Source organism: Streptomyces sp. AgN23 (assembly GCF_001598115.1).
Lineage (GTDB): Bacteria > Actinomycetota > Actinomycetes > Streptomycetales > Streptomycetaceae > Streptomyces > Streptomyces antimycoticus.
In genome coordinates, this window is sequence record NZ_CP007153.1 from 55,903 (window position 1) to 170,615 (window position 114,713).

At 69.2% G+C, this 114,713-nt stretch carries 99 protein-coding genes, 14 pseudogenes and 1 riboswitch (2 of these 114 only partly in view); of the genes and pseudogenes, 60 read left to right on the forward strand and 53 right to left on the reverse strand.

The genetic code is table 11. The annotated features are described in order from the left end of the window. The 5 genes and pseudogenes from AS97_RS00295 to AS97_RS46590 all read right to left on the reverse strand — a co-directional run. Positions 1-817: the 5' portion of a branched-chain amino acid aminotransferase gene (locus tag AS97_RS00295; protein WP_210564097.1), read on the reverse strand. It extends 284 nt beyond the left edge of the window; 817 of the gene's 1,101 nt are visible here — the first part of the coding sequence; its start codon is at positions 815-817; its stop codon lies beyond the left edge, outside the window. Between the two features lie 129 nt (positions 818-946). Continuing rightward, positions 947-1,708, reverse strand: a complete 762-nt coding sequence (locus AS97_RS00300; protein ID WP_210564098.1) for an SDR family NAD(P)-dependent oxidoreductase — start codon at positions 1,706-1,708, stop codon at positions 947-949. 20 nt (positions 1,709-1,728) lie between these two features. After that, positions 1,729-2,858: pseudogene (locus AS97_RS00305) on the reverse strand (acyl-CoA dehydrogenase family protein). Between the two features lie 44 nt (positions 2,859-2,902). Beyond that, positions 2,903-5,881, reverse strand: a complete 2,979-nt coding sequence (locus tag AS97_RS00310) for an indolepyruvate ferredoxin oxidoreductase family protein (protein WP_247204165.1) — start codon at positions 5,879-5,881, stop codon at positions 2,903-2,905. A 9-nt stretch (positions 5,882-5,890) separates the two neighbouring features. Further along, positions 5,891-6,388, reverse strand: a complete 498-nt coding sequence (locus AS97_RS46590) for a hypothetical protein (RefSeq protein ID WP_247204166.1) — start codon at positions 6,386-6,388, stop codon at positions 5,891-5,893. A 163-nt stretch (positions 6,389-6,551) separates the two neighbouring features. Here AS97_RS46590 and AS97_RS00315 point away from each other — a divergent pair, with 163 nt between their 5' ends. After that, the gene (locus tag AS97_RS00315; protein WP_210564099.1) at positions 6,552-6,992 is read left to right on the forward strand and encodes an Lrp/AsnC family transcriptional regulator; all 441 of its coding nucleotides are present in this window, start codon (positions 6,552-6,554) and stop codon (positions 6,990-6,992) included. A gap of 150 nt (positions 6,993-7,142) precedes the next feature. On the opposite strand, the gene AS97_RS00320 is transcribed toward AS97_RS00315, so the two are convergent. After that, a complete protein-coding gene (locus tag AS97_RS00320) occupies positions 7,143-9,125 on the reverse strand; it encodes an ATP-binding SpoIIE family protein phosphatase (protein WP_210564100.1) in 1,983 nt (660 codons plus the stop codon). Positions 9,126-9,497: 372 nt separating this feature from the next. Then, positions 9,498-10,466 (reverse strand): transposase, encoded by a 969-nt coding sequence (locus AS97_RS00325; RefSeq protein ID WP_210564101.1) that lies wholly within the window; start codon positions 10,464-10,466, stop codon positions 9,498-9,500. 168 nt (positions 10,467-10,634) lie between these two features. On the opposite strand from AS97_RS00325, the gene AS97_RS00330 reads away from it, so the two are divergent. The 13 genes from AS97_RS00330 (at position 10,635) to AS97_RS00385 (ending at position 25,101) form a co-directional block, all read left to right on the forward strand. Then, positions 10,635-12,230 (forward strand): ABC transporter substrate-binding protein, encoded by a 1,596-nt coding sequence (locus AS97_RS00330; RefSeq protein WP_247204167.1) that lies wholly within the window; start codon positions 10,635-10,637, stop codon positions 12,228-12,230. 75 nt (positions 12,231-12,305) lie between these two features. Beyond that, positions 12,306-13,775, forward strand: coding sequence for a M14 family zinc carboxypeptidase (locus tag AS97_RS00335; RefSeq protein WP_210564102.1), 1,470 nt, complete (start codon positions 12,306-12,308; stop codon positions 13,773-13,775). Next, positions 13,772-14,695 (forward strand): ABC transporter permease, encoded by a 924-nt coding sequence (locus tag AS97_RS00340; RefSeq protein ID WP_210564103.1) that lies wholly within the window; start codon positions 13,772-13,774, stop codon positions 14,693-14,695. The genes AS97_RS00335 and AS97_RS00340 overlap by 4 nt, the downstream gene beginning before the upstream one ends. After that, positions 14,688-15,602 carry an ABC transporter permease gene (locus AS97_RS00345; RefSeq protein ID WP_210564104.1) on the forward strand — a complete coding sequence of 305 codons (915 nt, stop codon included), beginning with the start codon at positions 14,688-14,690 and terminating at the stop codon, positions 15,600-15,602. Before AS97_RS00340 ends, AS97_RS00345 begins: the two co-directional genes overlap by 8 nt. Before the next feature lie 3 nt (positions 15,603-15,605). Beyond that, on the forward strand, positions 15,606-16,646 hold the full coding sequence (locus AS97_RS00350; protein WP_210564105.1) for an ABC transporter ATP-binding protein: 1,041 nt from the start codon (positions 15,606-15,608) through the stop codon (positions 16,644-16,646). Next, on the forward strand, positions 16,636-17,643 hold the full coding sequence (locus AS97_RS00355) for an oligopeptide/dipeptide ABC transporter ATP-binding protein (protein ID WP_210564106.1): 1,008 nt from the start codon (positions 16,636-16,638) through the stop codon (positions 17,641-17,643). The genes AS97_RS00350 and AS97_RS00355 overlap by 11 nt, the downstream gene beginning before the upstream one ends. A gap of 18 nt (positions 17,644-17,661) precedes the next feature. Then, positions 17,662-18,297, forward strand: coding sequence for an FMN-binding negative transcriptional regulator (locus tag AS97_RS46595; RefSeq protein WP_247204168.1), 636 nt, complete (start codon positions 17,662-17,664; stop codon positions 18,295-18,297). Continuing rightward, entirely contained in the window at positions 18,294-19,823 is a 1,530-nt protein-coding gene (locus AS97_RS00360; RefSeq protein WP_247204169.1) for an amidohydrolase, read from the forward strand. The genes AS97_RS46595 and AS97_RS00360 overlap by 4 nt, the downstream gene beginning before the upstream one ends. Before the next feature lie 602 nt (positions 19,824-20,425). Then, positions 20,426-21,667, forward strand: coding sequence for an ABC transporter substrate-binding protein (locus tag AS97_RS00365; RefSeq protein ID WP_210564108.1), 1,242 nt, complete (start codon positions 20,426-20,428; stop codon positions 21,665-21,667). Positions 21,668-21,669: 2 nt separating this feature from the next. Further along, positions 21,670-22,404: an ABC transporter ATP-binding protein gene (locus AS97_RS00370; RefSeq protein WP_210564109.1), complete on the forward strand. Its 735-nt coding sequence runs from the start codon at positions 21,670-21,672 to the stop codon at positions 22,402-22,404. Continuing rightward, positions 22,404-23,105 carry an ABC transporter ATP-binding protein gene (locus AS97_RS00375; protein WP_210564110.1) on the forward strand — a complete coding sequence of 234 codons (702 nt, stop codon included), beginning with the start codon at positions 22,404-22,406 and terminating at the stop codon, positions 23,103-23,105. Before AS97_RS00370 ends, AS97_RS00375 begins: the two co-directional genes overlap by 1 nt. Before the next feature lie 11 nt (positions 23,106-23,116). Continuing rightward, positions 23,117-24,001 (forward strand): branched-chain amino acid ABC transporter permease, encoded by an 885-nt coding sequence (locus tag AS97_RS00380; RefSeq protein ID WP_210564111.1) that lies wholly within the window; start codon positions 23,117-23,119, stop codon positions 23,999-24,001. Continuing rightward, positions 23,998-25,101, forward strand: a complete 1,104-nt coding sequence (locus AS97_RS00385; RefSeq protein ID WP_210564112.1) for a branched-chain amino acid ABC transporter permease — start codon at positions 23,998-24,000, stop codon at positions 25,099-25,101. Before AS97_RS00380 ends, AS97_RS00385 begins: the two co-directional genes overlap by 4 nt. A 145-nt stretch (positions 25,102-25,246) precedes the next feature. Here AS97_RS00385 and AS97_RS00390 read toward each other — a convergent pair whose 3' ends face one another. Further along, the gene (locus AS97_RS00390) at positions 25,247-26,041 is read right to left on the reverse strand and encodes an SDR family oxidoreductase (protein WP_210564113.1); all 795 of its coding nucleotides are present in this window, start codon (positions 26,039-26,041) and stop codon (positions 25,247-25,249) included. A gap of 39 nt (positions 26,042-26,080) precedes the next feature. Further along, the gene (locus tag AS97_RS00395; protein WP_210564114.1) at positions 26,081-26,794 is read right to left on the reverse strand and encodes a VOC family protein; all 714 of its coding nucleotides are present in this window, start codon (positions 26,792-26,794) and stop codon (positions 26,081-26,083) included. A gap of 195 nt (positions 26,795-26,989) precedes the next feature. Between AS97_RS00395 and AS97_RS00400 the strand changes: the two genes are divergently transcribed. After that, a complete protein-coding gene (locus AS97_RS00400; RefSeq protein ID WP_210564115.1) occupies positions 26,990-27,517 on the forward strand; it encodes a gluconate 2-dehydrogenase subunit 3 family protein in 528 nt (175 codons plus the stop codon). Then, entirely contained in the window at positions 27,514-29,214 is a 1,701-nt protein-coding gene (locus AS97_RS00405; protein WP_210564116.1) for a GMC family oxidoreductase, read from the forward strand. The genes AS97_RS00400 and AS97_RS00405 overlap by 4 nt, the downstream gene beginning before the upstream one ends. Positions 29,215-29,302: 88 nt before the next feature. On the opposite strand, the gene AS97_RS00410 is transcribed toward AS97_RS00405, so the two are convergent. From AS97_RS00410 to AS97_RS00475, 14 genes are all read right to left on the reverse strand, one after another. Then, positions 29,303-30,919, reverse strand: coding sequence for a PucR family transcriptional regulator (locus AS97_RS00410; protein ID WP_210564117.1), 1,617 nt, complete (start codon positions 30,917-30,919; stop codon positions 29,303-29,305). After that, the gene (locus AS97_RS00415; RefSeq protein ID WP_210564118.1) at positions 30,916-32,010 is read right to left on the reverse strand and encodes a hypothetical protein; all 1,095 of its coding nucleotides are present in this window, start codon (positions 32,008-32,010) and stop codon (positions 30,916-30,918) included. The genes AS97_RS00410 and AS97_RS00415 overlap by 4 nt, the downstream gene beginning before the upstream one ends. Beyond that, positions 32,007-32,879: a branched-chain amino acid ABC transporter permease gene (locus tag AS97_RS00420; RefSeq protein ID WP_210564119.1), complete on the reverse strand. Its 873-nt coding sequence runs from the start codon at positions 32,877-32,879 to the stop codon at positions 32,007-32,009. The genes AS97_RS00415 and AS97_RS00420 overlap by 4 nt, the downstream gene beginning before the upstream one ends. After that, positions 32,879-33,631, reverse strand: a complete 753-nt coding sequence (locus AS97_RS00425) for an ABC transporter ATP-binding protein (RefSeq protein WP_210564120.1) — start codon at positions 33,629-33,631, stop codon at positions 32,879-32,881. The genes AS97_RS00420 and AS97_RS00425 overlap by 1 nt, the downstream gene beginning before the upstream one ends. Then, positions 33,624-34,391: an ATP-binding cassette domain-containing protein gene (locus AS97_RS00430; protein WP_210564121.1), complete on the reverse strand. Its 768-nt coding sequence runs from the start codon at positions 34,389-34,391 to the stop codon at positions 33,624-33,626. Before AS97_RS00430 ends, AS97_RS00425 begins: the two co-directional genes overlap by 8 nt. Positions 34,392-34,450: 59 nt before the next feature. After that, on the reverse strand, positions 34,451-35,647 hold the full coding sequence (locus tag AS97_RS00435) for an ABC transporter substrate-binding protein (protein ID WP_210564122.1): 1,197 nt from the start codon (positions 35,645-35,647) through the stop codon (positions 34,451-34,453). A 310-nt stretch (positions 35,648-35,957) separates the two neighbouring features. Next, complete coding sequence (locus AS97_RS00440; RefSeq protein ID WP_210564123.1) at positions 35,958-37,490, reverse strand: M20/M25/M40 family metallo-hydrolase; 1,533 nt, start codon at positions 37,488-37,490, stop codon at positions 35,958-35,960. Positions 37,491-37,623: 133 nt separating this feature from the next. After that, the gene (locus AS97_RS00445; RefSeq protein ID WP_210564124.1) at positions 37,624-38,631 is read right to left on the reverse strand and encodes an MBL fold metallo-hydrolase; all 1,008 of its coding nucleotides are present in this window, start codon (positions 38,629-38,631) and stop codon (positions 37,624-37,626) included. Positions 38,632-39,068: 437 nt separating this feature from the next. Next, positions 39,069-40,394, reverse strand: coding sequence for a dihydrolipoamide acetyltransferase family protein (locus AS97_RS00450; RefSeq protein ID WP_210564125.1), 1,326 nt, complete (start codon positions 40,392-40,394; stop codon positions 39,069-39,071). Positions 40,395-40,415: 21 nt separating this feature from the next. Further along, positions 40,416-41,399 (reverse strand): alpha-ketoacid dehydrogenase subunit beta, encoded by a 984-nt coding sequence (locus AS97_RS00455; protein WP_247204170.1) that lies wholly within the window; start codon positions 41,397-41,399, stop codon positions 40,416-40,418. Further along, complete coding sequence (locus tag AS97_RS00460) at positions 41,396-42,547, reverse strand: thiamine pyrophosphate-dependent enzyme (RefSeq protein WP_210564126.1); 1,152 nt, start codon at positions 42,545-42,547, stop codon at positions 41,396-41,398. Before AS97_RS00460 ends, AS97_RS00455 begins: the two co-directional genes overlap by 4 nt. Positions 42,548-42,580: 33 nt before the next feature. Beyond that, a complete protein-coding gene (locus AS97_RS00465; protein WP_210564127.1) occupies positions 42,581-43,345 on the reverse strand; it encodes an SDR family NAD(P)-dependent oxidoreductase in 765 nt (254 codons plus the stop codon). 116 nt (positions 43,346-43,461) lie between these two features. Beyond that, entirely contained in the window at positions 43,462-44,616 is a 1,155-nt protein-coding gene (locus tag AS97_RS00470) for an acyl-CoA dehydrogenase family protein (RefSeq protein WP_210564128.1), read from the reverse strand. Between the two features lie 218 nt (positions 44,617-44,834). Then, positions 44,835-45,911 carry a Glu/Leu/Phe/Val dehydrogenase dimerization domain-containing protein gene (locus AS97_RS00475; protein ID WP_210564129.1) on the reverse strand — a complete coding sequence of 359 codons (1,077 nt, stop codon included), beginning with the start codon at positions 45,909-45,911 and terminating at the stop codon, positions 44,835-44,837. Between the two features lie 261 nt (positions 45,912-46,172). Here AS97_RS00475 and AS97_RS00480 point away from each other — a divergent pair, with 261 nt between their 5' ends. Continuing rightward, positions 46,173-46,616, forward strand: coding sequence for an Lrp/AsnC family transcriptional regulator (locus AS97_RS00480; RefSeq protein ID WP_210564130.1), 444 nt, complete (start codon positions 46,173-46,175; stop codon positions 46,614-46,616). A gap of 354 nt (positions 46,617-46,970) precedes the next feature. Here AS97_RS00480 and AS97_RS00485 read toward each other — a convergent pair whose 3' ends face one another. The 8 genes and pseudogenes from AS97_RS00485 to AS97_RS46600 all read right to left on the reverse strand — a co-directional run bounded on the left by AS97_RS00485 (position 46,971) and on the right by AS97_RS46600 (position 54,187). Further along, positions 46,971-48,239 carry an extracellular solute-binding protein gene (locus tag AS97_RS00485; RefSeq protein ID WP_210564131.1) on the reverse strand — a complete coding sequence of 423 codons (1,269 nt, stop codon included), beginning with the start codon at positions 48,237-48,239 and terminating at the stop codon, positions 46,971-46,973. Positions 48,240-48,329: 90 nt separating this feature from the next. Continuing rightward, entirely contained in the window at positions 48,330-48,812 is a 483-nt protein-coding gene (locus AS97_RS00490; RefSeq protein WP_247204171.1) for a hypothetical protein, read from the reverse strand. 189 nt (positions 48,813-49,001) lie between these two features. Then, a pseudogene (locus AS97_RS00495) lies at positions 49,002-50,008 on the reverse strand (2-hydroxyacid dehydrogenase). 232 nt (positions 50,009-50,240) lie between these two features. Further along, positions 50,241-51,254, reverse strand: a complete 1,014-nt coding sequence (gene gap / locus AS97_RS00500; RefSeq protein WP_210564132.1) for a type I glyceraldehyde-3-phosphate dehydrogenase — start codon at positions 51,252-51,254, stop codon at positions 50,241-50,243. Between the two features lie 333 nt (positions 51,255-51,587). Continuing rightward, entirely contained in the window at positions 51,588-52,493 is a 906-nt protein-coding gene (locus AS97_RS00505; RefSeq protein WP_210564133.1) for a universal stress protein, read from the reverse strand. A gap of 115 nt (positions 52,494-52,608) precedes the next feature. Beyond that, the gene (locus AS97_RS00510; protein WP_210564134.1) at positions 52,609-53,229 is read right to left on the reverse strand and encodes a DoxX family membrane protein; all 621 of its coding nucleotides are present in this window, start codon (positions 53,227-53,229) and stop codon (positions 52,609-52,611) included. Between the two features lie 158 nt (positions 53,230-53,387). After that, positions 53,388-53,687 (reverse strand): annotated as a pseudogene (locus AS97_RS00515) (carbamate kinase); the annotation flags it as partial. Between the two features lie 41 nt (positions 53,688-53,728). Beyond that, a complete protein-coding gene (locus tag AS97_RS46600; protein WP_247204887.1) occupies positions 53,729-54,187 on the reverse strand; it encodes a hypothetical protein in 459 nt (152 codons plus the stop codon). On the opposite strand from AS97_RS46600, the gene AS97_RS00525 reads away from it, so the two are divergent. The 5 genes and pseudogenes from AS97_RS00525 (at position 54,164) to AS97_RS46605 (ending at position 56,759) form a co-directional block, all read left to right on the forward strand. Continuing rightward, complete coding sequence (locus AS97_RS00525) at positions 54,164-54,472, forward strand: hypothetical protein (RefSeq protein ID WP_125760794.1); 309 nt, start codon at positions 54,164-54,166, stop codon at positions 54,470-54,472. The two genes, AS97_RS46600 and AS97_RS00525, sit on opposite strands and share 24 nt — an antisense overlap. After that, positions 54,469-55,278 carry an IS21-like element helper ATPase IstB gene (gene istB / locus AS97_RS00530; protein ID WP_210564135.1) on the forward strand — a complete coding sequence of 270 codons (810 nt, stop codon included), beginning with the start codon at positions 54,469-54,471 and terminating at the stop codon, positions 55,276-55,278. Before AS97_RS00525 ends, istB begins: the two co-directional genes overlap by 4 nt. A gap of 145 nt (positions 55,279-55,423) precedes the next feature. Then, on the forward strand, positions 55,424-55,894 hold the full coding sequence (locus tag AS97_RS00535; RefSeq protein WP_210567107.1) for a hypothetical protein: 471 nt from the start codon (positions 55,424-55,426) through the stop codon (positions 55,892-55,894). 144 nt (positions 55,895-56,038) lie between these two features. After that, positions 56,039-56,164, forward strand: a pseudogene (locus tag AS97_RS00540) (IS481 family transposase); the annotation flags it as partial. Positions 56,165-56,585: 421 nt separating this feature from the next. After that, positions 56,586-56,759: a hypothetical protein gene (locus AS97_RS46605; RefSeq protein WP_247204172.1), complete on the forward strand. Its 174-nt coding sequence runs from the start codon at positions 56,586-56,588 to the stop codon at positions 56,757-56,759. Positions 56,760-56,763: 4 nt separating this feature from the next. Here AS97_RS46605 and AS97_RS00550 read toward each other — a convergent pair whose 3' ends face one another. After that, entirely contained in the window at positions 56,764-58,254 is a 1,491-nt protein-coding gene (locus AS97_RS00550) for a long-chain fatty acid--CoA ligase (protein WP_059147147.1), read from the reverse strand. 159 nt (positions 58,255-58,413) lie between these two features. On the opposite strand from AS97_RS00550, the gene AS97_RS00555 reads away from it, so the two are divergent. The 7 genes from AS97_RS00555 to AS97_RS00585 all read left to right on the forward strand — a co-directional run bounded on the left by AS97_RS00555 (position 58,414) and on the right by AS97_RS00585 (position 66,888). Continuing rightward, on the forward strand, positions 58,414-59,436 hold the full coding sequence (locus tag AS97_RS00555) for an AraC family transcriptional regulator (RefSeq protein ID WP_059147146.1): 1,023 nt from the start codon (positions 58,414-58,416) through the stop codon (positions 59,434-59,436). A gap of 337 nt (positions 59,437-59,773) precedes the next feature. Then, a complete protein-coding gene (locus AS97_RS00560; protein WP_059147145.1) occupies positions 59,774-60,832 on the forward strand; it encodes a 3-keto-5-aminohexanoate cleavage protein in 1,059 nt (352 codons plus the stop codon). 105 nt (positions 60,833-60,937) lie between these two features. Beyond that, the gene (locus tag AS97_RS00565; RefSeq protein ID WP_059147144.1) at positions 60,938-61,909 is read left to right on the forward strand and encodes a quinone oxidoreductase; all 972 of its coding nucleotides are present in this window, start codon (positions 60,938-60,940) and stop codon (positions 61,907-61,909) included. 40 nt (positions 61,910-61,949) lie between these two features. Then, a complete protein-coding gene (locus tag AS97_RS00570) occupies positions 61,950-62,870 on the forward strand; it encodes a TauD/TfdA family dioxygenase (protein WP_210564136.1) in 921 nt (306 codons plus the stop codon). A 30-nt stretch (positions 62,871-62,900) separates the two neighbouring features. Next, a complete protein-coding gene (locus AS97_RS00575) occupies positions 62,901-64,232 on the forward strand; it encodes an MFS transporter (RefSeq protein ID WP_086707184.1) in 1,332 nt (443 codons plus the stop codon). Continuing rightward, positions 64,229-64,900 carry an alpha/beta hydrolase gene (locus AS97_RS00580; protein ID WP_210564137.1) on the forward strand — a complete coding sequence of 224 codons (672 nt, stop codon included), beginning with the start codon at positions 64,229-64,231 and terminating at the stop codon, positions 64,898-64,900. The genes AS97_RS00575 and AS97_RS00580 overlap by 4 nt, the downstream gene beginning before the upstream one ends. Beyond that, complete coding sequence (locus AS97_RS00585) at positions 64,897-66,888, forward strand: acetoacetate--CoA ligase (protein ID WP_086707190.1); 1,992 nt, start codon at positions 64,897-64,899, stop codon at positions 66,886-66,888. Before AS97_RS00580 ends, AS97_RS00585 begins: the two co-directional genes overlap by 4 nt. Before the next feature lie 84 nt (positions 66,889-66,972). Here AS97_RS00585 and AS97_RS00590 read toward each other — a convergent pair whose 3' ends face one another. Continuing rightward, the gene (locus tag AS97_RS00590) at positions 66,973-68,046 is read right to left on the reverse strand and encodes a YeiH family protein (RefSeq protein ID WP_107119326.1); all 1,074 of its coding nucleotides are present in this window, start codon (positions 68,044-68,046) and stop codon (positions 66,973-66,975) included. Positions 68,047-68,154: 108 nt separating this feature from the next. Here AS97_RS00590 and AS97_RS00595 point away from each other — a divergent pair, with 108 nt between their 5' ends. Continuing rightward, positions 68,155-69,063 (forward strand): LysR family transcriptional regulator, encoded by a 909-nt coding sequence (locus tag AS97_RS00595; RefSeq protein WP_059147141.1) that lies wholly within the window; start codon positions 68,155-68,157, stop codon positions 69,061-69,063. A gap of 140 nt (positions 69,064-69,203) precedes the next feature. Here the strand turns inward: AS97_RS00595 and AS97_RS48840 are convergent. Beyond that, positions 69,204-70,658 (reverse strand): annotated as a pseudogene (locus tag AS97_RS48840) (NF041680 family putative transposase). Between the two features lie 122 nt (positions 70,659-70,780). On the opposite strand from AS97_RS48840, the gene AS97_RS00605 reads away from it, so the two are divergent. Further along, the gene (locus AS97_RS00605; RefSeq protein ID WP_059147140.1) at positions 70,781-71,488 is read left to right on the forward strand and encodes a GNAT family N-acetyltransferase; all 708 of its coding nucleotides are present in this window, start codon (positions 70,781-70,783) and stop codon (positions 71,486-71,488) included. Positions 71,489-71,504: 16 nt separating this feature from the next. Here the strand turns inward: AS97_RS00605 and AS97_RS00610 are convergent, their stop codons facing one another. The 3 genes from AS97_RS00610 to AS97_RS00620 form a co-directional block, all read right to left on the reverse strand. Further along, the gene (locus AS97_RS00610) at positions 71,505-71,735 is read right to left on the reverse strand and encodes a hypothetical protein (protein ID WP_210564138.1); all 231 of its coding nucleotides are present in this window, start codon (positions 71,733-71,735) and stop codon (positions 71,505-71,507) included. 48 nt (positions 71,736-71,783) lie between these two features. Continuing rightward, entirely contained in the window at positions 71,784-73,115 is a 1,332-nt protein-coding gene (locus AS97_RS00615) for a competence protein CoiA family protein (protein WP_210564139.1), read from the reverse strand. Positions 73,116-73,504: 389 nt separating this feature from the next. Next, positions 73,505-74,062 (reverse strand): CGNR zinc finger domain-containing protein, encoded by a 558-nt coding sequence (locus AS97_RS00620; protein ID WP_210564140.1) that lies wholly within the window; start codon positions 74,060-74,062, stop codon positions 73,505-73,507. Positions 74,063-74,161: 99 nt separating this feature from the next. Between AS97_RS00620 and AS97_RS00625 the strand changes: the two genes are divergently transcribed. Next, on the forward strand, positions 74,162-75,079 hold the full coding sequence (locus tag AS97_RS00625; RefSeq protein WP_210564141.1) for an EamA family transporter: 918 nt from the start codon (positions 74,162-74,164) through the stop codon (positions 75,077-75,079). A gap of 372 nt (positions 75,080-75,451) precedes the next feature. Here AS97_RS00625 and AS97_RS00630 read toward each other — a convergent pair whose 3' ends face one another. From AS97_RS00630 to AS97_RS00645, 5 genes and pseudogenes are all read right to left on the reverse strand, one after another. Further along, positions 75,452-75,898, reverse strand: coding sequence for a hypothetical protein (locus tag AS97_RS00630; protein ID WP_247204175.1), 447 nt, complete (start codon positions 75,896-75,898; stop codon positions 75,452-75,454). Between the two features lie 16 nt (positions 75,899-75,914). Then, a pseudogene (locus AS97_RS46620) lies at positions 75,915-76,001 on the reverse strand (DNA-binding response regulator); the annotation flags it as partial. Further along, entirely contained in the window at positions 75,989-76,759 is a 771-nt protein-coding gene (locus AS97_RS46625; protein ID WP_247204176.1) for a hypothetical protein, read from the reverse strand. The pseudogene AS97_RS46620 and the gene AS97_RS46625, both read right to left, overlap by 13 nt. A 189-nt stretch (positions 76,760-76,948) precedes the next feature. After that, a pseudogene (locus tag AS97_RS00640) lies at positions 76,949-79,184 on the reverse strand (MMPL family transporter). Positions 79,185-79,357: 173 nt separating this feature from the next. Then, a complete protein-coding gene (locus tag AS97_RS00645; RefSeq protein ID WP_247204177.1) occupies positions 79,358-80,224 on the reverse strand; it encodes an SDR family NAD(P)-dependent oxidoreductase in 867 nt (288 codons plus the stop codon). A 57-nt stretch (positions 80,225-80,281) separates the two neighbouring features. Between AS97_RS00645 and AS97_RS00650 the strand changes: the two genes are divergently transcribed. The 3 genes from AS97_RS00650 (at position 80,282) to AS97_RS00660 (ending at position 81,639) form a co-directional block, all read left to right on the forward strand. Continuing rightward, on the forward strand, positions 80,282-80,746 hold the full coding sequence (locus AS97_RS00650; RefSeq protein WP_247204178.1) for a MarR family winged helix-turn-helix transcriptional regulator: 465 nt from the start codon (positions 80,282-80,284) through the stop codon (positions 80,744-80,746). A gap of 73 nt (positions 80,747-80,819) precedes the next feature. Continuing rightward, positions 80,820-81,146, forward strand: a complete 327-nt coding sequence (locus AS97_RS00655) for a hypothetical protein (protein WP_247204179.1) — start codon at positions 80,820-80,822, stop codon at positions 81,144-81,146. A 49-nt stretch (positions 81,147-81,195) separates the two neighbouring features. Continuing rightward, positions 81,196-81,639, forward strand: a complete 444-nt coding sequence (locus tag AS97_RS00660) for an integrase (protein WP_247204180.1) — start codon at positions 81,196-81,198, stop codon at positions 81,637-81,639. A gap of 66 nt (positions 81,640-81,705) precedes the next feature. On the opposite strand, the gene AS97_RS00665 is transcribed toward AS97_RS00660, so the two are convergent. Beyond that, positions 81,706-82,602, reverse strand: a complete 897-nt coding sequence (locus AS97_RS00665) for an aminoglycoside phosphotransferase family protein (protein WP_210564142.1) — start codon at positions 82,600-82,602, stop codon at positions 81,706-81,708. 129 nt (positions 82,603-82,731) lie between these two features. Here AS97_RS00665 and AS97_RS46630 point away from each other — a divergent pair. From AS97_RS46630 to AS97_RS00715, 12 genes and pseudogenes are all read left to right on the forward strand, one after another. After that, positions 82,732-82,830: pseudogene (locus AS97_RS46630) on the forward strand (DUF6192 family protein); the annotation flags it as partial. A gap of 2 nt (positions 82,831-82,832) precedes the next feature. Then, positions 82,833-83,237, forward strand: a complete 405-nt coding sequence (locus tag AS97_RS00670; protein ID WP_210564143.1) for a RacP protein — start codon at positions 82,833-82,835, stop codon at positions 83,235-83,237. Between the two features lie 55 nt (positions 83,238-83,292). Continuing rightward, positions 83,293-83,510, forward strand: a pseudogene (locus tag AS97_RS00675) (transposase); the annotation flags it as partial. A gap of 535 nt (positions 83,511-84,045) precedes the next feature. Beyond that, a pseudogene (locus AS97_RS00680) lies at positions 84,046-85,818 on the forward strand (reverse transcriptase domain-containing protein); the annotation flags it as partial. 593 nt (positions 85,819-86,411) lie between these two features. Beyond that, the gene (locus tag AS97_RS00685; protein WP_125762086.1) at positions 86,412-88,211 is read left to right on the forward strand and encodes a reverse transcriptase/maturase family protein; all 1,800 of its coding nucleotides are present in this window, start codon (positions 86,412-86,414) and stop codon (positions 88,209-88,211) included. A 192-nt stretch (positions 88,212-88,403) separates the two neighbouring features. Then, a pseudogene (locus AS97_RS48845) lies at positions 88,404-88,608 on the forward strand (hypothetical protein); the annotation flags it as partial. Positions 88,609-88,707: 99 nt separating this feature from the next. Further along, the gene (locus AS97_RS00690) at positions 88,708-89,568 is read left to right on the forward strand and encodes an SMP-30/gluconolactonase/LRE family protein (protein ID WP_210564145.1); all 861 of its coding nucleotides are present in this window, start codon (positions 88,708-88,710) and stop codon (positions 89,566-89,568) included. Between the two features lie 215 nt (positions 89,569-89,783). After that, positions 89,784-91,274, forward strand: a complete 1,491-nt coding sequence (locus tag AS97_RS00695; RefSeq protein WP_125761714.1) for a bifunctional 3-(3-hydroxy-phenyl)propionate/3-hydroxycinnamic acid hydroxylase — start codon at positions 89,784-89,786, stop codon at positions 91,272-91,274. Next, positions 91,271-91,675: a hypothetical protein gene (locus AS97_RS00700; RefSeq protein ID WP_125761712.1), complete on the forward strand. Its 405-nt coding sequence runs from the start codon at positions 91,271-91,273 to the stop codon at positions 91,673-91,675. Before AS97_RS00695 ends, AS97_RS00700 begins: the two co-directional genes overlap by 4 nt. 33 nt (positions 91,676-91,708) lie before the next feature. Further along, positions 91,709-91,849, forward strand: a complete 141-nt coding sequence (locus AS97_RS00705; RefSeq protein ID WP_185930359.1) for a hypothetical protein — start codon at positions 91,709-91,711, stop codon at positions 91,847-91,849. 96 nt (positions 91,850-91,945) lie between these two features. After that, positions 91,946-92,350, forward strand: a complete 405-nt coding sequence (locus AS97_RS00710; protein WP_125761710.1) for a hypothetical protein — start codon at positions 91,946-91,948, stop codon at positions 92,348-92,350. 221 nt (positions 92,351-92,571) lie between these two features. Next, the gene (locus tag AS97_RS00715) at positions 92,572-93,420 is read left to right on the forward strand and encodes a fumarylacetoacetate hydrolase family protein (protein WP_185930357.1); all 849 of its coding nucleotides are present in this window, start codon (positions 92,572-92,574) and stop codon (positions 93,418-93,420) included. A 169-nt stretch (positions 93,421-93,589) separates the two neighbouring features. Here the strand turns inward: AS97_RS00715 and AS97_RS00720 are convergent, their stop codons facing one another. After that, on the reverse strand, positions 93,590-94,348 hold the full coding sequence (locus AS97_RS00720; protein ID WP_247204181.1) for an IS6 family transposase: 759 nt from the start codon (positions 94,346-94,348) through the stop codon (positions 93,590-93,592). A 146-nt stretch (positions 94,349-94,494) separates the two neighbouring features. Between AS97_RS00720 and AS97_RS00725 the strand changes: the two genes are divergently transcribed. Both AS97_RS00725 and AS97_RS00730 read left to right on the forward strand, forming a co-directional pair. Further along, the gene (locus AS97_RS00725) at positions 94,495-94,767 is read left to right on the forward strand and encodes a hypothetical protein (protein WP_247204182.1); all 273 of its coding nucleotides are present in this window, start codon (positions 94,495-94,497) and stop codon (positions 94,765-94,767) included. Between the two features lie 259 nt (positions 94,768-95,026). Further along, a complete protein-coding gene (locus AS97_RS00730; RefSeq protein ID WP_125762060.1) occupies positions 95,027-95,212 on the forward strand; it encodes a hypothetical protein in 186 nt (61 codons plus the stop codon). Between the two features lie 156 nt (positions 95,213-95,368). Here AS97_RS00730 and AS97_RS00735 read toward each other — a convergent pair whose 3' ends face one another. Next, complete coding sequence (locus tag AS97_RS00735; RefSeq protein WP_210564147.1) at positions 95,369-96,766, reverse strand: IS4 family transposase; 1,398 nt, start codon at positions 96,764-96,766, stop codon at positions 95,369-95,371. Between the two features lie 113 nt (positions 96,767-96,879). Between AS97_RS00735 and AS97_RS00740 the strand changes: the two are divergent. After that, positions 96,880-97,529 (forward strand): annotated as a pseudogene (locus tag AS97_RS00740) (IS6 family transposase). A 147-nt stretch (positions 97,530-97,676) separates the two neighbouring features. Here the strand turns inward: AS97_RS00740 and AS97_RS00745 are convergent. Further along, positions 97,677-98,363: an FCD domain-containing protein gene (locus AS97_RS00745; protein WP_125761888.1), complete on the reverse strand. Its 687-nt coding sequence runs from the start codon at positions 98,361-98,363 to the stop codon at positions 97,677-97,679. A gap of 276 nt (positions 98,364-98,639) precedes the next feature. On the opposite strand from AS97_RS00745, the gene AS97_RS00750 reads away from it, so the two are divergent. From AS97_RS00750 to AS97_RS00765, 4 genes are all read left to right on the forward strand, one after another. After that, positions 98,640-99,674: a fumarylacetoacetate hydrolase family protein gene (locus AS97_RS00750; protein ID WP_125761886.1), complete on the forward strand. Its 1,035-nt coding sequence runs from the start codon at positions 98,640-98,642 to the stop codon at positions 99,672-99,674. 12 nt (positions 99,675-99,686) lie between these two features. Beyond that, positions 99,687-101,255, forward strand: a complete 1,569-nt coding sequence (locus AS97_RS00755) for an AMP-binding protein (RefSeq protein ID WP_125761884.1) — start codon at positions 99,687-99,689, stop codon at positions 101,253-101,255. Between the two features lie 83 nt (positions 101,256-101,338). Next, positions 101,339-101,548, forward strand: a complete 210-nt coding sequence (locus tag AS97_RS00760; protein WP_125761882.1) for a transposase — start codon at positions 101,339-101,341, stop codon at positions 101,546-101,548. A gap of 10 nt (positions 101,549-101,558) precedes the next feature. Then, positions 101,559-102,317 (forward strand): IS6 family transposase, encoded by a 759-nt coding sequence (locus tag AS97_RS00765; RefSeq protein ID WP_247204181.1) that lies wholly within the window; start codon positions 101,559-101,561, stop codon positions 102,315-102,317. A gap of 113 nt (positions 102,318-102,430) precedes the next feature. Here AS97_RS00765 and AS97_RS00770 read toward each other — a convergent pair whose 3' ends face one another. Further along, positions 102,431-103,360, reverse strand: coding sequence for a VOC family protein (locus AS97_RS00770; RefSeq protein WP_125762172.1), 930 nt, complete (start codon positions 103,358-103,360; stop codon positions 102,431-102,433). Positions 103,361-103,964: 604 nt separating this feature from the next. Then, positions 103,965-104,570 (reverse strand): annotated as a pseudogene (locus tag AS97_RS00775) (IS6 family transposase); the annotation flags it as partial. 50 nt (positions 104,571-104,620) lie between these two features. Between AS97_RS00775 and AS97_RS00780 the strand changes: the two are divergent. Then, positions 104,621-104,934 (forward strand): annotated as a pseudogene (locus tag AS97_RS00780) (cobalt-precorrin-5B (C(1))-methyltransferase); the annotation flags it as partial. A gap of 6 nt (positions 104,935-104,940) precedes the next feature. Here the strand turns inward: AS97_RS00780 and AS97_RS00785 are convergent. The 4 genes from AS97_RS00785 to AS97_RS00800 all read right to left on the reverse strand — a co-directional run bounded on the left by AS97_RS00785 (position 104,941) and on the right by AS97_RS00800 (position 108,387). Continuing rightward, a complete protein-coding gene (locus AS97_RS00785) occupies positions 104,941-105,939 on the reverse strand; it encodes an ABC transporter substrate-binding protein (protein ID WP_210564148.1) in 999 nt (332 codons plus the stop codon). Positions 105,940-105,947: 8 nt separating this feature from the next. Continuing rightward, the gene (locus tag AS97_RS00790; protein ID WP_125759860.1) at positions 105,948-106,715 is read right to left on the reverse strand and encodes an ABC transporter ATP-binding protein; all 768 of its coding nucleotides are present in this window, start codon (positions 106,713-106,715) and stop codon (positions 105,948-105,950) included. A gap of 3 nt (positions 106,716-106,718) precedes the next feature. Then, positions 106,719-107,774, reverse strand: coding sequence for an iron ABC transporter permease (locus AS97_RS00795; RefSeq protein ID WP_125759859.1), 1,056 nt, complete (start codon positions 107,772-107,774; stop codon positions 106,719-106,721). 111 nt (positions 107,775-107,885) lie between these two features. After that, positions 107,886-108,022, reverse strand: a riboswitch (cobalamin riboswitch). Between the two features lie 182 nt (positions 108,023-108,204). After that, the gene (locus AS97_RS00800; protein WP_125759858.1) at positions 108,205-108,387 is read right to left on the reverse strand and encodes a hypothetical protein; all 183 of its coding nucleotides are present in this window, start codon (positions 108,385-108,387) and stop codon (positions 108,205-108,207) included. A gap of 87 nt (positions 108,388-108,474) precedes the next feature. Here AS97_RS00800 and tsaD point away from each other — a divergent pair, with 87 nt between their 5' ends. The 3 genes from tsaD to AS97_RS00815 all read left to right on the forward strand — a co-directional run bounded on the left by tsaD (position 108,475) and on the right by AS97_RS00815 (position 111,351). Beyond that, positions 108,475-109,527: a tRNA (adenosine(37)-N6)-threonylcarbamoyltransferase complex transferase subunit TsaD gene (gene tsaD, locus AS97_RS00805; RefSeq protein WP_210564149.1), complete on the forward strand. Its 1,053-nt coding sequence runs from the start codon at positions 108,475-108,477 to the stop codon at positions 109,525-109,527. Continuing rightward, on the forward strand, positions 109,527-110,099 hold the full coding sequence (locus AS97_RS00810) for a GNAT family N-acetyltransferase (RefSeq protein WP_125759856.1): 573 nt from the start codon (positions 109,527-109,529) through the stop codon (positions 110,097-110,099). Before tsaD ends, AS97_RS00810 begins: the two co-directional genes overlap by 1 nt. A gap of 160 nt (positions 110,100-110,259) precedes the next feature. After that, positions 110,260-111,351 (forward strand): integrase core domain-containing protein, encoded by a 1,092-nt coding sequence (locus AS97_RS00815; RefSeq protein WP_125759863.1) that lies wholly within the window; start codon positions 110,260-110,262, stop codon positions 111,349-111,351. Between the two features lie 25 nt (positions 111,352-111,376). Here AS97_RS00815 and AS97_RS00820 read toward each other — a convergent pair whose 3' ends face one another. Further along, a complete protein-coding gene (locus tag AS97_RS00820) occupies positions 111,377-111,967 on the reverse strand; it encodes a hypothetical protein (protein WP_125759855.1) in 591 nt (196 codons plus the stop codon). A gap of 40 nt (positions 111,968-112,007) precedes the next feature. Between AS97_RS00820 and AS97_RS00825 the strand changes: the two genes are divergently transcribed. Together AS97_RS00825 and AS97_RS48850 are read left to right on the forward strand one after the other, a co-directional pair. After that, positions 112,008-112,340 (forward strand): hypothetical protein, encoded by a 333-nt coding sequence (locus AS97_RS00825; protein ID WP_125759854.1) that lies wholly within the window; start codon positions 112,008-112,010, stop codon positions 112,338-112,340. A 220-nt stretch (positions 112,341-112,560) separates the two neighbouring features. Next, a protein-coding gene (locus tag AS97_RS48850) for an NACHT domain-containing protein (RefSeq protein WP_210564150.1) crosses the window boundary here: on the forward strand, positions 112,561-114,713 show its 5' portion. The gene runs 1,045 nt beyond the window's last position; the window shows 2,153 of its 3,198 coding nt (coding positions 1-2,153); it begins with the start codon at positions 112,561-112,563; its stop codon lies off the right edge, out of view.

The following is a 114,713-nucleotide window of genomic DNA, read 5'->3' on the forward strand; positions in this document are numbered from 1 at the left end:
AGTCGCGGGTGACGCCGGCCAGGAGGGTGTCGGCGAGCTGCGGTGTGACGATGGTGGCGTCGTCTCCGCTGCCGTAGACGAAGCACAGATTCATCACTCCGACTTCCTCGATCCAGCGGCGCTCCCGCGCATCGAGCCATACGACCTGGTCGCAGCCGTGGTCGGCCGCCTCGGCCTGGGCAATCAGGGAAGCGGCGTAGTTCCCGGCGCACTTGGCGGCGCCGGTTCCGCCCGGGGCAGCGCGTACGTACTGCTCGGATACCCACACGGACACCGGCTTGGCCCCGCCGGGGAAGTAGGCGCCCGCTGGGGTGGCGATGACCATGAAACGGTAGGCGGCGGCCGGTCTCACGCCCAGCGTGTTCTCGGCGGCGAACATGAAAGGGCGCAGGTACAGGGCTTGCTCGGCGCCCTGGGGCACCCATGCCTGGTCATGCCGCACCAACAGCTCACAGGCTTCGATGAAGGTATCGACCGGCAGTTCCGGCATGGCCAGTCGGCGGGCGCTGCGCTGGAAGCGCCGGGCGTTGGCCTCCGGGCGGAAGAGGGCGGCCGTGCTGTCCGGCTGGGCGTAGGCCTTGAGCCCCTCGAAGATCGCCTGCCCGTAGTGGAGCGTCATGTTGGCCGGGTCCATGGCGAACGGTGCATAGGGCTCGAGGCGGGCGTTGTGCCAGCCGTGCTCGGTGCTCCAGTCGATGGTGACCATGTGGTCGGTGAAGTGACGGCCGAATCCGGGGGCCGCCAGGACCGCGTCGCGGTCGGCCAAGGGCCGTGGTGAGGGGTGGGGATGCTGCTCGAAGGTGATGCGGGATGTCACGAGACCGTCCTTGGAGTCGCACGGCCGGCCATAAGCCGTAGCCGTTGTCGGGGCTGGATCCTGCCCGGCCGCCCGAGCCCCGGTGCGCGGGATGCGCGACGCCGGCCCGGCGCGGATGGGGCGCGGCGGTCAGCGAGGGGCCATGCGCAGGGCCCCGTCCATCCGGACGGTTTCGCCGTTGAGGTAATCGTGCTCGGCGAGAACGGCCACCAGGCGGGCGTACTCGGCGGGGTCCGCCAGGCGTTTCGGAAAGGGCACACCGTTGGCGAGGCTGGTTCGGACCTCGTCGGAGAAGCCGGCCATCATGGGGGTGTCGACGATGCCGGGGGCGATGGTCATCACCCGGATGCCGTGATCGGCCAGGTCGCGGGCGGCGACGAGGGTGAGGCCGACGACACCGGCCTTGGACGCGGTGTACGCGGCCTGCCCCACCTGCCCCTCGAAGGCGGCGATGGAGGCGGTACTGACGATCAGGCCGCGCTGGCCGTTCTCGTCCGGTTCGGCTTCGGCGATGGCTGCCGCCGCCAGCCGCAGGACGTTGAATGTGCCGACGAGATTGATGTTGACCACGGTCTGGAACAGCTTGAGGCTGTGCGGGCCGCGGCGTCCGAGGACGCGGGCGGAAGGGGCGGTGCCCGCGCAGTTGACGGCCAGGCGGAGCGGGACGCCGTCGGCGCGGATGCGGTCCAGGGCCGCTTGCACGGGCTCTTCACGGGTGACGTCGGTGGGCAGGAGCGTCACGTTGAACGGCGGCGTACCCATGTTCTGGAGGGCGGCTTCGAGGTCCAGCCCGTAGACATGAGCGCCCCGTTGGGCGAGGAGGGCTGCCGTGGCGGCGCCCAGGCCGGAGGCGGCACCGGTCACCAGGGCGGCGCTACCGTTGATCTGCATGAGGGTCTCCCGGGTGGCGGTCAGCGGGCGAGTTGGCGGCTGATGATGAGCCGCTGGATCTGGTTGGTTCCTTCGAAGATCTGCATGATCTTGGCTTCGCGCATATAGCGCTCGACGGGGTAGTCGCGGGTGTAGCCGTGACCTGGACGGCGTCCGTGGTGACCTTCATGGCGGCGTCGGTCGCGATCAGCTTGGCGACGCTGGCCTGGCGACTGTGCGGGCGCCCTTGGTCCCGGCGGTGGGCGGCGTCCAGGTAGGTGGCGCGTGCGGAGTCGACCGCCGCGGCCATGTCGGCCAGCAGGAAGCCGAGTCCCTGGTGATCGATGATTTTGCGGCCGAAGGCGGTGCGTTCGTGGGCATAGGCGACAGCGGCGTCCAGGGCGGCCTGGGCCAGCCCGGTGGCGCAGGCGGCTATGCCCAGTCTGCCCGAGTCCAGGGCACTGAAGGCGATCTTGAGTCCCTGGCCTTCGCGGCCGATGAGCCGGTCTGGGGCGAGGATGGCGTCGTCCCAGAAGGCCGCCGTGGTGGGGATGGCGTGCAGCCCCATCTTCTCCTCGGGGCGGCCGAAGGTGAGGCCGTCGGTCTGTCCGGGTGCGAAGAAGCAGGAGATCCCCTCGCTGCCCGGACCGGTGCGGGCGAAGAGGGCGTAGAAATCCGCCCTGCCGCCATGGGTGATCCACGCCTTGGCGCCGGTGATCCGGTAGCCGTCCGGGCCCTTGTCGGCGCGGCAGGTCAGGGCCGCGGCATCGGATCCGGCCTGTGGTTCGGAGAGGCTGTAGCCGCCGATGAGGGAGCCGCTGAGGATGTCCTCCGCCCAGCGCCGACACTGGGCGGAGGTGCCGGCGCTCAGGAGAGGGAAGGCGGCGAGGCTATGAACGCTGGCGGCTACGGCGACGGCGGCCCAGTGTGCCGCCAGCTCCTCGAGGACTTGGAGGTAGACCTCGTAAGGCTGGTTACCGCCGCCGAACTCCTCCGGGTAGGGCAGGCCGAGCAGCCCGGCCTGACCCAGAAGCCCGAACAGGCCATCGGGGTAGGTCTCGGCGCGCTCGTGTTCATCGACACGGGGTGCGAGTTCCTTGTCGGCGATATCGCGGACGAGGTCGAGTAGGTCCTCGGCCTCCTGCGTGGGCAGCAGACGGTCGACAGGCATGACGGAAAGCTCCTGGCTGTGGGCGGTGAAAGGGAGCGAAGGGCTCAGGCGGACACCGCGGTCGGTTCGTCCAGCCCGGCAAGGGCCTCGCGTGCCTTCTCGCGAAAGTCGGCGATGGCCGCCAGCTTGATGCCCTCGTAGCCGCGGATGGCGTCGGTGAGCCGCACCAGGTCCTCGACCTTGGTGGCGTTGTCCGATGTCAGGTGCGTGAGAGCGTCTCGGACCAGGCGCGAGTACTCCGCGATCAGCGTGCGCTCCAGGCGGCGGGCCTTCGCGTATCCGAAGAGGTCCATCCGGGTTCCGCGCAGTCCTCGCAGGGCGTAGAGCGTCCGGAAGGCGGCGGGCGCGGTGCGCCGGAGGCGGATCTTGCGCTTCATGCCCAGGGCGCGGAGCATCGGTGGGTGCAGCATGACGGAGACGGCGGCGTCGGCACCGAACTCGTCTTCGATCTTGGCCTGCTCCACGACGTCCAGGTGCAGCCGGGCCACCTCGTACTCGTCCTTGTACGCCATGAGTTTGTGGAGTCCCTGGGCGTAGGCGATCGCGATGCGCTCGCCGGCCTCGTCGCCGGCCCGCTGTCCGGCCACGGCGGCCACCTGCCGTACCTCGTCGGCATATTGCCGCGCGTATGCCTCGTTCTGGTAGGCGATCAAGTCCGCGCTGCGCAGCGCTATGACGTCTCGCAGGCTCCCGGATCGCGCGGCGGCGTCCGCGATGGTCCGCGCCTCGGGCGTGATGTCGGGAACCTCCCGGGCGGGCGCGGCGATGGCACGCCGCACAGCCTCGGAGTCGAGGACCGCTGCCCGCCCCCAGCGGAAGGCGGCGAGGTTCTTGTCCACGGCAGCGCCGTTGAGGCGGATCGCGGCTTCGATGGACTGGTCCGTCAGGGGAACGCAGCCGTGCTGATAGGCGGCGCCGATGAGCAGCATGTTGGTCGGCATGTGGTCGCCGAACAGCGATTCGGCCAGGCCCTGGGCATCGAGGTACAGGTTCTCCTTGGAGCGGGTGACCGATTCGATCCGCTCCAGTGCGTCGTCCGGGGAGCCGGGCATGACGACCCGGTTGGTGACCATCGCGGCGGTGGGCACGATGGCGGTGTTGATGACGGCGACGGTATGACCGGGGCGGGCCACCCGCATGGTGGAGTCGGCGGCCGCCCCGAGCAGGTCGAAGCCGATGACCACGTCCGCGGTCGCGTGGGAGGCCCGCAGGGCTCCGGTCACAGGGTCTGAGGAGATCCGCACGTCGCTGACGACGGGGCCGCCCTTCTGCGCGAGTCCGGTCTGCTCCAGTCCGGCGGCGTAGCGGCCGTCGAGATGGGCCGCCATCTGCAGGATCTGTGACACGGTCACGACGCCGGTGCCGCCGATGCCGGGCATGCGCAGCAGGGTGCTGTTCCCGGACAGGGCGGGGCCGGGCGCGGTCAGTTCCACGGGCAGTCCCGGAAGGGGGCGGGAGGGCCGCTTGTCCTTCGGCTCCACGAGGAGGAAGGAGGGACAGTCGCCCTTCAGACAGCTGAAGTCCGAGTTGCAGGAGGCCCGGTGGATCTGGGTCTTGCGGCCGAACTCGGTGGCGACGGGCTGCACCGACAGACATGTGGACACGTCGCCGCAGTCACCGCAGCCCTCACAGACCCGCTGGTTGATGACCACCTTCTCGGCGGGGGTGGGGAGTTTGCCGCGCTTGCGCAGCCTGCGTTCCTCCGCGGCGCACCGGTCGTCATGGATGAGCACGGTCACGCCCTCGACGGCGGCCAGTTCCTTTTCGGCTTCGGGCAGGTCGTCGCGGTGTCGCACGGTGGCGATCGGGTCAAGGCGTATACCACGGTAGTCGGCCGGCTCGGCGGTGGTCACGATGACCTTCCGTACGCCCTCGAGGGCGAGCCAGCGGGTCAGGGCCGGCACGTCCAGGCGCCCTTCGGGGCGCTGGCCCCCGGTCATGGCGACGGCGTCGTTGTAGAGCAGCTTGTAGGTCATCGTGACGCCCGCGGCTACCGCCGCGCGAATGGCGAGCGACCCGGAGTGGTGGAAGGTGCCGTCACCGAGGTTCTGCACGAAGTGCCGGTCCTCGGTGAAGGGAGCGAGGCCGATCCACTGGGCACCCTCCCCTCCCATCTGGGTCAGCCCGATCTGGTTGCCGCGCCCCGCGCCATCCAACGCGATCATGATGTGGCAGCCGATGCCCACCCCGACGAGGGTGTCGTCGTCGGCACGGGTGGAGGCGCTGTGCGGACATCCCGAGCAGAAGTACGGCGTGCGCGCTGAAACGGTCGGCACCGCGATACGGGCCGGGGCCGGCGGCTTCATGGCGGTCAGGTGAACGGAAGCGGTGTGCGGCAGGCGGTCGGGCCCGATCCGCGTGGCCAGCGCCTTAGCCACGTCTTCGGCGCCCAGTGTGCCGCGGGCGGTCAGCAGCGGGCGGCCGTTCTCACCGCGACGGCCCACCACGGTGGGCGCGCCGGTCGTGCCGTAGAGGGCTTCCTTGAGGTGGCCTTCGAGGAAGGGCACCTTGTCCTCGACGACGAGAACCTGGTCGAGGTCGGCGGTCATGGCCACCAGTTCCTCTGCCGACAGGGGGAACGGCATCGCCAGGCGGATCAGACGGATGCCCAGGTCCTCCAGGGCGGACTCGTTGATACCGAGGTCGGCGAGGGCACGTTGCACCACGGCGTAGGAGGTCCCGGAGGCCACCAGGCCCAAGGTTGCTTGCCGGGCGCTGAAGACGATGTGGTTCAGTTTCGTCTGACGGGCGTAGTCACGTGCCAGATCCAGGCGGCGGGTGAGCATGTCGTGCTCGGCGTCCAGCGAGGCGGGACCGACGAGGGTGGGGGGCGCCCCGCGAGGGCCATCGGGGGGCGCGGGGACGTCCAGCCGCAACGCGGCGAAGTCGACGACCGCGGTGGCGTCCGCGATGTCCGCGACGATCTTCAAGCCGGTCCACAGGCCGGTGGCGCGAGACAAGGCCACAGCGTGCAGCCCGAGCTCGATGATCTCCGCCACGTTGCCGGGTGCGAGCAGGGGCATGGCCAGGCTCTAGCACATCGGCTCGCACGAACTGGGCACCGTCGAGGACTTGGCTCCGGGGTCGTCGCCGATCCAGGCCACCGCTCCGCCCAGCGCCGCGGTGCCGGCCACAGTGGAATGCCGGATCGCATCGGCTGCCCGGTCCAGCCCGGGGTTTTTGCCGTACCAGAACCCGGTCACGCCGTCGTGAAGGCGTCCGGGGACCTGCCCGAGTACCTGTGTCCCGGCCACCGCCGTCGCGGCCAGCTCTTCGTTCAGACCTGCCCGGAACACCACGCCGCCGGGATCGAGGAAGCGGCGTGCCCTGCCCATCTCCATATCGACCCCGCCCAGCGGCGAGCCCTGGTAGCCGGTCACGAACGCACGGGTGTTCAGGCCGCGTGCCTCGTCGAGGCGGCGCTGTTCGAGGGTCAGTCGCACCAGGGCCTGGATGCCTGAAATCAGTACCCGGCCGCTGCGGGCCGTGTACTTGTCGTCAAGCGATACCGCGGCAGGATCGGTGCTCATGCGCGCCTCCTCGAGGTCATGGGTCCGGGTGCCAAGGACAGCAACACCCCTCTGCGGGGCACAAGTAACTTGCGAGGAATCGCCGCTTAGAAGCAAAGTAGTTGACTAAATGGTGCTGCTGAGTAAATTTTATTGTTAACCGCTGGACGTGATGGAGATACTGATGGCAGAGATCGACGACGTCGACCGCCAGCTGCTGCGCATGCTCCACGAAGACGGGCGGCGCACCTTCTCGGACATGGCTACCGACGTGGGACTGTCGGTGGCCGCGGTCAAACGTCGTGTGGACCGGCTTCGCGAGAGTGGCGTGATCACCGGCTTCACCGTGCAGGTCGACCACACCAAGCTCGGCTGGGGCATCGAGGCATTCGTGGAGCTGTCCTACACCGGAACCACGCCGGTTGGAGAGATCGTCCGCACCGCCTACAAGGTCCCCGAGGTCCAAGCCGTCTTCACCATCGCCGGGGATCCGGACGCCCTGGTACACGTCCGCGTCCGCGACATCGAGCATCTCCAGCAGGTCATCGACAGCCTGCGTCGTGCCGGTCAGGTAACCGGGACCAAAACACTCATGGCTCTCGGTTCCTGGACGCGGAGCGCCTGATCGGCCGGTGTCCGCCAGAGGACAGGTGCCGTACGCAGAGGTGTTGCGCTTCAGTCATCAGGTCAGCCGGTCGTGCGCCCGTATGGCCCGAGTCCGGCGACAGCGCGTCGTCGTGGCTGGGTGAGCGAGCGGCGACCGCCACCGGCGGTCTCACAGCGCCGGAGGAATCTTGAGTTCGAACCAAGTGGTCTTTCCGCGACCGGTCGGCGAGCTTCCCCAGGCGGAGGCCAGGGCGTCGACGATGAGTAGCCCGCGCCCGGACTCGGCCTCCTGGTTGCCCGGTTCGTCAGGGCCGACGAAGACGACGGGGATGGGCGGATGAGGGTCGCTGTCCCGCACCTCCACGCGCAGGCGGTCCGGGTACTCCCGGAACCTGACATCCACCTCACTGTGGGCGTGGATCAAGGCGTTGGTAACAACCTCAGAAGTGAGAAGCTCCAGGTCGTCGGCGACTGTGTCGAGATCCCAGGCACGTAGCAGGTTACGCAGGGTGTCGCGTATGTATCCCACCCGTTGCAGGTCGTGGCGCTGCGCGAAGGCGCGGGCCACGCGTCGGTGAGGGCGCTCCTGCGTTCCTTCGTAGCGCAGGAGCAGCAGCGCAGCATCATCTTCGCGCAGCGCCTGCGGACGGGAGACGCCGATGAGCTGGTCGGCCACCACCTCCAGGTTCTGCGAGCTGCCTTCGGCCAGGCGGTGGGAAAGTTGCTCGACCGCGGCGTCGGCGCCCACGTGCCGGGCGTCGAGCAGACCATCGGTGTACAGCGCGATCATTTCGCCTGGTGACAGTTCGATCTCCGTCTGAGGGTAGACCGCTTCAGGATCAACCCCTAGCGGCGGGCCGGCAAGCGGGTCGGGGACCGCTGCCAGGCCGCCCCGACCACCCATGACGGGAGGGTAGTGACCTGCGCTGGCCACCATGGCGCCGCCCGTGTCCAAGTCCAGCCACAGGCAGCAGCAGGTGGCGAACAGGTCGATGTCCAGATCGGCGATCAGACGGTTGCTGCGGCTCAGCACGATGGACGGATCGTGCCCCTCGGCCGCGTAGGAGCGCACCGCGGTACGGATCTGGCCCATGATTCCAGCCGCCCGAAGGCTGTGGCCCTCGACATCCCCGATAACGAATCCGACGCCCCGGCCTGGCAGCGGGAGGACGTCGTACCAGTCGCCTCCCACGTCGGGCCCCGCGGTCGTCGGCAGATAGCGTGCGGTGATGTCGACCTCGGCCAGATGCGGCAGGCTCCGCGGCAGCAGCCCCTGCTGGAGACTTTGCGCCAGGGCGTGCTCGAGCTCGAACGCCCGGGTCTTTTCCAGGGACTGGCCCATCTGCCCCAGCATGATCATGAGGAGTGCGCGTTCCTCGAATCGCAGCCTGCGGGGCTGGTCGAAAACCAGGACGCAGCATCCAACGGCCCGTCCATCCGCGATCAGCGGCAGAAAGGCCCAAGACTGCCCCTCCTCGATCCGATCGAGGCCAGGGTACGAGGCGCGAAGATCCTCAGCCGTTTCGAAGAACATCGGGGCGATCTTCACCACTGCATCGGCTTCCGGTGTGTGCCGGGACAGCGGAAGTCCGTTCACGTGGCGCACGGCCTCTTTGGGAAAGCCGGCCGACCCAACAACGTGCAGCCGCGCGCTTTCCACCAGGCACAGCATCACCGCCCGGCCGCCCAAGGGCTGCGCCACTTGGGTCCATGCGGTCGAAACGACATCACGCGGGCGCACCGCGGCGGTCAGCTCGGAGGCGAGTTCGAGCAACTGGTAGATGAACGTACTGGCTGTGGCCGAGGAGCCGACCGCCGCCTGCCAGTCGTTCCGTGCGTCCGCCGCGGGCGCTGTCACCTTCTGGGGAGGCGGTTCGTTCACGGAGACGAACAGCGGCACGAAGGGCACCTCCATCGTGACGCCCTGTTCGCTGAGCGTCTGCAGGTCGAGCGCCAGAGAGTCCGAGACCGTTGTCAGATACTGCAACGCTTCCGCGTCGATCAGGCGCGGAGGAACCCAGCGCAGGGTTATGGAGCCGAATCTGTGCTCCGGTGTACGGAGCGGGGCGGAGGCCACGAACATGGGGAATGGTACGTACAGGACCAGCGCCGGATCATCACTGATCATCTTCTGTATGTCCGCCTCGCGCATGAGTACCCGCTCGCCCGTGCGGTGTGCCCTCGCTGAGGACCGCCAACGGTCATCCACGGGCATTCTTGGTGACACGGTGAACCCCAAGGGGCTGTCGATTGTCACAGCGGCGGCCAATTCCCGACCGTCGCCCGTCAAGAGGTAGACCGTGCTCGTACTCGCTCGCAGGCGCGAGTGAAGCCGCCGCAGCGCCGCGGCCATGACCTCGTTACGGTGCGCCGTCATCGGTCCACCCCCGGAACTACTCGCCCCAGGTGCCTTCTGTCCCATACGTACCTTCTCGGAGTGATACGCGACTCATCTATCCTCCCATATCGCCTGCTAGTGTCTGAAATGATGGAAGCTTCACTCTCGCATCGAGCCGCTTACCGGTCAGCCTCCGCCGGCGGGCTGACGGCGTGCGGCCGTCTCGACAATGGCTGAGCACCACGCGAGGTCCGCAGCGTCGCCGGGCGCCTTGGTCACGGCGTCGAGCCAGCGCTGCCAGAGGTCCGCCTTGCTCCATGCCGTGAAGCGCCGGTGCGCGGTGGAGTGCGAGACCCCGAACTGTGCGGGGAGTTGCTGCCAGCCACAGCCGGAGGTAAGGACATACACGACGGCGGTGAAGGCCGCCCGTTCGTTCGCGGAACCGGAGGGCAGCAGCGGCTCGGCCACGGCCCACAGTGCGTCCGAGACGAGATGCCGTGCCAGCACCGGGCTCAGTGTGGCGGAGCGGCGGTTGCGCATCTCCTCGTCGTCCGGCGCCGCCGGCTCCCCGGCTGCCGGGCCGTCCCCTTCCGCAGGCTCTGCCGCGTGGTCCGTCGACCGGCCGACGTTCTGGGACCGGTACTTCCGCCACCGCGCCAGCAGGTCGTGGTGGTTGCTTCTGACCCAGCGCATGTAGTCGCGCATATTGCTCAAGCGGCGGCGGGGCGCTTCCTCCTCGGGGCCGAGCAGGGTGATGGCCTGCGCCGCGAGCTGTTCCTGGCGGTCCAGATAGCGGCGTTCACCGGCGAGGAAGCTGCCCCACACATCATCGTCGACGCGGAAGTAGTGGCTGCGCCGCCCCGGCACGGCATGCCGCCTGATGAAGCCCGATTCGACCAGGCGGCGGGTCGCCAGTGAGACGGAGCCGGCGCTGACCTGGAGGGCGCTGGCCAGTTCCGCCGAAGAGACGTACGGGACATCCGTGATCATCAGGTAGGCGATGATACGGCCGTCCATCCGGCTGCTTCCGGCCGCTTCCCATACCAGCCCGATCTCCTCCACGAACGACTCCCGGCTCCAACCGCTCCCACTCTCGCGAGATCCGGTGGTGCCGTGTGTGTCGTGCGGGGTGCTGGCCGGAGCGTCACCGGGCATTGATTCCTCCGTGTAAACATTCATCTCATGCTAAAAGTTTCGCATCTTTGCATTGACATGGCATCTCAACGGCGACCAGTATCCCGGTTACGCACCCGGTGAGCATCGGGCCGTCCAACGCCCTTCCCGGGCGGGCCGAGGCGCGCCCCCCTCTCTCATGGAGTCGTCTTGCCTAGATCACCCATGTCCACAGCCTCGGCGAGCCTATCGCTGGCTCTTGTTCTCTCCCTCGTCGGTTGCTCCGGCAGCACGCAAGGCAGCAGCGGGTCGGCGAAGAACGGCCGATTCTCGATCGCCGTCGGTGAGCCCGACCATCTCACTCCGGGCCGCAGCACCGTCGGCTGGGATGAACTCCGGGTGCTCTTCGCCCCCCTGGTCAAGGTCGATCAGCAGGGCAAGGTCAGCTATGTCCAGGCGCAGTCGGTGACCTCCACCGACGCCCGGCACTGGACCATCAAGCTCCGTTCGGGCTGGACGTTCCACAACGGGGAGCCGGTGACCGCCCAGAGCTACGCCGATGCCTGGAACGCGACCGCCTACGGCCCCAATGGCTGGGCCGCCAACGGCCAGCTGGCGGGGATCGAGGGCTACGCGGCGCTGAACCCGGCCAAGGGCAAACCGAAGACCACCACCCTGTCCGGTGTGAAGGTCGTCGACGCCACCACGCTGAAGGTCACCCTCTCCAGTCCGGACAGCCAGTTTCCGCTTCAGCTCACCCCCAACCAGACCGGCTTCTACCCGATGCCGAAGGCGGCTTTCAAGGACCCCAAGGCGTACGACAAGAAGCCGATCGGCGACGGCCCCTTCAAAATGACCTCCGCCTGGACGGCCGACAAGGGCACCACGGTCACCGGCTACGCGGCGTACAAGGGCACCAAGCCGAAGTCCTCCGCCATCACCTTCAAGAGCTATACCGACCTCAACACCGCCTACACCGACGCGCTGGCGGGCAACACCGACATCATCAGCGTGCCGGTCAGCAAGTACGGCCAGGCCAAAGCCGACTTCGGGGACCGGCTGTACACCTACGAGGCGCCATCGCTGGAGTTCATGGGACTGCCCCTGTACGACAAGCGGTTCGAGGACGTGCGGTTGCGCAAGGCGCTGTCCATGGCGATCAACCGGTCCGCCGTCAACAAGGCCATCTACGGTGGCCTGTTCACCCCGGCCACCTCGCTCACCCCGCCCTCGGAGGTCGGCGCGGAGACCGGCCTCTGCGATGCCTGCGCCTACGACCCGGCCGCGGCCAAGAAGCTGCTCGCCGAAGCGGGCGGCTGGTCCGGTGAGCTCACGATCACCTACCCGGGAGGACTCGGCCTCGACGAGCTCTACAAGGCGGTCGCCAACCAGATCAGGCAGAACCTGGACCTCAGCGACGTCAAGGCCGAGCCCACCGCCGACTGGGCCGAGTTCAGCGAGAAGGTGATCGGCAAGAAGATCAGCGGGATGACGCACGCTCACTGGGGCGCCCTGTACCCGAGCATGCAGAGCACCCTGCGCGGCATCTTCACCAAGGGGGGCGGCTGCGCGTGCAGCAACTACAGCGCCACCGGTGTCGACACGCTCCTCCGGCAGGGCGACCGCGCGACGGACGCCGCCTCGGCCCGACGGCTCTACAACGACGCGCAGAAGCGGATTCTCCAGGACTTCCCCGTGATCCCGCTCTTCTACGGCAGCTACGTCTACGCCGGCACCGACCGTGTGACCGGGGTGACCGTGGGCCCGGCCGATGTCGAGCTCAGCAAGGTCTCCGTCGTCGGCTGAGCGTCCAGCACCCGCACTGCGCCCCCGCATGGCCGCATCCTTCTTTCCCCCCATACTCCGGAGATCCACACCCGTATGACAGCCACGACGTCTGAGCAGTCCGCCGCCTCCGCCCACGCGGCCTCCGCACCAGCCGATCCCGCCAGCTGGGTACGGCACGCCAGGACCGTCCCTGAGACCCACACCTACCCGGCCGTGGACGAACTGCTGGCCTCCTTCAGGGAGTTGACCGATGCCCACCCCGCCCTGGTGACCGAACGCCGGATCGGCACCTCCGCCCTCGGCGAACCGCTGTACTGCTTCACCGTATGCGACCGCCCCGCCGCCGCGGACGGCGGGGATTACGTCGTCGTCGGCGGGGTGCACCCCAACGAGCCGGTCGGTGCGGTGACCACTCTGCACCTGGCCACCGCGCTGTGCGAGGATCCGGAGCTGCGGGCACACTTCGGCGGGGCCTGGCACATCGTGCCCTGTATCGATCCGGACGGGGCCCGGCTCAACGAGGGCTGGTTCGCCACCCCCACCGACAAACAGAACTACGGACGCCACTTCTATCGGCCCGCCGGCGACCAGCAGGTCGAGTGGACCTTCCCGTTCGCGTACAAGGAGGCATGGTTCGACCGTGTCCTGCCCGAGACGCTCGCGCTGATGCGGCTGCTGGACGCCACCCAGCCGCGCTTCCTGACCACACTGCACAACTGCGAGGCGGGCGGCGTCTATTACTACATGAACCGCCCGGCCCCCGAGTTGTACGGGGTCCTGGCCGACATCCCCGCCTCGCTCGGAGTCCCGCTGGCGACCGGCGAGCCCGAAGCGGCCCACGTCCCGCTCTACGCCCCGGCCGTCTACGGCTGCATCGATATGAAGGACGCCTACGACTATCTCGAAGAACTCGGGGCTGACGCCGCCGCCAAGATCGCGGGCTCGTCCAGCGCCGCGTATTCCGAGCGCTACGGCACGTTCTACTTCGTCACCGAGGTCCCGCACTGGAGCCACCCGCACGCGGACGACAACACGCCCACCAAGGAGCGCTACGCCGACGCGGTCCGGCGCCGGGCGCGGGCCCTGGCCGAGACCGGGAAGTTTCTGGGGAGCATCCTCGACTCCGCGAGCCCGCACCTGACCATCCCGTCCCCTTTCCTGCGGGCGGTCCGCGACTTCGTACCGTCGCTCACCGAACTGGCCAGGACCGAGACGGCCCGCGCCGACAAGCTGCCCGACCGGGCCGCCACGGTCTCCGAAAGCTACGGTTGCGATGCCGGTGTGCACAGCTCCCGCCTCCGCTTCGGCGGCATGCTGCTGCGTGCCCTGCACGCCGAAGTGGTCGCCGGTATCGCCAGTCCCGAAGTGCGAAGGTGCCACCGGGAGTTGCTGGAGACCTACGAGACGTGGGAGCGCGCGGCCGCCCCGGCCACCGGCGACCCCATCCCGATCTCCACCCTGGCCGGGATCCAGTATGCCGCGCTGCTGGCTGCCGCCGACCACGCCCGCGGCTCGGCCCCCGCGCAGGGCGCGGACCGGACACGCACCGGGGACTCGGGATGACGTACCTGATACGGCGGCTGCTGGAGGCGCTGGTCGTCTTCTTCGGCATCAGCCTGGTCATCTACGCGATGACGTATGTGCTGCCCGGCGATCCCATCGCCGCGCTCGCGGGCGACCGGCCGCTGGCGCCCAGTGTGGCGCGGGCGCTGCGCGAACAGCACCACCTTGACGAGCCGTTGCTGTCCCAGTACGGCCACTACCTCGCCGGGCTGTTCCACGGCGACCTCGGCACCGACTTGGGCGGGCGTTCCGTGGCCGGGCAGATGGCCGACCGCTGGGCGGTCACCCTGAAGCTGGCCCTCACCGCCTGGGGGATCGAGGCGGTCGTCGGTATCGGACTCGGAGTGCTCGCCGGGCTGCGCCGGGGCACCTGGACGGACCGCACGGTGCTCGCGTTCACCATCGGGGCCACCTCGGTACCCGTGTTCGTCCTCGCGTACACCGCCCAGGTGGTCCTCGGTGTGAAACTGGGGCTGTTCCCGGTCGCCGGGGACACTGACGGCTGGCCGACGAGCTATCTGCTGCCGGCGCTGTGCGTCGCGGCCTTCGGGCTGGCGTCGGTGTCCCGGCTGGTCAGGGCCGAGGTGATCGAGAATCTGCGGGCCGACTACACACGCACCGCCGTCGCCAAGGGACTCAGCCAACGCCGGGTGGTCGGGATCCACGTCCTGCGCAACTCCCTGGTCCCGGCCGTCACCTACCTCGCCATCGACCTCGGCTACCTGCTTGGCGGCACCGTGATCATCGAGGGCGTCTTCAACCTCCCCGGCATCGGTCAACTGCTTTTCCAGGCCATCCGCGCCCACGCCGGGCCGACCGTGGTGGGGGTGTCGACCACCCTGATCCTGATCTTCCTTGTCGCAAGCGTCCTGGTCGACCTCCTCAACAGCCTCCTGGACCCGAGGATCCGCCATGACTGACACCGTGATCGCGCCGCCGGATGGCACCGCGCCGGCCCCCGCCTCCGGACCGGCCTCCGGAGCCGCTTCCGGCGCGGGACGCGAGCTGTTCCGCAGGCCGGTCTTCCTCCTCACCGGCGGCTGCATTTTCCTGCTGCTCCTGGTCGCCGCGGCGCCGGGGCTCTTCGCGGGCTGGTTCGGCCACGGGGATCCGACCGTCTGCGACCTCGGCCACAGCGCCGGGGGGCCGACCGCGGGCCACCCCTTCGGATACGACGTCCAGGGGTGCGACCTGTACGCCAACGTCATCCACGGAGCCGGTGCCTCGCTCGGTGTCGGCCTGCTCGCCACCGGCTGCGGCCTGGCCGTCGCGCTGGTCCTTGGCTGCCTGGCCGGGATGGCCGGGCGAATCGTGGACAGCGTGATCGCCCGGGTCACCGATGTCTTCCTCGGCTTCCCGTTCCTGCTCGGTGCGATCGTCGTACTCAACAGCGTCACCACGCGCGACGTACCGACAGTGGCCGGGGTACTGGCGCTGTTCGGCTGGCCGACCATGACCCGGGTGGTCCGGGCGTCGGTCCGCTCGGTGCGCGAAGCCGACTACGTGATGATGGCCCGTAGCCTCGGCGCGAGCCAGTGGCACATCACCGTCAGGCATATCCTGCCCAACGCCCTCACGCCGGTCCTCGTCCTCGCCACCATCACCGTCGGCGGCGTGATCGTCGCCGAGTCCGCACTGACCTTCCTCGGGGTCGGACTGCAACCCCCCTCCATTTCCTGGGGACTACAGCTTGCCGGGGCCCAGAACTCCTTCCAGACCCACCCGCACCTGCTGATCTTCCCCGGGCTGTTCCTGTCCTTCACCGTCTTCGTACTCATCACCTTCGGCGACACCGTCCGCGACGCCCTGGATCCGAGAGGCCGGTGACCCGTGCCCACGAACACCCCCGACCCGGCACCCCAGCCGGACGGCGTACCGCTCCTGGAAGTCGAGGACCTGACCGTCGATCTGCTGTCCCCGGGCGGCACCGGGCCGGCCGTCCAACGAGTCGTCCACGGAGTCTCGTTCACCCTCCGCAAAGAGGAGACCGTCGCGCTCATCGGCGAGTCCGGGTCCGGCAAGAGTATCTCCGCGATGGCCCTCATGGGGCTGCTCCCGGCCGCCACCGCCCACGTCGGCGGCAGCGCCCGCCACCGGGGCACAGACCTGCTGGCGCTGCCCCCTGACCAGCTCCGCACCCGGCGCGGCAAGCACCTCGCGTTGGTCTTCCAGGACGCCCTGTCCGCGCTCAACCCCACACTCACCGTGGGCTACCAGATCGCCGAGACCATCCGGGCCCATGAGAGCGTCGGCCGCCGCGAGGCCCGTACCCGGGCCGTCGAGCTGATGGCCCGGGTACGCATCCCCGACCCGGCCCGCCGCTACCGCGACTATCCGCACCAGTTCTCCGGCGGTATGCGCCAGCGGATCATGATCGCGATGGCGGTGGCGCTCAGCCCCGACGTCCTCATAGCCGACGAACCCACGACCGCCCTGGACGTCACGGTGCAGGCACAGATCATGGAACTGCTCGCCGAACTCCGCGAGGAGACCGGCTCCGCGCTGCTGCTGATCACCCACGACCTGGGACTCGCCGCCGGCACCGCCGACCGGGTCGCCATCATGTACGCCGGGCGCATCCTGGAGCAGGCACCGGTCCAGGAGCTCTACGACCGGCCCGCCCACCCCTATACCCGAGGACTGCTCGCCGCCGTACCCCGCCTCGACGGGGACGCCGATAACCTCACCCCCATCCCGGGAAGCCCGCCCGGCCCCGGACTGCTGAGCTCCGGCTGCCCCTTCCATCCCCGCTGCCCCGACGTCCCTGAGCGCTGCGCGACGCAGCCGCCCATGCTGCTCCCGGTCGACACCGCCCCGGCCGCACGGCTCGTCGCCTGTCACTATCCGCTGGAGGTCTCCGATGTCCGATGACGTTCCGGCCGGCGTCCCCCTGATGGAGGCCCGCGGCCTGGTCAAGCATTTCAAGGCCAATGCCCTGCCGCTCGGCGCTCGGCGCCGCGCCACGGTCAAGGCCGTCGACGGCGCCGACCTGGCCCTGAGACGGGGCTCGACCCTCGGCCTCGTGGGTGAGTCCGGATGCGGAAAGTCGACCCTCACCCGCCTCCTGATGGCCCTGGAGCGCCCGACCTCCGGCACCGTGCTCGTCGAGGGCCGGAACCTGCTCGCGCTGCCGCAGGGCGAGCTGCGCCGCCGCAGGCGCGACATCCAGCTGGTCATGCAGGACCCGTACACCTCGCTCAACCCCCGGATGACCGCGCTGGAGATCGTCCGTGAACCGCTGGACATCCACCGCGATCTGGTGCCGGGACAGGACCGCGCATCCCGGGCCCGGGAGCTGCTGGAGATGGTCGGGCTGGACCCGGGGCACGCGCACCGCCACCCCCATCAGTTCTCCGGTGGGCAGCGCCAGCGCCTCGGCATCGCCCGAGCGCTCGCCCTCCGCCCGAAGATCCTGGTCTGCGACGAGCCGGTGTCGGCGCTCGACGTGTCGGTGCAGGCGCAGATCATCAACCTCCTCAAGGAGCTGCAAAGGGAGTTCGGGCTCAGTTACCTCTTCATCGCGCACGACCTGGCCATGGTCCGGCACGTCGCCGACGAGGTCGCCGTCATGTATCTGGGGCGGATCGTCGAGCACGGCGACCGCGACACCGTCTACTCCCGCCCCGCGCATCCGTACACCCGGGCGCTGCTCTCGGCCGTCCCCGATCCGGATCCGCGACGTCGGGGCGCCACCGGCCGCATCGTCCTGCAGGGCGACCCGCCCAGCCCGACTCGGCAGCCCTCCGGGTGCGCCTTCCACACGCGCTGCTGGAAGAGCCGGGAAATCTGCGCCACGCAACCTCCGGCGCCCACCACACCGATGACCGACGGACGACGGCAGGTCTCCTGCCACTTCCCCGAAAGCTGACCGGACGGGAAAGAGCACATGCTGCAGCAGGAGATCTTCCAGGTGGACGACCCCGGGTGGATCCGTGGTCTGGCACGGGCCCACCCCTGGGCAACCCTGATCAGTCACACCGCCGGCCGTGGGCTGGTCGTCTCCCACCTGCCGGTGCTGGTGGCCGACGAGGGTGAGGACACCGAGGACGCCGTCCTCACCCTCGTCGGCCACCTCGCCAGGACCGACGCCGGGAAGCACGAACTCGGCTCCCACGAAGTCGTCGTCGTGCTACAGGGGCCGCACGGCTACATCTCACCGGTCTGGTACAAGGAGACACCTCATGTTCCGACCTGGAACTTCACGGTCCTGCACGTCCACGGTCGCCCCGAAGTCCTCGGCCCGACGGACACCTACGACGTGCTGTCCGCCACCGTCGACCACCTCGAGGACCGCTTTCCCGAGCCATGGCGGCTGGCCCAGGTAGACGCCTACGCTCACCGGATCGCTGCCGCCGTCACCGGATTCCGGTTGACCGCCACAAGGGTGACGGCCAAGGCGAAGCTCAGTCAGGACGAGCGCGAGGAGGTCGTCCTCCGCCTTGTCAGGGCCCTCGAATCCGGCCAGCCGTACGCCAGTCCCGAACTCGCCCGCACCATGCGCGACATCCGGAGGAAGCCGTGACCACCACGTCCACGTCCACCGTGGCGTCCGGCACCCAGCCGGCCACCGCCGAGCCGCTCACCCTGCGCCGTGTCCACCTCGGCGCGGGCGGACCGCTGAGCGACGTCCGTATCGAGACCGGACGCATCAAGGCCGTCTTTCCGGCAGGCGCATCACCGGACGCCGACGGACAGAGCCTCGACCTCGACGGCCGTACCCTGCTGCCAGGGCTCTGGGACTCGCATGTACACATGGTCCAGTGGGCGGGCCTACGCCGGCGGCTCGATGTCTCCCACGCCGGTTCGGCGCGGGAGGCCGCGGACGCGGCTGGCAGGCGAGCCGCCGCCCTGTCTCCCGGTGAGACGGTGATCGGCCACGGCTTCCGCGACGGACTGTGGCCCGACGCGCCCCACAAGGACCTGCTGGACGCCCTGGTCCCCGACCGCCCCGTCCTGCTGGTCAGCATGGATCTCCACTCCGCCTGGCTCAACTCGGCCGGACTCGCCCTGGTGGACCGTGGCGGCCACCCCACCGGACTGCTGCGCGAAGATGAGTGCATGCGGGCCGTGCAGCAACTCAGCGCCGCTGGACCAGAGGTGACGGACCAGTGGGTGCAGGAAGCCTGCGTCGCCGCCGCCGCGCGGGGGATCACCGGCATCGTCGACTTCGAGTACGCGGACAACATCGCGGACTGGACCCGCCGAATGAACGGCGCCACAGTGCCGCTCCGAGTGGCGGCCTCCATCTGGCCGCCGCACCTGGAAGCGGCCATCAGCCGCGGGCTCCGCACCGGTCAATCACTGGACACCCCCGGCGGACTGCTGGAGGTCGGGCCGCTCAAGCTGTTCACCGACGGTTCGCTCAACACCCGGACCGCACTGTGCCACGAGGCGTACCCGGGCACGAACCCCGGCGAGCCCGGCTCTCACGGACTGGAGATGCTGTCCCCGCAGGAGCTGGTGTCCCTGCTGCGCCGCGCCTCCTCCCACGGGATCGAACCCGCCGTACACGCGATCGGGGACCGCGCCAACGAGATGGCCCTCAACGCCTTTGAGACGGTGCGCTGCCACGGCCGGATCGAGCACGGTCAGTTGCTCGCCCCCAAGGACATCCCGCGCTTCGCCGAACTGGGCGTCACAGTGGGCATCCAGCCCACGCATGCGGTGGACGACCGGGACATCGCCGACCGGCACTGGGCGGGCCGGACCCACCGGGCCTACGCCTTCGCCGACCTGCTCGCCGCCAGGGCCGTCCTGGAACTGGGGTCCGACGCACCCGTGGCACCGCTCGACCCCTGGCTGACCGTGGCATCCGCCGTGACCCGGACCGGCGACGAGCGCCCGCCATGGCACCCGGAGCAGCGGATACCGGCGGCGGACGCCCTCGCCGGTTCGTCCCGGGGGCGGCGGCTGATTCGGGTCGGCGACCGGGCGGACCTGGTGGTGACCGACGACGATCCGCTCACCGCGGACGCCCGGACACTGCGCCAGATGCCGGTGTTCGCCACCATGCTCGCCGGGGGCTGGACCCACGGCCCGTCGCTCTGACATACGGCGCGGTGTGGTGACCTACGGCCGCATCGCGCTGTTCCGGGCAACCAGCCAACCGTTTGATCGTCCAGCACCGCCGCAGTGACCGGTGGAGGGTGTCAAAATTCGCGATTAGGCGTGTCTGAGCTGGGTCTTCCCTGTCGATGGTGAGGCGGTCAGGGTCACACGCGGCGTGGTACTCGTCGAGCAGTCCAGCAAGCACCTGGCGGCGCCTGGCCGTGCCAGCAGGCATGGGCAATGTGCGGGTCGTCGTCCGGGGCACGTAGGTTCAGACTGCGGTGAACCCGCCCGGCGTTGTAGTGCTCGGTGTCAACGGTGAGGCCCCCCTGCACGTCCCCATCGTCTCGATCCGCTCAAGCCAGCCGGAACCCGCGCCGGAGACGAGCAGCCGTTCACCCCCGCCTGAGCCGTGAACGCGGGCATCGCCACGAAAATCCATGCGTTGCAGTTTTGTATCCAATCTTGACACTGTTGTATCCGAAACATACGTTCCCTGCATTCGGAGCGGAGGGGTCGTCCTCGGCGGCCCGCCGACGGGCGGCGTCTCCCGTCGGCCGGCTTCTCACACTGCCCCCATTCCTGAGCGAAGGGCCTCCCGTATGCCACTCAAGAGACTCACCACGTGCGCGGCCACCCTGGCCCTGGCCGCCATGGCCGCCAGCGGCTGTACCGTCTCCCAGTCCTCCGGCCCGGGAACGGCCGCCGGCAATGCGTCGAAGGCCCCCGAGAACGGCATCCCCAAGGGGCCGATCACCATCGGCATGCCGATCGCACTGACCGGGGCGATCAACCTCTACGACGGTGACACCCTGATCGGTGCCCGGACCGCGGTGAAGGAGATCAACGACGCCGGTGGTGTCGACGGCCACCCGCTGAAGCTGGTCACCGCCGACACCAAGTCGGACATCGCACAGGGCGGTGCCGCCGCGCTCAAGGTCATCGCGCGCGACGCGCAGTTCATCATCCCCACCCTGGACTACAACTACGGCGGCGGTGCCGCGCGGGTCGCGATGCAGCACGACATGATCGCGGTTTCCTCCGCCGGTGACCTGCGCTTCGGCCTGAGCATCGGCAAGTACATGTTCAACCTGTACGGCGGTGCGCCAAACGAGGGCTCGGTGCTGGCCCAATTCGCCAAGCAGAAGAACTACAAGTCGGTCTACGTGCTGACCGACACCTCCATCGGGCACGAGACCTCGGTGTGCGGCGCGTTCAAGGAGGTCGCCAGGAAGCTCGGCATCGACGTCAAGCAGGGCGACACCTTCCAGCAGAGCGACACCTCGATCGCCACCCAGGTGACGTCGGTGCGCTCGGCGCAGGCCAAGGTCGACGCGGTGATGATGTGCTCGTACCCGCCTGGCGGCTCAAGCGCGCTGCGGCAGCTGCGGTCCGGCGGCATCACCAAGCCGATCCTGCTGGACCAGCCGTTCGACGGGAACATGTGGGAGAAGGCCGTGCCCAAACCCGGTGAGACCTACGTCGTCAGCCTCGGCGTGATCACCCCGGGCCAGGACAAGAACCCGGTCACCTCCAAGGTGTACAAGGCCGCCGCCGCCTACACCGGCAAGCCGCTGACGTTCGCGCAGGGCATCCTGACCGGCTACGGCGCGGTGCAGGCCATCGCCGACGGGGTGAAGGCCACCAACAGCGTCAACGGCGACAAGATCGCGCACTACTTCGAGACGTGGGACAAGCACAAGATCGGCTACGGCCCGACCACGTGGACGCCACAGTGCCACGTGGCGGCGCCGCGCCCGATGCAGATCGCCTCGATCGCGCACAACGAACTGCGGTACGTCACCGCCATCACGCCCACCACGCTGCCCTCGAAGGTCTGCTGACCGTGACCGACGAAGCGGCGACGCCGCTCCTTCAGGCACGCGAGGTCAGCGTCCGCTTCGGCGGGGTGAACGCGCTGGCCGGTGTCACGGTCGCGGTGGACGCGGGTGAGGTGGTGGGCCTCATCGGGCCGAACGGCGCCGGCAAGACCACGCTGGTCAACGTCCTTTCGGGGTTCCAACGGCCCACCTCCGGGTCGGTGCGCTTCGACGGCCGGGACGTCACCCGGTGGGCCGGACACCAGCGGGCCCGCGCGGGTCTGGTGCGCACCTTCCAGGCGGTGCGGCTGTTCCCGGCCATGACCGTCACCGAGAACCTGCAGGCCGCCGGTATCGCAGGCGGACGACCGGTGGCGGCGGCCGAGGCGCACGCCCGTGAACTGGTCAGGTCCTTCGGCCTGTCCGCCTATTCCGACGCCCCGGCCGCCGGGCTCCCGCACGGCGTGGAACGCCGGGTGGGCATCCTTCGGGTGTTGGCCACCCGTCCCCGGGTGATCCTGCTGGACGAACCCGCCGCCGGGCTCAACGAACGCGAGAGCGACATGCTGGGCCAGTCACTGCACGACATCCGCGCCGAGTACGGCGTGGGCATCTGCGTCATCGAGCACGACATGCGGCTGATCATGAGCCGGTGCGACCGCGTCCACGTGCTGGCCTCGGGCAGCACGCTGGCGGCAGGCACCCCGCAGGAGATCCGCGCTCACGAGGCCGTCATCGACGCTTACCTGGGGGCCGGGTGATGCTGACCATCTCCGGACTGCGCGTCGAATACGGCAAGGTCCCCGCCGTCCACGACCTGGATCTGCGCGTGGCGGCCGGCGAGATCGTGGCGCTGGTCGGGCCGAACGGCGCGGGCAAGACCAGCACGCTCAACGCGGTCTTCGGCCTGGCGTCGGTCACGGCCGGGACGATCGAGTTCGAGGGGCGCTCCCTGCGGGGGCGCGCGCCGGAGCAGATCGTCCGGGCGGGGATCTCCCTGGTGCCGGAGGGCCGGCACATCTTCCAGCGGCTGACTGTCGCGGAAAACCTCCAGCTGGGCCTGTCGAACCGGCGGGGCCGGGAGGCGGCGCTGCTCGACGAGGTGCTGGACCGCTTCCCGGTGCTGCGGCGCTACTACAGTGCGGGAGCGGCCGGGCTGTCCGGCGGTGAGCAGCAGCAACTGGCGATCGCTCGGGCGCTGATCGCCCGGCCGCGGCTGCTGCTGCTGGACGAGCCCTCGCTGGGGCTCGCGCCACTGGTGGTGGCGGATGTCTTCAGCGTCCTGGACGACCTGCGGGCCCAGGGCATGACCGTCCTGCTGATCGAACAGAACGCGACCCGGGCCATCGCCCTGGCGGACCGCGGCTACGTGCTGAGCGGCGGTCGGATCGCCGTCGAGGGCACCCGGGAGGAACTGATGGCACGGAGCGACTTGCACGACCTGTACCTCGGCACGGCGTGAGGTGACCTGACATGACCACTCTCATCCAGCACCTGATCGACGCCGTGACGCTGGGCAGCATCTACGCGCTGCTCGGGCTCGGCATCACCCTGGTCTTCGGCATCATGCGCCTGGTCAACTTCGCCCACGGCGAACTCGTGATGGTCGGCGCCTACGCGGCCGTCGTCATCGGGCACGGTTCGCTGCCGGTGCTGATCGCCGCGGTGATCATCCTGCCGATGCTCTTCGCCCTGTTGATGGAACGGTTCGCCTTCCGTCCGGTGCGCCGGGCGGCGGAGACGACGCTGCTCGTGACGTCGTTCGCGGTGAGTTACCTGCTGCAGAACCTGGCGATGCTGATCTTCGGGGCGACGCCCCGGAGCATCAATCTGCTGACGGCGTTCAGCGAGTCGTTCACCGCCGGGGGCCTGAGCATCCCGAAACTGGACATCGCGACGGTCACGACGGCGGCGGTGCTGTGCGCCGGGCTGACACTGTTCCTCAAGCGCACCCGGCTGGGCGTGCAGGTGCGAGCCGCCTCGGAGGACTTCAGGATGGCCCGGGTCCTGGGCGTGCGCGCCAACCGCGTGATCGCCAGTGCGTTCTGCGTCAGCGGCCTGCTGGCCGGGGTGGCGTCGTTCCTGCTCGTCTCGCAGAGCGGCACGGTGTACCCGACGATGGGCCAGACCGCGGTGCTGGCGGCGTTCATCGCCACCGTTCTCGGCGGCATGGACAGCCTGCTCGGCTCGGTGGCCGGCGCGATGATCCTCGGCCTGCTGACCGTGCTGCTGGAGTCGTACCTGCCGACCGATCTGCAGCAGTACCAGCAGGCGTTCGCCTACGTCATCGTGATCGCCGTCCTCCTGGGCCGCCCCGACGGCCTGTTCGTCCCGAAGACCTCCAGGACCAGGATATGAACCGAATCACGCGGTTGCGGCACCCGCTCGCGACGCTCGTCCCGCTGCTGGTGCTGGTGGCGCTGGCGTCCGCCTTCAGCCAGGTCTCCTCGGCGCTCGAGCAGATCGTGGTCCAGGACCTGATCCTCCTGACCGCGGTCGTGGGGTATTACATATTCGTCGGCAATTCCGGTGTGCTGTCCTTCGGTCATGTCGGTTTCATGGCGATTGGCGGATACAGCGCGGGAATCCTCACCCTCAGTCCGGAAACCCGGCAGACCGTGTTGCCGGGATTCCCGGCGACGCTCGGCGGGCTGCAGTTCACCCCGTACAGCGCAGCGCTGATCGGCGGCCTGGTCGCCGCGGTGGCGGCGGCGCTGCTGGCGGGACCGCTGATGCGGCTCACGGGCATCGCGGCGGCGCTGACCTCGTTCGCGGTACTCCAGGTGATCTACGTGGTGATCAGCCACGCCCAGGGCCTCACCGGCGGCACCGGTGGCCTGAGCAACATCGCGGAGGGCGGCGGGGTGCTGCCCGCGCTGCTGACCGCACTGGCCGCGATCGCGCTGGCCTTCGGCTACCAGCGCACCCGGTGGGGCATCTGCCTGCGGGCCTCGCGCGAGGATCCGGTCGCCGCGAACGCGATCGGCGTCCACGTGCACCGACAGCGCGGCTTCGCGTTCGTGCTGTCCGCGTTCGTCATCGGCGTGGCCGGTGGTCTGTACGGCGAGTTCCTCGGCGGCCTGACTCCGGACACGCTCTACCTCACGACCACGTTCATGCTGGTGGTCATGCTGGTGACGGGCGGTGAGAAGAGCCTGTCCGGCGCGGTGGTCGGGGCGCTGTTCGTCTCGGTGGTCACCCAGGTGCTCGACCAGGTCCAGCAGGGCTTCACCGTGGGCGGCCTGACGGTCAAGGGGCCGCTGGGGATCGCGCAGATCGGTCTCTCGGTGATCCTGCTGCTGGTGCTGATCCTGCGGCCGTCCGGGCTGACCCGCGGCCGTGAGCTGAACCTGCTGTGGCGCGGGCGGACCCGGGCGGCGGACCCCGGTGACCCGATCGGCGGCGCCGACACCGAAGCGGGCGGCGCGGGGGCGGAGACGGTGTCCAGCCTGCCCTGACCCCCGGTGGCGAAACGTCACGCTGCTGCGGGAACGGGGTCATCGCCTCGGGCCGGTCCGGCGGTTCCGTCCGGAGGCTCACCGGTGATGTCCCGAGGCCCTGACCGCCTCGGCGGCCAGGGCCTCGTCGCTGTGGTCCGCGCGGTCAGCCGATCGCGCGGACCACGCCGCCGTCGACGCGCATGGCGGAGCCGGTGGTGGCGGAGGCCGCCCGGGAGCACAGGTAGGTCACCGCGGCGGCGACCTCCTCCGGTTCGATGAACCGGCCCAGCAGAGAGGTGGGGCGGTCCTCCTGGATGAAGCGCCGCCGGGCCTCCTCGGGGGTGGTGCCGCGCTGGGCGGCGAGGTCGGCGATGAAGGTCTCCTCGGCGCCGGTGCTGGTCGGGCCGGGCAGCACGGCGTTGACGGTCACGCCGCTCGCCGGGTAGGTCTCGGCGATGCCCCGGGACAGTGCCAGCAGGGCGGTCTTGGACGCGCCGTAGTGGATCATCTCGGCCGGGACGTGCAGGGCGGACTCGCTGCTGATGAACACCACCCGCCCCCAGCCACGGTCCACCATGCCGGGCACGAGCAGCCGGGCGAGCCGGGCCGGGGCGATGACGTTGACGGCGAACATGGTGGCCCAGTCGTCGTCCGTGAGGTCGGCGAAGGCCCTGGCCTGGTAGGTGGCGGCGTTGCTGACGAGGATGTCGGCCTCGCCGACCGCCTCCGTCAGCGCGCGGGCGCCGGCCGGGTCGGCCACGTCGGCCACGACCGGTTCCAGCCGGGCGTCCGGCTGGGCGGCGGCCAGGGTCCGCACGGCGGTGCGCACCCGGTCGGCGTCCCGACCGTTGACCAGGACGGTCGCGCCGCACCGGGCGAGGGAGGCGACGACGGCCAGGCCGATGCCGGCGCTGGAGCCGGTGACGAGGGCGCGGCGGCCGGTGAGATCGATGTGCATGAGCTTCCTGTCGGTCGGGTCTGCGGCGGGCGGCCGGGGCTACGTCAGGCAGAGGAGTTCGACGCCGGGCCCCTCGGGGTGCCGGACGAAGACCCACTGGAGGTCGCCGTGCACCCGGGGAGTGGAGACCGTGCCGAAGCCCGCCTCGTCGAGGGCGGCCACGGCGGCGGTCATGTCCGTGACCCGGCAGCACAGGTGGGTGCGGCCCGCGTCGTTCGGCCCAGGCGGTACGGGCGGCTCGGGCACCCGGCGCAGGGCGAGGTCGAGTCCGTGGCCGGTCAGCCCGGTGGTGTCGGCGGCACCCCCCCGACCTGCCCCCTCGAAGCCGAGGAGTCGCAGGAGGCGTGCGGTGCCGACCGGGTCGGCCGTGGTGAGGGTGACCTGGACCGCGCCGGGGCCCGCCGCGGTGACCGGGCGGCCGTCCGGGTCGGTGCCGGCGGAATCCGCGCTCCACAGCGGGACGGTGCCGAACGCCGGGTCGACGGCGGTGACCCGGCGCTCCCCCGGCGGGTCGAAGCGGACCAATTCGAGAATGAGGCCGGGGCTGCCCGTACCGGGGCCGCCCGCTGTGGGGCCGTCGGCGAAGACGATGTCGAGGGCGGCGCGCGGCAGCCCGTTGCCGAGCGCCGCGTCGGGGCCGTCGGCGCGCAGCCGGTCGGTGACGGTGTAGCCGCCGGCCTCGTAGAACGTGCGGGAGGCGTCGAGGTCGGCGACAGTGAGGCCGAGGTGGTGGACGCCGAGAACGTTGATCATGCCGTTTGTTTCCTCCGCGGCGGGACGGCGGGCCCTGAGCGCGGAGCCCAGGGGGACGGAAAATTTCCGAACCTAATTTATCCAATGAATCTAGAATAGGATCCAATATCTGGCTAGCCTGTGAACCCCGTCGGAATTCCCGGGGCGGTGACCGACCCCGGAGGCGGAAGTCATGAACGACACCGGAGAACGTCCATGAACGAGTCCACCGCGGAACCCACCGGAACATCCCTCGGCGACGAGGAGGTACGCACATTGCTCGCCCTCGTCGACCGGCTGATCCCCGCCGACGGTCTGGGGCCCGGCGCGATCGGCGCACGGGTGGACCGCTACATCCTGCGCGCCCTGGCGGGACCGCTGACCGCGCTGGCACCGGTCTACGAGACCGGTCTGCGGGCCGTGGCGGCGCACGCGCGGGACCGGTTCGGCGCCGGACCGGACACGCTGCCCCCAGCGGACCGGGACCGGCTGGTGGCCGACCTGGAGTCGGGCTCGGTCCCCGGCGCGGACGACTTCTTCGACGTGCTGCTGGGCCACACGCTGGAGGGGTTCCTCGGGGACCCCGCGCACGGCGGCAACCACGACTTCGCCGGCTGGCGGGCCGTGGGCTACCCCGGGCCCCGGCTGGTGGTGGGCGAGCCGGAGCAGCGCCCCGGCTTCCGGCCGCCGCCCGCCGGACACTCGACGTTCGACCTGGAACCCTTCCGCGGAGGCCGGCCGTGACCGTACGACTCGAACCCGTCGACGTGGTGGTGATCGGCCTCGGCGCGGCCGGTGGTCTCGCCGCGTCCCGGCTGGCCCTCGCGGGGCTGCGGGTGGTGGGGCTGGAGGCCGGACCGCGACACGCCACCAGCGACTTCGCGCACGACGAGATAGCCCACTTCAGCCGGAACGCGCTGGGCGCGGCCAAGGTCAACCAAGAGGTCCCGACGGTCCGTTCCACAGGCCACGAGACCGCCGCGCCGGCCACCGGCACCGCCGGGCTGATGATGATCAACGGCGTGGGCGGTTCCAAGACTTACGCGACGAACATCAGCTGGCGGATGTACCCATGGAACTTCCGCAACCGCAGCGCGACCGTGCAACGGTACGGCGCCACCGCCCTGCCGGAGGGCTCGACGGTGGCCGACTGGCCGCTGGACTACGCGGAACTGGCGCCCTTCTACGACAAGGTCGAGGCGCTGTACGGCTGTTCGGGCACGGCGGGGGTGATCGACGGGCGGCGGCAGCCGGAGGGCAACCCGTTCGAGGGTTCGCGTTCCGGGCCGTACCCGCTGCCGGCGCTGCGGCGTTCGGGGTACGACGACATGATGGCCAGAGCGGCCGCCTCGCTCGGCTGGAGCCCGTTCCCCACCCCGGCGTCGGTGCGGTCCCGGGAGTACCGGGGCATGTCGGGGTGCACCTACTGCGGCATGTGCACCTGGACCGGCTGCTGGACCGGCGCCAAGGGCACCCCGGCGGTCACCGGCATCCCCGAGGCGGAGGCGTCGGGGAACCTGGAGGTGCGCACCGGCGTGCGGGTGCTGCGGATCGACACCGCCGGCAGCCGGGCGACCGGGGTGACCTGCCGCGACGCGGACGGCCGGGAGTGCGTCCAGCCGGCGTCCGTGGTGCTGCTGGCCGGCTACACCTACGAGAACACCCGTCTGCTGCTGCTCTCGGCCCACCCGAACCACCCCGCGGGCCTCGGCAACTCCCGGGGCCAGGTCGGCGCGCACTTCATGACCCACTCGTTCGCGATGACGTTCGGGCGGTTCGGCGACCCGCTGAACCTGTGGAGCGGCACCAACGCCCAGGGCACCGCGATCGGCGACTTCGACGCCGACAACTTCGACCACGGCGGTCTGGGGTTCATCGGCGGCGGCCCGCTGATGGCCGGGCACGAACTGCCCAAGCTGCTGATGGCGCGGATGCTGCCGCCGGACGTGCCGCGCTGGGGAGCGGCCTGGAAGGAGTGGGTGGCCGGGGCGATGGGCGCCACCGCCTGGTCCTACACGCTGCCGGACACCCTGCCCTACCGGCACAACCGGCTCGACCTCGACCCGGTGCACGTCGACGCCGACGGCATCCCCCGGGTGCGGATCACCTACGCCTACGGCGACAACGAGTGGCGGCAGACCCGGTACCTCCAGGAGCGAATGGCCGAGTGGATGACCGCGGCCGGCGCCGGGCGGGTCTGGCAGCAGCCCATCACCGCCTCCCCGGTGAGCACCCACGCCTACGGCGGCACCCGCATGGGCGACGACCCGGACGGCTCGGTCACCGACCGCTGGGGCTTCACCCACGACCTGCCCAACCTCGGTGTCCTGGGCGCCTCCTGCTTCCCCAGCGCCGGCGGGGTCAACCCGACCGAGACGGTGGAGGCGCTCAGCTGGCGCACCGCGGACCGGCTGCTCGCCCAGTGGCACCGGTACGCGTGAGCGCCGAACGGTCCGGCCCGCCCGGTACAGGCCCTCCGGGCGGGCCGGACCAGACCCGCCGCCGGGCGGGGGCCGACCGGGGTACGGGTCAGCGGGCCGGCGGGGTGTGGTGGGTGCGGGCGCGCCAGGCGCGCAGCTGGAGTTCGGCGACGAGCCGCCGCGCGGGATCGGCGGGATCCAGGCCGCTGCGTTTGAGGGCGACGCCGAGCCGGTAGCGCACGGTGTTGACGGGCAGTGCGAGGTCGCGGGCGGCGGTGGCGACGTTGCCCCGCGCGCGCAGGAATGCCTCCAGCGCCTCGACGTTGACGTCGTCGGCGGCGGCCCCGGCGAGCAGGGCGGCGAGCGGGCCGGCGGTCAGGTGCGGATGGGCGTTGAGGTGGTCGGCCACCTCGCCGAGGATCGCCTCGTCCCGCACGTCATCGATGAGCACCACGTCGGCCGCGTCCGCCGGGCCGCGCACGGCGAGCGCCCTGGTGGCCTCCTGGCGCAGCCGGGCCGTGTCCTGGACCGGACCGCGGGAGGACATCCCCGCCCGCATCCGGACCCCGTCCCTGTCCCGCACGTGGTCCAGCAGGGAGCGGGTGAAACGGGCCAATAGGGTCAGCGGGGTGCCGGCGGTGGGCGGTTCGGCGACGACGACGAACAGTTCGTGCGCGAGCCGCGCCGGGTAGGTGTGGTGGCGCTGGGCGAAGTGCAGCCGGACCAGCGGCAGGATCTCCCGGTGCAGGGCCGCGGCGTGGCCGGGCGGGTCACCGGTGCCGCTCAGCGCGATGACCACCGCCTGCCAGTCCTGGCCGATGCCGAGTTCGCGCAGGCCCCGGCCGCCGCCGCACAGCAGCGCCCTGCCGTGTTCGGCGCGGGACCAGTCGTCCATCTCGTCGGCGACCTCGCGCCGCATGATGTGGATGGCGGCGATCCGCGCGGTCTCCAGCAGGGCTTCCTCGGCGGCCGGGGTCAGCGGGTGGACCTCGGCGACCCAGATGTAGCCCAGCACCTCACGGCCGACCCGGACCGCGACGCCGGCCCTGCCGTGCAGCGCGGCCGGGCTCAGTCCCGGCCAGGGCGGGAACCGGACAATGCCCTCGGAGCGGTGCAGGGTGCGCAGCACGCCCTCGGCGTTGAGGCGTTCCAGCCAGGATGGGGGGATGCTGCGGGACAGGATGGACTCTCGGCGCAGGTCGTCCGCGGCGACCTCGGAGGAGTAGGCGAGGGTGCGCAGCTCCCGGTCGTCGACGACCACCGGGCAGCGCACCACCGCGGCCAGCGCGCTCATCAGGCTGAACAGATCGCCCTCGGCCTGCTCGGCGTGCTGCCGGCCGCCCCGGGTGACGGCGGCGGCCGAGTCGACAAGGGTGCGCAGCAGCGGGTAGAGCCGGTCCCAGCTGTGGCCGCGCGGGACGCGCATGAGCGGGACGCCCAACTCCTCGGCGAGCGCGGTGGTGGCCTCGGCGTCGCCGTCGGCGCCGGAGGCGTGCAGGCACAGCCCGGCGCCGTCGGCCGCGGCTATCTCGCGGAGGATGCGCCGGGCGGTCTCGGAGTGGTCGGCGACGCCGACGGCGAGGACCAGGTCACCGGCCCGCACGGTGGTGCTCGCGCCGACGTCGTACAGGGTGACGTCCCGCACCGGTGGGCCGCCGGGCCCGGTGGTGACCGTGCGCAGCACGTCGCGACCCACGTGGGTGACGATCTCCTCGACGGTGATCACGAGCGGCTCCTCGTACGCCGCGGGAACGCGGCGAGCGCCCGGCGGACCCCGGCCCGGGTCAGCTCGGCCTCCCGCCCACCCGTTATACCTCCGGGCCGGCGCAGCAGCACCACCAGCAGCAGCAGCGACAGGCCGATCTGCGCGACGCCGTCGACGGCGGGGACGGTCAGGCCGCCCAGGGGGAAGCCCGCCTCGGCGCTCTGCAGCAGTTGGTAGACGGCGGTGACCACCAGGGTGCCGGCCACCGCGCCGGTCACCCCGCGCACGCCGCCGACGACGAGCATGGCGATGGTGAGGGTGGTGGTGGCCAGATAGAGGGAGTCGGGGGTGAACGAGCCGACGAACTGAGCATACAGCGCGCCTCCCGCGCCGGCGAGGGCGGCAGACAGCGTCCAGGCGCCGAGCCGGGCACGCCGCACATCGATGCCGACCGAGCCGGCGGCGGGCAGGTGGTCCTGCGAGGCGCGCAGCCGCAGGCCGGTGCGGCTGTGCCGCAGTGCGGCGGTGGCGGCGAGCGCGACCAGCGCCCACAGGAGCGGAGTGACCGGGCCGCCGGTCGCGGGGACGCCGCTGACGCCGGCGGCGCCGTTGGTGGCGCGCAGGTTGGCGGCCACCTCGTGGGCGATGACCATGAGGGAGAACGTGCCGATGGAGCCGACGATGCCGTTGAGCCGGGTCATCAGCGGCGCGGTGAACAGGGCGGCGAGTGCGGCGAGCGCCGCGGCGGCCACCGGCAGCAGCGGCTGCGGGACGGTGATGTGCGCGAGGGCGGACGGCAGCGCGGGCAGCAGCACGGCCCGGGTGGCGGGCGGCATGGCGAGGATGCCGCCGGCGTAGGCGCCCAGCAGGACGAAGCCGATCTGGCCGAAGGACAGCACGCCGCTGGTGCCGCTGTAGGCGTACAGGCTCAGCACCAGGATGAGGTTGATCAGGCCGCCGGTGGCCACCCGGGTGGTGAGGTCCCCGCCCGCGTCGCCGAGCAGGGCGGCGGCGGTGACGACCACGGCCAGCGGTACGAACAGGCCGGCGATGCGGCTGACGGTGGCGGGCCGGGCCGGTGCGGTGGCGGGCGGGCGGGCGGGAGTGGTCATATGAGCCTCACCTTGCCGGGCAGGATGCCTTGCGGACGGATGACGAGGAACGCCAGCACCACGGCGTAGGCGAACGCGGTCTGGAACGAGCGCAGGCCGGGCGGGAGGTATGCCTGGAGGGCGACGGTGACCAGGCCGAGGAGATAGCCGCCGAGGACGGCGCCGCGGATCTCGCCGATGCCGCCGACGACCACGGCGATGAACGCGGCCAGCACGGGCGCGGTGCCGAGGGTGGGGGTGGCGTACCCGGTCTGGGAGACCAGCAGCAGGGCGCCGGCGCCGGCGCACAGGCCGCTGAGCGCGAACGCGAGGGCGATGACCCGGTTGGCCTTGACGCCGAGCATACGGGCGGTGGGGAAGTCCTCGGCGGCGGCCCGCATGCGGATGCCGGTGGAGGTGCGGGCGAAGAACAGGGCGAGTCCCGCCATCATGACCACGCCGGTGCCCACGGTCACCAGGTCCAGTACGGGAATCCGCAGCGCGCCGAGGCGTACCGAGTGCGACAGGGCGGGCAGTACGTCGGCGTTGCGCTGGAGCGAGCCGAACAGTGAGGTGGCGGCGGACTGCAGGCCGGAGCTGAGGGCGAAGGAGGTCACCAGCATCGTGGTGGGGGCGGCGTCGCGCACCGGGCGGAAGGCGACGCGTTCCATCAGCAGGGCGGCGGCCATGACCAGCACGGGCACGGCGAGGACCACCCAGATGACCGGCCGGACGACGAGGACGGCGGCGTAGGCGCCGATCATGATCAGCTCGCCGTGTGCGAAGTTGATCAGGCCCATGACGCCGAAGACGAGGGCTACGCCGAGGGCGAAGACGGCGTAGAGACTGCCGAGGCTGAGGCCGTCGACGAGGGTCTGGAGGAGGTACATCAGTTTCCTTCCGCAGCGGCGGCGGGACCGGGGATGTCGGGGCCAGGGGTGCCGGGGCCGCGGAGGAAGACGGCGGCGAGGCCATGTCCCGTGGTGTCGTCGGCGCCGCGTTGCCGGACGACGCCCTTGTGCAGCACGTGGACGTGGTCGGCCAGCGCGATCGCCCGGCGGGCGTTCTGCTCGACCAGCAGGACGGACACGCCGTCGCGATGCAGCCGGGACAGGGCGTCCAGCACGGTGTCCACCACGAGCGGCGCGAGGCCCAGGGAAGGTTCGTCCAGCAGCAGCATCCGGGGTTCGGCGAGCATCGCGCGGGCGATGGCGACCATCTGCTGTTCCCCACCGGACAGGGTGGACGCCCGGCGATCCATCAGCTTCTCCAGCGCCGGGAAGTAGCCGGTGACCCGGTCGCGGTCGCGCCGGGTGAGGGTGCGGCGGCCGGTGCCGAGCAGTCCGAGGCGCAGGTTGTCGGCGACAGTGAGGGTGGTGAAGATGTGCCGGCCCTCGGGCACCAGGCTCAATCCCTCGCGCACGACGTGTTCCGGCGGCATCCGGGTGATGTCCCGGCCCGCCAGCCGGACGGTGCCGGAGGCGGGCCTCAGCAGTCCGGCGGCGGTGCGCATCAGGGTGGACTTGCCGGCGCCGTTGGCCCCGACAACGGTGACGAACTCGCCGTCCCCGACGGTCAGGGAGACTTCGCGCAGCGCGGCGACGGCTCCGTAACGGACGGTCAGTCCGGTGATCTCAAGCACGGGCACCGTCCCGGTCGGGCCCGGCGGTGCCGAGGTAGGCGTCGCGCACGGCCGCGTCGGCGGCGATATCCGCGGGGGTGCCGGTGCGCAGGGTGCGGCCGGTGACCAGGACGTGCACCCGGTCGCAGATCCGCAGGACCAGCGGCACGTCGTGCTCGATGAGCAGCAGGCCGCACGCGAAGTCGTCGCGTACCGACAGCAGCAGATCGCCGAGGTCCCGGGTCTCGTTGTCGTCGAGGCCGGCGGCGGGTTCGTCGAGCAGCAGCAGCCGGGGCCGGGGGGCCAGCGCCCGCGCGAGCGCCAGTCGGCGCAGCATGCCATAGCTGAGGGTGCCGGCCGGGCGCCCGGCGAGCGGGCCGAGGCCGAAGCGGTCCAGCAGGCTGTGGACGGTGCGGTGGGCCTCGCGGGCGCGGGGGTGCGCGGCGAGGGCGGCGGCCTCGACGTTCTCGGCGACCGTCAGCGTGGTGAAGGGACACCCGCTCTGGAAGGTGCGGACCAGCCCTGCGCGGGCGCGCCGGTGCGGGGGCCAGCCGGTGACGTCGGTGCCGCCGATCCGGACCCGGCCACCGGTGGGGCGCTGGTAGCCGGAGAGGACGTTGACGAGGGTGGTCTTGCCGGCGCCGTTGGGCCCGATGAGGCCGAGGATCTCCCCGGCCCGCAGGTCGAGGTCCACGTCGGTGAGGGCGGCCACGCCCTCGAAGCGCACGCCCACGCCGCGGGCGGTCAGGTCGCCGTTCGGCGGGGCGGTGTGGCGGGCCATGCGGTTACTCCCGGGACAGGGGCGAGCCGGGGCTCGCCGAGGGTCAGTGTGGCCTTGCGTCAGCAGATGGACTTCGGGACGCGGGCTGGGTCGACCGTGGTCACGTAGGTCTCCTGTCCCCGAGCCATCCGGATGACGACGCTGGGGCGGCCGATCGCGACGTGGCAGGAGTTGGTCCAGGTGGTCGGGCCGAGGGCGAGCGGTTCGTCGTGGAAGCCGGCGAGCCGCGCGGCGACCGCCTTGGCGTCGGTGCTCTTCGCGCCGGTGACGGCCTTGGCGATGGCCTGGACGGCGCTGTAGCCGGCGAGCGGGAAGATGCCGCTGGTGGGTGCCTTACCGGTGGACTTGGTGACCGCGGCGAAGACCTTGGCTCGGTCGGGGTCGGGGTCGGTGCCGGTGATGACGCCGCCGCCGATGGCGTAGAAGTTCTTCTCGTTGGGCAGGCCGGTCAGCCAGAACGTGCCGTCGAAGGCGTTGCCGCCGATGACGGGGGTGGTGATGCCCGCGGCGCGCAGTTGCTTGAGCGCGGTGGTCCCGCCGGGCGGGTAGGAGGCGAGCACGATGACGTCGGGGGCGGGCGACGCGGCCTTGATCCGACTGATCTGGGTGGCCAGCGAGGTGTCGGAGTTCTGGAACGTATCGGTGGTCGGCTTCGCGCCGCCGATGAGCGACCAGGCACGCGTGAAGTACTTCTGGAACGCGACGGAGTAGCCGAGGCTGGTGTCGCCGAGAACGTAGGGGTGGCTCCAGCCCTTGTCGTGGGCGAACCGCGCGGCGGAGGCTCCCTCGGTGGGCGAGCCGGCGTTGAGGTTGAACGCGAGATCGCCGATGCCGGTGGCGCCCCAGCGCGGGTCGCCGGCCAGGCCGATGGAGACCAGGCCGTGTGCCTGGGCGAGCCGGGCCGCGGGGCTGCCGAGGTCGTAGTCGGCGGTGGGCAGGATGAACCGGGCGCCCTTGTCGATCAGGCTCTGCGCGGCGTTCCCGGCGAGCGATGCCTGCGACTTGCTGTCGGCAGTGATGATCTTCAGCTTCCGGCCGAGGACGCCGCCGTCGGCGTTGATGTCGTCGACGGCGATCCGCGCGCCGGTCTCCCACTGGCTGTCGATGCCGCTGGCCAGACCGGACAGGGCGATGGGCATGCCGATGAGGATCGGGCCCTTGCCGTCCTTGGCGTCGTCCTTCGTGCCGCCGCAGGCGGCCGTGCCGGCTCCGACGATGACGACGGCCGCGAGGGCGGCCACAAGACGGGACTTCATTGGTTCGCTCCTGCGATGGCGGTGGGCTGTTTCGGTGGTGCGTTCCCAGGTGGGGCGTCCGGAGGACGTTCCGGGATGGATTGGACGATAGGCAGGGCCGTGTCCCGTCACTACGCCTGTGTCGGCGAATCCGGCCCCCCCTCTTCGTACGCCGCTACGAAGAGGGGATGCACAGCGCTGCCGCCCGGCGGAACCGCTGGTCAGGGCGGTGCAGGCCGGGCATGGGGATCAGGCGGCGCGGTCGGCCCCGCGGCTGACCGGGCGGGACCGTGGGTGCGGGACAGTCAGCGCGGCGGTGACGGGTCGGTGTTCAGCCGGCATCGGGGACCTCCGATGGCGGGGCGGACGGGTGGCGGGGGCCGGAAGCGGCGTCGGCGCCGGGCAGGGTGGTGTCCCGGGCGGCGTCGGTGCGAGGGGTCGGGACACCGGGCGCGGCCGGTGTGCGGGCGTAGGCAGCGGCGGGCAGGACGGCGAATTCACGCCAGAGCTGGGCCATCAGAGCCGTGCCGTGCAGCAGTCGGTCGACGGAGAGGTGTTCGTCCACCGCGTGGAAGTTGTCGCTGTCCTTGCCGACGCCGACGAGCAGACCGGGCATGCCGTCCGCCACCAGGGAGGCCAGCGGCGGGATGCTGCCGCCCATCCGTACCGGGACGGGCGCGGTGCCCAGCACGGTGGCGACCGCGCGGGAGGCGGCGCCGACGAGGGGGTGGTCGCTGCCGATGGCGACCGGGTCACCCGCGGTGCGCACCCGCACATCGGCGGTCAGGCCCGGCGGTACGACGGCTTCCAGGGCGGACCGCAGGGACCGGGCGATCTCCACCGCCGACTGGTCGGGGACCAGGCGGCAGGAGACCCGGGCTCGGGCGGCGACCGGGACGACGGTCTTTACCTCGGCCACGGCGTCCCCCGAGGCGATCGCGTTGACCTCCAGGGTGGGCCGCCACCAGACGCGTTCCAGGGTGGTCCAGCCGGACTCGCCGTGCACCGCGCGGGCGCCGACCCCGGCGAGCCAGGCGTCCTCGTCGAACGGCAGTGCGGCGAGGGCGGCTCGTTCCTGTTGCGTCGGTTCGGTGACCCGGTCGTAGAAGCCGTCGAGCAGCACCCGGCCGGTGGCGGGGTCCTTCAGCCCGGCGAGCAGTGCGGCGAGCGCCTCGGCCGGGTTGCGCACCGCGCCACCGAACAGGCCGGAGTGCGGTTCGGCGTCGGAGGCGGTGAGGGTGATGTCGGCCAGCACCAAGCCGCGCACGCCGGTGCAGACCGTGGGGTGGTCGCCGATGAAGCCGGGGGTGTCGGAGACGATCCAGGCATCCGCGTCGAGGACCTCCGGGTGGTCGCGGAGGAACGCGTCGAAGTGCGGGGAGCCGATCTCCTCTTCCCCCTCGACCACCAGCCGGACGTTGACCGGCACCGAGCCGGTCAGGTCGAGCAGCGCCCGGACCGCCGTGAGGTGCATGATGACGTGACCCTTGTCGTCGGTGGCCCCCCGTGCCCACACCGCGCCGTCCCGGACGGTGGGTTCGAACGGCGGCGACGTCCAGCGCTCCGGGTCGTTCGCCGGCTGCACGTCGTAGTGCGCGTACACCAGCACCGTGGGCCGGTCGTCGCCCGCCCGGTATTCGGCGACGACGACCGGATTGCCGTCGGTCTCCACGGCACGCGCCGAGTGGAATCCGGCGTCCAGGGCCTGCGCGGTGATCCATGCGGCGGTTTTCCGGATGTCGGCCCGGCGCCCCGGATCGGCGGAGACGCCGGGTATCGCGCAGAGCTGACGGAACGACGCGACGATCGTCTCCTTGCGTTCGGCGCAATAGGTTGCGATGTCATTTCGGAATTCATCGGTCACGGGAAACAGTTTCACGGAGGCCCGTGGAACGCCGATACGGAGCGGCATGCGGATGATTCCGGGGATTTCCGTCCGCCGCTCCGGTGACGGCCTCGTCGTGACCGCGCCGCCGCCTCGGTGCCGCCGCTCGGGGTCACGCCGCCGCGCGCCAGGTCTTCGTCCCGTGCTCGATCCGGGCGACGAGCACGCCGTCGCGGACGAGCCGGCGCAGGTGCAGTTCGGTGGTGATGTAGAGCTGCGCGGTGCGGTTGGCCCGCGGGTAGTGCCGGGCACCGGTCTCCTCGGCGGCCTCCCTCAGGGTGCGCGGGGCGTCGTCGTCGGCGAACAGGTCGGCCAGCTGCTCACTGAAGCGTTCGGGGAACTCCCTGCAGTGCCGAAGCAGTTCACGACCGCGTTCCTCGTCGAGGACGCCGCGGTGGGCGTCGACGAGCCAGCGGAAGCCGACCGCCTCGAACTCGGCCAGCATCGCCCGGTAGGCGTCGATGTCCTCGTAGATCGGGAATGCCTCGGAGCCGTCGACCAGCGATGTCCCGGACAGCTGGAGCGAGTCGCCGGTGGCGAGCACGCCGTGGTCGGGCTGGAAATAGCCGACGCTGCCGGCGGAGTGCGCGCCGTGGGCGTTGATCACGTACAGCGGCGGGCAGCCCCACGTGTCGAGCAGGTCCCCGGGGGCCAGCGGCCGGTCGACGGCCACCGGGTGGCCGGCCTGTTCCAGTACGACGGACCGTTCGCCGGGTCCGGGGTCGATCTCCGGCAGGTGACGTTCGAACAGCTCCCGCCAGTACCGGCCGAAGTCCTCGACCCAGCGGGCGTCGGCGTGGTGCGCCGCCACCTGGGCGTCGGGGGCGAACTCCTTGATCTGCGCCAGGCCGCCGAAGTGGTCGTGGTGCCCGTGGGTGAGCGCCACCGCCCTGATCTGCTCCAGGCCGCGCCCGATCCCTTTCAGCGCGGGCCCGATCGCCTGCCGCGGGGTGTCGCTGATCCCGGAGTCGATCAGCACGACCCCCTCCGGCCCGGTCAGCACCGGGATGTACAGCGGGACGACGGCGGCGAACCGGGTGCAGAGTACCTGGTAACCCGGGACGAGTTCCCGGAGCGCGCCCTTGTCCGTACCCGCCCCTGACGGAAGTCCACCGCTCATGACAACGCCCTCATTTCTCCGGTCGGCCGGCTCGGCCGGGTGCATGGACCCTTCCAGCCTATGAACCCCCGGCCCGGCCGCGTACGGTCTCGGTCGACGAATTCGCCGCCCGGTTTTCGCCGCCCGCGGCGGATCCGTCCGGGGGCGGGGTGGAATTCGGGAGGCGGGGAGAATGCCCGGACGGGACACGGCCCGAATTGCGGGGTCCGGTGGAACGGCGGGGTCCGGCGGAATGGCGGGGCCAAAGGAGAATGGCCGGGGTGCGATGGATCGACCGCTCCCGGCGGGATACTCCGGGGCCCGGGAACGATTCCCGAGCACGGCATCGTCCCGCTCCCCTGGCTCCGGGCCCGAAGGGCACCCGCCCCCGGCTCCTGACCTCCACCCCCGGACCCCGCTTCACGAGCCCCGGTGCCCCGGCTCCCGCCCCCGTGGGGTCACAGCAGGGCGAGGCCCGGTTCGCGCAGCAGGTCCGCGGTGTCAGCGAGCAGGCGGGAGCCCTGCTGGCCGTCGGCGAGGCGGTGGTCGAAGGAGAGGGCGAGCTGGGTGGTCCAGCGCGGTTCGATCCGCTCCCCCGCCGCGTCCTGCACGACCCAGGGGGTGCGCCGCACGGCGCCCATGGCGAGGATGGCGGCCTCCCCCGGGTTGAGGATCGGTGTCCCGGTGTCCACGCCGAAAACGCCGACGTTGGTCAGGGTGACGGTGCCGCCGGCCAGGTCGGCGGGGCTGGTGCGGCCCTCCCTGGCGATGTCGGCCAGACTTGCTATCGCGGTGGCCAGATCGGCCAGGCCGAGCAGGTCGGCGTCCTTGATGTTGGGGACGACGAGCCCCCGGTCGGTGGCGGCGGCGATCCCGAGGTTGATGTAGTGCTTGAGGACGATCTCCTGGCGCTCCTCGTCCCAGGACGAGTTCAGCTCCGGGGTGCGGCGCAGCGCCAGCAGGAAGGCGCGGGCCACGAAGAGCATCGGGGAGACCTTGGTCCCCTTGAACTCCCGTCGTGCGCGGACCAGTTCGCGCAACCGCATGGTTTCGGAGATATCGACGGTGACGAACTCCGTGACGTGCGGGGCGCTGAAGGCCGAGGCGACCATGGCGGCGGCGGTGTGCTTGCGCACCCCGCGCACCGGCAGCCGGGTCTCGCCGCGGGCGTTGACCGCGCCGGGGGCGGGCGTCGCGGGCTGGGTGGCAGCGGCGGCGGCGCGGTGCACGTCCTCCCGGCTGACGGTGCCGTTCGGTCCGGTGGGCACCACGGTCTCCAGCCGGACGCCGAGGTCCTTGGCGAGTTTGCGGACCGGCGGTTTGGCCGCGGGCCGGGTCCCTGGCGGGACGGCCACCGGGGCCGGGTGGGCCGGCGCGGTGACCGCCGGGGCGGGGGTGGGCCGGGGAGTGCGGCGGCGGACCGCCCCGGCCGCTCGCGGGCCGTACCCCACCAGCAGCGCGGTACGTTCCTCCGCACCGGAGTCCGCCGGCTCGGAGGGGGCGGCAGGCGCGGGGGCCGCGGGTGCGGGGGGCTCCTCGCCGGGGACGTCGATGGTGATCAGCGGGGCGCCGACCGGTACCGTCTCACCCTCTGCGGCGTGCAGCCTGCGGACGGTGCCGGCATGCGGGGACGGGAGTTCGACCACCGCCTTGGCGGTCTCGATCTCGACAATGATCTGGTTGACCTCCACGGTGTCCCCAGGGGCCACGGTCCAGCGGACCAGGTCGGCCTCGGTCAGGCCCTCACCCACGTCGGGCAGGCGGAAATCCTTGGCGATCGGCATGCGTCTCTTCCTTCTCGGCGCTCAGTGGCTCAGGCAGCGGTCGATCGCCGCGAGGATCCGGTCGACCCCGGGCAGCCAGTCCTCCTCGAGGCGGCTGGGCGGGTAGGGGGTGTCGTAGCCGGTGACGCGCTGCACCGGTGCTTCCAGCTGGTAGAACGCCTCGTCCTGCACCCGGGCGGCGATCTCCGCGCCGGGTCCGTGGCTGAGCGATGCCTCGTGCGTGACGATCAGGCGCCCGGTGCGGCGTACGGAGGCGACGACGGTGCCGGTGTCCAGCGGGGAGAGGCTGCGCAGGTCGATGACCTCGACGCTGGTGCCCTCCTCGGCGGCGATCGCGGCCGCCTCCAGCGCGGGAGCCACCATGGGCCCGTAGGCGGCGAGGGTGACGTCGGTACCCGGCTGCGCGATCCGGGCCTCGTGCGGGCCGGTGGCGGCGGTCCGGGTGACCGCTCCCTTGGTCCAGTAACGGCGTTTGGGCTCCAGGAAGATCACCGGGTCGTCGCTGGAGATGGCCTGGCCGATCATGCTGTAGGCGTCGTCCGGGGTCGCACAGGTGACGACCTTGAGGCCGGGGGTGTGCGCGAAGTAGGTCTCCGGTGATTCGGAGTGGTGCTCGATCGAGCCGATGCCACCGCCGTACGGGATGCGGATGACGACGGGCATCGCGATCCGGCCGGCCGAACGGTGCCGGTACTTGGCCAGCTGGCTGATGATCTGGTTGACGGCCGGGTAGACGAAACCGTCGAACTGGATCTCGCAGACCGGCCGGTAGCCGCGCATGGCGAGTCCCACGGCGGTGCCGACGATGCCCGCCTCGCCCAGCGGGCTGTCCACGACCCGGTCCGGGCCGAACTCGGCCTGGAGCCCGTCGGTCACCCGGAAGACGCCGCCGAGCCGGCCGATGTCCTCCCCGATGAGCAGGACGGTGGGGTCGGCGGAGAGGGCGTCGCGCAGCCCCTCGTTGATCGCTTTCGCCAGGGTCATGGTGGCGGCCGGGGCGGTCATGCGCGGTCTCCGCTCGTCTCGGCTCCCTGCGCCAGGGCGGCGAGGTGGGCGCGGTGGTCCGCCATCTGGCGGCGCAGCTCGGGGGTGGTCTCGCCGTAGGTGTGCTCGAACGGCGAGTCGGGCTCGGGGTCGGGCAGGGCGCGGCAGCCGGACCGCAGCCGTTCTGCGAGGGCCTGGGCCTCGGCCTCGACGCCGTCGAAGAAGCCGGGGACGGCGGCGCCGGTGGCGGTCAGGTGGGCGTGCAGCCGGGTGATCGGGTCCTTGGCGGCCCACTCCTGCTCCTCGGCGGCCTCCCGGTAGCGGCCGGCGTCGTCGGCGGTGGTGTGGGCGTTGCGCCGGTAGGTGAACGCCTCGATGAGGGTGGGCCCTTCGCCGGCTCGGGCCGCGGCCAGGGCCCGGCGGGTGGCGGCCAGGCAGGCCAGCACGTCGTTGCCGTCGACGCGGACGCCGGGAAAGCCGAAGCCGTCGGCCCGGCGTGCGACCGGGACGATGCTCTGCACGCGGTAGGGCGCGGAGATGGCCCACTGGTTGTTCTGGCAGAAGAAGACCACAGGCAGTTTCTGGGTGGCGGCCCAGATGAACGCCTCGTTGGTCTCGCCCTCGCTGAGGGCGCCGTCGCCGAGGAAGACCAGCACGGCTGGCGCGTCGCCGGGCGGCTGCGGGGTGCCTGCGGCGGCCTGCCGGGCGGCGTCGCGCACCAGGCCCATGGCGTAGCCGACGGCGTGCAGGGTCTGGGCGCCGATGACCAGAGTGTAGAGGTTGAAGCTGGTCTCGCGCGGGTCCCAGCCGCCCAGGGTGGTGCCGCGGAACAGGCCGAGGAGGGCGACCGGGTCGAGGCCGCGGCACAAGGCGACGCCGTGCTCACGGTAGGTGGGGAAGACCATGTCGGAAGCGCGCAGCGCGTGGGCGGCGCCGACCTGGGCGGCCTCCTGGCCGAACAGCGAGGGCCACAGGCCGAGTTCACCCTGGCGTTGCAGGGCGATGGCCTCGGTGTCCAGGCGGCGGGCCAGCACCATGTCGCGGTACAGCGCGGGCAGGTCGGCGTCGGCCGGGTCGAAGGGCAGCCGGTCGTCGGGGGCGGCGCCGCCCTGCGGGGTGAGCAGTTGGACGGGGCCGGACGGCTGGGCGGCCGGGGTCTTGCGGGGCATAGGGACTCCAGGGCGTGGTGTCGTCGGGGAGGGTCAGCGCGGGGCCATGCGCAGCGCTCCATCGAGGCGGATCACCTCGCCGTTGAGCATGCGGTTGTCCAGAACGTGTTCGACCAGGGCGGCGAACTCCTCCGGCGCGCCGAGCCGGGAGGGGTGCGGGACGGCGGCGCCCAGGGAGGCGCGGGCGGCCTCGGGCAGTCCGGCGAGCAGCGGCGTGTCGAACAGGCCGGGTGCGACGGTGACCACCCGGATCGCCCGTTCGGCCAGGTCGCGGGCGGCGGACAGGGTCAGCGAGGCGACCCCGCCCTTGCTCGCGGCATAGGCGGCCTGGCCGATCTGACCGTCGAACGCGGCGATGGAGGAGGTGCAGACGATGGCACCACGGTCACCGCCCTCGTCTGGCTCGTTGGCCGCCATGGCGGCCGCGGCCAGCCGCAGGACGTTGAAGGTGCCGACGAGGTTGATCTCGACGACCCGGCGGAACTGCTCCAGCGGCAGGACGCCGCGGCTGCCGAGGATCCGTCCGGGGGTGGCGACGCCCGCGCAGTTGACGGCGGTGCGCAGCAGGCCCCGGCCCGCTGCGGCGTCCACGGCGGCCTGCACCTGGTGGGGGTCGGTGACGTCGGCGGGCGCGAAGTGGACCCGGGGGCCGAGTTCCGCGGCGGTCTCCCGGGCGGGTGAGCCCGGCAGGTCGAGCAGGACGACGGTGTGGCCGCGCCGGGCGAGCCGGGTGGCGACGGCGCGGCCGAGCCCGGAGGCACCGCCGGCGACGAGCGCGACGGGGTCGGGAGGGGTCACGGGATCTCCTGGGGGATGTTAGCCGGCGCAACGGTGTGGCCGGGGGCCGGGCGGGTCGCGCGGCGGGGTGGCGGACGGGGGCGCGGGGTGGCGGCGGGCGGCGGGGCCGCCCGGGTTCAGCGGGGGCGGGCGAGGTCGCGGCTGATGACCAGGCGTTGAATCTGGTTGGTGCCCTCGAAGATCTGGGTGATCTTCGCCTCGCGCATGTACCGCTCGACGGGATGGTCACGGACGTAACCCGCGCCGCCGAGGACCTGGACGGCGTTGGTGGTGACCGCCATCGCGTTGTCGGTGGCGACGAGTTTGGCGATGCTTGCCTGCCGGCCGAAGGGCAGTCCGGCGTCCTTGCGGCGGGCGGCCGACAGGTAGGTGGCGCGGGCGGACTCGATGGCGGCGGCCATGTCGGCCAGCAGGAAGCCGACGCCCTGGTGGTCGATGATCGGGCGGTCGAACGTCTCGCGTTCCCGGGCATAGCCCACCGCGTGGTTGAGGGCGGCCTGCGCGATGCCGGTGGCGACGGCGGCGATGCCGAGGCGCCCGGCGTCCAGTGCGGACAGCGCGATGGACAGGCCCTGCCCAGGCTGTCCGATGAGCCGGTCGGCCGGGATCGGCGCGTCGTCGAAGTTGATAGTGGCCGTGGTCGAACTGCGCAGGCCCATCTTGCGTTCCGGGCTGCCGGCGGTGACGCCGGGGGTGCCGGCCGCGACGTGGAAGCAGGAGATGCCGGCGCGCCGGTCGGGTGAGGTGCGCAGGAACGTGGTGTAGAAGTCGGCCTGTCCTCCGTGGGTGATCCACGCCTTGCCGCCCCGGGCCAGCCAGCCGTCCTCGGTCCCGGTGGCGGAGGCCCGCATCGCGGAGGGGTCGGAGCCCGCGTGGGCCTCGGACAGCGCGTACGCGCCGAGGGTGTCGCCACCGAGCAGGCCGGGCAGCAGTTCCGCCCGCTGCCGCTCGCTTCCATGGGTGATCAGCGGCAGACAGGAGAGGGTGTGCACGCTGACGCCGACCGCGACGGCGGCCCAGCGGATGGCGATCTCCTCCAGTACCTGGAGGTAGACGGAGTAGGGCTGGCCGCCGCCCCCGACCTCCTCGGGAAAGGGCAGGGAGAGCAGTCCGGCGGAGCCGAGCAGCGCGAAGACCTCGCGGGGGAAGCGGTTGGTCTCCTCGAACTCGTCGGCGTGCGGGGCGAGTTCCTTGTCGGCGATCTCAGCGGTGAGCTTGATCAGTTCACGGGCCTCGTCGGACGGGAGTTCTCGTTCGACGTTCACGGGCATGCCTCTCGGGGTGGGGTTACGGGGCTGCAAGCGGTCTGTGGAAGCGGTTTTGTGGTGTGGATCGCATGGGGCGAATGGTGGTAGATCTCGCGGGCGACGAACTGTTTCAGGCGCCGCGTGATGTTCTTCCGGGTCGTGCCTTCGGCGGTGCGTCGGGGACGTGTTCCTGGGTGCGTCGGCCGTACTTCATGCGGACCAGGACATGGTTCGCCGCGCGGTCACGCCAGGGGGCCAGGGGGGCGGGCCGCGGAGCGGAGGATCCTGCGGGCCTGGTCACGGGCGGCGGTCACCGGATCGCCGGTGCGGTGGCCCTCGTCGAGGACGCGGGTGACCCGGTCGCCGATACCGGCGATGGCGGCGGCGGTGCGGGCGGTGTCCCAGCCCTGTTCGGCGGCGTGGATCCGGATGACCCCGCCCGCGCTTGCGAGGAAGTCCGGCACATACGTGATGTGCCGGGCGGTGAGGATCCGTACCACGGTGTCGTCGGCGAGCTGGTCGTTGGCGGCGCCGGCCACGATCCGAGCGGTGAGGGTCCGGGCGGTGGCCTCGTCCAGCACCCGGGCTCTCGCGCAGGGGACGAAGATGTCGCAGGCCGAGGCGAGCGCGCGGTCGGCCGGTACGCACAGGGCACCGGTCTCCCGGGCGAGCGTGACGGCCCGGTCGGCGTCGGTGTCGGCGACGATGACCCGGGCGCCGGCCGCCGCCAGCGAACGCACCAGCCGGGACCCGACGTGCCCTGCGCCCTGGACGAGCACGCGGCGGTCCGCGAGGCCGCCGTGGCCCCATACGTGCCGGGCGGCGGCCTGCACGGCGGCCAGCACGCCCATGGCGGTCCACGGTGAGGGGTCCTCGGTGGCGCAGGAGACGGTGGCCCCCGTCCGGGCCATGACGGCCAGGTCGGCGGTGCTGGTGCCCAGGTCGACGCCCGGGACGTAAGCGCCGCCGAGGGTAGCGGTGAACCGGCCGAAGGCGGCCATGAGCGCCGCGCGGTCGGTGATCCCGCCGGTGTCGGTGATGACCGCCTTGGCGCCGCCGTAGGGCAGGCCGGCCAAGGTGTTCTTCCAGGTCATGGCCTCGGCGAGGCGTTGTGCCTCGCGGGCGGCGGCCCGCGCCGTGGGGTAGGCGGCGAAGCGCACGCCGCCCAGGCCGGGGCCGAGGGTGGTGTCGTGGATGGCCACGACCGCACGCAGCCCGGTCTGCTCGTCCTCGTGGTGGAGAGTCCGTTCGCCCTCCCAGTCCACGGCGTCGTTCTTCGACACGCCGTACACCTCCTCACCCCGCTCAGGACCCGCCATCGGCGGATCATCGGATGAACTGACTCGGCCGAGCTCCGGTATGCGGTGGGTCCGGCCCGAGCGCCGGACCCGGCGCAGCGGCAGCTGCCGGTCAGTGAATGTGAACATCAGTGGATGTAGCTCAACATTCAGGGGTGCGCAGCGGCACCGCGCAATATCCCAGCTCGAATGCTGCTGACTGCGCAGGAATCCGCCCCCGTCGACCCGCTTCCGTACCGGAAAATCGCGCATCGCGAGAGCAAGCCGTCGTAACATGCGGACATGGCCGACTCCCAGACCATCGACAGCATCGACCGCATGATCCTGGACCTACTCATTCAGAACGGCCGGCGTACGGTCAGCGACATCGCGGAACGCGTCAACATGTCGCCGTCCCCGGTCAAGCGCCGGATCGACCGGCTGGAGCGGATGGGCGTCATCGTCGGGTACACCGCCCTGGTGGACCACTCACGGCTCGGCGCGGGCTTCGAGGCGTTCACCGAGGTGCGGTTCGCCGGTGACGTCGACGTCGACGCGATCACGGACGCGGTGACCGCGACACCGGAGGTGGTGGAGCTCTTCACGACCGCGGGCGACCCTGACGCCCTGGTCCGGGTCCGGGTGAACGACGTGCAGCACCTGCGCCGCGTCATCGACGCCATCCGACGCAGCGGCGCGGTGATCGGCACGAAGACGCTGATGGTATTGGGCACCTGGCGCCGATAGGGGCTCTGCGGCGGCGGGGCCCGGGGAACGTCCGCCGCAGCCCCGACCCCTGGTGTGCCTCGGCCCGCGCGAGGACGGCGCGCCTGCCGGTGCGGTTTCACCCCGGTGGGGTGAGGGCACGGCGCGTCAGCACACCGGTGGTCGTCCTGCGCGGTGTCGTCCCCTGGCCATGGCGCCGTCCTGGGCGACGGTGCCCCTGGCGGCGGCGCCGTCCGTGCCGCCGCCGCGCCATCCGCCGCGGACCGTACCCACCGACCGCCCCGGCACTCCGGGCGATCCGTGCCCGGTCGCGCCGGAGCGCCTGCTGCACTGCGCCACCGCTACGGCCGCCGCCCGTCACGACCTCCCCGATCGCTAGCCTTGCGCGCTCTCCAACACTTCGGCCTGGCGCTGGATCTCGCCCAGTACGCTCGCCGGGTCGCCGCCCTTGACCACCGTCGAACCGATCCTCGTCTTCAGGCCCTTGCTGATATTCGCCCAGGAGGTCTTGTCCACCGGGTAGAACTGGGCGATCTCCAGCGCGTCGAGGAACTTCCACAACCGCTTGTACTTGCGGTCCCGGCGCATCGCGCCGAAAGCCTTGGTGGTCACCGGGAGCAGGTCGTACTGGGTGCTGAAGTCGAGCACGTTCTTCTCCTCGTACAGGAAGTCGAGGAAGAGACCGGCCTGCCGACGGTTGCCGTTCTGCTTGAAGGCCATGACCCAGGTAGCGACGCCCATGGTCGCCTGGGACTTTCCGTGGCGGCCGGGCAGCGGCACGGAGTCGTACTTGATGCCCTGGCCCGCCAGCTGACGTAGCAGGGTCGGGTGGCCGTTGAGCATGCCGACCTCGCCGCGCACGAAGGCGTCGAAGACGTCTTGGCGGTTGGTGCGGGCCGGGGAGCGGGGGCCGGTGAGGCCGTCCCCTACGAGTTCGTCCCGCAGCCACTCGAAGGTCTCGATGTTCTCGGTCGAGTCGATGGTGTAGCTGCCGCCTGCGTCGGTGTAGCCGCCACCGCCGCCGAGCATCCACATCATGGCCTCGGCCGGTGCCTCCTCGGGGCCGAGCGGCAGCCCGTAGGGGATCTTCACGCCCATCGCCTTGAGCTTGACGGCGGCCTGTTTCAGCTCGGACCAGCTCTCCGGGGCCGAGGCGATGCCCGCCTCCTCGAAAAGCGCCTTGTTGTAGAAGAGCAGCCGGGTGCTGGAGACGAAGGGCAGCCCGTATGGCACCCGCTTGACCTCACCCGCCTTGGCGATCGGGCCGATGAACCCCGCCTGGGTGGAGACGGCGAGCATCCGTTCGGCGGGGTAGAGCTCGCCCGCGGCGGCGTAGTCGGCGTACGCGCCGATCTGCGCGATGTCCGGGGCATGGCCGTCCTTGACCATGTCGGCGACGCGCTTGTCGATCTCGAGCCAGCTGTGGACCGTGACGTCGACCTTGATGTTCTCGTGCCGGGTCTCGAAAACCCGGGCCAGAGCGTCCCAGTACTTCCGGGAGCTGTTGGCGGCGCCGTCGCCGTACTCGCCCGCCACCACCCTCAGGGTGACGGGACCTCCGTTTCCGCATGCCGTCAATGCGGGTGATATACCCGCCGTCGCGGCACTCGCTGCCGCCACACCCAAGAACCGCCGCCGTCGCACTGCTGCTCCCCACCCTCATGGGCTTGATTCGCCTCCCCGGACGCGTCCGCAGAAGGCCGAGCGAGCATGACGCACATGCCTCCACAGGGTCTATCCATACGGATATCGCTTTGATATCAGTCTTCGCCTCCACACGGACGGTGGAAGCCATTCCACCCCCGGAACGGCGCGTGGACCCGGCAGTGTCCCGTACAGCGACGTCATGAAGAAGAAGGGAAGATCCCACACGACCACGAGGAGCGAGGCGATGGCCAGTACGCACTCCCACCAGCTCTTCCCGTCGTCGGCGTCGACGGTCAGGGCCGTCGTGACGAGGATTGCGCCCATCACGACCAACGTCAGCACATACCAGCCGACCGCCTTGAGCGGAGCGCGCAGCCGGGAGCGCAGCTGCGGCCGCAGGTGCGGGGGCGCGTAGAAGATGAATCCGACGATGACCAGGGGCGCGGCGATGATCAGCACGAACGGGGCGGCGATGAGTTGGGCGGCACCGCCCCACGCCGCGTCCTCCCAGCGGTTCGGATCCACGGTGCAGGCGAGGATCAGGGCGATGGTGGCGGCGGCACCGAGCACCGTGCGGCCAGCTGGACGCGGCCCCCGAAAGCCGAACGGCAGGCAGCCACGGCGGCGGCGCCGGACAGCGGGCCTCGCGGGCTGGGGGCCGCTCACGAGCGGGAGGGGCGGGGCGCGAATCCCGCCGCACACGGAGCGGCCGGCGATCGCCGGGGTCTTCCCGGACGTCGCCTCACCCACGGCAGGGTGTCAGTCTGTACCGGGCCGGGTGAGCGAGTTGTCACTCGGGCGACCGGCGAAGTAGTCGTCGATGTTGGCCACGGTGGTCCGGGCGATCTGGCCGACGGCGTCCCTGGTGAAGTACGCCTGGTGCGAGGTGACCAGGACGTTGCTGTAGGTCATCAGCCTTGCCAGGCGTTCGTCGGTCATCACTTCCAGAGACTTGTCCAGGAAGAACACGCCGGCCTCCTCCTCGTACACGTCGAGACCGACACCGCTCAGCCGTCCCGCGCGAAGCGTCTCCAGCAGGGCATCGGTGTCCACCAGGCCGCCGCGGCTGGAGTTGACCAGGATCGCGTCGTCCTTCATCAACGACAGAGCCGTGGCGTCGACGAGGTGATGGGTCTCCGCCAGCAACGGCACGTGCAGGCTGACCAGGTCCGCCTCGGCGAACAGCCGCTCGCGCGGGACGTATTCCATGCCGAGGGCGAGGCAGTCGGGATTCTCGGCGACGTCCCAGCCCAGCAGCCGCATACCGAACCCGTGGGCGATTCTGGCGAAGGCGGCCCCGAGCTGCCCACCACGCCGGCCGTGCGACCCCACAGGTCGCGGCCCATCAGCCCGTCGAGCCGGAAGTCGAACTCCCGGGTTCGGTGCGCGGCCCGGACGATCCGGCGGTTGACCGCCAGGGCCAAGGTCCAGGCGAACTCTGCGACCGAGTACGGAGAGTAGGAGGAGACGCGGGCCACTGCCAGGCCGAGCTCCTCAGCAGCGCTCAGATCGATGTTGTTGTAACCGGTGGACCGCTGGGCGACCATCCGGGTGCCGCCCTCGGCCAGCGCACGCAGCACCTCGGCGTCCAGGGTGTCGTTGACACCGCTGAGCACGACCTCGTGGCCGAGTGCGGTCGGCACGGTGTCGCGGTCCAGGAAAAGCTCCAGGCAGCGCAGCCCGTGACGGCCTGCGAACGCTTGGTCGAACGCCTCCCGGAGCAGCGGCTCCTCGTCCACGAGGACACCGTACGCAACGATCTCCACTTGCTCTTCTCTCATCACTTCAGGTGATCTTTTTCCACCGCAGGCCGTCATCCAACGGAGCACCTGCTGTCGGTGGTCGCGGTGCCGGCAAAAGCCGTTCGCCCGGCCTCCAGGTGCGCGGCCGGGACCTGGACGGGAGAGCAGGAGACGTAGTCGGGGCCGACCAGGCGGAGGGGGCTCCGGATCGTCCTGGAACTGCGCCGTGCTCTCTGGTCAGGGGTGTCCGTGCTGGTCAGTCGTCGGCGACCAGCGCGGTGAGGTCCAGAAGCCGGTTGGTGTAGCCCCACTCGTTGTCGTACCAGCCGAACACCTTGGCCAAGGTGCCGTTGGTCTGGGTCAGGGCGGCGTCGAAGACGCACGACGCGGGGTCGCCTACGACATCGCGGGAGACGATCGGTGCCGTCGATACGCGCAGGATGCCGTTGAGCGGGCCGTCGGCGGCTTCGGTGAAAGCCGCGTTGATCTCGTCGGCGGTGGTCTCACGTTTCAGGACCACCGTCACATCGGTGAGTGAGCCGTCCTCCACAGGGACCCGGACGGCGATCCCGTCGAGGGCACCGGCCATTTCGGGTACCACCAGGCCCACGGCCCGGGCCGCACCGGTGCTGGTCGGGATGATGCTCAGCGCCGCGGAGCGGGCGCGCCGCAGATCCTTGTGCGGGCCGTCGAGCAGCGACTGGTCGTTGGTGTACCCGTGGACCGTGGTCAGCAGACCGCGGTCCACGCCGAAGGCGTCGTCGAGCACCTTGACCATCGGAGCGAGGCAGTTGGTGGTGCAGGACGCGGCCGAGACGATCCGGTCGCGGTGCCGGTCGTAGGTGTCGTCGTTGACGCCCATCACGATCGTGGCGTCGACGCCTTTGCCCGGCGCCGACAGCAGCACGGTGTGCGCGCCCGCCTTCAGGTGCAGGGCAGCCCGGTCGCGGTCGCGGAAGCGGCCGGTGGCCTCGATGACGATGTCGGCTCCGTAGTCGGACCAGCGCAAGGCCGCCGGGTCTCGCTCGGCGGTGACGGCGATGCGTCGACCGTCGACAGCGAGGGAGTTGTCGTCGTGTGTGACCTCGCGTCCGATGTGCCCGAACGTCGAGTCGTACTCCAGGAGATGGGCGAGGGTGGCAGGCGGCGCGACGTCGTTGATCGCGACGACGTGGACGTCCTGGGTGCCCGCCTCCGCGCGGTCGAGGGCCGCCCGGAGGCAGGTGCGGCCGATGCGACCGAAACCGTTGATGCCGACGCGTACGGTCAAGGTGGTGAACTCCTTCACGATCAGGTTTTTGCTTCGGTGGTCCGGAGGCCGCTCGGCAGCCGTCCGGAGTCGTTCGTTCGCACTCACTGGGTACGCGACGGGCAGCCGGCGTGGTGCGGCACCGCGTGGGCGACGCGGCCGAGTCGCAGGCCGTAGCAGCCGCTCGGCGCCGCCGGGCAGCGAGCACGAGCAGGTCCGCGTCGGCCGACGCGTCGAGCAGGGCCGGGTGGGCGCGGCCCTCGCCGGTGCGCCGTGGAGTTCGAGGCCGGACGGGATGTCCCGCAGGGCGGCTGCCAGCTCATCAGCCGCCTGTTCCTCGTGCGAGGGGGCCGGTCAGTCGTGTGCGACGACCGCGACGGGGGCGGTGGCGTGGTGCAGGACGGCGTGGGTGACGGTCCCGATGTGGGCGCCGACGGACGAGCGGCGGATGCGCCGGCCGACGACGACCAGGGAGGCTTCGCGGGAGGCGTCGATCAGGGCGAGCGACGGGCTGCCGCAGCGGGACTCCGTGACCACCACGACGTCGGCGTACTTGTGCCGCCAGGGCTGCAGCGTCTCTTCCAAGGCGGCGGCGTCGGCCTGTGCCACCGTCTCGGTGATCGCCGGGTCGAGGGCCGTACCGTAGGCGTAGTAGTACGGCGGGTTCCAGCCGTGCAGCACCCGCAGTGGCACGTCGCGGCGGGCGGCGGCCGCGAAGGCGAACTCGATCAGGGCCGCGTCCGGGCTGCCGGTGTCCAGTCCGAGCAGGACGGGCCGCAGCGGTGCGGCACTGGCAGCAATCGCCGTCGGATCCGCCTCCTGCTCCTCAGGGGCCTGCGCGTTGGCACGGACCAGGATGACGGGCCGCTCGCTGTGCGCCACGACCGCGAGGCCGACGGAGCCGACCAGGAAGCCGCCGACGCCACTCAGACCCCGCGAGCCGAGGACGAGGACGTGGGCCTCCTCCGCGGCGGCGATCAGGACCTCGGCGGGCCGTCCGGTGAGCTGTTCGGTGGTCACCTCGATGCCGGGGTGGCGCAGTCGCAGGGCCTCGGCGGCCTCGTGGAGGATCTGCTCGGTCCGGTGCTGGCGCGTCTCGGCTCCCAGGAGCGGGGCCCCGGCCATGGGGGCCGGTACCGGCCCCCATACCTGGACGAGCTTCACCGGCAGTCCGCGCGGTTCGGCCTCGTTGGCCGCCCATTCGGCGGCGGCGTGGCTCTCGGGCGAGCCGTCGAGTCCCACGGTGATGGTGCGGGGCATGGTCTCCACCTCCTGAATCGGACCCGTAGGGACCGATTCCGGTGTCGTGTTCGGGGGTTTGGCCGGATGAGGCTGCGGCGCCTCATGCGGGAGGGAGTAGCGAGGGTCGTGGCGGTCAGCGCAGCCAGGTGTGGTCGCGGACGATCGGCAGGCGTGCCCAGTGCCTGCCCAGCCCCCAGGTGGCCCCGGCGCCCGCTGCCGCCACGGCGACAAGCGCGGCGGCGTAGATCAGGTGGTAGTCCGCGAACGGGTTGGTGGACATGCTCGGTGAGCCGTTGGACAGGTGTTTGGCCGGCGGCCACTCGGCGAGCCACATCAGCGCCAGCATCGCCGTGCCGGCCACCGCCGCCGGCCGCAGCGCCACACCGGTCATGACGGCGACCCCGATGCCGAGCAGACCGAGCATGAACAGCCAGTCCGCCCACGGTTCGCCGGCCCAGGCATGGAATGTGGACTGCATGGGCCCGGCGGCGACGGAACTGAGGAAGCCCTTGGTCGGAGAGCCGCCGTCGGCCCAGCCCTTGCCGGACGCCGTGGCGTATCCGAGCCCGAAGGTCTTGTCCAGGAACGACCACAGGAAGACGAACCCGGTCAGGATGCGGAGGGAGGCGAGGACGTGGGCCCGCGCGGTGCGCGTGTCGAGTTCTTCCGACACGGCGATCGCGGACGCGGTCCGGTGCCGACGCGACGACGGGTGGAAGCCCGCGGCTCGGTGGGATTGCTCGTGCACGGCCATGTTGGTGGTCCTTTCTGCATGTTCGGGTCGCCGTTCGCTTGGCTTCCCTCACTCTCGCGGTATGCGCCGCGATGCGCCGGATGCCGAAGGGCACCGACGACAGGGCTGAAGGTCCCTGCTCGGCGGACCGGTTGACGGCATGTGCGGCGGGCCGCCGTTCAGCCGACCGTGAGATCCGGGCGGACCAGGGTGCCGGAACCCCGGTGGACGATCTCGTACGCGGCCTCCAGCGCCCCGATCGCGGCCAGTCCTCCGGTGCGTTCCACGAAGCGGGCGGCGGCCTCGGTCTTGGGGCCCATGGAGCCGTCCGGGAAACCGCCCTGGCGCAGGTCGGTGGGTGTGACGTCGGAGAGAGGGCGCTGATCCGGTGTGCCGTACCTCTCGTACACGCAGGGCACGTCGGTGAGGATGAGGAGGAAGTCCGCCTTCAGGTCCTCGGCGAGCAGGGCGGCGGTGAGAAGGGCGTTGCCGCCGAGCGCGACGACGATGCGCATGGATGTCAGTCCTCCAGGGTGGCGACGAGGACGGCCTTGATGGTGTGCAGGCGGTTCTCGGCCTGGTCGAAGACGCCGGCGAACTCACCGAACGCCTCACGGGCGTAGACGTACGGCCCGCCGCTCGCCGGAATGCGCTTGGACAGCGCGCCGAAGGTCAGCGCCAGCGCGAGCGCGAGCGCGAGCGCGAGCGCGCCGAGGGTGACGACAACGAACGCGACGAGGGAGATCGGCGGCTGACCGGCTGCGGTGCCGAACACCTCGTACTGGACCACTACCTGGAAGCTCTGCTGACCAAGCCAGGCGCCCTGGAACGCTCCGAGGCCCTCCACCAAGCCCGCGCCGAGGGCACCTTCACGGCCGTCCACGAAGCGTTCTGGGCCGCGGCCAAGAAGGCCCTCGGCGACACCGAGGGAACGAAGTCCCTGGTCAAGGTGCTGTTGCTGCACCGACACCAGCAGCACGCCGACGTGGTGACCGGGATCCGAGCGGCCCTCGCGGCAGGCACCTTCAACGAGGACGTCATCGCGCTGGAGGCCCGCAAGGCGGCCCAGGCGGCCGGGCCGGCGCCGACCGTCACCGCCGCCAGTGCGCCCGCCCCGGAGCTGTTGGATCCCGGCCCGGCCCAGGTCACGCCCTTGACGTCGCGCCGTCTGGCCCGTGCTCTGCCCTCCGACCAGCGTCCCCTGCCCCGCCTGGAGCAGTGGGACGAGCTGTTGCAGCTCCGCCGAAAGGACTCATCATCATGACCACCGCACATCACGCACTGACCGCACAGGCATCCGACGCGGCGATCGACACCGCCTGCCGGCTGCTGCGGCTGCTGCGGCTGCCCACCATGCGGGCGCAGGCCGCCGACACGATCGCACGGGCCGAACGCGAGGGCCTGTCCTATGCCGGGTTCCTCGCCGAACTGTTGATGGCCGAGTGCGAGGACCGAGACCGGCGCCGGGCCGAACGCCGCATCCGGGCGGCTCACTTCCCCCGCGAAAAGTCGCTGCGGGAGTTCGACTACCGCGTCAACCCCAACGTCGACCCGGCGGTCATCCACAATCTCGCCACCTGCGAATGGATCGCCAAAGGCTACCCACTGTGTCTGATCGGGGACTCGGGTACCGGCAAATCGCACCTGCTGATCGCGCTCGGCACCGCCGCCGCCATGGCCGGCTACCGCGTCCGCTACACCACCGCGGCTGCACTGGTGAACGAGCTGGTCGAGGCGGCAGACGACAAACAGCTGGGCAAGACCATCGCCCGCTACGGACGCGTCGATCTTCTCGAAATCGACGAACTCGGCTACCTCGAACTGGACCGCCGCGGCGCGGAAATGCTCTTCCAGGTTCTCACGGAGCGTGAGGAGAAGAACAGCATCGCGATCGCTTCCAACGAGGCGTTCACCGGCTGGAGCCGCACCTTCACCGACCCCCGGCTCTGCGCGGCGATCGTGGACCGGCTCACCTTCAACGCCACCCTCATCGAAACCGGAACCGAGTCCTATCGCCTGGCCAGGACCAAGGCCCGCGGCCGGGCCGCCACACGCGACACTACTGGCTGAGCCGCTCACCCACAGACTCGAAGGGTCCGCGGCGGACGGACAAAGACGCTGGACCCGGTCCATTGTCAGTGGCTGCCCCTACGCTTCCTCGCGATCATCGACGAGCGACGGAGAGGCTGCCGTGACCACCGAGGACGACAAGACCATGAAGCAGATCGAGGAAGCCATGGCGCTGCAGCACGCAGGCGACCTCGACGGTGCTCGGCGGCGGTTCACCGAGATCTGGGAGCAGATCGCCGTGGACGGCGACCCGTTCCACCGCTGCGTCCTCGCCCACTACATGGCCGATCTCCAGCCGGACCCGCAGGACGAACTGGCCTGGGATCTGCGCGCCTTGGACGCCGCCGCCTCGGTCACCGACGACCGGGCCAAACAGCACGACTCCTCCCTGGCCATCCGCGGGTTCTACCCCTCCCTGCACCTCAACCTCGCCGCGGACCTCCACAAAATCGGAGACACCAAACAGGCCCGCACCCACCTCGCCCAGGCCCAAGAGCACCTCGACGCGCTCGACGACGACGCCTACGGCCACGGCATCCGATCGGCAATACAGCGGCTCGCCGGCCAGCTCACCGAGGAAGACGCCACGGCGCCGATGGGCGACGAAACGAAGTAGTCGATCACGGCACACTGCCTCAAGTGGTCCCATCGCAAACCAATCCCCGGGGCCACTTGAAGACGTCCAAGGTGCCCAGAATCTTCACCAACTGGGGCCGCTGGAGGCCAACATGCCGGCGCCTCTGAACAAGTCAGAGCCAGTCTGAACCGTCTGTCCTGGCTGGACCGGCCCACCGGACGGGTCATCCGCCGCTACGAAGGCTTCCGCCCCGGCGAGCTGGTCCACATCGATGTCAAGAAACTGGGGCGGATCTCCGACGGCTTGGGCCGCGCTCGCCCAAACGGATGCCGACGCCGATCGATGGGTCATCGCCAGGAACGCCCAGGATCTCGCGCCCCAGGCCGCCGAAATGGCCTGGCGCCCCTGGCGGACGCGGGAAATCCGTACGCCGCGAACGACCTCGCGCTTCTGCTGGGTGCGCTCGGCCGCGTCCAGGAAGCCGAATCCCTGTACCGTCAGGCGCTCGGTAAAGGCCATCTCGACGCCGCGAACAACCTCGCCATTCTCTTGGAGAGGGAGGGCCGCGTCGACGAGGCCGAGGCTCTGTATCGCAGTGCGCTCAGAGGTGGTGGCCCCTACGCCGCGCTGAATCTCGGCGATCTGCTGGAAAGGGCGGATCGTCTGGCGGAGGCCGCCGCACTGTACCGTCGGGCGTTGAAACAACGACTCGAAGCACGCGGCGCACGCGTTGGCCACGCTCGCGCAGAAGATGGGCAGCCTGGACGAAGCCGTGTCCCTCTCCCGCGTCGCCATCGAACTGGGCGACCCCCACGCGGCGGAAGACCTCGCCGAACTGCTCATTTTCCTCGGTCGGCCGCGCGAAGCCGAAGAATGCCGCGCGCGAGCGGCTGAAGGTTCGTGATTGCCTATTGCCTGATGACGATCTCCCGTTTGAGGATCTTGCCGGTCGCTCCCTTGGGGAGCCCGTCGGTGACCGTGACGATCCGCGGGTACTTGTAGGCGGCAACCCGCTGTTTGACGTAGTCGCGTATCTGACCGGCTGTGGTGTGTGCACCGTCCCGGAGCGCTACCACGGCGGCCACCTCCTCCCCGTGGATCTCGTGCGGCACGCCGACGACGGCGGCCTCGGCGATGGCGGGGTGTTCGTAGAGCACCTCCTCGATCTCGCGCGGATAGACGTTGTATCCACCGCGGATGATGAGGTCCTTCTTCCGGTCGACGATGAAGTAGTAGCCATCCTCGTCAACACGGGCGAGATCGCCACTGTGGAACCACCCGTCCCGAATGGCCTCCGCGGTCGCGTCCGGACGGTTCCAGTACCCGCTCATCACGTTTTCGCCGCGGATCGCGATCTCACCGACTTCGCCCGGCCCGACCGTGGCGCCATCGTCCGCCACGAGCATGAACTCGACCCCGCGGATGGGGAGGCCGATCGAACCGGCCTTGCGTGGCCGGTCCGGAGGGTTGAACGAGGCGACCGGCGATGTCTCCGAGAGGCCATAGCCCTCTAGCACGGTGGCGCCGAATTCCCGTTCGAAGCCGTGCAGCACTTCGACCGGCAACGCGGCTCCCCCGGAAACGGCCAAGCGCATCCGCGAGAGGTCGTAGCCCTCCGGGATCGCTGTGTGCAGCAGGGCCGTGTACATCGTGGGGACGCCCAGGAAGACGGTGACCCCGTCCCGGTCCATGATCTCCAGCGCCTTGGCCGGCTCGAACCGCGGCAGCAGGGTCAGTGTGGCGCCGGCGGCGACGGCGGTGTTGAGGGCGCAGGTCTGTCCGAAGGCGTGGAACATGGGCAGGCCGCCGAACAGGACGTCGTCCGGCCCGATATGGAGCACCGTCTCGACCGTGGTGGCCGTGTTGGTCATCAGGTTGCGGTGGGTCAGTTCGGCGCCCTTCGGGGTTCCTGTCGTGCCCGAGGTGTACAGGATCACGGCAGTGTCGTCCTCGGCCCGGTCGACGATCCCGGGTATCGGTGCGGTGGCCCGCACGAGATCGTCGAATGCCGCGGGGTCGCTGACCAGACACTCGGCGCCGACCTCTGCCGCGGCCGTCCTGACCTCGTCCGCGGACAGTGGGGACGTCACCACGATGCGGGCCCCGGAATCCCGCAGGAGGAACGCGATTTCGCGGGCCTTCAGCAGCGGGTTCATCGGCACCACCACGCCGCCCGCGCGGAGGATGCCGTAGTACCCGACGGGGAAATGGGTGACGTTGGGCATGACCAGCGCGACGCGGTCGCCCGGTCGGATGCCCCTGGTGTGCAACAGCGTGGCGAACCGGGCGCTGGCGTCGTCCAGTTGGGCGTAGGTGACGTCGATCTCGCCCTGGCGGAGGGCGACTCGTCGACCGTCGGCCCGAGCGGATTCCGCCAGGAGTACGGCGAGGTTGTTCATACGGTTCCCCTCCCCGCCGCCACTGCCGGGGCGCGCGGTGATGTGAACGCCGGGTGGCGAGCTCTCACGGTGGTGCAACGTTAGGTCGAGCTGCGCCGCCCTGCTTGACCTGGCGTGACCGATGACTTACCAATTGGGGACAACCCCTGGAGTACGCCCATGAAGCCCCTGGTCCGCAACGCGGCGCTGAACAGCTACGTCGAGCTCAGCCGGTCGCTCGGCATCGACCCGCGGGAGCTGATGAAGCGGGTGGGTCTGGACCCCGTCGGCCTCGCGGTCCAGGACCGATGGATCTCCGGAGTGGCCGTGACCCAGCTGTTCGAGCTCTCGGCGGTGGCCTCGCGCCGCGAGGACTTCGGCCTGCTCCTGGCCGAGCGTCGCCGCCTCTCCAACCTCGGCCCCATCAGCCTGGTCATACGCGAGGAGCCGGATGTCCGGAGCGCGCTCGAGCTTCTCGTCCGCCACGAGTACATGTACAACGAGATGCTCCACAGTCGGCTCTCCGAGACGAATGGCCTGGCCACTCTCAAAGTGGCCCTGGAGCCGGGTGAGGCCATGCCCGCCCGCCAGGCCATGGAGCTGGCCGTGGGCGTGTTCCACCAGGTCCTCCGCGGTTTCCTCGGTGCTCGGTGGCAGCCGGTGTCCGTGTGTTTCACCCACGGCGCACCGGCGGACACCGGAACACATCGGCGCGCCTTCGGCCCCGTGGTGGAATTCGACCGGGAATTCAACGGGATCGTCTTCTACGCAAGTGATCTCAGCGTTCCCAACCCCATGTCGGATCCGCTGCTCCACGCCTACGCGCGGCAGTATTTCGACTCCATCGCGGTCTCGAGGGACACGACCGTACCGGACCGGGTGCGCGAGCTGATCGAAGTTCTGCTGCCGACCGGGCGCTGTTCGATCGAGCAGGTCGCCACCAGCCTCGGCGTCGACCGAAGGACCGTCCACCGGCATCTGTCGGCCTCGGGCGAGTCGTTCTCCTCCCTCCTGAACGCGACGCGCGCTCAGCTCGCGGAGCAGCTTGTGGCGAACCAGCGCCGCTCGTTGACCGAGATCTCCGGGCTGCTGGGGTTCGCCGCACCGAGTGCCTTCTCACGGTGGTTCGGCCAGCGGTTCGGTTGCAGCCCCAGGGAGTGGCGTAACCGGCGGACGAGGCAGCGGCACTCGGGCGAGGAGTGACCACCAGGCGACGGCGATCCGTCGCCTCGGCTCGGGCCGGTCCCCAAGTGATAAGTCGGATGTCACCGACGGTAAAGCGGGTGGCGTAACCGGCCCTTAACGTTGCCGTACCGCAAGGGACACCGCCTTGCCTCACCAGGGCGAGCGGAACCCCCGCCCGGCGCCCGCGGCAGCATGCTCCCCGCCGGGACCCCGCCGATCGTATCCGGGTCCCTGGCGAGCCCGGGAATCCCGTCCGCAATCCCGCTTCGATCCTCGCCGTCCTCCTCAGCTCTCGCATCGCGGGCAGTGACGTATGGCGCGGCGGGTGAAGACCATCCGACAAAGGAGATGGACCGTGCACTTTTTCGATGACTCCCTGTACCCGGAAAACCAGGAGAAGCTGGTCATCCAGGCCGCACCCTACGGGCCGGAGTGGCTGCCCGGCGATGCCGACGACCTCCCGCTCACGATGGACGAGCACGTCCAGGCGGCGGTCGACTGCTACAACGCCGGCGCCACGGTCCTGCACATCCACGTGCGCGAGCTGGACGGCCACGGCTCCAAGCGCATGTCCATGTTCAACGAGCTGATGGCCCGGCTGCGCGAGGCCGTGCCGGACATGGTCCTGCAGATCGGCGGGTCGATCTCGTTCGCCCCCGAGGACGAGGGTGGCGACGCCAAGTGGCTCAGCTACGACACCCGCCACATGCTGGCCGACATCACCCCCCATCCGGACCAGGTCACGATCGCAATCAACACCAACCAGATGAACATCGTCGAACTCTTCGACAACGAGGACATCGAGGGCACCTCGATCTCCAAGCCCGCGTACTACAAGGCCTACCGGGACATGGTGGTCGAAGCCGGGCCGGACTTCTACCTCGAGCACCTCGAGCGACTCCGCGCCAACAACATCCAGCCGCACTTCCAGCTCGCCAACATGGCACAGCTGGAGACCGTGGAGCGGCTGATCCGCAAGGGCGACTACAACGGCCCGCTGGTGCTCAACTACGTCGCCATCGGCGGCGGGTTCGCCGGCCGGCACCCGGCCGACCTGATCGAGTTCATCCGCCGCGTCCCGGACGGCGCCGTGCTCACCATCGAGGCATCCATGCGGGCGGTGGCGCCGATGACCGCGGTCGGCATCGCACTTGGCACGCATGTGCGGGTGGGCAACGAGGACAACCTGTGGCGGCGCAAGGGCGAGCGGATGTCGTCCGTGGCGCAGGTCGAGCAGATGGTCCAGATCGCGAACGCGATCGGCCGGGAGGTCGCCACCGGACAGGAGGCGAAGAAGATCTACAAGCTCGGCGAGTGGTACTCGAACACCGACGAGACCCTGGCCCAGCTCGGCATGGTGCCCAACCGCCGTCCCGGCCGGCGCGGCTCCATGCTGCGCGACATCAAAAACTGACCCAACCCGTTAGCGGCGGTCGCGGAACCCGCACGGCATCCGCCCCGGCCGATTCCGCCCTCGGCCCGTGACCGCCACCCCGTACATGAGTAAACGGAGCAACTTGTGGCACATGCCATTCGCTTCCACGAGGCCGGTGGCCCAGACGTCCTGAAGTGGGAAGAGGTCACCGTCGGCGACCCAGGCCCGGACGAGGTACGGATCCGGCATGTCGCCGTCGGACTCAACTTCGCCGACACCTACTTCCGTACCGGCCTGTACCCGGCTCCGCTGCCCGCGGGGCTCGGTGTGGAGGCTTCCGGTGTGATCGAGGCAGTGGGCGAGAACGTCACGCATGTCGCCGAGGGTGACCGCGTGACCTACACCGGCAGCCCGCTGGGTGCGTACAGCACGGAGCGGGTCATGCCCGCGGACTCGCTGATCAAGCTGCCGGATGGGATCGACTGCGAGACCGCCGCGGCGATGACCATGCGCGGCCTCACCTCGTCCTACCTGCTGCGCCGGATCCATCCCCTGAAGGCCGGTGACACCGTACTGCTCCACGCGGCGGCCGGCGGCGTCGGCCTGATCTTCTCCCAGTGGGCCAAGCTGCTCGGCATCACCGTGATCGGCACCGTCTCCAGCGAGGAGAAGGCCGAGATCGCCCGCGCCCACGGTTGCGACCACATCATCTACTACCGCCGCGAGAACGTGGCCGAGCGGGTGCGTGAGCTGACCGACGGCAAGGGTGTCCCGGTCGTCTTCGACAGCATCGGCAAGGACACCGTCGCCGGATCCATGGCCTCGCTGCAGCGCCGCGGCCTGCTGGTGTGCTTCGGCACGGCCTCCGGTGTCCCGCCGCTCGACGCCATGAAACTGGCCATTCACGGCTCGCTGTTCGTGACCCGGCCCGCCCTGGCCGACTACATCGCCGAACCGGCCGAACGGGCCGCCCTGGCGGGTGAGCTGTTCGGACATGTCGCGGCCGGCCGCATCAAGATCGAGATCAACCAGCGTTACACCCTCCAGGACGCGGTGCACGCACACCGCGAGATGGAGGCGGGACGAACGACGGGATCTTCCATCTTCGTCCTCTGAGCACACCGTGCCCCCCTCAGTCACCCCAGGAGTGAGCACCATGCCCCAGACCATCCCCACGGCGAAAGACGACGCGCCGGCCCTGGTGCGCCCGAGCGTCCTCCGCACCTCCCTCACCATTGAGCCGCTGACCTGCACCATCGGCGCCGAACTCTTCGGTGTCAACCTCGGCGACGCCGCACGCGACGACGACCTGTTCGCCGAGATCAAGAATCTGCTGCTGCAGTACAAGGTCCTGTTCGTGCGCGACCAGGACATCACCCGCGCCGAGCACGTCGCCTTCGCCTCGCGCTTCGGCCCGCTGGAGGACCACCCGGTGCTCGGCAGCGACCCGGACAACCCTGGGCTGGTCCGCATCTACAAGGACCTGGACAGCAAGCCCGAGCACTACGAGAACGCGCTCCACTGCGACGCGACCTGGCGGGAGGCCCCGCCCATGGGAGCCGTGCTGCGCTGCGTCGAGGGGCCCGAGGTGGGCGGCGACACGATCTGGGTCAACATGGCCGAGGCATATCGCGGGCTGCCCGAGCAGATCAAGACGCAGATCGCCGACCTGCGCGCACGACACAGCATCGAAGCGACCTTCGGCGCCTGCATGCCGATGGAGCGACGCCACCAGCTGAAGGCCCAGTATCCCGACCCGGAGCACCCGGTGGTGCGTACCCACCCCGAGACCGGCGAGAAGATTCTCTTCGTCAACGCCTTCACCACGCACCTCGTGAACTACCACACGCCCGAGAACGTGCGCTTCGGCCAGGACTACGCGCCCGGGGCGAGCCATCTCCTGAACTACCTGATCAGCCAGGCGGCCGTCCCCGAGTACCAGGTGCGCTGGCGCTGGCAGAACAACAGCTTCGCCATCTGGGACAACCGCTCCACACAGCACTACGCAGTCCAGGACTACTGGCCCGCCGTCCGCAAGATGGAGCGCGCCGGAATCGTCGGTGACCCAACCTTCTGAGCCCCGGCCGACGACGGAAAGGTGACGCGCATGGGACTACAAACGACCGCGACGACGGTGCCGGAGACGTCTCCCGTCACACCGGCCGTATCCCGCGGCTATGCCTGGCTGGTGTTCGCCCTGAGTTTCGGGCTTCTGCTGTCCGACTACATGTCGCGGCAGGTCCTCAACGCCGTCTTTCCTCAGCTGAAGGCCGAATGGCTGCTCTCCGACTCCCAGTTGGGATCGCTCAGCGGCATCGTGGCCCTGATGGTGGGTGTGCTCACCTTCCCGTTGTCGCTCCTGGCGGACCGGTGGGGCAGGGTCAAGAGCCTGGTGATCGCCGCAGTGGTGTGGAGTCTGGCGACTTTGGGCTGCGCCGTTTCCGCCAGCTACGGGCAGATGTTCATGGGCCGGTTCGCCGTGGGCGTCGGAGAGGCGGCCTACGGAAGTGTCGGTATCGCGGTGGTCCTCAGCGTCTTCCCCATCCGTCTGCGGGCCACGCTCTCCGGCGCGTTCATAGCGGGAGGGTCGTTCGGATCCGTGCTGGGCGTGTCGGTCGGCGGCGTCATAGGCCAGGCGTACGGCTGGCGCTGGGCGTTCGGTGTCATGGGGGCCATCGGGCTGGTGCTGGCCGCGGTCTACGGTCTCGTGGTCACCGAGAAGAAGCTCGGGTCGGCCGCGAGGAAGCAGAGCGGCCGGTCCGGTGAACGTGCTCCCCTCGGGCCCCAGCTGCGGCGGCTGTTCTCCTCGGTCTCCGTCATCTGCGCCTACATCGGCAGCGGAGCCCAGATGTTCATCGCGGGGGCCCTACTGGCCTGGATGCCCAGCTTCCTCAACCGCTACTACGACATGGCTACCGCGAAGGCCGGACTGGCTGCCGGGGGCTTTGCGGTGCTCAGCGGCACGGGAATGATCCTCTGCGGGGTCGCCGCGGACCGCCTCAGCAAGAGGGCCGGGATCCGGAAGTGGACCGTTGCGATCACCTGCAGCCTCGGGTCGCTCGTTCTGCTGATGACCGCATTCCAGCTGCCGACCGGGCCGCCGCAGCTCATACTGATCGCTGTCGGGACCCTGGTGGCCGGCGGCACTGCCGGCCCGGCGGCTGCCATGGTGGCGAGGCTGACCCCGGCCACCATCGCGGCGACGGCCATGGCCACACTCACCTTGGCCAACAGTCTGCTTGGGCTTGCCCCGGGGCCCGCGGTGACAGGCATGCTCGCGGACCGCTGGGGTCTGCTAGGCGCGCTGCGGGTGGTCCCGCTGGTCGCGCTCGCAGGCAGCGTGGCCTTCGCCATCGGCAGGTTCTCCTACGAAAAAGATCTGCGCCGCATGGGGCTGCTCCCCGACCCGGCGTTCCCGACCCCCGAGTATTCGTCATGAGCATCACCCCATCGCCGACGGTCGTCATCGTCCCCGGTCTGCGTGATCATGTGCCGGACCACTGGCAGACCATCCTCGCCGACAAGCTCGGCGACGCCCGCACCGTTCCGCCGCTGGAATCCGGCAGACTGAGCCGTGACACTCAGGTCGCCGCCCTGGAGGGGGCGCTGTCGGACATCGGTGGCCCGGTCGTTCTGATCGCCCACAGCGCCGGCGTGCTGACCACCGTGCACTGGGCGCAGCGGCACCATCGTCCGATCCTGGGCGCGCTGCTGGCGGCGCCGCCGGACTTCGACACGCCACTGCCGGAGGGCTACCCCACCCTGGAAGCCCTGCGTGAGAACGGCTGGACGCAGACCCCGCGGACACCCTTGCCGTTCCCCAGCATCGTCGCAGCGAGCACGAACGATCCCCTGGCCACTTTCGAGAGCGTCACCGACCTCGCACGGGCATGGGGCAGCCGCTTGGTGGACGTCGGACCGGTCGGACACCTCAACCCTGCCGCCGGCTACGGCGAATGGCCGCGGGCCGAGGAGTTCGTCCGCGAGCTCGGCCGAGTCCCGCCCGACAAGACCGTATGGCGTATGACGGCGCCGCCCTCCGGCTCCCTCCTGCCCCCGCGCGGGAGGGAGCCGTCCGTACGACCCCGCCCATGGAGGCACTCATGAGCACCGACACCGAACTGCTGTGGTCCCCGAGCCGCTCGACGGCGGAAAGCTCTAACGTCGCCGGTTTTATGCGTTGGCTGAGCGAGTCACGAGGACTGTCCTTCTCCGACTACACGGGGCTGTGGCGATGGAGCACCACCGACCTGCCCGCGTTCTGGTCGGCGGTGTGGGAGTTCTACGGCCTCGACGCAGTCAGCGGCTACGACGCGGTGCTGGCCGACCCGTCGATGCCCGGGGCGTGCTGGTTCCCGGGCGCCCGGCTGAACTTCGCCGAGCAATGCTTCGGCCGTGCCACGGACGCACGCCCGGCGCTGATCAGCGTCTCTGAAGACGGCGTTCCGGCAAAGACGTCGTGGGCGCGGCTCAGGCGCGACGTCGCGGCCGTCGCCGCATCTCTGCGAGAGATGGGCGTGAGGCCCGGTGACTGCGTTGCCGGCTACCTGCCGAACACGTCACACGCCGTCGTCGCGTTGCTGGCCAGTGCCGCTGTGGGCGCGGTGTGGACGGTGTGCTCGCCGGACTTCGGTACGCCCAGTGTGCTCGCGCGGCTGCGGCAGGCGCAGCCGACGGTTCTGGTGGCCGCCGACGGCTACCGCTATGGGGGCAAGGAGTTCGACCGACGTTCGGCGATCGCCGAAATCGTGGAGGGGCTGCCCACGGTCCGGCATCTGATCGCGGTCGACCACATCTACCCGTCCTCCACCGCAGTGCCATGGCCGCACGGACCTGATGTGGTGCCGCACACCTGGTCCGCGCTGCTCGGGAACCCGGCGGAACTCGACTTCGCGGACGTCCCCTTCGACCACCCACTGTGGGTCCTGTGGTCATCGGGCACCACCGGTGTGCCGAAGGGCATCGTGCAGGGCCACGGTGGCATTGTGGTCGAGCTGCTCAAGGCGCTCGGCCTCGGCGTTGACCTGCGGAGCGACGATCGCTACCTCTTCCACACGTCCACCAGCTGGATGGTGTGGAACTTGATGGTCGCGGGCCTGCTGCACGGGGCCACCATCGTCCTGTACGACGGCAGCCCCACCTATCCCGACGTCAATGGAGTCTGGCGGGTCGCCGAGAGGACAGGCGCGACGATGGTCGGAGTGGGGGCGGCTTACCTGGTCGCGGCGGAGAAAGCGGACGCACACCCGGCAGCGGACATGGACCTGAGCGCTCTGCGCTCCATCCTGCAGACGGGCTCGTCGCTTCCCGCACGCGCTTGGCACTGGGTTTACGACCGTCTCGCTCCGGACGCTTGGCTGCAGTCGATCTGTGGCGGGACCGATATCTGTTCGGTCCTCGCCGGAGGCTCTCCGCTGCTGCCGGTGCGGGTCGGCCGGATCCAGTGTCCCGCACTCGGTGTCGCTCTGGACGCATGGGATTCCTCCGGACAGCCGTTGGCCGGGGAGCAGGGGGAACTGGTGGTGACCGCGCCGCTTCCCTCGATGCCTTTGCGTTTCGTCGGCGACCCCGAGAACCGGCGCTATCTGGCGAGTTACTTCGACACCTATCCCGGAGTCTGGCGTCATGGTGACTGGGTCACGGTCGACCCGGACTTGTCGGTCGTGGTGGCGGGACGTTCGGACTCAACCCTCAACCGCACGGGCGTGCGGATGGGGTCGGCCGACATTTACGCGGTTGTCGAGCGGCTCCCGCAGATCGCGGACAGTCTCGTCGTCGGTGCCGAACTGCCGGACGGCCGGTACTTCATGCCCCTTTTCGTCGTCCTCGCCGAAGGGGAGAGCCTCGATGACGTACTCCGGAACGCCATCACGACGTCGATCAGAGCCCAGCTCTCGCCGCGTCACGTTCCGGACACCGTCGTTGAGATAGCCGCCGTGCCGCGTACCTTGACCGGGAAGAAGCTGGAGGTCCCGGTCAAACGCATCATTCAGGGTGCCCGCGCCGCCGATGTGAGCGCCGAGGGTGCCATCACCCACCCCGAGATGCTCGCTTGGTTCGCGGACTTCACGACCAGGCTCCCCGCCGGAGGCTGACGTCGCGGCCGAGACCAGTATCGCCTCGGCGGATACGCGGAGTTCGGCCGCTACGACACGGCCGAACTCCCGCAGGACTCCCGCTCACAGGGAACCGGTCAGGAATTGGAGAACGAGGCTGGTGACCGAGACCACCACCCATAGACAGGCACCGAGGATGAGCGGTCGGGGGCCGGTGCGCCGCAGCGCGGCGAGGTCGGTGGACAGTCCTGTCGCGGTGAGCGCGACGGTGATGAGGAAGACCGACAGCTCGCTGAGTCCGTGGTGGGCGGCGGCCGGGATGAACTCCAGGCTGTTCGCCGTGGTCATCAGCAGGAAGCCGATCAGGAACCCGGGTACCAGCTTGAGCACCTGAAGCCGGGGACGGGCCGTGGTCTCCGCCGCGTCACGGTTGCGGCGTCGCACCAGCCAGGCCAGTCCCAGGCAGATGGGGATGATCATGAGGCTGCGGGTGAGTTTGACGACGACCGCGTAGTCCGCCGCGGTCCGGCCGTAGCTGGTGGCGGCGGCGACCACTGAGGACGTGTCGTTGACCGCCGTCCCCGCGAAGAGGCCGAAGCTGTGCTGGCTCATCCCCAGGAGGTGGCCGAGCAGCGGGAAGGTGAGCACGGCGGCCACGTTGAACAGGAAGATGGTGGAGACCGCGTAGGCCACCTCGACTCCGGCGGCACCGATGACGGGGGCGGTCGCCGCGATCGCCGACGCCCCGCAGATGCCCGTGCCCACGCCGATCAGCGTGCGCAGGTCCCCGACGATGCCGAACCACCGGCCGATGCCGTATGCGGCGGCCAGACAGACCACCAACGAGCCGATCATCACTGGAAGCGAGCCGGCGCCCACATGGACGATCTGGGTCAGCGACAGTTGGGAGCCCAGGAGGACGACCGAAGCCTGCAGGATCCGCTTGCTCGCGAAACCGATGCCGGGGCGCAGCCGTGCTCCTGGTCTCTTCAGGACGGCCAGCAGCACGCCGAGGACGATCCCGGTCACCGGGCCGCCGACGAGCGGGAACGCCTTCCCCACCGCCGTGCCCGCCGCCGCGAGGGCCAGGACAAGGGCCAGACCGGGTACGAGAGAGGCCACGGCGGGCCGGGACGACCCCCGCGCCGGTTCGGCCTCCGGCCGTGCGGGGACCGGACAGTCCAGATCTTCGCTCATGGCCTCGACTCTGCTGCGCTCCGGACCACGGTTGTAGCCCCGAGATCGTGAGGAGGTCATAGCCAAGAGGAATGACCGCCGACCGGGTCCGGCCCATACCCTGGAGCTATGAGCCAATTGCCGGATCCGGAATCACTGCGGCTGCTCGTCCTGGTCGGAGACGTGGGGAGCCTGAGCGGTGCGGCGGCGCGGCTCGGTCTTACGCAGCCGTCGGCGAGCAAGCGGCTGTCCATGCTGGAGCGCAGGCTGGGCCTGGTGCTGGTGGACCGGACGCGGCGGGGATCGCAGCTCACCGACGCGGGCCGGGCCGTGGCGGGCTGGGCGCAGCGGGTCCTGCAGGAGATGGAGGGGCTGCTGACCGGCACGGAGGCGCTGCGTACGAAGCGGGACGCCGAGCTGAGGGTGGCGGCCAGCATGACGGTGGCCGAGTGTCTGGTACCGGGCTGGATCGGCGAGCTGCGCCGCACTCGGCCGGAGTTGTACGTCGGTCTCCAGGTGACCAACAGCGAACAGGTTCCGGATCTGCTCCGCAGCGGAGCGGTGGACCTGGGGTTCGTCGAGTCGCCGCGGGCCCCGGCGGGGCTGTCCGCCCGGCAGGTCGCCCGCGACCGGCTGCTCGTGGTGGTCGCCCCGGGGCACCCCTGGACGCGCCGCCGTCGCCCGCTGGGCGTCGCCGAGCTCGTGGCCGCGCCGCTGGTGCTGCGCGAACGCGGATCGGGCACCCGCGAGACCCTGGACCAGGCGCTGCGCAAGGCCGGTGTGGGCGAACCGCTGCCTCTCCTGGAGCTGGGGTCGGCGACCGCCGTGCGCAATGCCGTGATCGCCGGAACCGGCCCGGCAGTGATCAGCGAGCTCGCGGTAGCGGCCGACCTCGCCGATGGCCGCCTTGTGTCGGTGGAGGTCGAGGGCATCGATCTACGCCGTGACTTGCGAGCCGTCTGGACTTCGGGACGCGTCCCCGTCGGCCCCGCGGCGGAACTTCTGGCTGTGACGAGACGCCGCGGAAAGAAGGCATGAACGTTGCGAAACCGACACGACATCGGCACCGGCCCCGCATGCCCCAACGGCCGCGAACGGGATGCTGAACACTTCGGGGCCGCATCGCGAAGAAGACCGTTACCGATGAGTAAGCGTGAGTGGATCAGTAACCTTGTCTTTTAACTGATCCGCCGTGGCTTGGTGCCGACCTTGTGGTGGGTGGGTCGTTGGTAGGGCTGGCCGGTGGCGAGACCTCTGCCCACGTCATGGCGGGTTGCTCGGTGCCGGTTCCGGGTGCCTGGTGGTCGGCCGGGGCCTGGTCGTGAGGGTTTCGGTGCTCCCGCTGGGAATGCGGCTGTCGGACGGATGTTCCTGAACCCCCGCCGGACTCGGGCTGGGGTGAGCCGGTCCGGCGGGGCCGGCTTCTCCCAGGGGTGTCGTAAGTCCTGGACCAGCGGGCGGGCGAGTCGGAGCTGTGTGTGGGCGGCGATGACGAGCCAGGTCCACCGGTCAGCAGCCTCGGGGCTGCGGAGCCTGGGGGCAGTCCAGCCCAGTGTCTGCTTCATCATCCGGAAGGTGCTCGACGTCGAACCGTCGTAGGAACGCCTGCCAACAACGGTCGACGTCGGCCGCGGTCGCACCGGTCTTGGACCACCACAGCCAGACCGGCTTCGGCTTGGTGCCGGACGGCAGGTGGGACACTTCCAGCTGGATCACGGTGCCCTCGATAATGGGCAGCTCAGCGGAGTGCTCGATCCACGCGGCCCGGCGAGTCAGCCGGGGGTGGAGCCGGTCCCATGCCTGCGCGGTCGCCTTCCCATAGAGGCGGGTGTCCGTGACTGTCACCACGTGCTCGGCACCCCAGGTGCTGGGCTGGCCGAAGACGAACTCGCCGCCGTGCTTGGGCGGCCGGCCCCCCTTGGGGTCATAGACCCGCGGCGGCGTCGGCCGACGCATCACCCTGTCCGACCGCGTCCGGCCCAGGATCTCAACGGGCAGGTCGGCCAGCAGGTGGGTCAGCCGCGGGGCGTCGTAACCGGCGTCGACCACCACCAGCACGTCTGGGTCGCCGTCCGTCCATTGGCCGGAGGCCACCAGCCGCTCGATGACCTCCCGGATCTGCGCGGTGGTCACCGCCGCGACGTCGGCGCCGGGCGAACGGCGTCCAAGATCGCTGTCCACGACGTTCTCCCGGTCTCCAGTGCGGCAACTACCGAGTACGGCCAGCCCGGAATCATCAGGTGCTTGTTCTCGCCGTACCCGTATGTGTGGCAAAAGCACCGGTCGGGGGCGGTGTCAGCGTCCGGACGCAGCCACGGTGAGATGTCCACCGCCAGGACCAGATGCCCGTCAGATGCCCTCGGCAACGGCACCGAGACCAGCGCCCGGCGCAGTCGGCCCACATCCACCCGGCCCTGATTCAGGCCTGCATAGAGAGCACCGTGCCCACGGCGGTGTTCTGAGGCCAGAGCCAGCCCTACCAGGGACCTCACCGGCCCGTCGGCACACAGGATCGCGTCGGTCAGCTCGAACAGCGCATCCCCGCGGGCGGGTAAGCAACCGTAGAAGTCGGTCCGGAACCGGGACAACATCATCAGGGACTCGATGCGGGCAGAGTTGTTCAGCAGACTCACTCTCACGACCTTGGTTGATCACCAGCGTCTCGACGGCGCACATGATCACACCAGGGCCGCATTACTGTCTCCTTGGAGGAAACTGTTCTGCCCGGGCCCTCCAGCGAAGCTAGCCTCTTGCCATGAGTTGGGACGAAGGACACCTGCTGGCCCTGGAGGTCGACGCGAACTACGGCCTCGCACCGGACCCGGACACCCCGCAAGCAGCCCTCAGAGATCCTTCCGTGCTCGCGGTGTGGGCATGGTCCCCTCACGCACGTCTCCTGGCGCTCTCGCCCGGTCTCGCGGTCCCCAGCTCCATCGACGGCATGGAGCAGGAGTACAGCCCCAGCCGTCTACCCGACGCACTTCACTGTCTGGTCGCATCCCTTGACGACCGGACGGTGTCCGTCGAGGGCGGCCCATGTTTCGTCTTCCCGGACCGTCTCGCCGTCCCAGACCCAGCCCCGCTGCCGATCATCGTCTCCACCGCCGACGGCCAGCGCACCGCCCAACACCTGATCCGGCCGGACAACTGGCAGCCCGACGAGTGGAACGAACTGATCAACGGGCGCATGGGCGAGTGGGCCATGGCCGTCCACGAACGGAAGCCGGTGTCGATCTGCTTCACACCCGCGTCGAACGCCACCGCCGCAGAGGCAGGCATCTGGACCCGCCCCGACTTCCGCGGCAAGCGCCTCGCACCGACCGTCGTAGCCGCCTGGTCCCAGCGTGAGCACCGCAACAAGGCCGTGCTCTTCTACAGCACCACCGCAGACAACCATGCCTCCCAATCCGTCGCCCGCGCGCTCGGCCTCACCCCACTGGGCTGGATCTGGACCGCACGTTAAAAGACAAGCTAACGCTTCATTGATCGACATGGATGGACCGGGCGCGTCGGGCGTAGGCGTCAGCCTCATAGAGGAGAGACGCGTACGCGTCCCGCTTGTGCTCCTGCCGTGCAGCGTCCTCAGGCCCCAGATGGGCGCCCCTGCCTCCAGCGCGGGCCCCGGCATAGGCCAGAGGCACCGCTATCAGCGCGATGGCGGCCGCTGCCGCCTCGGGGCTGACGAGAGCATTGATGACTTCAGATGCCATGGCCAGCATCCTGCCTGGCCGCTGCGATAGGCGTAGACCGGAGACCTTCTACCTGCGGTCCAGACCCATCATCCGGTTCACCGCCTGCTTGGTGGTGAGGCTGCCCGCATCCCGCTGCTGCGGTACGACCGGGACCGCCGTGGTCAGGTCGACCTCGATGACCTCAATGCGTTGGCCGGGGCGGGCCTGCGTGGCGATGCGCTGACGTTCGCGTTCCGTGGTGGCGAACAGGATCAGTGGTGCAAGGCGGTCGCGGAGTGCGGAGACGCGGCTGGCGACGGGACAGATAACGGCGTACAGGGCGCCGTTGACGTAGACGGGGACGCCCATGGCGAAGTCAGGGGTGCCGTGCTTGGCGACCTGCGGATAGGTTCCGGCCTCGTGGTAGACGAACTCGACCACCGGCTTGGTCAGCGCCTGCTGGCGCTGGAGCAGGGCGTTGATCGCCGCCTGGTGGTCCTGCTCCGCCGTGCGCTGGGCCTCCCGGCGCCGCCGCTCGGGCTGGACCTTCCGGGCGATGACCTGCTGGCGCCTGGCTTCAGCCTGGACCTGTTCTTCCTCCAGGTCGAAGTAGGCACGGGTGATCCATCGCCACTTGCCGTCATCACCCCAGCCCTTTGCGCGCAGCCGGTGCGGGCGGGTGGTGTTCGCACAGATTGCGGCGACGAACCGCTCCAGGGGAAAGGGTTTCGCCATCGGCCACTTGCCGTGGCCGCCGCACGGCAGCGGCCCGTCGACGCCCGCGCCGCAGTCCTCGCATTCACACAGGCCACAGTTCCCGCGGTCTTCGCACCACTCGGGGACGAACCGAGCGGGACCGGCGGTGACCTGAACGGGGCCGCCGTCGTCAGGCCGGGCGATCTGGACCGAGGGCACGTTGTCCAGCCAGGGCACGGTCTTGCGGTCGGTGAACCAGCACACCTCGACGCCGTCCGACTGGTACCGGTCGGTGCGCGCTTCGATGTCGGTGACCGGGATGGTCGCCATCTGCGCCTCCAGCGCGACGCAGCGGCTGCCGTCCGGAGAGGTGGCCATCACGTCCGCGCGCCAGGAGCCGTCCGGGGCAGCGACTTCGTACTCGGCACTCCAGCCGGCCGCCCGGGCGTGGTGGGCGAGGTCGAGCTTGAGCAGGTGGTGGGCCATGCCCTCGCCGACAGCCTTGGCCTGACAGTGGGGCGCGTTGTTGGCGTGCCGCAGGAACCACAGGTCGTACGCGTTGTGAGTCTTGTGGACCAAGTGGAGCTGCCAGCCGCATTCGTAGCAGGTCAGCGGCGCGGCGGGCTTGGTCTTGTAGATGCTCTCCCTGTCCTGCCCGCAGCCGAGGTCGGCCTGGGTGACGTCGATGCGTCCCCACTCTCCATGGACCCCGACGAACACCATCGCTATCTCCTTCGTTCCGCAGCGAGCAACCTGTCCGCCACGGACGGTAGGGGCCCGGTCTGACAAGACGTCCCCCGAAAGTGGTGGGGTTACGTGCCGGCCCGTACGCCCTTCCCAGCCGGGCCCGAGTTGGACGCACGAGCTGCTTGGCGGCCGCTGACAGCGATGGGCGTGCTCGCTGCCGTCGTCACCATCGTGGTCACCGTCGACACCCCGTGAAACAGACGCCCGGGGGTGGGAGACAACAGGGTCGTACACCATGCGGGCCCACCGCTCCGGATCGTCGTCCCGGCGGAACGGCCGGTAGACGCCGCGAGGGGTGTGTTGTCGGTGGCTGAGGCCAGCGGTGCCGTTTGCCGTGGGAAGTGAAGTGGCGGCGTCCCGGACGGTCACGTTCTCCGGGTCTTCCGTGCAGTTGACGGCCGGGCGTCACCGTGGATCCGCTCGCGGTGACGCGCCACGGCGTCGTTGTTGGCGCAGCGCACGGAGCAGTAGGCGCGTCGGCCGTTGCGGGAGGTGTCGACGAATGCCAGACCGCAGGCGTGGCGCGCGCAGCGCCCCAGCCGTTCGGCGCCGGCGGAGCACACGACGTAGGCGAGTCCGGCTGCGGTGACGGCTCGGATGTGCGCGGCTGCGTCGGCGTCAGTGGTGCTGTAGTGCAGGTGGGGCTGGCCGTCGTGCAGGGAGATCCGGGGGCTGCTGGAGGCGTCGGCGAGAAGTGTATTGACGGCCTGGCACCGCTCTTCGAGGTCCTGCCGCCCGAAGCACGCGGCCAAGCGTCGGCTCCATGTCCAGATCGTCTCGGTCTGCGCGGCGGTGAGTGTGCGGTGCACCACGCCGTGTGTGGCGAGTAGTGGTTCCAGGTGCTCGGGGGGTGGTGGCGCGGTCAGGTTGACCAGGTCCGCAGCCAGCCGGGCGGCCTCCCCACCGTAATGGTTGAAATGCATAGAGTAATTACACCATCGTGTGGCGTCCGAGCTGTAGCGGCGCGCGGCGGCAGGCCGGGGGCCAGCACGGCGGTGACCACGGAGAGGACGCGCAGGAGCATGACGGTGAAGATTTCCCGCGCACCGTGGCAGGGCGCCGCGACGGCTCCGGCGTTGATGCTGGCTCAGATCGTGAGCCTGCAAGCGGGTTCGGCCGTGGCGAAGGATGCCTATGGGACAGTTGGCCCCACGGCGCTGGCCGGTATGCGGCTGTTTTTCTCGGCCGCGATCCTGTGGGTACTGGTCCGGCCGCGACTGCGGGAGGTCACGGTTGTGCAGTGGCGGGCGGCGATCTCGCTTGGTCTGGTCTTCGCGGCCATGAACCTGGCGTACTTCCAGACCATCAGCCGCCTGCCGATCGGGGTGGCCGCGACCTTGGAACTGCTCGGGCCGCTCACCTTGTCGATCGTTCTATCCCGTCGGCTCGAGCACCTCGCGGTGGCGGTGCTTGCGCTTGTGGGTGTACTCATGCTGGCCACCCCGGGAGCCTCGCTCTCCGCCGTCGGACTGCTGCTGGGGGGCGCCGCCGCGCTGTGCCGGGCCGGCTATGTGGTCATAAGCCGGCGGGTCGGGCACCTGTTCCCCGACTGGACGGGCCTGACCCTGGGGCTGGCCAGCGGCGCCTGCGTGCTGACTCCGGTCACCGCCGTCACGGAGGGTGGCGCGGTGGCAGCCCACCCTGCCGTCCTCGGCACCGGGCTCATGGTGGCCCTCCTGTCCTCCCTGATCCCGTACTCGCTGGATATGACGGTACTGCGGCGCATCGATGTGCGCGCCTTCGGAGTGCTGCTCGCACTGAGCCCCGCCGTGGCGGCGGCGGTCGGTTTCGGTTTGCTGCACGAGCAGCTCACAGCACGTCAACTGTGCGCCATGGCACTGGTAGTCCTGGCCGGCGCGTGGTCTGTGCGCCGCGCCGCTCGGCGTGCCGGACCTGCGGATCACCCCGGCGCTCGTCCGAGTGAGCCCCGCCCGATGTAATGGTTGAAGTGTCTTAGACGGTGACGCCATGTTGGTGGCATGACTCCCGCATGCGCGGTCACGTCCTCGGACGACCGCTGCCCCGTTTGCCACGAGCCGACTCCGGCGGAAACGCAGTTGTGGACGCTAAGGTCCCACCACCGCACGTCTGAAGGTGAGGTCGAATACTGCGTCGGTGGCTGCGGCTGTCTCGTCATCCTGGTCAACGGCGAGATGATCAAGAGCCTCCCCGCCGACCGTCGGTAGTCCATAACTGGGACTCCACCAGTAGGGCAGAGCATACGGGTCAGCCTGCCGTAGTGCCCTGAGCGACGGCCCTGGCTTGGGCGAGGGCGAGGCGGTAGGAGTCGGTGCCGGGCTGAGGGCCGTTGGTTACCCGTTTCCCGGGGGCGCGGGGAAGGCGGTGGGGAAGAAGCCGGGCCTGCCCTCTTCTGATCCGGTGAAGCGGTAGGAGGTGGCGCAGGAGAGCACGTCGGTCGGCGGGTCGCCGTTTTCAATGATGATGGCCTGGCCGGGGAAGGCAGCCATGTGGCGGTAGAAGTGGTCGACGACATGTCCGGTGATGTCGACGTCCTCGCCCACGGGCTCCCGGTAGGTGACGACCGGTGAGTCGAGCACGATGAACCCCAGATGAGGCAGGTCGTGTTCGATGCAGTACCGGGCAAGTGCGGTGGTGAAGGCGGAGTGCAGGACCGACCGTACGCCTTTGCCCCGTCCCGCACGGGGGCGGCTCCCCGCGCGGATGTCGGCCGCGTACTGGTCGTACTCGGCGAAGTCGACGGCCGGTACCTTCCACTCCTCCAGGGTCTGCCGGAGCACGGTGTCAAAGGCGTTCCCGCGAGCGGCCGCCGGACTCGACGATGCGCCGGGTGGCCTCGATGCCGTTGACACCGGGCATCCGGACGTCCATCAGGACGACGTCCCGAGCGGGATCTGGCCAGAGCGGCGGCTCCGTCGGCGAGGCCGATGATGACGACGAGGGTGTGGCCGAGGATGTCGTGCATCTCGTGGGAGATGTGGGTGCGTTCCCAGGCTGCGGCCAGGCGGGTCTGCTGGTCTCTTGGTCTCCAGAGCCACGATGTAGGCCTTCGCCAGAGGTCCGGTGAGGGCCAGTCCGGCGCAGGCGGTCACGGCGAGCATGGCCAGCAGCGTGACGATTTCCGGGCGCTTGGCGTGTTGCAGCTGGCCGCTTCCCCAGAACGCCACGATCCAGAGAACGAGCTGGGCAGCGGTGACCGTGCAGGCGAGGACCAGCTGGCGGTGGCTACCGTAGCGGCCGACGTTGTAGAGCGCGACGATCCGGGCCGCGTCGGCGCCGTTGAGGACGTTCAGCGGCAGCGCGAGGACGGAGACGGCCGTGGTGATCGCGAACACCAGGCCGGGACGGTGTTCCCGCCACAGCAGAGGGACGGTGTAGGCGAGGGTGAGGACGATCTCGCTGGGCAGGTGCGTGCGGTTGGCCGGGTTGAGCAGGGAGGGCAGTCCGAGGACGGCGCAGAAGACGGGCACGGCCCACAGCCGCAGCCGGGGGTGGTCGCGGTCGAGCATCCGCCAGGCGGCCACCCCGCTGATGATCGACACGGTGACGCGGTGGTCGGGGTCGTTGGTCAGTGACTGCGGAAGCCGGGAAGCATGGGGCGAGGTGCCGCGTACAGGTTCTCGGGGGGTCGGCTCGCTCATGGCAGGTGGGGGCCTTTCCGCTGTCCGGGCAGGCCGCCCGCCGCTCCTCGGCGAGCATGAACCGGCAGGCGGGGGCAAAGGGGCCCGGACAGCCGATGTGCGGTGCACGGTGTGCTGTCCGGGCCCCGGGGACCGCCTGCCGCCCCTCGGGGGGCCGGCAGGCGGGGTCGGGGTGTGCCGGGGCTGTGCCTACCCGAGGGGCGCGGGCGCCGTCGGCTCCTGGTCGTTCTGGGCGGGGATACGGGTCTGGCGTTCGCGTTCGGCCAGTACCCGGCGGAGCTTCTCACCTTCCACGTCGACGTTGGGCAGGAGGCGGTCGAGCCAGCGGGGAAGTGCCCAGGCCCGTGCGCCAAGCAGGGTCATCACCGCGGGGACGAGGGTCATGCGGATGACGAAGGCGTCGAAGAGGACCGCGGTGGCAAGGCCCATGCCGATGGATTTCACCAGGGCGATGTCGTCGAGGAGGAAACCGGCGAACACCGAGATCAAGATGATGGCGGCGGCGGTGACCACGCGGGCGCCGTGGCGGAACCCGGTGACGATCGCTTCGGTGGGGCCGGCGCCGTGGACGTACGCCTCGCGCATCCCGGAGACAAGGAACACCTCGTAGTCCATGGCCAGGCCGAAGACCACGCCGATCAGCAGGATGGGCAGCAGGCTGACGATGGGGGCGGTCTCGTCGACACCGAAGACGTCCTTGAGCCAGCCCCACTGGAACACGGCGACCAGCACGCCGAGGGTGGCGACGACGCTGAGCAGGAAGCCGGCCGCGGCCTTGATCGGGATCAGGACCGAGCGGAACACGAGGAGCAGCAGGACCAGCGCGAGGCCGACGACGATGGCAAGGTAGGGCACCATGGCCCCGCCGAGCTTGGCGGAGACATCGATGTTGAGCGCGGTCGTGCCGGTCACCATCACCTGCGTGCCGCTGTCCTTCTCCACCGCGTCGCTGCCCTCGCGGATGTCGCCGACCAGGTCGACGGTCTCCTGGCTGGTGGGCGGGCTGCTCGGCACCGCAGTGATCAGGGCGACGTCACCGGCCTCGTTGAAGACCGGGGGCCGTACGGTGGCGACGTCGTCGAGGCCCTCCAGCATGGCGGAGGTGTCCGCGGCCGCAATCTTCGCGTCGTCGCTGTCCCGAGCGTCGACGACGATGGTCAGCGGGCCGCTGAAGCCCGGCCCGAAGCCCTTGCTGAGCGTGTCGTAGGCCACGCGCTGGGTGCTGCCGGGAGCGGCCATGCTGTCGTCGGGCAGGGTCAGCCGCAGCGACAGTGCCGGGATGGCCAGCACGCCCAGGCCGATAACCGACGCCAGCAGCATCTTCCAGGGGTGGCGGGTGACGAAGCGACCCCAGCGAACGCCCATCGTGACGCGCCGGCCGTGCTTGCTCGGCACGTACCCGGCGTGTGGTGAGGCGGCCGTGAGCCACGCGGGTACCGATGAAGCCCAGCGTGGCCGGCAGGAGAGTGAGCGCGACCAGCACGGCGACGGTGATGGCGAAGGCCGCGGCCAGGCCCATGGTGGTGAGCATCGCGATGCCGATGACGCTCAGACCGGCGAGCGCGATGACGACGGTCAGACCAGCGAAGACCACCGCCGAGCCCGCGGTCCCTAGGGCACGCCCGGCAGCTTCCTCGGGCGTGTGCCCCTCACGCAGCTCTGTGCGGTAGCGGGAGACGATGAATAGGGCGTAGTCGATGGCCACCGCCAGACCCAGCATGAGCGCCAGGGTCTGCGCGTTGGAGGCCATGTCCACGAACGACGAGGCGACGGTGATGGCGCACAGGGCGATGCCGACGCCGACTATCGCGGACACCAGAGGCAATCCGGCCGCGACCAGTGAACCGAAGGTGCTGACCAGGACGAAGGCGGCGACCAGCAGGCCGATCAGTTCGGCCGCGTTGCTCTGCTCCTCCTCCAGCACCGCGTTGCCGCCGAGGCTGATCTTCAGACTTGCCTTCTCGCCCTTGTCCGCCACCTGGTGCAGGGCGTCCGACGCGGCGGGAGTGATGTCGGCCTGCGGGACGGCGTAGATCACCTGAGCGTAAGCGATGCTGCCCGAGGAGCTGACCAGGCCGGCGGTGAAAGGGTCGGTGACGTTCGCCACCTGCGGTGCCTTGCGCAGGTCGGCGACCAGCGACTCCACCTCCTGCTTGTGTGCGGCGGACGTCAGCTTCTGCCCATCCGGAGCCTCGATGACCACCCGGGCCGTGGCGCCGCCGGCCGAAGCCTGCGGGAACTCCTTCTCCAGCAGGTCGATGGCCTGCTGGGACTGGGTTCCGGGAAGCGTGAAGTCGTCCGTCGTACTGCCCGACACGCTGCTGACACCGATGACCGCGGCGACGAGCACCGCAATCCACGCCAGCAGCACCAGCCGACGCCGCCGGAAGGCGAGCCGGCCGAGCCGGTAGAGAAAGGTGGCCACGAAAATTACTCCCACCAGGAGGGAAAACGGATGTGTGAGGGCGAGCCCGACAGGCTCCGCCCATGAACGTAGAAGTCGCCTGCGGCCGAAAAGAGCTACTGGAGGACGAATCCGCGCCCGGGGCGGTACCCCGGTACCGGGCGGTGTCCTCCTTGAGGCGGACGTCCCGGGTCTCAGCCGGCCGGGTGGGCGGTGAGAAGCGCCGCGGTCGCGTCCCACAGCTCCCGCTGCACGCGGAGGTCCCGGCCGGGTTCGGGGCACTGCAGGGGGCGGGCGTCGCGGGCGGAGAAGTAGCCGCCGGTGGTGCCCGCGAACGCCGGGTCGGTGGCGAGCCGCACGATGATGCCGGCGCCCTTGCGGGGATCACCGATCCTCAGGATATTCAGCACCCGCTGCAGGACTGCGGAGCCGGGCAGGTCCCGGCCCAGGCCGGTGGCGTTGAAGCCGGGGTCGCAGCAGTTCACGGTCACCTTGTCCGCATCCAGGCGGCGGGCCAGCTCCTGCGTCCACATGATGGTCATCAGCTTCGTGCGCCCGTACAGGGACATCGACTCCCGCCGGGTGTAGGGATCGGTGCGCCGCAGATCCTCGGCCGGGGCGATCGTTTTCGCCTGCTGGGCCGCTTCGGAGGCGACGTTGACGATCCGGGCCGGCGCCGAGGCGCCGAGCTTCGACGTGAGCGCCTCGGTCAGGACGAACGGGCCGAGGTAATTCACCGCCGTCATCTCCGCGAGGCCCTCGGTGGTGACGCGTTGCGCGAAGGCGTGCAGGCCGGCGTTGTTAACCAGGACGTCCATGTGCGGGTAGCACGCGGCGATCTCCTCGCCTACGCGGCGGGCGTCGGAGAGCAGGCCGAGGTCGGCGTGGAAGACGTCGACGGGCTCGTCGGTCACCGCCTTCAGGTCGGTGACGAGGGCTTGCGCCTTGCTGCGGGAGCGGGCCACGGCGCCGATGCGGTAGCCCCGGCGGGCCAGCTCGAAGGCGGCGATGCGGCCCAGTCCGGAGGTGGCTCCGGTGATCACGGCGACGGGACGATTCATCCCACAACCCCTTTCGTGAGGTACCTCATGATTATGTTGTGCGAGGATACCCGAACCATGGAGCAGCACGAATCAACAACGGCGGGCAGCGCCCCGGAGCAGGTGGGACTGTCCTTCCTGACCCTCGCGTACAGCCTGCGCGAACAGGTCGACCAGCACATGCTGACGACCGCCGGCCTGTCCCTGTCCCGCACCAAGGTCCTTCAGGCACTGGCCGACTGCGGCGCGCTCCACCAAGCGCAGCTGGCCGCCTCCCTCGGCCAAGCACCGCGCTCCGTCACCCAGATCGTGGAGGGCCTGGAGCGCCTCGGCATGGTCGCCCGAACCGGCGACCCCGAGGACCGCCGCCGCAAGACCGTCTCCATCACCGACATCGGCCGCACGGCACTAAGGGCCGCGGAAGAAGCGGGCACGCACGTACTTCGCCAGCGCTTCGGCCGTCTCGAACCACAACAGCTGGCCACATTCGACACACTGCTCGCGCACCTGGACATCGCCCTCACTGGCGGCAAGACCGGCTGACAGGCACGAAAGAGGCCCGCCCCAGTGGGTCAACCCATAGACCTGTAGGAAAACTGGGCCTTGTGCTGTGCTGATGGCTGTTTCCGGTGCGCAGAAGGAACCGTACACCGAGTCACTGGTGTGCGCGCGATTCGTCCTGCTGGACGTATGCCCCGGAAACTCCGAGTCGTGGTTCCTCGCCCGCCGCTTCGAGCACCTTCTCGCCCGCGGCGTACGGGGGGTCGTCTCGTTCGCTGATCCTGTCCCGCGCCGGACCGCCTCAGGGGTCCTGGTGATGCCCGGGCACGTCGGAACGATCTACGCCGCGTCGAACGCCGTGTACGCCGGCCGTGCTACCGCGCGGACGGTGAAGCTCCTGCCGGACGGCACCGTCTTCCATAGTGGAGTACGCGCGGGTTGAAGCTTCCCCCAGGATCACGGGGAAACTTCACAAGAACATCTCCACCACGATGGGCTACAAGGCGGTCTATCCCACCGAGGCCATCGAGGCCCACCACGCGTTCATCGCCCGCCGCCGGGCCCTGCGGCCCAGCGAGGAATACCGGGTCCCGACCTCAGAGGAGTGGGACTCCTTCCTCGGCCACTTCGAGCGCCGCAAGCTCTCGGTGGGTACCTGCGGCAGGGCGTTCGGCACCGACTGCATCCACGAACACGCTTGTGTCAGATGCTCCCTTCTGCGACCTGACCCGTCCCAACGGGCACGGCTTGCCGAGATTCGCGACAACTTGATCGCCCGAATCGCCGAAGCCGAGACGGAAGGCTGGCTCGGCGAGGTCGAAGGTCTCCAGGTCAGCCTGACTGGCGTCGAGGAGAAGCTCCACCAGCTCGATCGGGGCCATGGGCAGTATACGGCCGTGGACCTTGGCATCCCCACTACGCGTGGTGATCGATGAGTCCACGAAGGTGGGATGCCGCATGGCCCTCAATCAAGATCGAGAACAAGTTCAAAGAAGCGTGCGTCAAACGCCCTTCAGAACACGATCAAGTGCCGCGCGGCCTGCAGGTCCCCAGCTCGGTTTGCCGCCGGGAAGGCCCCGATCCCCGTTCTGCCCCATGAGCATCAGGAAGAGGCTCTTCATCGCGGCCAGCCCGCGGGCGCGCCGGATCGCCGCCTCGTCTGCGTGCGCGTACGTGTCGAAGAACTGTGAGGCCGTGCCTGTGGGTAGCAGCACCCATGCGGCGGCGAGGTCCCACGCGGGATCGCCGGCGAACATGTCACCGAAATCGACGATGCCCGAGAGCGTTCCGTCCGAGACCACGAGGTTCGCGGGATGGAGGTCGCCATGCACCCACACCGGCGGGCCCTCCCACGCGTGGGCCGCAACGGCGTCCTCCCAGACGGCCCGGACGTCGGTAGCGGTGTCGTCGGGGGCAACGGCCTGGAAGAAGTTCTCGAAGCCGTCCGTGCAGTTCCTGGGATGGGCACCGCGGTCCGTAGCGATCGGCGCCTCGGCGGGCGCCTCCACATGGAGCGCCTGGAGGAAACCCGCCAGCGTGTCGGCAGCGTGGTCGCCGCGGCTGATCGAGCCGTGGTCCAGCGGCTCGCCGGGAACCCACGTCATCACGGTCCAGTGCTTGGGGAAACGCTCGGACGGTTCGCCGAACCGCACCGGAGTCGGCACCGGGAGCGGCAGGCGCGGAGCCAGCACGGGCAGCCACCGCCGCTCCTTGAGCTGGAGCTCCGGGGTGGGGTCCATGCGCTGCATGCGCACGGCCAGCTCATCCCCGAGGCGCCACATTTGGTTGCCCCAGCCGCCCGCCACCTCGCGGATGGCCAGCCCTGCAAGATCTGGATGTTGCTCCTGCAACAGGTCGCGGACCAGGTCTGCGGTGATCTCGATCTCGGTGTCGGTCATGCGAAGTCACAGTACTGAGGCGGCAGGCGGAGTGGCTCTCGCTCCGGAACATTTCGCCGTGATTCCTCGGCATCACCGATTTGGTTTCAGAGAGCCGCAGATCAGAGGATTTGGGACGAACCGGCCCCCAAGTTCAGAGAAGCCACTCTCGACTGGATCGAGACCGCGGTCGACACCGGCAAGGTCGACATGGACGACGAGCTCGCCCGTATGCTGAAGGGCGAATAGCCATGCCCCGCGCCTCACGGCGCCGGGGCGACGCCGCCAGGCGGCACGCGGACACCGTCCGCTTCGTGCTGTTCGAGGCCAGACCAGCCGGCCTGCTGTTCCACCAGCTCGTCAGAGCGAGCGGCCTGTCTCCCAGCCAGGTGCGGTCCGGCCTCGCGGCCCTCAAGGACGAGGCCGCCTCCAAGGGCTGGCCCCCGCTGATCTGGACGAGGACGGACGGCTACCAGCTCGGAGCCGAACGGGCCGCCCTGGAGGCATACGAACGGGCAGTCGTCGCAGAGAAGTTGACCGAGTTCCGCCGGTTCATTACCGGCACCGTCGCCCACCCAGGCGACAAATGGGTACGGCACATCGTCGCCCAGCTCAACTCCATCGAATCCACCCTCGACCTCATCGCCAGTGCCTGACCAGCCGTGGTGGCCGCCCGCGGGGCGGCCACCACGGCCCTGTCCAAGGATCGCCATGCGTCATCGCCGCTATCCCTCGGACACCACCAACGCGGAATGGGCCCTGATCGAACCGCTGTTGCCGACCCCGGCCTGCGAGACCTCCGCCGGCGGGCGGCCGGAGAAGCATCCCGCCGAGAGATTGTCGACGCCATCCGCTACGTCGTGGATACTGGCTGCAAATGGCGGGCCCTGCCTGCGGATTTTCCGCCCTGGCGCACAGTTTGGGGCTTCAGTGCGCCGTGAGGCGCTTCGTTGTATCCCCGACTCACTCGGGAGCAACTTGGAGGATTGTTTCTGGGTCACCTGACTTACCTGGCGGTGAAAGCCAAAGGGGACAACAGCATGTCAGGAAAGCGGTAGCTGTCCGAAGTTGCCTAGGGCGGAGAACTGCAAGACCCGCGCGATATGGCCAAGGCTGGATTGCCTGAAGTCCAATCTCCAGCGGCACAACCGGAAACTCATCGGAACGGCATCTGAAACCGATGCCCTCTCCTTGCCCGGTCCTCATGAATCGGCCTGGGCAACCTCCGAGGAGGGGGGCGCCGCCCAGTGAGGGCGGTCAAGGAGATGAGTGGGCGGCCTACGTCGTGCTCGATACGTACAGCGAAGACGTACCACGGGATCGCCTAAGGGGCGCGAGCCCTATGGCGACGGAGTGCCCGTAGTAGTCGCAGGAGTAACGACCTGCCAGGGAGGCCGGGAAAACCGGACCGCAGGGCGAAGGGGCACAGGTGATCACGATGTCCGCTACTGGGAGGTATGCGTAATGCAGAACGCCGAAACAGTCCTGGGCATCATCCAGGAAAGAGGCAGGCGTCGTCTGCCTCTGGAGAGGGTCTACCGACAGCTGTTCAACCCGCAGCTTTTCCTGATGGCCTATGGCCGAATCTACCGCAACGCTGGGGCGATGACTCCAGGGTCGTCAGGAGAAACCGTGGACGGCATGTCACTGGAGAAAATCGACGCGATCATCGGCGCATTGCGCTCGGAGTCGTATCGATGGATGCCTGTCAAGCGGGTCTACATCGACAAGAAAGGAGGCACCCGCAAGAGACGCCCGCTTGGTTTGCCGACCTGGTCGGACAAACTGGTCGCTGAAGTCGTGCGTCTACTTCTTGAGGCGTACTACGACGTCCAGTTCTCCGATCACTCCCACGGTTTCCGTCCCGGACGGGGTTGCCACACGGCCCTTCAGGCCGTGGCGAAGCACTGGACCGGGACGCGCTGGTTCATCGAGGGAGACATCTCGGACTGCTTCGGCAGTCTCGACCACGAGGTCCTGCTCAGGACCCTCGGGGAGAAGGTCGACGATGGCCGCTTCCTGCGGCTGATCGATCACATGCTCAAGGCTGGATACCTGGAGGACTGGAAGTGGAATGCCACTCTCAGTGGGGCACCCCAAGGTGGAGTTGCCTCGCCGATCCTCTCTAACATCTACCTTGACCGACTCGATCAGTTCGTTGAGCAACAGTTGTTGCCGGAATACAACCGAGGAAAACAGCGTCGAAACCATCCTGAGTACCATCGGCTCGACGGCCGGATGTACTGGGCCAAGCGACGCGGCGATCGTGCCGCGGTCCGGCAGTTGCGGCTCATGAAGCGCAGTCTGCCAAGCCGCGACCCTTACGATCCTGGTTATCGACGCCTGCGGTATATCAGGTACGCCGATGACTGGCTTCTCGGTTTCGCGGGGCCAAAGCACGAAGCAGAGGAGATAAAGGGACGGGTCAAGGGGTTCCTGCGAGGTGAACTCAAGCTCGAACTCTCGGACTCCAAGACCTTGATCACGCACGCCACCAACCAGGCGGCGCGCTTCCTCGGCTACGAAGTGAAGGCCCAGCGATGTGACACCAAGCTCACGGGGCCGCGCAGATCTGCGAGCGGCATCATCGGGCTCTACGTGCCACGTGACGTAATTCGGCAACGCTGTGCGCCGTACATGAGTGGCGGAAAGCCGGTCCAGCGCGGTGTGCTGCATCACGACAGTGACTTTTCTATCGTGGCGGCATATCAAGCGGAGTACCGGGGTCTCGTCCAGTACTACTTGCTGGCCCAGAATGTTGGCCATCTCAACCGCTTGCGGTGGGCGATGGAGACATCGATGCTCAAGACGCTGGCAGGCAAGCACAAGTCCACGGTCAACCGTATGGCCCGGAAGTATCGGGCATCAGTCAAGACGGATTACGGGCCGCGACCGTGCTTCGAAGTCAGGGTCGAGCGTGGAGAAGGCAAGGAGCCACTGGTAGCCCGCTTTGGCGGGATTCCGCTCAGACGCCAACGCACAGCGGTTGTGCACGACAGGCAGCCGTTGACACCGAATCAGATCAACAGATCTGAGCTTGTGAAACGGCTTCTGGCTGACACCTGCGAGATCTGTGGTTCCGGACAGCGGGTGGAGGTCCACCACGTCCGGAAACTGGCAGATGTCAACCGGCCGGGACAGCCAAAGCGCCCCGTCTGGGTGAAGCTGATGGCGATGCGGCGACGCAAGACCCTCGTGGTCTGCCGAGCCTGCCACGAAGCCATCCACACGGGACGCGCAACCTCGCCCAACCGGAAAAGGTCACCGGAGAGCGGTGTGCTGGGAAACTGTGCGCCGTTTCACTCGGCGCTGGATCGCCCCCGCAGGGGGCCGAGGTTCGGAAGGAGGTGACCTTGGGGCCACCCGCCTTACCTGGACGCGAAAGCGCGAGGGGACAACAGCATGGCGGGAAAGCGTGGAGCATCGAGAAGGCGTCGAAGGCGCTGCCGCGCAAGGCCCGCGTGATACGGCGAAGGCCACACTGCTTGAAGCCCAGTCACCAGCGGTGGAAGACGCACACCCTGCGACACGACGCCTGAGGTCGCAGCCGTCGGCATCGGACGGTCCTGACTTTTGCCGTCTCAACCCTTCCGGCCGGCGGGCGGCGGACAGTGAGTTCGCTCAAGGGGACGGACCGGGCCGCCTACGTCACGCTCGATACGTCCAGCGCAAGAGGAATACGGGATGGCCTACGGGGCGCGAGCCCTATGGCTACGGAGGGGTCGTAGTAGTCGTCGGAGTAACGCCCGACCAGGGAGGACGGGAAAGCCGTCTACACGGGCGAAGGACCCCAGGTGTCAACAGATCTTCACGATGGCGAGGTATGCGAAATGCAGAGCGCCGAAGCCCTTCTGGGGATCATCCGTGAACGCGGCAGGCGAGGTCTGCCGCTGGAACGTCTCTACCGATGCTTGTTCAACCGGGAGTTGTACCTGCTCGCCTACGGGCGGATCTACCGCAACGACGGTGCGATGACGCCCGGCGTCACGGCCGAGACCGTGGACGGCATGCGCCTGGAGAAGATCCAGGCGATCATCGATGCGCTCCGCAGTGAGCGTTATCGCTGGTCACCGACGCGCCGCGTCTACATCGAGAAGAAGGGAAGGACGAAGAGTCGGCGCGGTTTGGGTCTGCCGACGTGGTCGGACAAGCTGCTGCAAGAGGTGATGCGCCTGTTGCTTGAGGCGTATTACGAGCCGCAGTTCTCCGATCACTCCCACGGATTTCGGCCCGGCCGGGGCTGTCACACCGCCCTGCAATCGATCTATCCCGGCTGGCGGGGCAGTACATGGTTCGTCGAGGGGGACATCAAAGCCTGTTTCGACAGTCTGGACCATGAGGTCCTGCTGTCGATCCTGGCGGAGAAGATCCACGACAACCGTTTCTTACGGTTGACCGGCGGACTGCTCCGGGCCGGGTATCTGGAACAGTGGCGCTATCACGCGACGTTGAGCGGTTCGCCGCAAGGCGGCGTGATCTCGCCGATCCTGTCCAACATCTACCTGGACCGGCTGGACAAGTACATCGAGACGAACCTGCTGCCCGCTTACAACCGGGGAGCCCGGCGCACGCCGTATCGTCCATACATGCGGCTGTGGCAGCGCGCCTTCCGTCTGGAACAGCAAGGGGAGTTGGAGGCGGGTCGGGCTCTGCGCAGGCAGATGAAGACCATGCCCTCCCGCGATCCTGATGATCCGGGCTACCGTCGGCTGAACTACTGCCGTTACGCGGACGACTGGCTGCTCGGGTTCACCGGACCGAAGCGGGAAGCCGAGGAGATCAAGGCCGACATCGGCCGGTTCCTGCACGACGAGCTCAAGCTGGAGCTGTCCGAGGAGAAGACCCTGATCACGCACGGGCGGACGAGTGCCGCCCGGTTCCTCGGCTACGAGATCGTGGTCTTGGACAACGACACCAAGCACGACCAGCGCGGTCACCGCAGCATCAACGCGCAGATCGGGCTGAAAGTGCCTGCTGACGTTATCCGCGCCAAGTGCCGTCTCTACATGCACCATGGCCGACCGATCCGGCGGACCGAACGCACGGTCAACAGCGACTTCTCCATCGTCGCCCAGTACCAGGCCGAGTTCCGTGGGATCGCCGGTTACTACCAGCTCGCCTTCAACCTCCACCGCTTAGGGCGGCTGAAGTACGTGATGCAGCGCTCCCTGGTCAAGACGCTCGCGCGGAAGTACCGCGTCCGTGTCTCCAGGATCTACCGGCGCTACAGTACCGTGCTGAAGACCGACCAGGGTCCCCGCCGGGGACTCCAGGTCACCGTCGAACGCGGCGAAGGACGACAGCCGTTGGTGGCGCAGTGGGGCGGAGTCTCGCTGAAGCGCAAGATCAGGATCGGCAGCCTCGACGATCACCCGACGCAGGTGTGGAACAGCGCGCGCAACGAAGTGGTCAAGCGCCTGCTCGCCGACACCTGCGAGATGTGCGGGTCCCATGACGGTGTCGAAGTGCACCACATCCGGCACCTCAAAGACCTGAATGTCCGGGGGCGGGCCGCCAAGCCCGCCTGGGCCCAGATGATGGCCGCGCGCCGTCGGAAGACCCTGGTCGTCTGCCGCGTCTGCCACGAGGACATCCACTACGGTGCGAGTCGCTCGCGGCAGAACTCATGAGAAGAAAAGGCACTGGAGAGCCCACTGCTGGGAAATCTAGCACGGTGGGTTCGGTGGGGGGCCGTCGGAAAAGGACCTGGTCACAGGCACCTCGCTGGCGGCCTACCCAACGTCATGTCCGGTTCGGCGGGAGGCCGCGCGGAACAGAACTCGCCCTCACGGCGAGCACCTCGCCGCGCGGCCGACCCAACCGGCTGGCTCATGCTCCACTGTCGGCTGGCCCGCGACTGCGAAACCCTGTCGATCCGCTTTGCTGTGGCAGACCTCATGGCCCGCCGCCTCACCAGCGAGACCCCTCTCCTGGCGCGACCTGACACCACAGACTAAACGGCCAATTCCGGGACAAGGCAGCGCGATCAAACGACCTCCGAGCCAAGCGCGCAGTGCGGATACATGAAGACGACAGCATCAACTTTCCAAAGTTGCATTGACATGCAAAAGTCGTTCGGGGCACACTTTGGACGCCAAAGGGCGCCACTTCGAGAAGGAGTGACATGTGAACAGCGGTGACAGTCGCCTCATGAACTCGACGATCGAGACCCTGTGCGACGACACAGTCTGGGGAGAGGCCCCGCGCCGCCAGGGCGATGCGCTGTGGAGTTCGGACACCCAAGCTGCTCAGCTCCTGACGGTCTCCGAAGCCGGCGTGGCGCGAACGGCGCTCGCCGAACCCTCCAACGGGATCTGGTTCCTACCGGACGGACGCCTCGCGATCGCCCGCTGGCATGCCAAGCGAATCGACGTGCTGGAGGACGGCGAGTCGGTTCTCCACGCCGACCTCAGCGATCTGGCCCGCGCCGCGCTCGGCGACATGGCCGGTGCTCCCGATGGGCGGCTGTACGTCGACGACATGGGCGAGGCCCCCCACAGCGGCGCGCCGATCGGACGCGTCCTTGTGGTCGATCCCGACGGGTCCGCCCGGGTCGCGGCCGAAGGCCTCCGCTTCCCCAACGGCATCGCCGTGCTCGAGGACACCCTGATCGTGGCGGAGACACACGCCATGCGCCTGACGGCGTTCGACATCGAGTCCGATGGAACCTTGAAACGCCCCCGCACATGGGCCGATCTTGCCAAGCTGCTCAGCGAGCGGCATCGACCAGATGGAATCTGGCCCGCCCCCGACGGGTCGATCTGGGTCGCCACAACGACCGGCGAAGAGTTCGTCCGGGTAGACGGCTCCCGGGTCATCGACCGAGTGCCTACGCCGGGCGAGTTCGCCATCGCCTGCTGCCTCGACGGCTCCTCGCTATACCTGTCGGCGTCCCGGAGCACCGACCCCGACCTGGACCTGCTGTCCGAAGCACTGCCCCAGAAGAAGGTCCGCGGACGGATTGCCCGCGTCGAGGTCGCCACCTGATCCGTGCTCAGTACAGGAAGGAGGACAGCGATGTCCCGGTTCCGCGGTGTGCCCGGCGAGTGGAGTCCCGAAGGGCACAAGGGGGTCAGCCTGCGAGACCCCCACCTCACCCTGGAGGGCTTCAGAGACCTGGGGCTGCCCGCGGCCAAGAGGCACGGGAGCACCAGATCGGCGCAATCAGAGGGGCGGTAGTTGTGAGCGAAGGAGTGGATGAGATGACGCCATCGGCGAACGAAGAGCGCCGCAACCGCGTGGACGTCGCGGTGATCGGCTGCGGACCGACCGGCCTGACCTTGGCCCGGCTGCTCGAGCAGGAGAACCTCACGGTCGCGGTGATCGACCGCAGTTGGCTGCCCATGGAACGTTCGCGTGCGACGCACCTGGACGACGAGACGATGCGTACGTTCCATCAGGTCGGGGCAGGGCACCTCGAACCGACCTTCTCGCCGGTCGGCACCTACCGTCACTACGACGCCGACCGGCGAATCATCATGGAGATGGAGCTGAACCGCGGGCTCACCGATCAGGGCTGGCAGTCAGACTACATGTTCCACCAGCCCGACTTCGAGACCGTCCTCCGCGGACGGGCGTACTCCGCCGCAACGACCTCGACCTTCTTCGGCTGGGAGGTGACCAGCATGCGCGAGGCAGAAGAAGGGGTGGTGGTCGATCTCCACGAAGTCGCGACGCACACAACACAGCAGGTCACGGCATCATTCGTCGTCGGCTGCGACGGTGCGCACTCTTACGTCCGGGCCTTCATGGGTTGCGGCCAGATCGACTACGACGCAACACACCGGTCGCTCATCATCGACATCCTCCCCTTCGTGCCGAATGAAGCCCTCGCGACCCGCGACATGTTCATCCAGGGAAGCATTCGCAATCCCTTGACCTTCGTGCCCATCCAGGAGCCTCGACTTCGCTTCGAGCTCATGCTCCGGCCCGACGACGTAGCCGCCGACTTCGCGCGTGTAGAGCAGGTATATGAGCGCCTCGGACCATGGTTCCAGCCTGGCGACTACCGGATCCTCCGCTGTGACGTCTACGAGTGGCGATCGGTGACGGCGACCCCGTGGCGAGCAGGTCGGGTGCTGCTCGCCGGCGACGCCGCGCACACCATGCCTCCCCATCTCGGCCAGGGGATGTGTAGCGGGATCCGCGACGCCGCCAATCTGGCCTGGAAGCTCGGCCGAGTGGTCCGTGAGGAGTCGCCGTTCGAACTGCTCGACAGCTACGAAGCCGAGCGCGCACCACATGTGGCGGCCTACACAACGATCTCGGCCCAGATGGCGAACGCGATCGAGACGATGCGGGCCTCGGACGGCGAAGTGCCGGTAGTGAAGGCCGAGCCACTCCGGCCGCAGATCGGGCCCGGAATCTGGGACGGCTCGAGCGCGGTGGGCGGCCGCCTGTCCGCCCAACCGAGAGTGGACAGTGAGACGCTGCTCGACGATGTGGTCGGCTACCGGTTCGCGCTCGTCGGTGACCCGGCAGTCGTGGCACAGACGACGCCGCAGACCAAGAAGCTATGGGAAGGCTTGAACGTGAAGATCGTCGATGGCTTCTCGGAAGAGATCCGCGGCTGGGTCGAGGGGCTGGACGCTGCGGCCGCGGTCATCAGACCGGACCGCTACCTCTACGGTACGGCGCGTACCGCGGCGGAACTCGACGCATTGGCCGGCAGCCTTGAGGCGGCCCTGCGATGACCGCGGCGCAACGGGTGATCGAGGCGTTCAACACCCTCAATCCGGACACGAGCATCTTCGCTCCCGAGTCGGTGACCTGGCACTCCTTCGACGAGTCCGAGGTGCCCACGATTCCCGACACCTTCGCGGCTCTTCGCGCCTTCAGGTCGGTCTCGCCGGACTTCCGCTTCAACGACGCGCGGTGCGAGGAGACAGACGGTGACCTGTCCTGGGCTCGGTATGTACTGTCCGGGACTTTGCCCGACGGCTCCACCTTCCGGGCTCCGGCCGCGCTTGCGGTGATCACCGGCAGCGACGGCAGGGTCGTGCGGCTCGAGGAGTTCGTGGACCAGCACCAAGTGGCGCCGCTCGTCATAGCACTTGGCGTCGCGGGCCACAACGTCGGTGATACGGGGCAATGACGCGTCACCTCGATCTCGAGCTTCGACCCGATCGTGGACGCCATCGACGACACAGCGCAGGAGGCGTGGGCCGTCGCTGACCTGGCCGAGAACTTCGGCCGCTTCCTCAAAAGCCACCGGGCCGGATTCGGCGAGCTGCCCTCGTGTAATTGCTGGCGGATCACTGATCGCTGATATCGAGCCATTGGTTACATAACCGGCCTACCGGCGGGCCTGGATACATTTGTCTAGGCTGTTGTGCCGCGGAGTTCGATCAATTGGACCGGGCATATGGACTACTCGAACCACGGTGCCGGCCAAAAGAGTATCGGAGCGCCAGTGCTGACGTTTACCGGTGGCAAGCCCCTGGTTGCGGATCGCTGGCGGATCTACCGACTGTTCATCGCGGGAGAGGCTGCCTATGAGATGCCGCCGCACCTCGGGAAATGCGCTCGGCGTGCGGCACGCCATGAACCTAGGCGCCAGCCCACATGGAGCCGCCACCGGCCGAAGAACGCGGGCCCCTGCGTCTCTTCGCGGGACCAGGAATCTTCAGCGCCGACGATGGTGGGCTTCCGGTTCGCCGTCATCGCATCCGGCTCCTTCCTAAATGATCTGATGGTTGCGATCGGCCCGAGTCTGCAGCGGCTCGGGATTCAAAACTATTACAGCCTCCTCCCTGGCCTCAAGGCGTGACTCTCACTGCTGGGAGCCGGCGCAATCCTCGTCCGGCCTGATCGCTATGCGGTCGCTGCCGATGTGGAGCTGGCCGAATAGTCAAGCTCCAGTGATCAGCGAAGGCTGCCGTAGCACCGTACATGCGGTCAACTGGTATATATCCTAGGTTATATGGCCGATCTGCAAAGAGTCGATCGGTCGCGTATCTGATTCCTGATTTTCAGAGAGGTGTGGGTGTCATGAGGCTCACCAGGGTGAAGTTCGAGGGCCGTGTCCGGTCGGCACTTGTCGAAGACGACCAACTCCGCTTGCTTGAGACGGAGAATCTCGTCTCCGCTTTGTCACTCATCGCGTCAGGACATGATCTGCCCGTCGGCTCACGGATCCCGCGCGGGTCGGCAGAGCTGCTGGCCCCGATCGAGAGCGAGTCCAAGTTCTTCGGCATCGGGCTCAACTACTACTCCCATATGGCAGAGGCGAACCTGCCAAAGCCGCAGCGTCCGATCGTGTTCACGAAATACCCGTCGGTGTTGATTGGACCCGCAGACGACGTCCTCCTCCCGAATACTTCAGACATGGTCGACTGGGAGGCCGAGCTGGGCGTTGTCATCGGACGACGTTTGCGAGAGGCCAACGTGGAGCAGGCAGCCGAGGCCATCGGCGGATTCACCGTTGTCAACGACGTCTCCGCTCGCGACTACCAACTTCACGAGTCGCAGTGGAACCCGGGCAAGAACGTCGAATCCTCGACGCCGGTTGGCCCGTGGATCGTCACCGCCGATGAGCTTGGCCCGAACCCGGACCTCGCGTTGTCAACCCGAGTCGACGGCGAGGTTCGCCAGCACGGCCGCACTGCGGATCAGATCTTCACACCGGCTCAGATCGTCTCCTACATCAGCGAGTGGATCACTCTCGAACCGGGAGACATCATTGCCACCGGTACCTGCGCTGGAGTCGGACATTGCATGAGTCCCGCCGTGTACCTCGGAGCCGGCCAGGTCCTCGAGACGACAATTGAGCGCATTGGCACTCTGACTAACCGCTGCGTCAGTGGGCGAGTTATCCCCATCGCGCCCGCACTGACGTGACGGACGTGGTCGTGGACAGCGCCCGAGGGCGCGATAGCTGGCACCGTAGCCCCGGCAAGATCAGAACCTCGGTGGTCGAAGAGCTCGCCGAAGGGCGCTGTCACGTTGTTGGGGGTGTGAGTGCCTGATGGGGTGTCGGGTGTGGTGGGGCCAGGTTCCGGCTCTATCCTCAGGCCGCGGCAGGCAGGCTGGCGATGCCGGTGACCTGATCCCAGGTGCCGAAGCGGATGGTCATCTCGGCGCGGTATCCGGTGGCTGTCATCAGGTGGCGGCGTGGCCGGAAGTGGGGTGAGACACCGCTGAACGCGGCCAGGAACTGCTGGGCTCCGCCGACGGAGCGGGAGCCTTTCATGGCACGTTCGCGTTGCCGGGTGGGCTGGTGGCTGTTCTCGGCCCGGTTGTTCAGCCCCTTGTGGGAACGGTGCTCGACGGAGGGCATGACCTCGCGGTGGGCCGCGCTGTAGGAGCGCAGCTTGTCGGTGACCACCGTCCGCGGCACCGAGCAGGTCTTCTTGAGCAGTTTGCGGGAGAACCGCCTGGCCGCAGTGGTGTCCCGCCGGTTTTGCGCGAGGATGTCCAGGACGGCGCCGTCGGCGTCCACAGCCCGCCACAGGTACTTCAGCTCGCCGTTGATCTTGATGAAGACCTCGTCCAGGTGCCACTTGTCACCGGGCCGGGGCCGACGGCGGCGCAGTCCGTCGGCATAGGCCTGTCCGAACTTCGGACACCAGCGGCGCACCGTCTCGTAGGAAACGATCACGCCGCGCTCGAGCATCAGCTCCTCGACCTCACGGAATGACAACGGGAAGCGGAAGTACAGCCATACCGCGTGTGCGATCACCTCCACCGGGTACCGGTGCCCCTTGTACGAAGGCGACGCGGACGACACGAGCGAACCCCTCCCCGACACGATCAACTCCAAGATCATCCCAGGCCGGTCAGTTAACGTGACAACGCCTCGGCGAAGGCACCGACGGCTATCGCGACCTGGTCGACCTGCAGTTCCCCTACACACTCGGCAACGAGTTCGCGGGCACCGTCACCGAAGCCGGGCCGGACGTCACCCGCTTCCGTGTGGGGGACGAGATCTTCGGCCTGGCTCTGCCCCGTCAGCTGCGCCCCGCCGCCGATCCTGTACGACCGTCACTGAGCACCGGCGCCCTCGCCGACTACGCGGTCTTCGAGGCGGACACGCCTGCACTGGGCCACCGCCCGGCCGCCCTCGGCGCAGAGCAGGCCGCGTCCCTGCCGATCGCCGGCGGCACCACACTGGCCATCATGGACACCGCGGACATGGCCCCGGCGAGTCCGTCCTCGTCATCGGGGCCACCGGCGCGGTCGGTCTGACACTGATCCCGAACCTCGCCACGGCCGGCGCCGAGATTACGGCCACCGCTCGCACGACCGAGGCCGCTGACCTGCTACGCAGCCTGGGCGCCCACCACACGGTCGGCTACGACGATTACCCCACCGGCGTCGACGTCGTCCTCAACCTTGCGCTCTTCGCCGACGACCTGCCTGCGGCGGCGCGCAGCCTGCGCCCGGGCGGCCGGCTGATCTCGATCGTCTTCCCCCGCCGGAGCCTCGGCAACTGGAACGCGACGACGTGAAACTGGCCTTCGTGATGCACATGGGCGATGAGACCAACGGCGCACGGGCCGTGGCCGAGGCCGCAACCGCGGGCCGACTCTCCACCCCGATCGCCCGCCGATACTCACTCGACGACGGCGTCGAAGCGGCAATCGACCATGCCCGCAGGCACCCGCTCGGCAAGATCGTCGTAACTGTCTGAGCGGCGTTGTCACGTTAACTGACCGGCCTGGGATGATCTTGGAGTTGATCGTGTCGGGGAGGGGTTCGCTCGTGTCGTCCGCGTCGCCTTCGTACAAGGGGCACCGGTACCCGGTGGAGGTGATCGCGCACGCGGTATGGCTGCAACACCGTTGATTTAGCGCTTTGACCTGGTCTTCAAGCCGTCTTCCATCACCGTGACCTCGGTTTCGAGGGTGTAGTGCTGAGCGGTGGCGGGGTGTTGGAGGGAGTTCTTGCTGTACTTGCTGGTCGGGTTCTTTCGGGTTCGGGCCTTGGCTCGCTGCCGGCGGCGGGCGGGCAGAAGGTTGTCCAGGATGGCGTGGCCGATCGTGCTCACCAGCGTGACCTCGCGCGGGATGATCCCGGCGGCGGTGGTGACCTGGTCGCGGGCTGTTTCCAGTGCGATGGTGAAGCTGATCCGGTCGGGGTCCAGACCCGGTCGGCCGGCGGTGGCGTCGGTGGTGATCCGTATGAGGGCCTGGTAGACGGTCAGCAGGGCGTAGACCTCCTGTTCGACCTCCTGCGGGCGGTGCGAGCGCAGGATGCGGCCGTCCAGCATCGTGGCCTTGATCGAGAAGTAGGTGGTCTCGGCCTGCCACCTCTCGTGGTAGAGGGTGACCAGTTCGTGGGCGGGGTAGCGGGTGTGGTCGGTGAGGCTGGTGGCCAGGCGCCACTGCTCGCGGCGGACCGTGCCGTCGGCGTAGGTCACGGTGATCCAGGCTTCGACGATCCGCACCGGCAGCTTTCCCATGCCGAAGGTCGACAGGTAGGAGCCGTCAGGCAGCCGCTTGGTGATCAGCGGGATGCGACGGGCGCCGGACCGGCACAGGAACTCCGCCCCGGTGGAGCGGAGTTGGAGCAAGAGGGGGTAACCGTCGAAGCCGGTGTCCAGCAGCACGAGCATTCCGCGGGTCAACCGGTCGAGCATCTGCTCGACGTAGGTGGTCTCGCCTGTGGTCTCCGGGCCGAAGGCCGCGGCGAGCACCGCCCGGGTGCCGCACTCGATGAGCGTGAGCAGTCGCAGCAGCGGGTAGTCGAACTCCACGTCCTCGCCCTTGCGCTTGCGTTTGCTGTGCCGGGCGGCGATCGGGTCGCTGTCGGGAAGGTGCAGGCTGGTGCCGTCGATAGCCACCGTCCGCAGGCCCCGCCAGAACGCGCCGGGAGTGTGTGGCCCGGCCACCGGCCCGGCCAGTGTCTCGAACAATGGCTGGAACGGTGCGGATCCCACCCGGCGACGGGCCCGGCACAGCGCCGAGGTACACGGCCGCACCAGGGCCAGGGCATCCAGGCTCGCGACGAGCTTGCCCCACACCGCCCGATAGCTGCACCGCTCGAACAGGGCCAGCGCCAGGACGAAGTACACCACCACCCGCGAGGGCAGCAGCCTGACCCGCTTCTGGACCGTCCCGGTCTCCTCCAGAACCGCATCGACCAGCGCAAAGTCCACCACCTGCGTCAACTCCCCGAGATGTCCCGGCGCGAACACGCCCGCGGCTACCGCGATCTCACGGGTGATGACAGACTGCTCCTGCAACGGAACTCCTTGATCAACTCTCTTGGTCGAAAGTTGATCTACCGGGTTCCGTTGCGTCGCTCAACCCCCTTGACACGTCACCACCAGGTCAAACTCAACGGTGTTGGGTATGGCTGTACTTCCGCTTCCCGTTGTCATTCCGTGAGGTCGAGGAGCTGATGCTCGAGCGCGGCGTGATCGTTTCCTACGAGACGGTGCGCCGCTGGTGTCCGAGTTCGGACAGGCCTATGCCGACGGACTGCGCCGCCGTCGGCCCCGGCCCGGTGACAAGTGGCACCTGGACGAGGTCTTCATCAAGATCAACGGCGAGCTGAAGTACCTGTGGCGGGCTGTGGACGCCGACGGCGCCGTCCTGGACATCCTCGCGCAAAACCGGCGGGACACCACTGCGGCCAGGCGGTTCTCCCGCAAACTGCTCAAGAAGACCTGCTCGGTGCCGCGGACGGTGGTCACCGACAAGCTGCGCTCCTACAGCGCGGCCCACCGCGAGGTCATGCCCTCCGTCGAGCACCGTTCCCACAAGGGGCTGAACAACCGGGCCGAGAACAGCCACCAGCCCACCCGGCAACGCGAACGTGCCATGAAAGGCTCCCGCTCCGTCGGCGGAGCCCAGCAGTTCCTGGCCGCGTTCAGCGGTGTCTCACCCCACTTCCGGCCACGCCGCCACCTGATGACAGCCACCGGATACCGCGCCGAGATGACCATCCGCTTCGGCACCTGGGATCAGGTCACCGGCATCGCCAGCCTGCCTGCCGCGGCCTGAGGATAGAGCCGGAACCTGGCCCCACCACACCCGACACCCCATCAGGCACTCACACCCCCAACAACGTGACAGCGCCGTCGACAGGGATTCGGAATCGTCGCACGGTCTCAGTCCATGAACAACTTCACGACAACTCTGTTGTCGGCGTCATTTCGCAGAGGCGTCGAGCTCCATCATGCTACTGAGCAGCATTTGTGTGGTGAAGGCGATGTGGTCGCGCAGCAGTTCTACGCCGCGTTCGAGGTCGCGGTCGATTGCGGCGTCGGCGAGGGCTTGGTGTTCGGCAGCGGGGTTGCGGCCGTTTTCCACCAGCAGGGGTGCTGCCAAGTGCCGGTACAGTTCGGCTTCGGCCCGCAGGCCTTGAGCCATTTCGACGAGCCGTCGGTTGCCGCATCCGGCGAGCAGTGCGGCGTGGAAGGCTTCATGCGCGAGGTACCAGGTGTCGTCACGGGTCTGGCCGGGGCCGTGGGGTTCGCGGCGGGCCAGTAGGTGGTGGGTGGCCACGACTTCGGATTCCCAATGATCGTCTCCGGACTGCATGGCTTGCCGGAACGTGAGTCCCTCGAGTTCGACGCGGGCGGCGGTGAGATCGGTCAATTCTTCCGCGGACAGCGACGTGACGGCGTAGCCCTGGTGCGCCTGGAGGGTGACCAGTCGTTCGCCGGTGAGCTTGGTGAGGGCTTCGCGGGCGGGGCCTACGCTGGTACCGTATTCCGCGCATATCGCGGGGAATTTGAGCCGTTGCCCGGGCTTCAGCCGTGCCGCGAAGATGTCGGCCTTGAGTCGTTCGTAGAGCTCGTCTGCCCGAGTGTCAAACCCCACTTGCTTAGCCATAGTAAAAATCCTAGCATCCTGAACCGCACTGGGGCAGCTTTTCAAAGTTTTCTTGACACTAGAAAATTGGTGGCGCAGGCTAGGCATGGATCCGCCGACGCGGTTTTCGAAATGATCTCCAAGGGTTTCCGGGGTGGATCCTTGGGCTGTCAGCTGTGTGCGGGCAGGGCATGCCGGCTGGTCTGCCCAGCACTTCCACGATGCGGCTCCGGCCGAGCCCTGGGCGGGCGGGGTGGTCAGCGACAAAGTGGACTGTGATCCAAATTAGGAGCCGCAATGCGACTGGTCACCTTCCGGCATCCTCTGGGTGCCACCCGCTTCGGTGTACTGCACAACAACCTCGTCATCGATCCCGACACGGTGCTGCGCACAGACCGTGCCCTTCGCCAGGGTCCGCATGCAGCGGACCGCGGCCTCCGGATCGCGCGCGAGATGGTCGCCTTCTTCGAGAGCGGCGCCACAGGACGCGGCCTGGCGGAGCGCGCTATCGAGCTCGTCGACGAATACCGGCGTCGCGGCGACACCCTCTCCGGACACTACGGACTCGACGGTGTACTGCCGCTGGACGAGGTCCGCCTGCTCGCCCCCGTGCCACGGCCCCGGCGCATCCGCGACTACCTCACCTACAACGAGCACGCCGCCGGGTCCGGTATGGAGGTGCCGGCCGCCTTCTCAGCCATGCCCATCTGCTACAAGTGCAACGTCGAGACGGTCATCGGACCCGACGAGCCGCTGCTGTGGCCGTCCTACACGGACCAACTCGACTTCGAACTGGAACTCGGCTTCTTTACCTCCGGCGGCGGCCGAAACCTCACGTCGGCCGACGCGGCTCGGCGCATCGCAGGCGTGACGATCTTCAACGACGTCAGCGCGCGGGATATCCAGATGTTCGAGATGGGCATGTCCATCGGCCCGTCCAAAGGCAAGGACTTCTGTACTGCCATGGGACCGTGCGTGCTGACCATGGATGAGGTCGACGAGTGGTCTGTACGGATGAGCGCCCGGGTGAACGGTGAGGTCTGGGCCACCGGGACGACCGCGAACCGGTCCTTCTCCTTCTCCGAGGTGCTGGCCTGGGCCTCGCTGGACGAGGACGTCTACCCGGGTGAGTTCTTCGGGGTGGGGACCGTCGGCGGCGGATGCGGGCTCGAACTCGACCGTTGGATCCAGCCCGGCGACATACTCGAACTCGATGCAGCAGGCATCGGCACCCTGCGCAATCCGGTGGGCCACAAACAGGTCGTACCCGAGGGTGCCGGCCTGGCTACCTACCATGGCTCACCCGCAGTCCACGTCCAGCACGCCGAGTGAGCGAGGCCCCCGATGAACTGCGCCCCCGACTCCGCCACACCGACGACAGCCACGCTGGTCAGCCGGTGGGCCGTTGATCCCAGGGCGATATTCGCCGTCGTCCTGGACGAACAGGGCTGCGCCCGGACGATCAGCTACGCCGAGCAACTGGACCGGCTCCGGCGGACCGCCGCCGCCCTGAGGGCGGCCGGAGTCCGCCGCGGCGACCGAGTGCACCTGCAGATCGCCAACCGGCCGGAGTTCTACGACGTCTGGTTCGCCAGTGCTCTGCTCGGAGCCACGCTCGTTCCGACAGGCCCGCAGTCCACCGTCGACGAACTGCGTCACGTCCTGGCCGACGCCGCTCCAGTCGTGAGCATCGTGCCGTCCGACCAGGTCTCGGTCGTCCACGAGGCCGCAGCCGGCCTGTCCGCGCTCAGCGTGCTGGCGGTTGATGGCGACGCGCCCGCCTCACTGAAGCTCCTCACCGCAGGCATCGACCCGGGTGCCGCTCCGGACGAGTCGCCCCCTGGGCCCACGGACGTCGCAGCGATCCTGTACACCTCGGGCACCACCAGCCGCCCCAAGGGAGTGCTGATCACCCACGCCAACTATCTGGCCGTGGGCCGCACGGTGACCGAACACCTGTCGATCACCACGGCCGACCGATGGCTGATCACTCTTCCCCTGTTCCACGCCAACGCCCAGTACTACTGCACCATGTCCGCGCTGGTGAGCGGGGCGTCCATCGTGCTGGCTCCCCGCTTCTCTGCCTCCGCATGGGGACGGCAGGCGGCTGAACACGGCGCGACCCTTGGCAGCCTGTTCGCGGCACCGATCCGGATGATCCTGGCCCGGTCCGAGGATAGAACCGACCCGCGTCACCGGCTGCGCGCCGTGCTGTTCGCCCAGAACCTCACCGACGACCAGGCCGCCAGATTCGAGCGACAGTTCAACACCCGGCTCCTCCAGCTGTACGGGATGACGGAGACCGTCCTGCCACCCACGCTCAACCCTGACTCGCCGCAGCGCCGCTGGCACAGCATCGGGCAGGCGCTACACGGGGTGGAGATGCGCCTGGCCGACGAGGCCGGACGCCCTGTGCCGCCCGGCACTCCCGGAGAACTGCTGATCGGCGGTGTGCCGGGGCAGACCCTCGCCGCCGGCTACCTCAACCAGCCTGAGGCCACCGAAGCCACGTTCGGCGGCGGGTGGCTGCGCACCGGTGACGTGGTCCGCCTGGACGACGACGGCTTCTACCACTTCGTCGACCGGACGAAGGACATGATCAAACGGTCCGGCGAGAACATCGCGGCCGGAGAGATCGAGCGGGTAGTGAACGATCATCAGTCGGTGCTGGAGTGCGCAGCGATCGGCGTCCCGGACCCGGTACGTGACGAGGCCGTCGTCGTCTACGCGGTGGCCCGGCCGGGGCACCGGCTCGACGAGCATCTCCTTCTCGACTGGTGCCGGGCCCGCCTCACCGACTTCAAGGTGCCCAGCACGATCGTGCTGGTGGACGCCCTGCCGCAGACGAGCGTAGGCAAGATCAGGAAGGACATGCTGCGCCGAGCCGGCACATTGTGGCACCCCAGCCGATAGAAACCGGCCAGGAAACGGCATCGTCCCACGCTGGCCGAACCGCGCGCGCCGTCACGACGGCGTTCTGACGCACACACGGATCCGTGAAAGAGCAGCCGACACCAGCCGGTCCCACCGATGACGGCTCCCGCCATCCCACCGACCCGTCGTCCGTGAACGACGCAACCAGCTTCCGCAGCTCGGGCGGCGCCTACGGCTCGCCGAAGGTGTTAATCAAGCTGGTGCGCCGGGGCTGGCGGGTGTCGGTGAACACGGTCGCGAAGCTGATGGCCGGGCGTTGTCACGTTAACTGACCGGCCTGGGATGATCTTGGAGTTGATCGTGTCGGGGAGGGGTTCGCTCGTGTCGTCCGCATCGCCTTCGTACAAGGGGCACCGGTACCCGGTGGAGGTGATCGCACACGCGGTATGGCTGTACTTCCGCTTCCCGTTGTCATTCCGTGAGGTCGAGGAGCTGATGCTCGAGCGCGGCGTGATCGTTTCCTACGAGACGGTGCGCCGCTGGTGTCCGAAGTTCGGACAGGCCTATGCCGACGGACTGCGCCGCCGTCGGCCCCGGCCCGGTGACAAGTGGCACCTGGACGAGGTCTTCATCAAGATCAACGGCGAGCTGAAGTACCTGTGGCGGGCTGTGGACGCCGACGGCGCCGTCCTGGACATCCTCGCGCAAAACCGGCGGGACACCACTGCGGCCAGGCGGTTCTCCCGCAAACTGCTCAAGAAGACCTGCTCGGTGCCGCGGACGGTGGTCACCGACAAGCTGCGCTCCTACAGCGCGGCCCACCGCGAGGTCATGCCCTCCGTCGAGCACCGTTCCCACAAGGGGCTGAACAACCGGGCCGAGAACAGCCACCAGCCCACCCGGCAACGCGAACGTGCCATGAAAGGCTCCCGCTCCGTCGGCGGAGCCCAGCAGTTCCTGGCCGCGTTCAGCGGTGTCTCACCCCACTTCCGGCCACGCCGCCACCTGATGACAGCCACCGGATACCGCGCCGAGATGACCATCCGCTTCGGCACCTGGGATCAGGTCACCGGCATCGCCAGCCTGCCTGCCGCGGCCTGAGGATAGAGCCGGAACCTGGCCCCACCACACCCGACACCCCATCAGGCACTCACACCCCCAACAACGTGACAGCGCCGCTGCCCGCTCCCCTGCGGATACCGGTATGCCGGTGCTCATTGGACGCTATGTGCGCCTACCATCAGCGCCGCGAGATCTTCCGGCTTCAGGAGCGAAGGTGGGACAGGTGGCCCCCAGCTCATCAAGGTCTTTTCGAGCCCGCCGTCCCAAACTCTAGGCGTCCACAGAGCGTCGTCGACAATGCAGTCCAAGTCGGAGTAGTACTCGCAGAAGTTACCGGCTGGATCTTTGAGGTACCAGAAAAAGTTGGACCCAACGGTATGCCGTCCCATACCCCAGACGTGCCGTTCGGGATTGCCTTCCAGCATCTGCATGGCGCCACGCCCGACCTCGTCGACATCGTCGACCTCCCATGAGGTGTGGTGGACGAAGTTCACCGGCGCGCTCTGGACCAAGACGTTGTGGTGATCCGTGGAGCACCGCAAGAAGGCAGCGGTACCGACTATTTCGTCGCTGATCTTGAGCCCGATGCCCTCGGTGAAGAACCGCTGGGTCGCTACTTGGTCGGTGGAGCCGATCACCACATGGCCTAGCTTGCGAGGACGAACAAGGCCCTCGCGCAGTACGCCTGGCGCCCGGGTCGTGCCACGCTCCTCTCGGCCGGGCCCGTTGTACAGAGGGGCAGGCGTCACCGGCTGGGTCGCACGTGCAGTCACCGCGACCTCGACCCGGACGCTGGTCGCCGGCTCGACCGCTATCAGCCGGTGCTCATCAACGTTCGACTCGACTCCCAGGCGGGTCAACCTGGATGCGATACTCTGAAGATCGTCGGGACTATCCGCGCCGATCGACAGTTCCAGCAGACGCCGTGTGGGCGCGTGTACCAACTTCAGCTGTCGGCCACCGACGCTGGTGGCAAACCAGCCGTCGTCTTCCCTGACCAGTCCGAACTCCTCGTAGTAGGCGCTGGTCTGCGTGAGTGCAGGTACACCGATCGTGATGGAGTTGAGCCGATGCAAGCTCATGACACGCCCTTCTTTTCCGGGTCGGCAGTAACGAAGCCCTGCCGGATGTTTCCGATTTATTCAGTGTGGGAGACGAGCCTCGTTCCCAGCTAGCAAGAACCGCACTGATGTGCGCATGACTCCTGCGCCGATATCGCCATCGCGTCCGGACAGATTCTGACCGTCTGGCCGACCACATGCCCTGAGACATTACGGACTGCTACAACGCCTGATGCAGCCGCGGAGACGAGGGCTCCCTAGACCCGTAGGCAGGCGCAGCATGCCGGCCCGCATGCGCGCACACAAACCAGATAAATCGGGGCATGTCAATTCTCTCGCCCCATGGAAGCCACCCACGTCCCGACTCAGCGATCAGCCGAGGGCAGCCCCGAATCGTTCATGCACGCACGCTGCCTCCTTGCAGGCGACGCCAAAGTCCGTTGCAGTCCAGTGTCCGCCAGCAAGATTCAACGGTCAAGACAACTTTCGAATATCACTCTGTCATCCAGGCGCCTTTCATGGTCAAACGGGGAGGATCAGGTACACGCACGGCGCTGTCACGTTGTTGGGGGTGTGAGTGCCTGATGGGGTGTCGGGTGTGGTGGGCCAGGTTCCGGCTCTATCCTCAGGCCGCGGCAGGCAGGCTGGCGATGCCGGTGACCTGATCCCAGGTGCCGAAGCGGATGGTCATCTCGGCGCGGTATCCGGTGGCTGTCATCAGGTGGCGGCGTGGCCGGAAGTGGGGTGAGACACCGCTGAACGCGGCCAGGAACTGCTGGGCTCCGCCGACGGAGCGGGAGCCTTTCATGGCACGTTCGCGTTGCCGGGTGGGCTGGTGGCTGTTCTCGGCCCGGTTGTTCAGCCCCTTGTGGGAACGGTGCTCGACGGAGGGCATGACCTCGCGGTGGGCCGCGCTGTAGGAGCGCAGCTTGTCGGTGACCACCGTCCGCGGCACCGAGCAGGTCTTCTTGAGCAGTTTGCGGGAGAACCGCCTGGCCGCAGTGGTGTCCCGCCGGTTTTGCGCGAGGATGTCCAGGACGGCGCCGTCGGCGTCCACAGCCCGCCACAGGTACTTCAGCTCGCCGTTGATCTTGATGAAGACCTCGTCCAGGTGCCACTTGTCACCGGGCCGGGGCCGACGGCGGCGCAGTCCGTCGGCATAGGCCTGTCCGAACTTCGGACACCAGCGGCGCACCGTCTCGTAGGAAACGATCACGCCGCGCTCGAGCACAGTCGCCGATGGCTCGCCAGCGGTGGCCTGTGCCGCCGGGGTCGCCTCACTTCGCCAAGCTCTCCAAGCTGGCCGCCGGTCATCTGGACCTGCACTCCGCACGCTCCCAGGTCGACAAGGGCTTCCTCGCCGAACTCGCCCACCGTGGCGGCGCCGACGAAACCCTCGCTGCCGAGGTCGCGAACGCCAACACCGGTCTGGCCGCACTGCAGTTGTGCACGGCGGCCGGGATCCCGCTCGGCGACCTGGTCGCGATGACAGCCCGCGACGAGGCCCTCACCGTCCTGCGCGGGGTCCCCGCCCGGTCGACGTGATCTGCATCGACCGGGCGGGCACGATCGTGGGCCGCAGCGCGATCCGCTGACGGTCCTTACCGCTGCTGGGCCGCCGCCCGCAGATACCCCCCGAGCCGGACGATGGCGGACGGGTTGCGGGGGCTTTCCACCAGGTCGACGTAGTCGAGGACGAAGATCCGCTTGTGCTTGACCGCGGAGACGTTCCGCAGCGGGGCGTACGACAGCAGGAACTTCCGCTTCTGCTCGGCGCTCACGTCGCTGTAGTTGCAGACGACGATGACGTCCGGGTTCCGCTCGACGACGCTCTCCCAGCCGACGGTGGTCCAGGAGTCGTCGACGTCGTGCATGACGTTGTCCCCGCCGGCCTTGCTGATGATCTCGTCGGGGGCGCCGTAACGGCCCGACGACAAAGGCTGGTCCTGGCCGCTGTCGTAGAGGAAGACCTTCGGACGGTGGGCGGGCGCCTTCGCCACGGTGGTGGCGACCTGCCTCTTGAAGTCGGCGATCAGCGCGGCGGCACGCTTCTCGACGCCGAAGAGCTTGCCGAGGTTGGTGAGGTCGGCGTACAGGGCGTCCAGGGGCGGCATGATGCCGCGCGAGGTCTTGGTGCGGCCGTTGCGGCAGGACTCGGTGAGGATGTACGTCGGGATGCCGAGCTTCTTCAGAGCCTCCGGGGTGAAGCCGCTGTCTTCGCGGAAGCCGTAACTCCAGCCGGCGAAGACGAGGTCGGCGCGGGCGTCCAGGACGTTCTCCTTGGTGAGCCGGTCCTTGGAGAGCCACTTGACCTTGTCGTAGGCGTCCTTCCAGGGCACGTCGGTCAGGTCGCCCTTGTCGTCGGGCATGGCGAACCCGGCCATGCGGTTCTCCAGGCCGAGGGCGAACATCAGCTCGGTGATGCCGACGTCGTTGGTGACGACCCGCTGGGGGACCTTGTCGTACGTCACCTTCTTGCCGCAGTTGGTGAGCGTGACGGCGTGGGACTTCGCCTCCTTGGACGACTCGACACTCGCGCCGCAGCCGGTTGCGGTGACGGTGGCTGCGAGGCAGAGGGCGGCGGCGAGCAACTTACGCATGGGAGTCCTTACTTGGCGGGCTGAAGCAGGTCGAACAGGAGCTGGACCGCGCCGGTCTCCGGGTGCCGCACCGGATGCGCGCGCACTCCGAACACCTCGGCGAGCAGGGCGGGTCGGAGTACGTCGTGCGGTGGTCCGGAGGCGGCGATCCGGCCGCCGGCGATGACGTAGAGGACATCGCAGTGCGCGGCGGCCAGGTTGAGGTCGTGCAGGGCGGCGAGCACGGTCAGCCCGCTGTCGCGGACGAGGGAAAGCATGTCCAGCTGGTGGGCGATGTCGAGGTGGTTGGTGGGTTCGTCGAGGACGAGGACGCGGGGTTGCTGGGCGAGGGCGCGGGCGATGAGGACGCGCTGTTTCTCGCCGCCGGACAGGGCGAGGAACCCGCGGTCGGCGAGGTGCGTGACGCCGGTGCGGTCCATGGCCTGCGCGCAGACGGCGCGGTCCTCGGCGGCCGTGCGGCCCTGGTGCGGCAGGCGTCCCATCGCCACCGCTTCGGCGACGGTGAAGTCGAACTCGGCGGACGTCTCCTGCGGCAGCGCGGCCAACTGCCGGGCGGCGGCCCGCGGTTCCATGGCGTGCAGGTCGTCCCCGTCGAGGCGTACGACTCCCCCGGCCGGGCGCAGTGCCCGGTACACGCAGCGCAGCAACGTCGACTTGCCGCTGCCGTTCGGACCGACGAGCCCGACGAACGCCCCGCTGTCCGCAGCGAGCCGCACGTCCTCCACCAGCCGGGTCCCGGCGGCCTCGACCGTCACGTCCTCGATGTCGAGCCTCATCTGTCACCGGCCTCCGAACGCGTAGCCGCCGCGCCGCATCAGCAGCAGGAAGGCGGGGACGCCGACCACCGCGGTGATCACTCCGACCGGCAACTCCGCGGGCGCGAGCAGGAGTCGGGACAGGATGTCCGCCCACACCAGCAGGACGGCTCCGGCGAGGGGTGCCACCGCGAGCACCTTCCGGTGGTCGGCACCGACCAGAATCCGTACGACGTGCGGCACCATCAGTCCGACGAAACCGATGGCTCCACTGACCGCGACCACCGTGCCGGTCACCGCTGCCGTCACCAGGAACAGCTCCCTGCGCAGCCGGGCGGGTTGGACGCCGAGCGCGGCGGCCGTCTCGTCGCCCATGGCGAGTGCATTGAGCGGTTCGGCCCGCCACCGCAGCCACGCCCACCCGGCGGCCACGGTCACCGCGGCGAGCGGCACCTGCGCCCAGGTCGCCCCGCCCAGGCTGCCCAGCAGCCACATCATCGCCGAACGGGCCGCCTCGCCCCGGGCCGCGCCGAACACCATGACAGTGGTGACCGCCTCGAAGCCGTACGCCAGCGCCGTCCCGGTCAGGATCAGCCGCAGCGGTGTCAGGCCGTGCGGCGAGCGGGCCACCGCGTACACGAGGACCATGGCCGCGAGCGCCGAGGCGAACGCCGACACCGACAGCGCCCACACACCCAGCCCGGCGAACGCCCCGAGCAGGATGACCGCGTTCGCGCCCACCGCCGCGCCCGAGGAGATGCCCAGCACGAACGGATCGGCGAGCGCGTTGCGCACCATGGCCTGCACGGCGACCCCGACGGCCGCGAGCCCCGCGCCCACGACGGCCCCGAGCACGACGCGCGGCAGCCGGATCTCCCAGACGATGGTGTACGCGGCGGCGTCATCGGCATGCACGGTGCCGCCGGTGGTCCCTGCCCACAGGAAGCGGAACACATCCGCCCAGCCGATCCCTGCGGCCCCGAGGCCGACACCGCACACGAGCGACACGAGGAGAAGCAGTCCGAGGCCGAGTGCCAAGGGGGGTACGGGTATTCGGCCGGGGATGGGGCTGCGTCGCACGGTCGGGGCGGTCCTTCGCCTAGGGCCGCCGGTCGGACCTCACGCAAGGAGACAGCCCGTACGACACGAAGGCCGCGCGGTCCCCTCTCGCAGTCCACGGCGAGCAGTCAACGGGTCGCGCCACCCACAGGCGATCGGGCTCACGCGAACAACCAGGGGTCGCCGCACACACCGTTGCGGGTCAGCGCCGGACTCTCACCGGACTTCCCCCGCGGGAGGCGTTGGGAGCCTAACAGAGGCAGATCAACGGCAGACGTGCCGCTCCCACTCCGGCGAATACAGGTGGCTGTCGCCGAACTGCTCCGCCCCCAGCGTCCGCGGCGCTCAGGGATGGCTGTCGGGGCGACGGGGGCGCACTTTACCCGGCGAGGGCCAGGAGCTGCGCGTTCGAGGAGCGAACGGGACCAAGCCCTCATCCATTCACCTGCGGTCAGAGCCCGAGGAAGCCGAGGGCGCCTCGTACCTGGTCGCTGCCGGTGTACGGGCGGCGGGTTCGGAGGCTCCCGGAGTTCCCGGCGGTACGGGTCAGCGAGCCGCCTGCCGCCGCCTTCGCGATGGGCGAGGCAGCAGAGACTTCGGGAAGCGGGATGTCCAGATGCCACTGGCTGGGCATCGCTCGCGAGCCCGAACTCGGCTTAACATCCCACCCGACTTATTGCACACTATTCGCAACAGCATGTGGCTCGCAGGAAGGCGCAGCATGGCCCCTCCGATCGTGCTCGGGATCGAGTCGTCGTGCGACGAGACCGGCGCGGGACTCGTCCGGGACGGGGTCCTGCTCGGCCATGCGGTGGCGTCGAGCATGGACGAGCACGCCCGCTACGGCGGAGTGGTCCCGGAGATCGCCTCCCGCGCTCATCTGCATGCCCTGCGCCCGGTCGTGGGCCAGGCACTCGACGAGGCGGGGCTGCGGCTGTCGGACATCGACGCCGTCGCCGTCACCACGGGGCCGGGCCTGTCCGGCGCGTTGCAGGTGGGCCTGGCGGGTGCGAAGGGCATCGCCTACGCGCTGGGCGTGCCGCTCCACGGGGTTCATCACCTGGCCGGTCATGTCGCCGCCGACACCCTGGAACACGGCCCGCTGCCCAACCCCTGCATGGTCCTGATCGTCTCCGGCGGCCGCACCTCGCTCCTCCGCGTCCGCAGCCTGGCCCGCGACCCGATCGCCCACCTCGGCGACACCCTCGACGACGCCGGGGAGTGCTTCGACAAGGTCGCCCGGGCCTTCGGGCTGCCGTACCCCGGCGGTCCGGCCATCGACCAGGCGGCGCGCACAGGCGATCCGCGCGCTGTCGACTTCCCGCGCCCGCTGCCCGGCTCGTACGACTTCTCTTTCTCGGGGCTGAAGACAGCCGCCGCCCGCTGGGCCGAGGGTCACCCGGGCCGAGAGCTACCGGTGGCGAACGGGGCGGCCTCGCTCCAGGAGGCGATCGCGGACGTACTGACCCGCAAGGCGGTGGCCGCCTGCGTCGAGCACGGGGTCGGCACGCTGGTGGTGGTCGGCGGGGTCGCCGCGAACTCCCGTGTCCGGTCCCTCGCCGAGGAGCGCTGCCAGGCCGCCGGAATCAACCTACGTGTACCGCCGCTCAAGCTGTGCACAGACAACGGCGCGATGATCGCCGCCGTCGGCGACCTCCTCGTACGCGCCGGAGCCGAACCCGCACCGCTCAACGTGTCCATTGACCCGTCAGCGCCGTTGGAATACGCGGCCCTGCACCCGGTGTCGACCACCACGAAATCGGTGGCGGCCTGATGAACACCCGCATCAAGGTCTTCAGGGACGCGGGCCTGCTCGCCCATTCCGGCGCCTTGCACTCCCTCTACGTCTCGGCGTTCTGCGTCCCGCCCTGGAACGAGGACGAGGCGAGAGCGGCCGAGTTCGTGGGGCGGCTGGTGAGCAACGTCCGACGGCTCGGCTTCACCGCCGCGCTCGCCTTCGCCGGGGAAGAGTCCCTCGGTTTCGCGACCGCCGGGACCACCCTGGCCCCGTTCCCCACCGGCCGCTGCTACCCACAGGCAGCCGCCGGCCTTGGCCCCGAGCGCACCGTCGACTGGCTGTGCGGCGCCCGCGCGATAGATGAACTCGCCGTCCGCCCCGCAGCTCAGGGCACCGGCCTCCCCGCCGACCTCCTCGAAGCGGTGACCGAAGACGCTCCAGGTGGCCGCTCCTGGCTGCTCACCTCCGTGCAGTCGTCCCGGGCCATGTCCTTCTACCGTTCCCAGGGCTGGACCCAGGCCACGCACCCTTCCCCCGACGGCAACGGCAGCGCCGTCTTCCTCAGCCCTCGCCACCCCGCCCGGCACCTGGCCGCCCAGCCCCTGTAAGCATCCGGAGTCCACCCACTGCGACCTTGAAGGTGCCAGAAACCTCGTCCGTGCTGGTCACGACGCCGGAGTGCTGCAGCGGCCCGCCGCTCAACCATGGCAGAAGTGGAACCACCGCGCCCATTGCCGACTCGCCCTCCCCCACACCAGCATTGGCGGAGTGCTGCTGCGCCTGCTCTACCTGGCCTTGACAAGCATGTTCACCCTGTTACGACTCATGCCGATAAGTGACCGCGACAAGGACGCCGAGATCCTGGCGTTACGCCACCAACTGGCCGTACTACAGCGGCAGACCGACAAACGGAAGCTCACCTGGCCAGACCGTGCACTGCTGGCCGCCCTCCTACATCGCCTCCCCCGGGCACGTCTTCGTCAACTACCGCTGATCGTCTCGCCTGACACGGTGCTGCGGTGGCACCGGGAGCTGCTGCGGCGCCGCCACGCAAAGGCTTCCCGCCCCAAACGGCCGGGACGGCCCCGCACCGTACGATCCGTCCGTGCTCTTGCACTACGGCTCGCGCGAGCGAATCCCAGCTGGGGCTATCGGCGAATCCATAGCGAACTCGCCACCCTCGGGATCAAGGTGGCCGCCGCCACCGTGTGGAACATCCTCAAGGAGCACGGCATAGGCCCAGCACCCGAGCGCGACCACACCACCTGGGCCGCCTTCCTGCGCTCCCAGGCCCAGGCAATCCTCGCCGCAGACTTCTTCGAGACCAAGACCCTGAGCGGAGCGACGCTGCACGTCCTCGCGGTGATCGAGCACGCCACCCGCCGCGTGCGGATCCTCGGCGCGACGGCACACCCCACCGCCGTCTGGGTCACCCAGCTCGCCCGCAACATGGTCATGGACCTCCAAGACGCAGGCATCAATGCGAAGTTCCTGATCCGGGACCGAGACGGACGGTACCCGGCATCCTTCGACACCGTCCTGCAAGCCGAGAGCGTCAAAGTCGTCCAGACCGGCGTCCGCATACCGCGCATGAACGCGATCACGGAACGCTGGGTGCGCTCATGCCGAACCGAACTCCTCGACCGCACCCTCATCTGGAACCAGACCCATCTACTCCACGCGCTACGCGAATACGAGACGTTCTACAACGAGCACAGACCCCACCGCACTCTCGCAAGCGCCGCACCACTCCACCCGCTACCCGAACCGATCACGGAACCCGACCAGCCCACCCATCTCCACGTCCATCGACGCGATCACCTCGGCGGACTCCTGCACGAGTACCGGCACACCGCGTGACCAGCACGGACGCAGTTCTTGGCACCTACAGCCCCTGGGAGGCCAGTTGGTTCGAGAACGTATGGAGAAGGCGGGCGAATTCCAGCCCGTAGGTGCTGATGTTCTGCCGTGCCGCATTCCGCATCCGCCGGACGTCCTCGGCGACGAGTTCCACCGACGTCCGGTCGGGCGCCGGGCCTCCGGATGCGTGAGCGAACGCCCCGACCAGGAAAGCGGCGGACGGTCTGCGGGCAGGGTCGTTCTCCAGACAACGCCAAAGAGTCCGCAGGAGCACCGGGGCGATCCCGGGGTTGGTCAATGGGCCTTGTTCCGAGTTGTCAGCCCTCGGGTCGCTCCACTGTCCCGAGAGGAAGGCCAGCAGCAGCGCCCCGACGGCGTACATATCGCTCTGAGGGGTGAGCGACCGCCCGCTGTCGCTCGCCTCCAGGTAAGTGTCGCTGAGGGGGAGCACGTCGCGGTGAGCGCTGTCCACTCGGTCGACCGTCGCCGTCGCCCAGCCGATCAGCCGGACGTCGCGGTCGGTCACGAGAACGGCCCGTGGTGCGAGTGAGCCGTGCACGAGCCCCCGGGCGTGGGCGAGGGCGACGGCCTCCGTCAGGCCGAGGCCGATCCGCAAGAAGAGCTCCTCGGGGACCTTCCCCTCGTGTTCATCGAGGATGGTGCGCAGGTTCGGCGCGGGTGGTGAGGACGGATCGTCTCCGCGGCGGTGGACGCAGCGCGCCGCGACCCACGGCAGCTCCCCGGTGGTGGGACAGCGGATCGGGGACCTGATGGGTCAGCTCAGGGACTTCGAGCAGATGGTTCCCGACGAATCCGTCCAGCAGCTCACCGCCGAGAACACCACCCTCAAGCGGTGGGTCCAGCAGCTGTCCCAGGAGCACCGCGCCCTGCAGGGACGGCTCGAAGGCTCCCGCTCCAACCTTCGCTTCGCCGACAAGCGCATCGCAGACCTCGAAGCACAGGTCCTGGAGCTGCAGCAGTCATGCTGAGTTGGTGGCAAGCCGGGCGCGCCGCAGGTGGCTGTCGTTCGGCGCGCTGCGCGACGAACCAGTGGATGGGGCTCCTGAACTCCGTCTCTATCGGTCTTGAGGTCGGAGCAGGTTTGAGGGACTGTAGGCGCTGCGCGGCGGGCAGGTGATGAAGTGCGCTTTCATATCCGAGTGTTGCTTGGGTGTGCGGGAGCTTCACGGTGGCTGGACAGGGGGATCCGTGGCGGGCGACAAGGGCTTGTCCATCGGTCGTGCGGGATTGCTGGGGCTGGGGGTCGGCGCTCCCCTGGTCGTGGGAACACAGCTCTGGCCGAAGGTGGAGAGCCATCCCGTGCTGGCCATGGGACTCCTCTGCGCCTACGAAGTGGCTCTGGCTGTCCTCGCGTTCTTCGCGTCCATCTCAAAAGAGCTGGAGAATCGCCTGGCGAAGCGGGTGGCTGACGGGGTCGAGCGGCTGCTGTTGGCTCGCCTCACACGGTACGAACGGAGGTATCGTCGATATCTGGTCGTGCGGCATTCAGCCGGGGGCGTCAAGGGCCTGACCATCCAGGGGCCGCGGAACCCCCGCCTCGATGACGTATTCGTCGACGTAAGCCTGAGGCCAAGCCCACTGCACCACGCGCAGAACGTCACCCTCGCGGACGTTGAGCAGGAGTTTCCGGACGGCGAGCGCAGATCTCTCCAGGACCTCCTGGACGATCCAGGTCCGCGGTCCCTTGTCGTCATCGGCGCCCCCGGCACGGGGAAGACAACGCTCTTGGAACACACCACGGTGGTGCACGCCCGCCGCAAAGCGCGGCGGCGGGCGAAGCGCTGGCTTCCGGTCTTCATCACCCTACGCGACCACGTCGAGCAGATGGCCGGAGACGGCGTCGCGGGTGCGGGGTTAACGATCGCCGATGTCGCGCGACTGACGCTCTCGGCCGCCGCTCTGGGGGAAGCGCCCGCCGGGTGGTTCGAGGACCACCTGGAGCACGGCCGCTGTGTGGTGCTGCTCGATGGCCTGGACGAGGTCGCCGACCCGTACATGCGCCAGCGCTTGGTGCAGTGGGCGGAGTCCCAGGTCGCCCGCTACCCGGACAATCACTGGGTGCTCACCACTCGGCCACAGGGCTACGACGCCGCGCCGCTGGACGGTGCCGAGGTGCTCGTGGTCCGCCGCTTCACACCGGACCAGATCCGCCGCTTTGTACACGGCTGGTACGGCGCCGTTGAGCGCCTCTCGGGCAGCAGGGACACGGGAGCGGTGGCGTACGCCTCGGCCGAGGACCTCATCGACCGGCTGCGCGCCCAGCCCAGTCTCTACGGGTTGTCCTCCAACCCCTTGCTGCTCACCATGCTCTGCAACGTGCACCGCTACCTCGGAGCGCTGCCCGGCACCCGGGCGGAGCTGTACGGCCAGATCTGCCAGGTGCTGCTGTGGCGCAGGCACCAGGCCAAGGGGCTCTGGAAGGACGCCGACGCGGGACCGGCCCGTGAAGCCGTGCTGCGGGAACTCGCGTACGGGATGATGGTCCATCAGACCCGCTCGTTGCCCGTTGGCGGGGCGCTCGCCACGGATCTGCTGGTTCCGGCGCTCGTCCGCGAACTCCCCGGGGTGTCCACGGATGCCTTCCTCACGTCCGTCGCCCGCACTGGACTGCTCGTCGAACGTGAACCCGGACAGTTCAGCTTCGCGCATCAGACCTTCCAGGAGTACCTGGCAGCGTCCCATATCCATCACAACGGCATGGGCCACCTCCTGGAAGGGAGGATCAGCGACGCCTGGTGGCGCGAAAGCATTCTGCTGTGGTCGACGGTCAACCCGCCCGACCACGTCATCGAGGCCTGCCTTGAGTTGGATACTGCCGAGGCACTGGCGCTCGCGTTCGACTGCTACGACGAGGCCCGGGAGAAGCCGCATGAGCTCGGTCAGCGCCTCGAGCAACTGCGCCTGGAAGCGCTGCAGTCGCCAGCGGACTCGCCGCGTCGACAGATAATGGAAGGAGCCACGGTCGCCCGCCATCTGCGCCAGGTCGTCTGGCTAGCGGATGGAGTACTGGTCAGCGCGCTGCCGGTCAGCCACGACGTCTACCGTCTGTTCACCGACGCCCACCCGGAATTCCGGCTTGAAGGGTCAGGGGGAGAGAGGGGGGCTCGACGGTCACGGGCCGCCACCACCAATTACAGCCCCGCATTCCTCGGTATTCCGCCGGGCGCGCCGGAGGCCCTGGTCAGGTGGGTGAATGATGTGCTCGACGGCTCTGCCGCCTTCCGGCTGCCCACCTGGAACGAGGCCTCCGATCCCGCCATGCAACCGCTGCTGCCTCCGGAGTGCTCCCTATGGTGCCAGCCTCCGCGTGACTGGAGCGACCGGGAACCGGTCTGCTGGGC

Excerpts from the sequence above, each read along its gene's own strand:
- AS97_RS00685 (WP_125762086.1), top strand. The coding sequence starts at position 86,412 with ATGCAGAGCGCCGAAGCCCTTCTGGGGATCATCCGTGAACGCGGCAGG.
- AS97_RS00700 (WP_125761712.1), top strand. The coding sequence starts at position 91,271 with ATGACCGCGGCGCAACGGGTGATCGAGGCGTTCAACACCCTCAATCCG.
- AS97_RS00435 (WP_210564122.1), bottom strand. The coding sequence starts at position 35,647 with ATGAAGTCCCGTCTTGTGGCCGCCCTCGCGGCCGTCGTCATCGTCGGA.
- AS97_RS46595 (WP_247204168.1), top strand. The coding sequence starts at position 17,662 with ATGCTGCAGCAGGAGATCTTCCAGGTGGACGACCCCGGGTGGATCCGT.
- AS97_RS00605 (WP_059147140.1), top strand. The coding sequence starts at position 70,781 with ATGAGTTGGGACGAAGGACACCTGCTGGCCCTGGAGGTCGACGCGAAC.
- AS97_RS00505 (WP_210564133.1), bottom strand. The coding sequence starts at position 52,493 with ATGCCCCGCACCATCACCGTGGGACTCGACGGCTCGCCCGAGAGCCAC.
- AS97_RS00790 (WP_125759860.1), bottom strand. The coding sequence starts at position 106,715 with ATGAGGCTCGACATCGAGGACGTGACGGTCGAGGCCGCCGGGACCCGG.
- AS97_RS00415 (WP_210564118.1), bottom strand. The coding sequence starts at position 32,010 with ATGACCACTCCCGCCCGCCCGCCCGCCACCGCACCGGCCCGGCCCGCC.
- AS97_RS00665 (WP_210564142.1), bottom strand. The coding sequence starts at position 82,602 with ATGACCGACACCGAGATCGAGATCACCGCAGACCTGGTCCGCGACCTG.
- AS97_RS00660 (WP_247204180.1), top strand. The coding sequence starts at position 81,196 with ATGGGCTACAAGGCGGTCTATCCCACCGAGGCCATCGAGGCCCACCAC.
- AS97_RS00375 (WP_210564110.1), top strand. The coding sequence starts at position 22,404 with ATGCTGACCATCTCCGGACTGCGCGTCGAATACGGCAAGGTCCCCGCC.
- AS97_RS00670 (WP_210564143.1), top strand. The coding sequence starts at position 82,833 with ATGCCCCGCGCCTCACGGCGCCGGGGCGACGCCGCCAGGCGGCACGCG.
- tsaD (WP_210564149.1), top strand. The coding sequence starts at position 108,475 with ATGGCCCCTCCGATCGTGCTCGGGATCGAGTCGTCGTGCGACGAGACC.
- AS97_RS00430 (WP_210564121.1), bottom strand. The coding sequence starts at position 34,391 with ATGGCCCGCCACACCGCCCCGCCGAACGGCGACCTGACCGCCCGCGGC.
- AS97_RS00615 (WP_210564139.1), bottom strand. The coding sequence starts at position 73,115 with ATGGTGTTCGTCGGGGTCCATGGAGAGTGGGGACGCATCGACGTCACC.
- AS97_RS00310 (WP_247204165.1), bottom strand. The coding sequence starts at position 5,881 with ATGCCCCTGCTCGCACCCGGCAACGTGGCGGAGATCATCGAGCTCGGG.
- AS97_RS46625 (WP_247204176.1), bottom strand. The coding sequence starts at position 76,759 with ATGAGCGAGCCGACCCCCCGAGAACCTGTACGCGGCACCTCGCCCCAT.
- AS97_RS00710 (WP_125761710.1), top strand. The coding sequence starts at position 91,946 with ATGGACTACTCGAACCACGGTGCCGGCCAAAAGAGTATCGGAGCGCCA.
- AS97_RS00390 (WP_210564113.1), bottom strand. The coding sequence starts at position 26,041 with ATGCACATCGATCTCACCGGCCGCCGCGCCCTCGTCACCGGCTCCAGC.
- AS97_RS00755 (WP_125761884.1), top strand. The coding sequence starts at position 99,687 with ATGAACTGCGCCCCCGACTCCGCCACACCGACGACAGCCACGCTGGTC.
- AS97_RS00570 (WP_210564136.1), top strand. The coding sequence starts at position 61,950 with ATGCCCCAGACCATCCCCACGGCGAAAGACGACGCGCCGGCCCTGGTG.
- AS97_RS00355 (WP_210564106.1), top strand. The coding sequence starts at position 16,636 with ATGTCCGATGACGTTCCGGCCGGCGTCCCCCTGATGGAGGCCCGCGGC.
- AS97_RS00445 (WP_210564124.1), bottom strand. The coding sequence starts at position 38,631 with ATGAGCGGTGGACTTCCGTCAGGGGCGGGTACGGACAAGGGCGCGCTC.
- AS97_RS00810 (WP_125759856.1), top strand. The coding sequence starts at position 109,527 with ATGAACACCCGCATCAAGGTCTTCAGGGACGCGGGCCTGCTCGCCCAT.
- AS97_RS00800 (WP_125759858.1), bottom strand. The coding sequence starts at position 108,387 with ATGCCCAGCCAGTGGCATCTGGACATCCCGCTTCCCGAAGTCTCTGCT.
- AS97_RS00315 (WP_210564099.1), top strand. The coding sequence starts at position 6,552 with ATGGCAGAGATCGACGACGTCGACCGCCAGCTGCTGCGCATGCTCCAC.
- AS97_RS00580 (WP_210564137.1), top strand. The coding sequence starts at position 64,229 with ATGAGCATCACCCCATCGCCGACGGTCGTCATCGTCCCCGGTCTGCGT.
- AS97_RS00325 (WP_210564101.1), bottom strand. The coding sequence starts at position 10,466 with ATGCCCGGTGACGCTCCGGCCAGCACCCCGCACGACACACACGGCACC.
- AS97_RS00395 (WP_210564114.1), bottom strand. The coding sequence starts at position 26,794 with ATGATCAACGTTCTCGGCGTCCACCACCTCGGCCTCACTGTCGCCGAC.
- AS97_RS46590 (WP_247204166.1), bottom strand. The coding sequence starts at position 6,388 with ATGAGCACCGATCCTGCCGCGGTATCGCTTGACGACAAGTACACGGCC.
- AS97_RS00400 (WP_210564115.1), top strand. The coding sequence starts at position 26,990 with ATGAACGAGTCCACCGCGGAACCCACCGGAACATCCCTCGGCGACGAG.
- AS97_RS00585 (WP_086707190.1), top strand. The coding sequence starts at position 64,897 with ATGAGCACCGACACCGAACTGCTGTGGTCCCCGAGCCGCTCGACGGCG.
- AS97_RS00825 (WP_125759854.1), top strand. The coding sequence starts at position 112,008 with ATGGTGCGCAGGTTCGGCGCGGGTGGTGAGGACGGATCGTCTCCGCGG.
- AS97_RS00340 (WP_210564103.1), top strand. The coding sequence starts at position 13,772 with ATGACGTACCTGATACGGCGGCTGCTGGAGGCGCTGGTCGTCTTCTTC.
- AS97_RS00575 (WP_086707184.1), top strand. The coding sequence starts at position 62,901 with ATGGGACTACAAACGACCGCGACGACGGTGCCGGAGACGTCTCCCGTC.
- AS97_RS00610 (WP_210564138.1), bottom strand. The coding sequence starts at position 71,735 with ATGGCATCTGAAGTCATCAATGCTCTCGTCAGCCCCGAGGCGGCAGCG.
- AS97_RS00300 (WP_210564098.1), bottom strand. The coding sequence starts at position 1,708 with ATGCAGATCAACGGTAGCGCCGCCCTGGTGACCGGTGCCGCCTCCGGC.
- AS97_RS00625 (WP_210564141.1), top strand. The coding sequence starts at position 74,162 with ATGACGGTGAAGATTTCCCGCGCACCGTGGCAGGGCGCCGCGACGGCT.
- AS97_RS00365 (WP_210564108.1), top strand. The coding sequence starts at position 20,426 with ATGCCACTCAAGAGACTCACCACGTGCGCGGCCACCCTGGCCCTGGCC.
- AS97_RS00750 (WP_125761886.1), top strand. The coding sequence starts at position 98,640 with ATGCGACTGGTCACCTTCCGGCATCCTCTGGGTGCCACCCGCTTCGGT.
- AS97_RS00645 (WP_247204177.1), bottom strand. The coding sequence starts at position 80,224 with ATGAATCGTCCCGTCGCCGTGATCACCGGAGCCACCTCCGGACTGGGC.
- AS97_RS00655 (WP_247204179.1), top strand. The coding sequence starts at position 80,820 with ATGGCTGTTTCCGGTGCGCAGAAGGAACCGTACACCGAGTCACTGGTG.
- AS97_RS00715 (WP_185930357.1), top strand. The coding sequence starts at position 92,572 with ATGAGGCTCACCAGGGTGAAGTTCGAGGGCCGTGTCCGGTCGGCACTT.
- AS97_RS00345 (WP_210564104.1), top strand. The coding sequence starts at position 14,688 with ATGACTGACACCGTGATCGCGCCGCCGGATGGCACCGCGCCGGCCCCC.
- AS97_RS00335 (WP_210564102.1), top strand. The coding sequence starts at position 12,306 with ATGACAGCCACGACGTCTGAGCAGTCCGCCGCCTCCGCCCACGCGGCC.
- AS97_RS00420 (WP_210564119.1), bottom strand. The coding sequence starts at position 32,879 with ATGTACCTCCTCCAGACCCTCGTCGACGGCCTCAGCCTCGGCAGTCTC.
- AS97_RS00550 (WP_059147147.1), bottom strand. The coding sequence starts at position 58,254 with ATGAACAACCTCGCCGTACTCCTGGCGGAATCCGCTCGGGCCGACGGT.
- AS97_RS00460 (WP_210564126.1), bottom strand. The coding sequence starts at position 42,547 with ATGCCCCGCAAGACCCCGGCCGCCCAGCCGTCCGGCCCCGTCCAACTG.
- AS97_RS00695 (WP_125761714.1), top strand. The coding sequence starts at position 89,784 with ATGACGCCATCGGCGAACGAAGAGCGCCGCAACCGCGTGGACGTCGCG.
- AS97_RS00535 (WP_210567107.1), top strand. The coding sequence starts at position 55,424 with ATGAAGCAGATCGAGGAAGCCATGGCGCTGCAGCACGCAGGCGACCTC.
- AS97_RS00450 (WP_210564125.1), bottom strand. The coding sequence starts at position 40,394 with ATGCCGATCGCCAAGGATTTCCGCCTGCCCGACGTGGGTGAGGGCCTG.
- AS97_RS00745 (WP_125761888.1), bottom strand. The coding sequence starts at position 98,363 with ATGGCTAAGCAAGTGGGGTTTGACACTCGGGCAGACGAGCTCTACGAA.
- istB (WP_210564135.1), top strand. The coding sequence starts at position 54,469 with ATGACCACCGCACATCACGCACTGACCGCACAGGCATCCGACGCGGCG.
- AS97_RS00785 (WP_210564148.1), bottom strand. The coding sequence starts at position 105,939 with ATGCGTAAGTTGCTCGCCGCCGCCCTCTGCCTCGCAGCCACCGTCACC.
- AS97_RS00770 (WP_125762172.1), bottom strand. The coding sequence starts at position 103,360 with ATGAGCTTGCATCGGCTCAACTCCATCACGATCGGTGTACCTGCACTC.
- AS97_RS00620 (WP_210564140.1), bottom strand. The coding sequence starts at position 74,062 with ATGCATTTCAACCATTACGGTGGGGAGGCCGCCCGGCTGGCTGCGGAC.
- AS97_RS00720 (WP_247204181.1), bottom strand. The coding sequence starts at position 94,348 with ATGATCTTGGAGTTGATCGTGTCGGGGAGGGGTTCGCTCGTGTCGTCC.
- AS97_RS00510 (WP_210564134.1), bottom strand. The coding sequence starts at position 53,229 with ATGGCCGTGCACGAGCAATCCCACCGAGCCGCGGGCTTCCACCCGTCG.
- AS97_RS00650 (WP_247204178.1), top strand. The coding sequence starts at position 80,282 with ATGGAGCAGCACGAATCAACAACGGCGGGCAGCGCCCCGGAGCAGGTG.
- AS97_RS00385 (WP_210564112.1), top strand. The coding sequence starts at position 23,998 with ATGAACCGAATCACGCGGTTGCGGCACCCGCTCGCGACGCTCGTCCCG.
- AS97_RS00470 (WP_210564128.1), bottom strand. The coding sequence starts at position 44,616 with ATGCCCGTGAACGTCGAACGAGAACTCCCGTCCGACGAGGCCCGTGAA.
- AS97_RS00475 (WP_210564129.1), bottom strand. The coding sequence starts at position 45,911 with ATGGCGGGTCCTGAGCGGGGTGAGGAGGTGTACGGCGTGTCGAAGAAC.
- AS97_RS00455 (WP_247204170.1), bottom strand. The coding sequence starts at position 41,399 with ATGACCGCCCCGGCCGCCACCATGACCCTGGCGAAAGCGATCAACGAG.
- AS97_RS00590 (WP_107119326.1), bottom strand. The coding sequence starts at position 68,046 with ATGAGCGAAGATCTGGACTGTCCGGTCCCCGCACGGCCGGAGGCCGAA.
- AS97_RS00380 (WP_210564111.1), top strand. The coding sequence starts at position 23,117 with ATGACCACTCTCATCCAGCACCTGATCGACGCCGTGACGCTGGGCAGC.
- AS97_RS00595 (WP_059147141.1), top strand. The coding sequence starts at position 68,155 with ATGAGCCAATTGCCGGATCCGGAATCACTGCGGCTGCTCGTCCTGGTC.
- AS97_RS00480 (WP_210564130.1), top strand. The coding sequence starts at position 46,173 with ATGGCCGACTCCCAGACCATCGACAGCATCGACCGCATGATCCTGGAC.
- AS97_RS00320 (WP_210564100.1), bottom strand. The coding sequence starts at position 9,125 with ATGCGCGAGGCGGACATACAGAAGATGATCAGTGATGATCCGGCGCTG.
- AS97_RS00555 (WP_059147146.1), top strand. The coding sequence starts at position 58,414 with ATGAAGCCCCTGGTCCGCAACGCGGCGCTGAACAGCTACGTCGAGCTC.
- AS97_RS00765 (WP_247204181.1), top strand. The coding sequence starts at position 101,559 with ATGATCTTGGAGTTGATCGTGTCGGGGAGGGGTTCGCTCGTGTCGTCC.